Genomic DNA, 115,343 nt, shown 5'->3' on the forward strand with positions numbered 1-115,343 from the left:
TCGCCGCGCGACGACTACCGCTACGACTTCCCGGAAGGCCAGCTGAGCCTGCCGGCGTCCCTCGGCCCCCACGGCCTGCACGTCGCCACCGATGCGCTGCCCGGGGACTACGAGACGCTGCTCCTGCAGATCCGCGTCAGGGCCAACTGGCTGGGCCGCTGGCTCGACCCGCAGGTGCTGATCGAGGGCAGCGAGGGCATCGACCGCCAGGACTTCGAGCGCGGCGTGAACGGCGTGCGCTACCTCAACCTGTCCGGCCAGGGCGCGGCCCTGCGCGGTGGGCACCTGCGCATCCGCGGCCGCCACTGCCGCCTCGACAGCCAGGGCACCCTGCACGCCTTCCACAACCCGGACTACGCCGAGCGTCGGCTGATGGTCATCGCGCCCCACGCCGACGACGCCGAACTGGCCGCCTTCGGCCTATACAGCCGCGCCGAAGAGGTGAGCATCGTCACCCTGACCCAGGGCGAGATCGAGGCCGGGCACTACCAGCGCCTGGGCCTGGACCAGGCCGCCGCGGCGCGCCTGAAGGGCCGCCTGCGCACCTGGGACAGCCTGGCCGTGCCGCTGTGGGGCGGGGTGCCGGCCAGCCGCTGCGTGCAACTGGGCTACTACTGCCTGCAATTGCCGGCGATGTGCGGCGAACCGGACAAGGGCTTCGGCTCGCGGGAGTCCGGCGAGAGCGACATCCGCGACCTGCGCCGGCACAACCCGCTGAAGCTGCCGGCCGACGCCGACGGCGTGCCCAGCTGGAACAACCTGGTGGCGGACCTGGCGGCGCTGCTGGAGCACTTCCGTCCCGAGGTGCTGGTCACCCCGCACCCGCAGCTGGACCCCCACGCCGACCACGTGCACGCCACGCGGGCGCTGCAGGAGGCCATCCAGCTCAGCGCCTGGAAGCCGCAGACACTGCTGCTCTACGCTAACCACCTGCACGACAACGACCGCTGGCCCATGGGCCCGGCCGAAGGCGGCGTGGCCCTGCCGCCGTGCATCGAAGCGCTGCCGGCCGACGCCCTGTGGAGCCCGGCGCTGGACGCCGCCACGCGCCTCGACAAGGCCCAGGCCCTGGCCATGCAGCACGACCTGACGGTCCCGCTGCCGGCCAAGAAGCGCCTGCGCCGGCTGATCCAGCAGGCCCTGGCCGGGCGCCGCTGGCCGGCCAGCGGCGAGGACGAATTCTTCCGCAAGGCGGTGCGCCGCCACGAGCTGTTCTGGGTGCGCCCGCTGCGCTGAACGACCGGTGCCCGGCGCGAGGCCGGGCGAGCGGCTATGGTATTATCCGCGGCGATTTCGACCTGCGGAGTTCCCATGAAACTGACCATGCCCCGTTTCGATCAGGCCCCTGTGCTGGTGGTCGGCGACGTGATGCTCGACCGCTACTGGCACGGCGCGACCTCGCGCATCTCGCCCGAGGCGCCGGTGCCGGTGGTGCGGGTCGAGCAGCATGAGGACCGCCCCGGCGGCGCGGCCAACGTCGCGCTGAACCTGGCCGCCCTGGGCGCCCCGGCCTTCCTGGTCGGCGTCACCGGCGAGGACGAGGCCGCCGCCAGCCTGGCCGACAGTCTTGGCGCGGTGGGCGTGACCACCCGCTTCCAGCGCATCGCCGGGCAGCCGACCATCGTCAAGCTGCGCGTCATGAGCCGGCATCAACAGTTGTTGCGGGTGGACTTCGAGGAACCCTTCAGGACCGACGCCCAGGCCCTGGCCCGCGAGACCGAGGCGCTGCTGGACCAGGTCCGCGTGCTGGTGCTGTCGGACTACGGCAAGGGCGCGCTGAAGAACCACCAGGCGCTGATCCAGGCTGCGCGCAAGCGCAACATCCCGGTGCTGGCCGACCCCAAGGGCAAGGACTTCTCCATCTACCGCGGCGCCAGCCTGATCACCCCGAACCTCTCCGAGTTCGAGGCCATCGTCGGCCGCTGCCAGGACGAGAACGAGCTGGTGGCCAAGGGCCTGAAGCTGCTCGGCGACCTGGAGCTGGGCGCGCTGCTGGTGACCCGCGGCGAGCACGGCATGACCCTGCTGCGCCCCGGCCACCCGGCGCTGCACCTGCCGGCCCGCGCCCGCGAAGTGTTCGACGTCACCGGCGCCGGCGACACCGTGATTTCCACCCTGGCCGGCGCCCTGGCCGCCGGCGAGGACCTGCCCCAGGCCGTGGCCCTGGCCAACCTGGCCGCCGGCATCGTGGTCGGCAAGCTCGGCACCGCCGCCATCAGCGCTCCCGAACTGCGCCGCGCGGTGCAGCGCGAGCAGGGCTCCGAGCGCGGCGTGCTGGGCCTGGAGCAACTGCTGCTGGCCATCGAGGACGCCCGCGCCCACGGCGAGAAGATCGTCTTCACCAACGGCTGCTTCGACATCCTCCACGCCGGCCACGTCAGCTACCTGGAACAGGCCCGCGCCCAGGGCGACCGGCTGATCGTGGCGGTCAACGACGACGCCTCGGTGGGCCGCCTGAAAGGCCCGGGCCGGCCGATCAACAGTGTCGACCGGCGCATGGCGGTGCTCGCCGGCCTCGGCGCGGTGGACTGGGTGGTGAGCTTCAGCGAGGACACCCCCGAACGCCTGCTCGCCCAGGTGCGCCCGGACGTGCTGGTCAAGGGCGGCGACTACTCCGTCGACCAGGTGGTCGGCGCCGACATCGTCAGCGCCTACGGCGGCGAAGTGCGCGTCCTCGGCCTGGTGCCGAACAGCTCCACCACCGCCATCGTCGAAAAGATCCGCCAAAAGCGCTAACGTCGATATCCCCTGGACGTAGGGCGTATAACCGTTCGCGGTTATACGCCGCCTGACCTTGGCTGAACCTCTGCTCGCTGCCAAACTCGAAGCGCCCCTCACCCGTCGCGTCAGACTCGGAAGCTCCGGCCGAATCCCATACGGACTCCAGGGCGCTCCGGGCTCGACCTCGAAGCCGCCGATGTGGCCGGGCGTAACGGCGTACAACCGCGAACGGTTGTACGCCCTACGTTCCCAGTGACCGCCGTGCCATGCGTTCCCGGCAAAGCGGTCATGGTCTCGCCGCCGCCTCCCGGCGCATGATCCCCGGCATCCCATCCCCCCGTGGAGCGAGATGCCATGACCACCGACGTGCAGGGCCGCGCCCTGGCCGTGCTCAACCGGGTGGCCCAGGCCGACTGGCCGGACCGCCTGAAGCTGCGCAAACCCTTCGAGAAGCTGCTCTACACCGGTAGCCGCACCGGCTTCCGCATGGCCAGCCAGCGTGCCGCCAAGCAAACCAAGACGCCGCGCAAGGTCGACCCGGACGGGCTCTTCGACCTGACGCTGTCCGACGAACAGCAGATGCTGGTGGACATGCTCGAAGGCTTCGCCGCCGAGGTGCTGCGCCCGGCCGCCCACGATGCCGACGCCGACGCCGGGGTGCCCGCCGAACTGCTCAACCAGGCCCTGGAACTGGGCCTGGCCTACTACGGCGTGAGCGAAGTGCACGGCGGCATGGCTGGCGAACGCACCGTGCTGACCAACGCGCTGATCGCCGAGGCCCTGGCCCGTGGCGACCTGAGCCTGGCCGCGGCGCTGCTGGTGCCGCTGTCGGCGGCCAACTGCATCCGCCGCTGGGCCAGCCCGCAGCAGCAGGCGCAGTGGCTGCCGGCGTTCGTCGGCGAGGACGGTCCGCCGCTGATCGGCATCGCCGTGGGCGAGCCGCAGTTGCTGGCCGACCCCGCGCAGCTGAAGACCCAGGCGCGCAAGCGCGGCCGCCATTACCTGCTGTCCGGCGAGAAGTGCCTGGTGGTACGCGGGCTGGATGCCAGCCAGTTGCTGGTCGCCGCGCAGACCGCCGACGGCCCGGCGCTGTTCCTGGTCGACGCCGCCGCCAAGGGCGTGGAGCGCCGCCCCGAGCCGGCCATGGGCCTGAAGGCCGCCGGCACCGCGCGCATCCGCCTGAAGGGCGTGAAGGTCGACGCCGGCCGTCGCCTGGCCGCGGAGAAATTCGACTACCAGGCCTTCCTCGACCTCAGCGGCCTGGCCTGGTGCGCCCTGGCCCTGGGCACCGGGCAGGCGGCGCTGGACTACGTGATCGGCTACTGCAACGAGCGCGAGGCCTTCGGCGAGCCCATCAGCCACCGCCAGGGCGTGGCCTTCATGGTCGCCGACATCGCCATCGAACTGGACGCCATGCGCCTGATGACCTGGCGCGCCTGCGCCCTGGCCGAGCGCGGCCAGCCGTTCCACCGCGAGGCCTACCTGGCGCGCCTGCTCTGCGCCGAAAAGGCCATGAAGATCGGCACCGACGCCGTGCAGCTGCTCGGCGGCCACGGCTTCACCAAGGAACACCCAGCCGAGCGCTGGTACCGCGACCTGCGCGCCCTGGCCGTGATGGCCGGCGGCCTGCACCTCTGAGGAGCGCCTGCATGTACCTGGAAACCCCGAAGAAATTCCGTGGCCTGGTCAACCAGGCGCACCAGGTGGCGGAAAACTACCTGCGGCCGATCTCGCGCAAGTACGACAAGGCCGAGCACGCCTACCCCAAGGAGCTGGACCTGCTGGCCGCGCTGCTGGACGGCATGAACGCCGGCTCGCCGGACGCCGTGGGCGCCACCTCGGCCAGCAAGCGCAAGGGCGCGGCGGCGGAGGAGGGCGTGAAGAACGGCGGCAACCTCTCCGCCTGCCTGGGCGTGATGGAAATGTGCTGGGGCGACGTTGGCCTGCTGCTGGCCATGCCGCGCCAGGGCCTGGGCAACGCCGCCATCGCCGCGGTGGCCAACGACGAGCAGCTCAAGCGCTTCGGCGGCACCTGGGCGGCCATGGCCATCACCGAGCCGGGCTGCGGCTCGGACTCGGCGGCCATCCGCGCCACGGCCACCCGCGACGGCGACCACTACGTGCTCAATGGCGAGAAGATCTTCGTCACCTCTGGCGCCCGCGCCGACGCGGTGGTGGTCTGGGCCACCCTGGACCGCGGCCTGGGCCGCGCGGCCATCAAGTCCTTCGTGGTGGAGAAGGGTACCCCGGGCATGACCGTCACCCGCTTGGAGAAGAAGCTCGGGATCAAGGCTTCGGACACCGCCTCCATCAGCTTCGCCGACTGCCGGGTGCCGGCGGCCAACCTGCTGGGCAATGCCGAGATCGACGTGCAGAAGGGCTTCGCCGGCGTCATGGAGACCTTCGACAACACCCGACCGCTGGTGGCGGCCATGGCGGTCGGCGTGGCCAAGGCCTCGCTGGACCGCGCCCGCGAACTGCTGAAGAAGGCCGGCTGCCGCTTCGACTACGCCAGGCCGCTGCTGAGCGTGTCCCACGCCGAGGCGACCCTGTACCGCCTGGAGGCGGAATGGGAGGCCGCACGCCTGCTGACGCTGAAGGCCGCATGGATGGCCGACAACCGCCAGCCCAACTCCAGGGAGGCCTCCATCGCCAAGGCCAAGGCCGGGCGGGTGGCCAACGAGGTCACCCTGAAGTGCGTGGAACTGGCCGGAGCCCTGGGCTACGGCGAGGACGAGCTGCTGGAAAAATGGGCGCGGGATTCGAAGATCCTCGACATCTTCGAGGGCACCCAGCAGATCCAGCTGCTGATCGTGGCGCGCAGGCTGTTGGGCAAGACCTCCAGCCAATTGAAGTGACCGGAGCAGCCGTTCACATGTAGGAGCGCGCCCTGCGCGCGATTCGCAGGCAGGGCCTGCTCCTACAGGTTGGGGACGTACGCAGGCGTAATGCTCTTCGTAGGATGGGTTGAGCTTGCGAAACCCGTGCGGTCGTGGCGATGGGTATCGCTTCGCTCAACCCATCCTACGGGGTGTTGTGTTTGCCGGAGGGCGTAGGAGCGGACCTTGTCCGCGATAGCCGGAGGTTTCGGCGCGATTCGCGGATGAGATCCGCTCCTACGCCATCCCACCCGCGCCATTCCGATGTAGGAGCGCGCCCTGCGCGCGAATCGCGGGCAGGGCCCGCTCCTACAGGGGTGCCTTCAGGCCGTGCGCCGGCCCTTGCCGGAGTTGCCGTTGGCCGGCGGCAGGCTGTCGAGCCAGTCGCGGAAGCGGATGCGCTCGTCGCGCACCAGCCAGCCGTCCTGCTCGGCGAAGCTTTCCGAGAGCCACAGGCCGCGGGTCGCGGCTTTCACCAGTTCGCCCTTGCGCAGGGTGAAGAGCGTGCCGGTGGGCTGGCCGTGCTCCAGCGGCAGCAGGTAGAGGTCCGGCCGTCGGCGGTCCAGGCGGGCCACCAGCGGGCCGCTTTCCAGGCGCTCGTCGACGTGGAACAGGCTGACGTCGCGCACGTCCCTGGGTAGCTCCATGCGCATGTCGTAGACCAGTTGCAGCGAGGCAGTGGGCAGGTGCACGTAGGCCTGCGGGCGCTCCAGCAGGCGCAGGGCGCCGGCCTGCACCGGGCGTGCGGCGCCGGACAGCGGCGTCAGCGAGAAGTGGCTGGCCTCGCGGTAGCGCAGGGTGTCCTGGTAGGGCGTCGGCAGCCAGGTGTCGCCGAAGCGCCCGCCCAGCCAGCCGTCGGCGGTTTCCACCAGGCATTCCTCGGCCACTTCCTGGATGGCGGTGAGCAGCGGCAGGTTCAGCTCGTGGGATGGCACGTAGCCGGAAATCAGCTTGAGCACGGTGTCGCCGCGGTCGGCGCGCTGCTGGCGCACCAGCACCCAGTAGTCGCGGCCCTGCCAGTTGAGCGTCAGGCGCACCGACACGCCCAGGTTGGCGAGCTCGGCGGTGAAGTGCCGGGCATCGGCCACCTGTACCGGGCGGCGGCGCCCCAGGACCTGGGAGAAATTCAGCGGCAGGCCGAGGCCCTGGTAGACCAGGCTGTCGGGGTTGGCCTCGACCAGCAACGGCAAGGTCTTGAAGGCGGTCGGGTCCTTGCGGGCGAGCGTACGGGGCATGGGCGGTCCTCGTCGTACAGGGCGCGTCGGGCCGCCCGCGGGGTGGGCGGCCTGGCCGATCGTTCCGGGTTGCCAGTGGCTACGGCGTTGACGGCGAACTTCGAAAACCCTCGATTATTTCGAGGTTAACCCTGAAAGGGTCTTGGTTTTCGGCTGTTTTTCCTGTCAGCGAGCTTTTGGCGGCAATTTTGCGTGCCGCGGTTTTTCACCGCGGAGTCTGAGCATGGCACAGGAATGCGCCCTTTGTGTCAACCTTGGATGACTGCCGATCAACGGTCGTGGCGGCACCGTACCCGGCTGGCAGCCCTCAGCCGCCGAGGACTTCGGCCGCCAGCGCGACGTTGTGCCGCAGGTGCTGCGGGTTGATGGTGCCGACGATGGCCGCGCCCACGCCGGGGTGGCCGAACACCAGCTCGAAGCTGGCGCGCACCGGGTCCTGGCCTTCGGCCAGGCAGGCGTGGCCACTGGCCAGGGCCTTCTTCACCAGGATGCCGCGGTGGTGCGCCAGGGCGTGATCGATCACCGCTTTCTCGGCCTGTTCGCCGAGGTTGTAGGTGACCATGGCGCAGTCGCCGCGCTGCAGCGCCAGCAGGCCGCCGTCGACGGTCTTGCCGGAGAAGCCGAAGCCGCGGATCAGGCCTTCCTGCTTGAGCCGCTCGAGGGTTTCGTAGACCTCGGTGTGCTGCAGGACGTGCAGGTCGTTGCCGTCGGAGTGCACCAGCACCAGGTCGATGTAGTCGGTTTCCAGGCGGCGCAGGCTGCGCTCCACCGACAGGCGGGTGTGGGCGGCGCTGAAGTCGAAGCGCGACTGGCCGCCGTCGAACTCCTCGCCGGTCTTGCTGACGATCACCCAGTCCTGGCGCTGGCCGCGCAGCAGCGGGCCGAGGCGCTCCTCGCTGCGGCCATAGGCCGGCGCGGTGTCGAGCAGGTTGATGCCCAGCTCGCGGGCCAGCGCCAGCAGGTCGGCGGCCTCGCGGTCGTCGGGGATGCGGAAGCCATTGGGGTACTTCACCCCCTGGTCGCGGCCCAGCTTGACGGTGCCCAGGCCCAGCGGCGAGACGTTCAGGCCGGTGCTGCCCAGCGGGCGGCGCAGCGCGTGCAGGCCGCTCATGGCAGCAGTTCCTCCCACACCGGGCGGGCCATGGGCGGGCGCGGCAGCTCCGGCAGCGCAGCGCCGGCGGCGGGGCGGATGCCGTCGCGGTCCAGGGCCTCGAAGACGCGGTCGGCGAAGTTCGGCGCCAGCGCCAGCTTGGTCGGCCAGCCCACCAGCAGGCGGCCCTGGTCGGCGAGGAAGGCGCTGTCCGGGCGCAGCAGGCCGGACTGCGCCGGTTCGGCGCGGTCCACCCGCAGGGTGGCCCAGCGCGCGGCCGACAGGTCGACCCAGGGCAGCAGCTTGCGCAACTCGCGCTGGGCCTCGGCGATCTGCTCGGCTTCGCTGCGGGCCACGCCTTCGGCTTCGGCGATGTCGCCGCCGAGGTACCAGACCCACTGGCCGTCGGCGGCCGGGTGGGTGGTCACGGTGACCCGCGGCTTGGGCCCGCCGCCCACGCAGTGGGCGTACAGCGGCTTCAGCGTCGGCGCCTTGAGCAGCACCATGTGCAGCGGGCGGCGCTGCATGGCCGGCTGGTCCAGGCCGAGTTCGCGCAGCAGCGCCTCGTTGCCGGCGCCGGCGGCGAACACCACGCGCTGGGCGCGGATGTCGCGGCCGTCGACGCGCAGGCCGACCAGCTCGTCGCCTTCGCGCAGCGGCTCGATGCGTTCGCCGGCCAGCAGGCCGTCCCCGGCCAGCACCGCCAGGTGGGCGATGAGGCTGGGCACGTCCAGCACCAGTTCCGAGAGGCGGTAGGCCTTGCCCTTGAAGGCCTTGTCCTGCAGCGCCGGCGGCAGCTCGTCGCCCTTCACCTGGGCCACGCGGCTGCGCACCGCCTTGCTGGCGAAGAAGCTGGTGAGGTTGCCGGCCAGGCCGCCCGGCGACCACAGGTAGTGGGCGTCGGAGAGCACGCGCACGCCGCGCAGGTCCAGCTCGCCGTCGCCGGCCAGGCACTGGCGCCACAGCGAGGGCATGTCGGCGATGGCTTCCGAGGCGCCGGTCAGCGCGCCGTGCAGGGCGTACTTGGTGCCGCCGTGGATGATCCCCTGCGAGCGCATGCTCTGCACGCCGCCGAGCGCGGTGTTCTCCAGCAGCACGCTGGATAAGCCGGCGCGACGCAGGCGGGCATTCAGCCAGAGGCCGGCGATGCCGCCGCCGACGACGAGGATGTCGGTGCTCAGGGGTTGGGTCATGGAAGGGCGCGCCTCGCGTGAAACGAAGCGCGCAGTATAACCGAGGGGCCGTGGCTCAGTGGCCGACGCTGCGCGAGAACAGCTGGATCACCACCACGCCGCTGACGATCAGGCCCATGCCCAGCACGGCCGGGCCATCGAGCTTCTGCTGGTAGAGCACCAGCGCGGCGACGCTGACCAGCACGATGCCCAGGCCGGCCCAGATGGCGTAGGCGATGCCCACCGGGATGCTGCGCACCACCAGGGTGAGCATCCAGAAGGAGATGGCGTAGCCGACGATCACCAGCAGCAGGGGCAGGGGCGTGGACAGGCCTTTCACCGACTTCAGCGAAGCGGTGGCGATGACTTCGGCGACGATGGCGATGGCGAGATAGAGATAGCCGGGCATGTTCAGTCCTCCCCAGGAGCGGCCGGGCGGGCGGCCGATATTGCGAATAGCGACATTCTAGTGTTCCTGGCGATGGGATAAAGTCATTACCTATCTGAAAAGGAGATAGGCCATGCAGTGGAACCTGGACCAGTTGCGACTCTTCGTCAGCGTCGCCGATCAATCCTCCTTCTCGGCGGCGGCGCGCCAGCTCAAGCGCGTGCAGTCAGCGGTGAGCTCGTCCATCGCGCTGCTGGAGAGCGACCTGGGCGTGAGCCTGTTCGACCGCAGCAGCGGCCGCCAGCCGGTGCTGACCGAGGAGGGCAGGGCGCTGCTCGACGAGGCCCGCGAGGTGCTGCGCCAGTGCGAGCGCCTGGAAAGCCGCGCCGCCGCCCTGGTGCGCGGCGAGGAAGCGCGCCTGCGCCTGGCCCAGGACGAGGCCATGCCCTACCAGCCGGTGCTCTCCAGCCTGCAGGCGCTGGCCCGGGCCTTCCCGACCCTGGAAGTGCAACTGGCCAGCGGCGCCCAGGGCGACGTGGCGCGCAAGCTGCTGGAGCGCCGTGCCGACCTCGGCCTGCTGTTCCACCACGAGGGCATGCCGGACGAACTGGAGCGCCAGCACCTGGGCACCATCGAGATGGTCACGGTGTGTGGCGCCGGCCACGCCCTGGCCCGCCTGGACTACGCCGACCGGCGCGAGCTGGCGCGGCACCGCCAGTTGCTGATGGCGCCGCAGGACAGCCATTACCCCGGCGGCGAGCAGATCAGCCCGCTGGTGTGGCGCGCCGACAGCTTCTACGCCATGGCCGAGCTGCTGATGCGCGACCTCGGCTGGGCCTGGCTGCCGCGCCACGTGGCGCAGTACCCGGCCTACCAGCCGCTGCTGGTGGAACTGGCCAGCGACTGGACGCCGCCGCCGCTGGTGGTGGAGCTGGTCTGCCGCCGCGACGAGCCCCTGGGCCCGGCGGCGCAATGGCTGGGCAGATGCTTCGCCGAGCACCTGAAGGAATAGGACGCACGACTGTAGGAGCGGACTCCGTCCGCGATGGCTCGCCCCCGCGCCATCGATCGCGGATAAATCCGCTCCTACGGTAAGCCCCGCGCGAACGTCCGGGTGTTATTTGCTACTCTCCGCCGCCATGAACCGGACCCTCTATACCCTGCTGTTCCACCTGGGCCTGCCGCTGGTCGCGCTGCGCCTGTTCCTGCGTTCGCGCAAGGCGCCGGCCTACGCCCGGCGTATCGGCGAGCGCTTTTCCTTCGGCCTGCCGAAGATGCAGCCGGGCGGCATCTGGGTGCACGCCGTGTCGGTGGGCGAGAGCATCGCCGCGGCGCCGATGATCCGTGCCCTGCAGCAGCGTTATCCACAGCTGCCGATCACCGTCACCTGCATGACGCCGACCGGCTCCGAGCGCATCCGCGCGCTGTTCGGCGACAGCGTGCAGCACTGCTACCTGCCCTACGATCTGCCCTGGGCCGCGTCGCGCTTCCTGGAACGGGTGAAGCCGCGCCTGGCGGTGATCATGGAAACCGAGCTGTGGCCCAACCATATCCACCAGTGCGCCCGCCGCGGCATCCCGGTGGCGCTGGCCAACGCGCGCCTGTCGGAACGCTCGGCGCGCGGCTATGCGCGCTTCGAGGGGCTGACGCGGCCGATGCTCGGCGAGATGAGCTGGCTGGCGGTGCAGACCGAGGCCGAGGCCGAGCGCTTCCGCCGCCTGGGCGCGCGCCCGGAGTGCGTGAGCGTGACCGGCTCGATCAAGTTCGACCTGAGCATCGACCCCGCACTGCTCGCCCGCGCCGCGGCCCTGCGCCACGACTGGCAGACCGAGGGCCGGCCGGTGTGGATCGCCGCCAGCACCCACGCGGGGGAGGACGAGATCGTCCTCGCCGCCCACCGCAAGCTGCTGGAGACGCATCCGGATGCCCTGTTGATCCTGGTGCCGCGCCACCCGGAGCGCTTCGACGGCATGTTCGAGCTGTGCCGCCGCGAGGGCTTCGCCACGCTGCGGCGTTCCAGCGGCGAGCCGGTGCAGGCAGCCACCCAGGTGCTGCTCGGCGACACCATGGGCGAGCTGCTGTTCCTCTACGCCCTGGCCGACGTCGCCTTCGTCGGCGGCAGCCTGGTGCCCAACGGCGGCCACAACCTGCTGGAGCCGGCGGCCCTGGGCAAGCCGGTGCTGGCCGGACCACAGCTGTTCAACTTCCTCGAGATAGCCGCGCAACTGCGCGAGGTCGGCGCCCTGCGCGAAGTGCTGGATGCGCCGACCCTGGCGGTGGCGGTGGGGCAACTGTGGGATGAGCCAGCGGTGGCGCAGCGCATGGCCGAGGCCGGGCGGGGTGTGCTGCGGGCGAACCAGGGGGCTTTGCAGCGGTTGCTCGATGGGCGCGGTTGTTGGGGTAGGGTTTTCGTAGGAGCGAGCTTGCTCGCGAACGGTGCTGGCCTGTGGCTTCGGTGCCTTGGCCTGACTCCGCACCCTCTCCCTAACCCTCTCCCTGAAGGGAGAGGGGACTGTTCGGCAGAAACGGGTATTGCGGAGTCAGCCGGAAACTCTGGCGTATCCGGCCGACACGGGGCTTGCAGCCGGCACGGACGGCTCCCTCTCCCTTCAGGGAGAGGGCTGGGGGTGTTGCGGGCGAACCAGGGGGCTTTGCAGCGGTTGCTCGATGGGCTGGCGCGGTTGTTGGGGTAGGGTTTTCGTAGGAGCGAGCTTGCTCGCGAATGGAGTTCGCCGGTGACTTCGGTGCTTTGGCTGGACTCCGCTCCCTCTCCCTAACCCTCTCCCTGAAGGGAGAGGGGACCGTTGGGCAGAGCTGGGTGTTCTGGAGTTAGCCGGCAACACCGAAGGTTTCCAGCTGAAACCATCACGTCTCTCGGCACGGACTAGCCCCTCTCCCTTCAGGGAGAGGGATGGGGAGAGGGGACGGTGGTGACCTCATGCACCGCCATGACCGGGAAACTCCGTTCGCGAGCAAGCTCGCTCCTGCAGAAAGGCGCCGTGTCAGAACGTCGGCGGCGTGATCACCCAGAGCACCACCGCATCCACGTCCCCCGGGTTGCCGTAGCGGTGCGGCTCCTGGCTGGAGTAGCTGAAGCTGTCGCCCTCGTTCAGCTGGAAGTAGCGCTCGCCCACCCACAGCTCGAAGGTGCCGCTGAGCAGGTAGCCGGCTTCCTCACCCTCGTGGCTGTAGCTCTGCTGGCTGTAGGTGCCCGGCGGGAAGCGCGAGTGGAGGATCTCCAGCTGGCGGCTGGGCTGCGGGCTGAGCAGTTCGTCGACGATGCCGTCCTCGTAGTGCACGCTGGTGCGGGCGTTGCGCCGCACCACGTAGCCGGCGTCGGCCGGGTCGGCCTGCACTTCGCTGGCGAAGAACCACTGGATGGTCACCCCCAGGCTGCGGGCGATGTTGAACAGCGCCGGGATCGACGGGTAGGCAAGGTTGCGCTCCAGCTGGCTGATGTAGCCGGCGGTGAGCTTGCTCTGCTCGGCCAGCTCGGCCAGGGTCATGCCGCGCCGCTTGCGCAGGCCGCGGATGCGCGTGCCGAGGAATTGCGCTTCGGGGCTGGCGGGGGCTTCCTGCGGGGCTTTCGGGCTCATGCGGCAAAGGTCCTGGAGAAAAACGGCTACAGGCTACAGGCTACAGGCGGCAGGCTGAAGCGGCTCTTGCTTTTGCCTGCAGCCTGTCGCCTGCCGCCGCCCCTATATCGCCCAGGCTGCCTTGAGGCCTTCGTAGATGGCTTCTTCGGCTGTGCGCGGGGCCAGGCAGTCGCCGATGCGGCGGAATTCCACCAGGCCTTCCAGTTCCGCGGCGAGGTCGTCCACCGGCTGGTGGCCCTGGCACAGCACGAGGGTGTCGATGTCTTCGAAGATCATCGGTTCGCCGCTGGCGCTGTGCTGCAGGTAGACGCTGCTGTCGTCGCAGCCGTACAGCCGCGCGTAGGGGTTATCTCGATGCCCAGGCGGTGCAGCTCGCCGGCCAGGTGGTCGCGTACGTACAGCGGCAGGTTCTCGCCGGCGTGGGTGCCGTTCACCGCCAGGCGCACCTGGTGGCCGGCGCGTACCAGTTGCTCGGCGATGCCGGGGGCGATCCAGTCGCAGCGCCAGTCGGTGACCAGCACCGAGCGGCCGACCTGCACCTCGCCGCGCAGCACCTGCCAGGCGTCCACCACCTGCAGTTCGCCGCCGCGCTCGAACGGCGGCCAGTAGGGCCTGGCGCCGGTGGCGACTATCATCAGGTCGGGTTTCTCGGCTTCCACCAGGGCGCGGTCGACGCGGGTGTTGCGGCGCACTTCCACGCCGGCCAGCTGCATCTCGCGCTGCAGGTTGGTGGAGGCGCCGCCGAACTCGGCGCGGCGCGGCAGCAGTTGCGCCAGGTTGACCTGGCCGCCGAGCTGCGCGCCGGCTTCGCAGAGGATCACCTCATGGCCGCGCTGGGCCGCCACCGCCGCGGCCTTCATGCCCGCCGGGCCACCGCCGGCCACCAGCACGCGCTTGCGCTGCACGGCCGGTTCGATGCGCCCGTACTGCAGCTCGCGGCCGGTTTCCGGGTGCTGGATGCAGGAGATCGGGTAGCCGCGGTGGAAGTGGCCGATGCACGCCTGGTTGCAGGCGATGCAGGCGCGCACGTCCTCGACGTGGCCGCTCTCGGTCTTGCTCGGCATCTGCGGGTCGCAGATCAGTGCGCGGGTCATGCCGCACACGTCGGCCTGGCCGCGGGCGATGATCAGCTCGGCTTCCTGCGGCTGGTTGATGCGCCCGGTGACGAACAGCGGGATGTCCAGGCGCGCCTTGAAGGTCGCGGCGTTGCTGGCCAGGTAGGCGGCCTCGATGGCCATCGGCGGGACGATGTGGATGGCGCCGCCGAGGGAGGCGGAGGTGCCGGCGACTATGTGCACGTAGTCCAGCTCGCCCTGCAGCGCCCGCACGGCCTGCAGCGATTCGTCCTCGGTGAGGCCCTCGGGGTCGCGTTCGTCGGCGGAGATGCGCAGGCCAACGATGAAGTCCTCGGCGGTGGCTGCGCGCACGGCGGCGACCACTTCGCGGGTGAAGCGCAGGCGCGCGTCGAGGTCGCCGTTGTAGCCGTCCTTGCGCTGGTTCACCCGCGGGTTGAGGAACTGCGCCGGCAGGTAGCCGTGGCTGGCCACCACTTCCACGCCGTCCAGCCCGGCCTGGTGCAGGCGCCGCGCGGCGGCGGCGTAGCCGGCGACTATCTCGTCGATCATGCGCTGGTCCAGCTCGCGCGGCATCACCCGGAAGCGCTCGTTGGGCGAGGCCGAGGCGGAGTAGGCCACCGCCAGCAGGCCGTCGCTGGACTCCATGATCTCGCGCCCGGGGTGGAAGATCTGCGACAGCACCACGGTGCCCTCGGCGTGGCAGGCCTCGGCGACGCGGCGGTAGCCGGGGATGCATTCGTCGTCGGTGGCCATCAGCACATGGGAGGTGTAGCGGGCGCTGTCGTGCACCCCCGCCACCTGCATCACGATCAGCCCCACGCCGCCCTTGGCGCGGGCCTGGTGGTAGGCCACCAGTTGGTCGTTGACCAGGTTGTCGGTGGGCATCGAGGTGTCGTGCCCGGTGGACATGATGCGGTTCTTCAGGCGCTTGCCACGGATTTCCAGCGGGCTGAACAGGTGCGGGAAGGCATTCGTCACGGACTTCGTCCTTTCTTGTCGTTCTGCGGGAGGTCAGGCGTTGCGGGCCTGCCAGTCGACCGGGTAGAGGGCGTAGAACACGCAGGCCTTCTCGCCTTCGTAGGCCAGGGGCGTGCGCTCGGGCACCCAGATCACGTCGCCCGGCGCGGCCTCGATGACGCGCTCGCCCAGGCGCAGGCGGAAGTGGCCTTCCAGCACCACGATCAGCTCGTCGTAGAGCACCGTCCATTCGATGGAGCAGCCGTCGAAGCGGGCCAGGCCGGCGCCCATGGTCTGGCTGTCGGCCGGGCCGATCAGGCGGCAGATGGCCGCGCGCTCCGGCGGCTGGCCGGCGTAGGGCTGGAACTGCAGGGCGGACTGCTGGAAGTGGATGACGTCGGGCACGGTGGGGACTCCTGGCGCTGGGTTTTGTTGTTATCCAAGTAACGCCATGGAAATTTACCTTCAGTAAAAAATCAACTTGTTTTTTTAAAAATGACTGGGTAGTTTCGTGTCCATGCCCCGTCGCCGACGGGGTGTGCCCAGCGACGTACTCCACAACAACTACAAGAGGAGATGCGCATGAACCGTGCTCCACGGTGTCTTCCCGCGCCGGCTGCCCCACGCCGCAGCGCCCCTTCGCCTCTGACTGCCAGCTGCCATCAGCGAGTTGTTCCGGTACGCCCAACCCACCTCCGCCGTGCCACCGCGGTGGCCACGGTTCGCATTCACAGAGGGTCCGCTCGATGATTTCGCGCAAGAACGCTTTGCAACCCCTGCTGCTGCTCCTGGGACTCGGTCTCGGCAGCGCCCAGGCGCAGGATTCCATGGTCGTGGTCGGCTATGGCGGTGCCGGGCAGAAGGCCCAGGACCTGGCCTTCTTCCAGCCCTTCGCCAAGGCCAGCGGGGCGCGCCTGACCCAGGCCGAGTACAACGGCGAGATGGCGCGCATCAAGGTGATGACCGACACCGGCCACGCCGACTGGGACGTGGTGCAGATCGAGGGCCCGGACCTGGCGCGCAACTGCGACCTGGGCATGTTCGTGCCGCTGGACTGGAAGCAACTGGGCGGCGCCGACCAACTGGTGCCCAACGCCGCCAAGGAGTGCGGCTCGGCTGCGCTGGTCTGGGGCGTGGCCATCGCCTACGACGCCGACAAGCTGAAGACCGCGCCCAGTGGCTGGCAGGATTTCTGGGACCTGCAGAAATTCCCCGGCAAGCGCGGAATGCGCAAGCGCGCGGTGTACAACCTGGAGTTCGCCCTGATGGCCGACGGCGTCGCGCCGGCGGACGTGTACAAGGTGCTCTCCACCAAGGCGGGCGTCGACCGCGCCTTCGCCAAGCTCGACCAGATCAAGCCGTCGATCCAGTGGTGGGAGGCCGGCGCCCAGCCGCCGCAGTGGCTCGCCGCCGGCGACGTGGTGATGACCACCAGCTACACCGGGCGCATCGCCGATGCCCACAAGAGCGGGCGCAACCTCGACCTGGTCTGGCCGGGCGCGCTGTACGGCATGGACTACTGGGCGATCATCAAGGGTTCGCAGCACGTCGACCTGGCCAAGCGCTTCATCGCCTTCGCCAACCAGGCCGACGCCCAGGTGGACTACGTGCACAACATCCCCTACGGCCCCACCAACAAGCAGGCCGCTGAACGCCTGCCGCAGGACCTGGCGCGCTGGGTGCCGACCGCGCCGGCGAACATCAAGGTGGGCCTGGCCATGGACGACGAGTTCTGGGCTGACCATGGCGAGGAGCTGGAGGAGCGCTTCAACGCTTGGGCGGCGCAATAGGTCAGGAGCGGCTGCAAGCTACAAGCTGCAGGCAAGAGCGAAGAGCCGGTCCCCCCTGTAATTGGATGGACTCACCCTCACCGAGGCGTCGAGGCGCCACGGTGGCATTCTAAGAAGCCACCGACAGTGAGGGTGAGGCCATGAAAAAGCATACGACGACGAAGAAGCCCATGTCTGCAGTCGATGTGTCGACTTGCACGACAGTCGCCGTGGATTTGGCGAAGAAGGTATTCCAGGTGGCCGGGGAAGATGCCCAGGGCCAGTTGGTGTACGAGCAGCGGATCAAGTCGCGTGAAGCGTTTCAGGTGTTCCTGCAGAAGCTGCCGAAGGGCGTGACGGTGCTGATGGAAACCGGTCCGGGCGCGCAAGCCTGGGCCCGGTTGCTGCAGATGCAGGGCAACCCGGTGCGTATCCTGCCGGCCCAGCGTGTGGCCGAGCACCGTAGCGGGGCAAAGAATGATCGCAATGATGCCCATGCCATTCTGCGAGCGGGACGGGATTGCAGCATCGCGTCGGTGCCGGTGAAGAGTGTCGCGGCGCTGGCGATGCAGGCCTGCCACCGGATTCGGCGTGGCTATGTGCGGCGGCGTACGGCCACGGGTAATCAGATACGCGGGCTACTGCTGGAGCAGGGCATCGCCCTGGCTCAGGGGGAGGCTGCCTTGAGCCAAGGTGTCCCCCGAGTGCTGGAAGACGCCAGCCAGCCCTTGCCGGATCTGCTGCGTGAGCTGATCGACGAGATGCTGAGCGAGTGGAGGCGACTGGGCGAGCGCATCGCAGCGTTGACCGAGCGTCTGGAAGCGTGTGCCAATGCGGACCAGGCAGCGAAGCGGCTGATGACGGTGCGTGGCATTGGTCCGATCACTGCCACGGCGCTGCTGGCCAAGCAGACCGAACCGGAACGTTTCGCCAATGCGCGCCAGTTCGCCGCCTACTTCGGTATCGTGCCCGACCAGCACAGCAGCGGGCAGAAGGTGCGACTGGGCAAGATGAATAAACGTGGCGACGCCTATGTGCGCAGCCTGATGGTGGTGGGCGCGCATGCGGTATTGAAGCAACTGCGGCCGGATTCCGAGCACCCGGACGACCGTCGCCTGCAACGCTGGCTACAGCGCCTGGGGCGCAAGGGGGCGGCCGTGCGACTGGCCAACCGCAACCTGCGGATCGCCTGGGTACTGTTGCGCAGCGAGCAGACCTACCAGCGCAAGCCGAACGCTTGCCAGGAGATTGAGATGAGTCACTGATCCAACGAGTTCCCGCCACCGGGGCGCCAAGCCGCTCCAACCCCTGCTGAAGAACATTGACCCCTGGTCAGACCGTCGCGGATTGATGCCTACGCTCCTACTGGCCTTCGAGGCCTCTTTGTAATCGGCATTCCGCGGGCTTACCCAATGTTGGCCAGAAGCCCGACGTGGCTTCCTCGAACAGGCCTAATACATAGATGCAATCGGGTTCCTCTGTTCAAAAGCGGGTTGACGGTGGGGGTGAGTCCATACATAGGAGCGAGCTTGCTCGCGAACCAAACCCGGCACCGTGCCCGCCCGGTTCGCGAGCAAGCTCGCTCCTACGAAGAGCCCCGCACATGCTCTTCCCTGTAGCCCGAACAACAAGAGGAACCCCGGCATGACCATCCCGATGCCCTCCCGTGAAACTTGCTCCGCCGAAGAGTGGAAGCTGCGCGAGGAGCTGGCCGCCTGCTATCGGCTGATCGCTCATTTCCGCATGAGCGACCTGATCTTCACCCACATCTCCCTGCGCCTGCCCGGGCCGCAGCATCATTTCCTGATCAATCCCTATGGGCTGATGTTCGACGAGATCACCGCCTCCAGCCTGGTGAAGATCGACCTGGACGGCAATCCGGTGGAGCCGACGCGCTACAAGGTCAACCCGGCCGGCTTCGTCATCCACAGTGCCATCCATGCCGCCCGCGAGGATGCCCGGTGCGTGCTGCACACCCACACCCGCGCCGGCTGCGCGGTGGCCGCCCAGGCCGGGGGGTTGCTGCCGCTGAACCAGATGTCGATGGAGTTCTACGGGTGCCTGGGCTACCACGACTACGAAGGCATCGCCCTGTCCTTCGACGAGCAGCAGCGCCTGGTGCGCGACCTCGGCGACCACCTGGGGATGATCCTGCGCAACCACGGCCTGCTGACCGTGGGCGAGAGCGTGAAGCAGGCGTTCCTGCGCATGTACTACCTGGAGAAGGCCTGCGACATCCAGGTCGCCGCCCAGGCCGGCGGCGAGCTGGTGATCCCGCCGGACGCGGTGTGCCGGCGCACCGAGCGCCAGTTCAACGAACCGGCGCGGCCGCAGGCCGAGGGCGAGCTGAGCGACCCGGATGGCTACGACCTGGCCTGGGAGGCGCTGCTGCGCATGCTCGAGCGCACCGCGCCGGACTACAGGAACTGACGTAGGGCGTATAACCGTTCGCGGTTATACGCCGCCTGACCGTGCCGGTCGTCCACGCCAAGGTCGACCTCGAGCGGTCCGCAACCCCGCCCTGCGCCCCTGCATGGAAATGACGTGGGTGGGGCGGTGTAGGAGCGGATCTCATCCGCGATCCGCACCGGAACCTCCGGCTATTGCGTAGGGCGTATAACCGTTCGCGGTTATACGCCGCCTGACCGTGCTGGTCGTCCACGCCAAGGTCGACCTCGAGCGGTTCGCAACCCCGGTCAAGCGGCGGATAACGCCGTAGGCGTTATGCGCCCTACGGGTTAAGCGACAAGCCCGGCTTTCGCCGGGCTTGTCGTTCATTGCTGGGTCCGTGCCTTGCTGCTGCTTTCCAGCTGCTGCTCGGCGGCCTTGGCCAGGTCCGGCGGGAGGAAGTCCTTGTCCGGGTTGTAGTCGGCCTTGAGGTAGGTGCCCAGGGCCTGCAGGTCGGCCGGGCTGAGGGTGCCGGCGGTCTGCTTCAGGCGCAGGTTGTCGAGGATGTAGTCGTAGCGTGCGTTGTTGTAGTCGCGCACGGCGCTGTACAGCTGGCGCTGGGCGTCGAGCACGTCGACGATGTTGCGGGTGCCGACCTGGTAGCCGATCTCGGTGGCTTCCAGCGAGCTCTGGTTGGAGATGATCGCCTGGCGCCGCGCCTTCACCGTCTCCACGTCGGTGTTCACCGCGCGGTGCTGGTTGCGCGCGTCCTGCACCACCTGGCGGCGCTGGCTTTCGCGCAGTTGCTCGCTCTGGTTCAGGCGCTGGTACGACTCGCGCACCTGGGAGCTGGTCAGGCCGCCGCTGTAGATCGGGATGTTCAGCTGCACGCCGACGCTGGTCTGGTCCACCCACTTGCCATAGGTGGGGCCGGTACCGCTGTTGGTGAAGCCCAGGGCGTCGTTGTCGCCCTTCTGGTACTGCACCACCGCGTCCACGGTCGGCAGGTGCCCGGCCTTGCGCTGGCGCAGCGTTTCCTCGGCGGCGGTGACCGCGAAGTTGCTGGCCTGCAGGGCGATGTTCTGCTGCACCGAGGTGTCCACCCAGGCCTTGGCGTCGTTGGGCGTGGGCACCACCACCGGCAGCGAGTGGAGGATGCCCTCGATGCCGCTGTAGTCGCGGTTGGTGAGCGTCACCAGGGCCTGGAAGGCATCTTCCACGGCCTGCTCGGCGACGATGCGGTTGGCCCGCGCGGTGTCGTAACCGGCCTGGGATTCGAGCACGTCGGTCTTGTCCGACAGGCCGACGTCGAAGCGTTCGTTGGACTGGTCGAGCTGGCGCTTGAAGGCCGCTTCCTCGGCCTTGCTGGCGGCCAGGTTGTCCTGGGCGCGGAGCACGCCGAAGTAGGTCTCGGCGGTCTGCAGGATCAGCCGCTGCTGGGTGGCGGAGAATTCCAGCTGGGCCTGTTCGCTGATGTTTTCCGCGGCCTTGAGCTGGAACCAGCGGTCGGCGCGGAACAGCGGCTGGCTGAGGCTGGCCTGGACCAGCTGGCTGCTGCGGTTGAGGGTGGCGTCCGGCGTGTCCAGCGAGGTGCGGGTGTTGCCCAGGCTGCCGCCGGCGTTGATCTGCGGCAGCAGGCCGGAGCGGGCCTGGGGTACGACTTCCTTGCGCGCCAGGTAGTCGGCCTGGGCGGCGGCGAGGTCGGCGTTGTTGTCTACGGCATCCTTGTAGACGTTGATCAGGTCGGTCTTGCTCGGCAGTGGAGCGACGCTCGACGTGGGCTGGGCTGCCCAGACGAAACCTGTGGAGGCGGCCACGGCGACAGCCAGGGAGAGTCTGCGCAGCATTCGTTCGTCCTAGAAAGTGTGCGGGTGGGGCAAGGCTACGGTCGCCCCGATTGGCGGTCAAGGCGCCATCTTGGGGCAATTCGTTGCAGGAGTGTAGTTGCCGGTGTGTGACCGCGAAGTCGCTTCGGATACTTTCGGCCCGGCGGCATTGGCCAAGCGCCGAACTCTTGTTTAGACTGCGGACGTTCTTGTCGGGGTGCCCCATTGCGAGGGGCTGAGATCGGATAGTTCCGGATCCCGTTGAACCTGATCGGGTTAGCACCCGCGTAGGGAACAAGAAGTCCGCGTCCCCAGTGCCTTTCCGGCCGGCCCCAGCCCTCCCCGGACGCGTCCTTTCTCCGCAGTGCCTTGCGGCTCCCGCGTCACCCAGGTTCTCCCGACAATCAACCCAGGAGAGCCAGGATGAGCACCCAGAAGAACAACGTCACCCGCCTTGAACAGCTCGACCGCCAATCGGCGAAGCCCTTCCCCAACTCGCGCAAGGTCTACCTGACCGGCTCGCGCCCGGACATCCGCGTACCGGTGCGGGAAATTTCCCTGGCCGATACGCCCACCGCCTTCGGCGGCGAGAAGAACCCGCCGGTGTACGTCTACGACACTTCCGGCCCCTATACCGACCCGGCCGTACGCATCGACCTGCGCAAGGGCCTGCCCGACGTGCGTTCGCGCTGGATCGACGAGCGCGGCGACACCGAGGTCCTCCCCGGGCTGACCTCCGAGTTCGGCAAGGCGCGCCTGGCCGACGCCAGCCTCGACGCCCTGCGCTTCGCCCACGTGCGCACCCCGCGCCGGGCCAAGGCCGGGCGCAACGTCACGCAGATGCACTACGCGCGCCAGGGCATCATCACCCCGGAGATGGAATACATCGCCATCCGCGAGAACATGAAGCTGCAGGAGGCCCGCGCCGCCGGCCTGCTCGACGCGCAGCACCCGGGGCAGAGCTTCGGCGCCAGCATCCCGCAGGAAATCACCGCCGAGTTCGTGCGTGACGAAGTGGCCCGCGGCCGCGCCATCATCCCGGCGAACATCAACCACACGGAGCTGGAGCCGATGATCATCGGCCGCAACTTCCTGGTGAAGATCAACGGCAACATCGGCAACAGCGCCCTGGGCTCGTCCATCGAGGAAGAGGTGGAGAAGCTCACCTGGGGCATCCGCTGGGGCGCCGACACGGTGATGGACCTCTCCACCGGCAAGCACATCCACGAGACCCGCGAGTGGATCCTGCGCAACAGCCCGGTGCCGATCGGCACCGTGCCCATCTACCAGGCGCTGGAGAAGGTCAATGGCATCGCCGAGGACCTGACCTGGGAAATCTTCCGCGACACCCTGATCGAACAGGCCGAGCAGGGCGTGGACTACTTCACCATCCACGCCGGCGTGCTGCTGCGCTACGTGCCGCTGACCGCCAAGCGCGTCACCGGCATCGTCTCCCGCGGCGGCTCGATCATGGCCAAGTGGTGCCTGGCGCACCACCAGGAGAACTTCCTCTATACGCACTTCGAGGACATCTGCGAGATCATGAAGGCCTACGACGTCAGCTTCTCGCTGGGCGACGGCCTGCGCCCGGGCTCGGTGGCCGACGCCAACGACGCCGCCCAGTTCGGCGAACTGGAAACCCTCGGCGAGCTGACCCGCATCGCCTGGAAGCACGACGTGCAGGTGCTGATCGAAGGCCCCGGCCACGTGCCCATGCACCTGATCAAGGAGAACATGGACAAGCAGCTGGAATGCTGCGACGAGGCGCCGTTCTACACCCTCGGCCCGCTGACCACCGACATCGCCCCCGGCTACGACCACATCACCTCGGGCATAGGCGCGGCGATGATCGGCTGGTTCGGCTGCGCCATGCTCTGCTACGTGACGCCCAAGGAGCACCTGGGCCTGCCGAACAAGGACGACGTGAAGACCGGCATCATCACCTACAAGATCGCCGCGCATGCTGCCGATCTCGCCAAAGGTCACCCGGGCGCGCAGATCCGCGACAACGCCCTGTCCAAGGCGCGCTTCGAGTTCCGCTGGGAAGACCAGTTCAACCTCGGCCTGGATCCGGACACCGCCCGTGCCTTCCACGACGAGACGCTGCCGAAGGACTCGGCCAAGGTCGCGCACTTCTGCTCCATGTGCGGGCCGAAGTTCTGCTCCATGAAGATCACCCAGGAAGTCCGCGACTACGCCAAGGAGAACGGCCTGACCGACGAGCAGAAGGCCATCGAGGCCGGCTTCCAGGAACAGGCCGCGCGCTTCAAGGATGAAGGTTCGGTGATTTACAAGCAGATCTGAAGAACGGCGGCAGGCTGCAGGCAGGAGCGAAGCGCTCGCCTGGCACCGCCTGTGGCCTGTAGCCTGCCGCCTGTAGCCAATTTTCCCCTTGAGCCTTGCATCCATCGTGACCAGTTTCCCTACGACCAATTATTCCCCGGCCATCGCCGTCGGCGCCGCCCAGCGTGTGCTCGGCCTGCGCGACCTGTTCTCCCTGTGGTTCTCCCTCGGCATCGGCCTGATGGTGCTGCAGACCGGCGCGCTGCTGGCGCCCGGCCTGGGCCTGGCTGGCTCGCTGCTGGCGATCTTCCTCGGCACCCTGGTCGGCGTGCTGCTGCTGGCCGCCGCCGGGGTGATCGGCAGCGACACCGGGCTGGCCGCCATGGCTTCGCTCAAGCTCAGCCTCGGTGGCCACGGCGCGGCGCTGCCGGCTGTGCTCAACCTGCTGCAACTGGTGGGCTGGGGCGCCTTCGAGGTGATCGTCATGCGCGACGCCGCCAGCCTGCTGGCCGCGCGCGCCTTTGGCGAGGGCAGCCTGTGGACCAGTCCGGCGCTATGGACCCTGGTGTTCGGCGCCCTGGCCACCCTGCTGGCGGTCAGCGGGCCGCTGGCCTTCGTCCGCCGCGTACTGCGCAAGTGGGGCATCTGGCTGCTGCTGGCGGCCTGCGTCTGGCTGACCTGGGACCTGCTGCGCCGCGTGGACCTCGCGGCCATCTGGGCCCGTGGCGGCGACGGCTCGCTGCCGCTGGCGGTGGGCTTCGACATCGCCATCGCCATGCCGCTGTCCTGGCTGCCGCTGATCGCCGACTACTCGCGCTTCGGCAAGCACGCCGGGCAGGTCTTCGGCGGCGCCGCCCTGGGCTTCTTCATCGGCTGCTTCTGGCTGATGGGCCTGGGCGTGGCCTACACCCTGGCGTTCGCCCAGGGCAGCGACGCCAACGCCCTGCTGCTGGCCCTGGCCGGCGCCGGCATGGGCATCCCGCTGCTGCTGATCCTGCTCGACGAGTCGGAGAAGGCCTTCGCCGACATCCACTCGGCGGCGGTTTCCAGCGGCATCCTGGTGCCGCTGAAGGTCGAGCACCTGGCGTTGATCATCGGCGTGCTCTGCACCCTGATCGCCTGGTTCGCGCCGCTGGCGCAGTACCAGAATTTCCTGCTGCTGATCGGCTCGGTGTTCGCGCCGCTGTTCGGCGTGGTGCTGGTGGACCACTTCCTGCTGCGCCGCCGCGCCGCCGCCGAGGTTCGCCCAGGCCTGCGCTGGGGCTCGCTGCTGGCCTGGGCCGGTGGCGTGGTCACCTACCACCTGCTGGCCAACTACGCGCCGGACCTGGGCGCCACCCTGCCGGCGCTGCTGGTGGCCGGGGTGCTGCAACTGCTGCTGGGGCGCCTCGGCGCCAGGGGCTGACCGGCCTGCCGGCCGGATCGCGGACGGAGTCCGCTCCTACAGTCTGCAATGAGGCACGGCGTTTCCCGTAGGGCGAATAACCGTTCGCGGTTATCCGCCGTTGGCCGGAGCACCGATGCCCGACGACGACGGCGGATAACGCCCTAGGCGTTATGCGCCCTACAGGTTGACGCCGAACTTCGCGTTTATGCCGGACAGCCCCCTCTCCCGCTTGCGGGAGAGGGGCAGCGTCAATCCTAAGCACGGTGCCGCCGGTGAGCGCCGTTCGCGGACAAGGTCCGCTCCTACAGTCTGCAATGAGGCACGGCGTTTCCCGTAGGGCGAATAACCGTTCGCGGTTATCCGCCGTTGGCCGGAGCGCCGGTGCCCGACGACGGCGGCGGATAACGCCCTAGGCGTTATGCGCCCTACAGTTCCGGGGAGGCACGGCCGTAGGAGGACTCCGTCCGCGATTGGGCGCCCGGCTACTGCGCACCACGCCCCGGGAAATAGTAGGGCTTCACGATCCCGTTGAGCCGCGGATAGGGAATCTTCAGCTCCGGGTGCCCGACCGAGTGCGGGGCGATGCGGTCGATGTCGTACTTCAGCGTCAGCGCGCCGAAGGTCAGGGCGAAGTGCGGGGTCTTCTGGAACGGCCAGTCCCTGAGGAAGTTCGCGTCCTGCTCCACCAGCTTGTTCTGCACCACCCAGGCCTGGTGGGCCAGGCGCGCGGTATCCCAGAACGCCTGTTCCTGGCCGGGCAGCAGCACGTCCTGCAGCGTCAGCACCTTGTGCAGGCGGCGGTCGTAGTTGATGAAGGCGCGGCCCGGGCGGCCATACTCTCCACCGGTGAAGACGTAGCTGGACAGTTCGAGGATCACCAGGCCGTCATGCTGCTCGCGTATCTTCGCCTGCAGGTAGCTGCTCCAGCCCGGCTTGGCGCTGGCCAGGAAATCCCGCTCGTAGCCGGCGAGGCTGGCCGGGCGCGGGTCGTCCGGGGTTTCCCGGGTGAGTTCGAGCAACTGCTGCTCGATGGCGGCGTCGAGCGCGGGTTCGCCGTCGAAGCCCAGTGTGTCCAGGTTGAACAGCGGGCACTGCTCGCCCTGGCAGCCCGGCTGCAGGTGTTCGAAGGTGGTGTGGCGGGCGCTCAGCGGGTCGCCCAGGCCCGGGCCGAAGAGGCTCTGGCAGCCGCCGAGCGCCAGCAGCAGGCCCGCGGCGGCAAGGGTTTTCAGAAAATGCATGGGAATCCTTCTTTGCGTGTCCGGCGGCGATCGGCCGCGCGGCTTGGACCGGCGAAGCCGCGCCGGGTTCGCCGCGCCGCCGAGTGTAGCAGTGTCGCGCGGCTCCCCGCCGGGCGGTGGCGGAAAGAGGCTGCACGGGGCACGGTGTCGCGCTAGGATGGCGCGAAGTTCAACCGATCAGCGAGTGTGTGGGATGGCGGATATCTTCAAGGCGGGCCCGGACGATGTGGAGATCACTCGGCGCGAGGAATGCTTCCGCGGCTTCTATCGCATCGAGCGTCTGCACCTGCGTCATCGCCAGTTCGCCGGCGACATGGGGCCGCTGATCAGCCGCGAGCTGTTCGTCCGCCACGATGCCGTCTGCGTGCTGCCCTACGACCCGCACCGCGACGAGGTGGTGCTGATCGAGCAGTTCCGCGTCGGCGCCATGGAGGCCGGGGTCAACCCCTGGCTGCTGGAGCTGGTCGCAGGCTTGATCGACAAGGACGAGGAGCCCGAGGAAGTCGCTCGCCGCGAGGCCGTGGAAGAAGCCGGCCTGCAGCTCGGCGCGCTCTGGCCGATCAGCCAGTACCTGCCTTCGCCGGGCGGCAGCAACGAGCTGGTGCACCTGTTCGTCGGCCGTTGCGACAGCAGCCTGGCCTCGGGCATCCATGGCCTGGAGGAGGAGGGCGAGGACATCCGCGTCCACGTGCTGGCCCTGGAAGATGCCCTGCAGGCCGTGCGCGACGGGCGCGTCAACAACGCCGCGAGCATGCTCGCCCTGCAATGGCTGGCGCTGAACCGTGCCGAGGTCCGTGGGCTATGGGTGTGAACCTGCTGCGCGAGCGCTACCGCGTCGACCTCGCCGGGCTGCAGGCCACCTGCGAGGCCAACTACCTGCGCCTGATGCGGTTGCTGCCGGACATGCGCGAGGTGCAGTCGCAACGCCGCGTGGCGCTGAGCGAGGGCGAACGCCTGCTCGGCGTGCTGGCCCTGGAGGTGATCGAGGCCTGCCCCTACACCACCACCCTGCAGGTGCGCCAGGAGCTGGGCCTGCCCTGGCTGCCCGCGCCGCGCCTGGAAGTGCGCGTCTACCATGACGCGCGCATGGCCGAAGTGGTCGGCGCCGAGCAGGCGCGCCGCCTGCTGGCCATCTACCCTTATCCGAACCAGGCCATGCACCAGCCGGACGAGAAGAGCCAGCTCAACCTCTTCCTCGGCGAGTGGCTGAGCCATTGCCTGGCCTGCGGCCACGAGCTGGAGCCGGTGCTGCAGCGCTGAAACATGGGTAGTGGCACTGCGCCATGATAGAATGTCGTTCGTCTGGCCGACGGCGAGCTTACTGTGAACTGTGACTCTTTCCCGGTTTGCCCGGCACCGGGGCTGTCACCATACTTCCTTCAACGACGACGCCTCGCCTGACAGGAGAAGGCGCATTGCCTGCGAAAGAATTTTCCTCAAATGAGCCGGTGCTGCTGGTGCAGCTCTCCGACAGCCATCTGTTCGCCGAGCATGATGGCCGACTCCTTGGCATGGATACTGCGGACAGCCTGAAGCAGGTGGTGAAGCGGGTTCTCGAGGAGCAGCCGCAGGTCGACCTGGTCCTGGCGACTGGTGATATCTCGCAGGACGGTTCCGTGGAATCGTACCGACGTTTCCTGGATATCTGTTCCAGCATCCAGGCGCCGAGCCGCTGGTTCCCCGGCAACCACGACGAGCTGGCGCCCATGCGCGAAGTCTGCGCCGACAGCGACCGGCTCGACCCGGTGCTCGACCTGGGCGCCTGGCGCATCGTCCTGCTCGACTCCACCATTCCCGGCGCGGTGCCCGGGCAGGTGTCCGCCGAGCAGCTCGCCCTGCTGGACGAGGCCCTGCACGGCGCGCGCGAGCGCCACGTGCTGGTGGCCTTCCACCATCACCCGGTGAGCATCGGCAGCCAGTGGATGGACCGCATCGGCATCCGCAACCCGCAGGACCTGTTCGCCGTGCTCGACCGCCACCGCCAGGTGCGCTGCCTGCTCTGGGGCCACGTGCACCAGGAGATCGACCGCCTGCGCGGCGACGTGCGCCTGCTGGCATCGCCTTCCACCTGCGTGCAGTTCGCCCCGGGCAGCGAGGACTTCGGCGTGGACAGCCTGGCGCCGGGCTACCGCTGGTTGCGCCTGCTGCCCGATGGCGGCGTGCAGACCGGCGTGTCGCGGGTCACCGGCATCGATTTCCAGGTGGACTACAGCGTCCAGGGCTACTGACGCGTGCGGCTTGCAGGCAGCGGCTCGCTGCTTGTAGCCTCCCGCACCATGACCGACATCCTCTATATCCACGGCTTCAACAGTTCCCCGGCCTCGCAGAAGGCCCGCCAGATGATGGCCGTCATGGGCCGCCTGGGCTTGCAGGCGCACCTGCGGGTGCCCGAGCTGCACCACCACCCGCGCCAGGCCATGGCCCAGCTCGAGGCGGCCATCGGCGAGCTCGACCGGCCCTTGCTGGTCGGCAGTTCCCTGGGCGGCTACTATGCGACCCATCTTGCCGAGCGGCATGGCCTCAAGGCCCTGCTGATCAACCCGGCGGTGCTGCCCCACGGCCGTTTCGACGGCTACCTGGGGCCGCAGAAGAACCATTACAGCGGCGAGGAGTGGGTGCTGACCCAGGAACACGTCGACGCCCTGGCGGAACTCGAAGTGCCGCCGCCGGTCGATGCGGCGCGCTACCAGGTGTGGCTGCAGACCGGCGACGAAACCCTCGACTACAAGGTGGCCGCGGTGTTCTACCGGGCCTGTGCCTTGCGCATCGAGGCCGGCGGCGACCACAGCTTCCAGGGCTTCGCTCGCTGGCTGCCGGCGCTGCTGGCCTTCGCCGGGGTGCCGGCGAGCCGCTGGCACGACCTCGATTTCTCCACTTTCGACTGAATTTGCTGACTGAAAAGGGACCCCATGGCCCAGCAGAACGCCTATACCGCAGAAGCCATCGAAGTCCTCTCCGGCCTCGATCCGGTGCGCAAGCGCCCGGGCATGTACACCGACACCACGCGGCCCAACCACCTGGCCCAGGAAGTCATCGACAACTCCGTGGACGAGGCCCTGGCCGGCCACGCGAAGAGCGTGCAGGTGATCCTCCACGAGGACAACTCGCTGGAAGTGATCGACGACGGCCGCGGCATGCCGGTGGACATCCACCCCGAAGAGGGCGTGCCGGGGGTCGAGCTGATCCTCACCAAGCTGCACGCCGGCGGCAAGTTCTCCAACAAGAACTACCAGTTCTCCGGCGGCCTGCACGGGGTGGGCATCTCGGTGGTGAACGCGCTTTCCACCCAGGTGGAAGTGCGCGTCAAGCGTGACGCCAACGAATACCGCATGACCTTCGCCGACGGCTTCAAGGCCAGCGACCTGGAAGTCGTCGGCAGCGTCGGCAAGCGCAACACCGGTACCACCGTGCGCTTCTGGCCCGACCCGAAGTATTTCGACTCGCCGAAGTTCTCCGTCAGCCGCCTGAAGCACGTGCTCAAGGCCAAGGCCGTGCTCTGCCCGGGGCTGCTGGTCAGCTTCGAGGACAAGAGCAGCGGCGAGCGCGTCGAATGGCACTACGAGGACGGCCTGCGTTCCTACCTGGCCGACTCGGTGTCCGAGCTGCCGCGCCTGCCGGAAGAGCCCTTCTGCGGCAACCTGGCCGGCAGCAAGGAGGCGGTGGACTGGGCCCTGCTGTGGCTGCCCGAGGGCGGCGAGTCGCTGCAGGAAAGCTACGTCAACCTGATCCCCACGGCCCAGGGCGGCACCCACGTCAACGGCCTGCGCCAGGGCCTGCTCGACGCCATGCGCGAGTTCTGCGAGTTCCGCAACCTGCTGCCGCGCGGCGTGAAGCTGGCGCCGGAAGACGTCTGGGAGCGCATCGCCTTCGTCCTCTCGATGAAGCTGCAGGAACCGCAGTTCTCCGGGCAGACCAAGGAGCGCCTGTCCTCCCGCGAGGCCGCGGCCTTCGTCTCCGGGGTGGTCAAGGACGCCTTCAGCCTGTGGCTCAACGCCAACCCCGAGCTGGGCCTGCAGCTGGCCGAACTGGCCATCAGCAACGCCGGCCGCCGCCTCAAGGCGGGCAAGAAGGTCGAGCGCAAGAAGATCACCCAGGGCCCGGCGTTGCCCGGCAAGCTGGCCGACTGCGCCGGCCAGGACCCGATGCGCGCCGAGCTGTTCCTGGTGGAGGGCGACTCCGCCGGTGGCTCGGCCAAGCAGGCGCGGGACAAGGAGTTCCAGGCGATCATGCCGCTGCGCGGGAAGATCCTGAACACCTGGGAAGTGGACGGCGGCGAAGTCCTGGCCAGCCAGGAAGTGCACGACATCGCCGTGGCCATCGGCGTCGACCCGGGCGCCGCCGATCTGACCCAGTTGCGCTACGGCAAGATCTGCATCCTCGCCGACGCCGACTCCGACGGCCTGCACATCGCCACCCTGCTGTGCGCGCTGTTCGTCCGCCACTTCCGCCCGCTGGTGGAAGCCGGGCACGTCTACGTGGCCATGCCGCCGCTGTACCGCATCGACCTGGGCAAGGAAGTCTTCTACGCCCTGGACGACGCCGAGCGCGACGGCATCCTCGACCGGCTGCTGGCCGAGAAGCGCCGCGGCAAGCCGCAGGTCACCCGCTTCAAGGGCCTGGGCGAGATGAACCCGCCGCAGCTGCGCGAAACCACCATGGACCCGAACACCCGGCGCCTGGTGCAGCTGACCCTGGAAGACGCCGAGGGCACCGTCGAGATCATGGACATGCTGCTGGCCAAGAAGCGTGCCGGCGACCGCAAGTCCTGGCTGGAGACCAAGGGCAACCTGGCCGAGGTCCTGGCCTGATGCGCCGCGTCCTGGCCGCCCTGGCGGCCGTGCTCGGCTGCGCCCAGGTCCTGGCGGACGCGCCCGCGGTGGGGCAGGGGCCGGCCCTGCAGTTCCTTTCCGAGCACGCGGTGGAAGGCATGCCCGGCGGCAACCTGTCGGGGCTGGCGCTGTGCGGCGGCGAGCTGTGGACGGTATCCGACCGCGACGACGACCGCCTCTACGGCCTGCGCCCGGACGAAGCCCCGGGCAGCGTCTGGCAGGCCCGCGCCGAGACCTTCAGCGTGCCCGGGCTGCCCGACAGCGGCCTGTCCTGGGGCGCCCGCGCGCGCACCTGGCTGTACGGCCTGGTGCGCGGTGGGGCCATGGACTTCGAAGGTGTCAGCTGCGACGGCAAGGGCAACCGCTACCTGGTCAGCGAGGCCTATGCCGGCGTTCTGCGGGTGCCGGAGGCCGGCGCCGCGCAATGGCTGGAGCTGCCGCCGACTCTGTTGCGCCAGGCGCGCGCCAGCGGCCTGCTGATGGTCAACAACGCCTACTACGAAGGCCTGGCCATCGACGCCGACGGCAAGCGCCTGTGGCTCGCCGCCGAACGCCAGCGCCGCGGCCTGCTGCGCCTGCGCAACGAGAACGGCAGCTGGAAATGCGACGGCGCCTGCGTGCTGCTGAGCGAGGGCGGCACGGCGCTGCCGCCGCCACAGCTGGAAAGCGACAAGCCGCTGGCCCTGGACTTCTCCGACCTGGCGCTGTACCAGGGCAAGCTGTTCACCCTGGAACGCCTGGTCCACCAGGTCTGCCGGCGCAACGCCGACAGCGGCGCCGCCGAGCGCTGCTGGTCGTTCGCCGACGGCGCCCTGGCCCCGCCGCGCCGCTACGCCTTGCCCTATGGCGTGGCCGAGGCCCTGGTGATCGACGACAAGGGCGCCTGGATCGGCCTGGACAACGGCGATGCGGCGCGCGCCGACGGCGATGCGCGGCCCTACGTGCTGCGCTTCGCCGCCCCGGCGGAGGGCTGGCTGGGTGGCAAATGAGCGAAGCACAACCCGGACGCCGCCTCGGCAAGGCCATGATGCTGCTCGCCTGGCTGGCCGGCATCGGCCTGGCCACGCACTTCTTCGGCCTGTGGGAAAAGCGCCAGCACAACCCCAACGTCCAGCCGCAGTCGTTGCACGGCGACGGCTACGTGGAATTGCGCCTGCTGGGCAACCGCCAGGGCCACTACGTGTTCGACGGGCTGATCGACGGTACGCCGGCGACCTTCCTGCTGGACACCGGCGCCAGCGCCGTGGCCGTGCCGGAAGCACTGGCCCTGCGCCTGCAGCTGCAGCGTGGCGCACCCATCGACCTGGATACCGCCAACGGCCGCACCCGGGGCTGGCGCACGCGCCTGCAGCGCCTGGAGCTTGGCGACATCCTGCTGCGCGACGTGCCGGCGATCATCGCCCCGGGCATGGGCGGCAACGAGGTGCTGCTCGGCATGAGCGCACTCAGACAACTCGAATTCTCCCAGCGCGACGGCACCCTGGTGCTGCGCCAGAACACTTCCCCGTGAGGCACGCATGAGCGAAACCCTCGATCTGAGCCTGGAAGGCGTGGAGCGCCGCTCCCTCGCCGAGTTCACCGAACAGGCCTACCTGAACTACTCCATGTACGTGATCATGGACCGCGCCCTGCCGCACATCGGCGACGGCCTCAAGCCCGTGCAGCGGCGCATCGTCTACGCCATGAGCGAGCTGGGCCTGGACGCCGACTCCAAGCACAAGAAGTCGGCGCGCACCGTCGGTGACGTACTGGGTAAATACCACCCCCACGGCGACTCGGCCTGCTACGAGGCCATGGTGCTGATGGCCCAGCCGTTCTCCTACCGCTACCCGCTGGTGGACGGCCAGGGCAACTGGGGCGCGCCGGACGATCCCAAGTCCTTCGCCGCCATGCGCTACACCGAGGCGCGCCTGTCGCGCTACGCCGAGACCCTGCTCTCCGAGCTGGGCCAGGGCACCGCGGACTGGGTGCCGAACTTCGACGGCACCCTGGAGGAGCCGGCGGTGCTGCCGGCGCGGCTGCCCAACCTGCTGTTGAACGGCACCACCGGTATCGCCGTGGGCATGGCCACCGACGTGCCGCCGCACAACCTGCGCGAAGTGGCCGCGGCCTGCGTGCGCCTGCTCGACCAGCCGGACGCCGGCGTCGGCGAACTGCTCGAGCACGTGCAGGGCCCGGACTTCCCCACCGAGGCGGAGATCATCACCCCGCGCGCCGACCTGCAGAAGATCTACGAAACCGGCCGCGGCTCGGTGCGCATGCGCGCCGTGTACCGCGTCGAGGACGGCGACATCGTGGTCACCGCGCTGCCGCACCAGGTCTCCGGGGCCAAGGTGCTGGAGCAGATCGCCGCGCAGATGCAGGCCAAGAAGCTGCCGATGGTCGCCGACCTGCGCGACGAGTCGGACCACGAGCACCCCACCCGCATCGTCATCATCCCGCGCTCCAACCGCGTGGACGCCGACGAGCTGATGACCCACCTGTTCGCCACCACCGACCTGGAAAGCTCCTACCGGGTGAACCTCAACGTCATCGGCCTGGACGGCAAGCCGCAGGTCAAGGACCTGCGCCAGCTGCTGACCGAGTGGCTGACCTACCGCACCGACACCGTGCGCCGCCGCCTGCAGTTCCGCCTGGACAAGGTGGAGAAGCGCCTGCACCTGTTGGAAGGCCTGCTGATCGCCTTCCTCAACCTCGACGAGGTGATCCACATCATCCGCACCGAGGAGCAGCCCAAGCCGGTGCTGATGGAGCGCTTCGCCCTCACCGACGTGCAGGCCGACTACATCCTCGACACCCGCCTGCGCCAGCTGGCGCGCCTGGAAGAGATGAAGATCCGCGGCGAGCAGGAAGCGCTGGCCAAGGAGCGCGCCAAGCTGCTGGCGATCCTCGGCTCCAACGCCAAGCTGCGCAAGCTGGTGCGCGACGAGCTGATCGCCGACGCCGAGGCCTATGGCGACGACCGCCGCTCGCCGATCGTCGAGCGCGCCGAGGCCAAGGCCCTCTCGGAAACCGAGCTGATGCCCACCGAGCCGGTCACCGTGGTGCTCTCCGACAAGGGCTGGGTGCGCTGCGCCAAGGGCCACGACATCGACGCCGAAGGGCTTTCGTACAAGGCCGGCGACACCTTCAAGGCCGCCGCGCCCGGACGTTCGAACCAGTACGCGGTGTTCATCGACTCCACCGGGCGCAGCTACTCGCTGGCGGCCCACAGCCTGCCGTCGGCGCGTGGCCAGGGCGAGCCGCTCACCGGCCGCCTGACGCCGCCGCCGGGCGCCAGCTTCGAGCGCGTGCTGCTGCCCGAGGACAGCGCCCTGTACGTGCTGGCCTCGGACGCCGGCTATGGCTTCGTGGTCAAGGGCGAGGACATGCAGGCCAAGAACAAGGCCGGCAAGGCCCTGCTCAGCCTGCCCAACGGCGCGCAGGTGATGGCCCCGCGGCCGGTGGCCGACGTCGAGCAGGACTGGCTGGCGGCGGTGACCACCGAGGGCCGCCTGCTGCTGTTCAAGGTCTCCGACCTGCCGCAACTGGCCAAGGGCAAGGGCAACAAGATCATCAGCGTACCGGGCGAGCGCGTGGCCAGCCGCGAGGAATACCTGACCGACCTGGCAGTTCTGCCGCCGGGGGCGACCCTCGTGCTGCAGGCCGGCAAGCGCACCCTGTCGTTGCGCGGCGACGACCTGGAGCACTACAAGGGTGAGCGCGGCCGGCGTGGCAACAAGCTGCCGCGTGGCTTCCAGCGGGTCGATGCACTGCTGGTCGAGTCGCTGTCTCAGGACTGAAACGCTCTGCGATACACTCTGCCTCTGGAGCTATGGCGCCGGTTAAGGGATGATAGGTCCCTTTGACACGGGCGCCTTGGCTCCATTGTCGTTTTGGTTAGTGGTTTTTTGTAGCAAGTGACGCCGATCTTCGGCGAATTAACGGTGATTGCACGATGAGCGCCCTGCGCGTCCTCGCATGTCTTTCCCTCGTCGGCCTCCTCGGGCTGGCGGGCTGTACGGTGAATCGACCGACCCAGCTGTACCAACTGGACGCCGGGGCGACCCCGGTGCCCACCCGCGACAACGGTATCGCCGTACTGCTCGGGCCGGTGCAGCTGGCCGACTACCTGCAACGTGAGTCCATGGTCCAGCGCCAGGCCGATGGCATCCTCAACCTGTCCACCGAGGCGCGCTGGGCCGGCAGCCTGGAAACCAACGTCAGCCAGTTGCTGGTGCGCCAGTTGTCCAGCAGCCTGGACACCACCCGCCTGGCGCTGTTCCCGGAACAGCCGGGGTTCACCCCGCAGGTGCAGGTGATGCTGACCATCAGTCGCCTGGATTCCGGTCCGAAGGAGCCGGCGGTGCTGGATGCGCGCTGGCGCCTGCTCGACCAGAAGGGCACGCTGCGCGACAGCCGCGTGTTCCATGAAGAGGAAAAGCACGACGGCAGCCTGCAGGACCAGGTCCGCGCGCAGAGCGAGCTGCTGCGCCGCCTCGCCGGGCAGCTGGCCCAGGACGTGCGCCCGGTGGCGGTGGCCGCCGAGCAGCCGGCGGCGCCACGCAAGCCGGCCGCGGCCGCCGAACAGGCCGCCAAGCCCAAGGAAGAAGGGCCGAAGATGCCGTTGGTGGTGCCCATCCACAACAACGCCGAAGTCTTCCGCTTCTGATCGCCGACGGCCCGCGGGTGTCCTGCCCGCGGGCCGCTCTTCGTTGACGAATTCTTGACCATGACGGTGCTAACAAGGCTGCGGTTCTGCCGGCGCCGTTGATCGGAATCCCTTCGGTTGGCGCCCGGCGGGGGTAGGTCCTTGCCACCGTCCATCTCCTTGTCGCCCTTGCCCTCCAGGCTGGCCAGCCTGGGCCCGGCCGCCCGCGCCTGGCTGCTGGGGGTGCTCGCCCTGCTGCTGTTCTGCGCCCAGGCCAAGGGGCGGGCGATCATCGGTTTCGACTCGCGCTTCGTGCTGTTCGCCCAGGAGATGCTGCGCCACGGGCCGAGCCTGTTCCCCACCACCTACGGCGAACCCTACCCGGACTACCCGGGCACTTCGACGTTGCTGATCTACCTGCTGTCGCTGCCTTTCGGCCGCGTCGACAGCCTGGGCGCCTGGCTGCCCTCGGCGCTGGCCGCGGCGGCCGTGGTGGTCCTGGTGTACCGCCTGCTGGAGCCGATCTCGCCGCGCTGGGCGCTGCTCGCCGTGGCGCTGTTGCTGCTCACCGCGACCTTCGTCAGCGAGACCCGCGCGGTGTCGCTGGACCAGATGGTCTCGGCCCTGGCCCTGGGCGCCTTCTACCTCGCCCGGCGCGACCGCGGGCGCCCGCTGCCGCCCTTGCTGGCGCGGCTGGGGGCGCTGCTGCTGGGTGGCTTCCTGGTCCGCGGCCCGCTGGGCCTGGTGATTCCCGCCGCGGCGGTCTGCGCCTTTTGGTTGGCGGCGCGGGACTGGCGCCGGCTGCTGGTCTTCGGCCCGTTCGCCGCGGCCCTGCTGGTGCTCGCCTGCCTGGCGCTGCTGGGCGCGGCCCAGCTGAGCGGCGGCCCCGGCTTCGTCCGGGAAGTGCTGCAGATGCAGGTCATCGGCCGTCTCGACGGCAGCGCCGGGGCCAGCTCGCCCTTCTACTACTTCCTCAGTGCGCCCGGCAATTACGCCCTGGCCTTCCCCCTGGCGCTGCCGGCGCTGTTGCTGCTGCCCGGCGCACGCGGGCGGGGTGAAGACGAGGGCACCCGGACCCTGCTGCTGGCCTGTGTCCTGGCTGCGCTGCTGGTGATGCTCGGCCTGTCCGTGCCCCAGGCCAAGAAGGCCCGCTACATCCTGGCGGCGGCGCCCTACCTGGCGATAGTCGCCGCCTACCCCTTCCAGGTGGCAGGCAGCCGCCTGGCTTCGGCGTTGCGCTGGGTCATGCAGGCCCTCTGGGCAATCCTGCCCGGGGTGCTGGCGCTGGCCCTGGCATTCGCCTGGCGGCGACTGGGCGGGCACTTGCAGGGCTATCACCTCGCCCTGTACGGCACCCTGGCCTTGTTGCTGGTCCTGCAGGGCTCTGCCCTGTGGATGCTGCGCCACCCGCGGCTACGGGCGCCGGGGCTGGCCGGCTGCGCCGTGCTGGCGCTGTGGGCGGCCTACATCCTCGCCTTCGAGCCCATGGAGCGCGGGCTGTACGGCACGCGCGCCTTCGCCCTGGCTGCCGACGCGGCCATGGCCGCCAGGCCGGCGCCGGTGGTTTTCGTCGGCCTGGGCAGGGACGCCAAGGCGATCAAGTACCTGGTCAACCTCGACCACGACCTGGCGCCGGGCTTCATCGACCAGGACAGCCAACTGCAGGGGCTGCAGGGTCCGCTCTACCTGGTGATGTCGGCCGCGCGCCGGGATGCCTTGCGGGCGTCGTCAGTGGCTGGCCTGAAGCCCCTGGTGGCGGCGGATTTCGACCATGAGCCCCATGTGCTGCTGTACCTGCCCGCAACGCAGCAGGCGCACGAGTGACGGGCAGGGCGGGTAGGCAGGAGGGACGCAAGGCCGGCCAGCCCACGGGGGCGGCCGGCCTTCTGCTCAGGAGGTGCGCAGGGCGCGCATGCGGGTGAGCTGGCGTTCCAGCATCGACGGGTAGGGTTCCTTCAGCCATTCCACGCAACTGGCCTCGGCCGGGTTGGCGATGGCGCGGACGCGGGCACGCTGGCGCACCTGCTCGTCCTCGGCGATGACACGCTCGATCAACAGCAGGTTGCGGCTGTGCTGGCTGAGGTTCAGGGCGTTCTGCACGGCGCTTTCCTGCAGCAGTTCGGCCTGGGCCAGCTCCGCCAGTTCGTCGCCCTGGGTCAGGCCCAGTTGCAGTTGCAGGGTGATGCCGCTGTCCACCACCTCGATCTGCAGGGCGTGGCCGAGGGCGCGCATCAGCTCGCCGCAGCAGAGGGCGTGGGTGAGGTAGTCGTCGTCGTCGCGGGCGTGGAAGAGGATCAGGCTGCCGCCGTCGCTGAGGGTGAACAGCTGGCCCTTGTACAGGCGCGCGGCCTGCTCCAGGCAGTCGCGGTAGCGTTCCAGCAGGTCCACCAGGCGGCTGCGCGGCAGGCGCCGCAGCTGCTCCTGGTTGCCCAGCTGCACGGCCAGCACGGCGCAGGGGTTGGGCAGCACCGGCTCGGGTTCTTCCTCGGCGGTTTCCTCGGCCTCGTCAGCTTCTTCGGCGAAGTCCTCGGAAAATTCCTCTGCGGCCAGGGGCGCTTCTTCGTGCAGTTCGTCCTCGGCGAAGATGTTCTCGTCGAACTCATGCTCGTCGCGCGGCAGGTCGAGGCGGGGTTCGCGCTTGTCGTCCGGCTCGCCGGCGGTTTCGCCCTCTGCGTCCTTCTCGACGGGGTCTTTCGCGGGCTTCGCCGGCGCCGGTGCGGCGGCCTTCGGCGCTGCCTTGCGGGGCGCGGGGGCGGGCGCAGGTTCCGGGGCCGGCGGCTTCTCCGGCACCAGGCGGGCCTGGAGCTGGCGGGCCAGGTCGCCGATCTCGTTCTGCAGGCCGGCGCCGGGGGCGGGGTCGTCCGGGTCGCGCAGCCACACGCGCAGCTGCAGCAGCGGGGTGGAGATGTGGCGGCCCAGGCGCAGGCTGAGGGTCAGGGTGAGCAGCAGCAGGATCAGGCTGATCAGGCCCATGCTCTGCAGGCTGACCATCATCGGCTGCTGGAACTGCTCCATGTCCAGGCTGATGCGCAGCTGGCCGGCCATGACCTCCTGGAAGGTGATCTGCGTCGAGTAGACCCCCTCGGTGTCGCCCAGCAGGCCCTGCTTGGGCCGCGAGCCGGCCTCGGCCAGGGTGCGGCCGTCGGCGCTGTAGATGGCGGCGTGGGCCACCAGCGGGTTCTTGGTCAGGTTGCCCAGCAGCACGTTGAGGCTGAGGATGTCGTTGGACACCAGCAGCTCGGTGGCCGAGGCCGCGGTCTGGGTGGTCAGGCTCTGGCCCACGGCATCGGCCTGCTGGTGCATGGCCTGCTTGAACTGCATGCCCATCACCCAGGCGTAGATCAGCAGCGCCGCCGCCACCAGCACCAGGCTGTGGATGGCGATGCGCAGGGCGATGGGCACCCGGCGCTGGCGCAGGGCGTGGTACAGCAACAGGAAGAAATTGTCGGGCTTGACGGACGTGGGCCGGGTCACAGCGGGCTCGGTCTTCTATGAAAGGACAGTCCCGGCAGTATAACGGCGCCCTGGGAAGGGGCAAAGCGCCGGTCCGCCCGTGATCCGGCCGGCGCGCACGATCCGATCGGCGGTTGTGCCGCCGGCGGGCGAGGCGACGGCCGAGAAAGGCGGTAGAATGTGCGCTTTTTCCATGGCGGAGACTGCGCCTTGCGCGAAATCGTCCTGATCAACATCACCGGGGAAGACCGCCCCGGCCTCACCGCGGCCATCACCGGCGTGCTGGCCCAGGGCGGGGTGAACATCCTCGACATCGGCCAGGCGGTGATCCACGACACCCTGTCCTTCGGCATCCTGGTGGAGATTCCCGACACCGAGCGGGCCTCCGCGGTCCTCAAGGACGTGCTCTTCACCGCCTACGAACTCGACCAGCAGGTGCGCTTCACCCCCGTTTCCGAGGCCGACTACCAGCAATGGGTCGGCGGCCAGGGCAAGCCGCGCCAGATCGTCACCCTGCTGACGCGCCGGGTGACCGCCGAGCAGTTGCAGCGGGTCAGCTCGATCACCGCCAAGTACGGGCTGAACATCGACCACATCGACCGCCTGTCCGGGCGCATGCCGCTGGACATGCCGGCCGAGCGCGGCAAGGGCTGCATCGAGTTCTCCGTGCGCGGCGAACCGGCCGACCCGGTGGCGCTGCGCGCCGAGTTCCTCAGCGTGGCCCAGGAACTGAACGTCGACATCGCCTTCCAGCGCGACTCGCTGTACCGCCGCAACCGCCGCCTGGCGGTGTTCGACATGGACTCGACGCTGATCGAGGCCGAGGTCATCGACGAGCTGGCCAAGGCCGCCGGCGTCGGCGAGAAGGTCGCCGAGATCACCGAGCGCGCCATGCGCGGCGAGCTGGACTTCCGCGCCAGCTTCAAGGAGCGCCTGGCGCTGCTCAAGGGCCTGTCCGAGGACGTGCTCGAAGAGATCGGCGCCTCGCTGCGCCTGACCGAGGGCGCCGAGACGCTGTTCGCCGAGCTCAAGCGCCTGGGCTACAAGACCGCCATCCTCTCCGGCGGCTTCACCTATTTCGCCCGCCAGCTGCAGGCGAAACTGGGCATCGACTACGTCTTCGCCAACGAGCTGGAGATCGTCGACGGCAAGGTCACCGGCGTGGCCGTCGAGCCGATCGTCGACGCCCAGCGCAAGGCCGACCTGCTGCGCGAACTGGCGGCGAAGGAAGGCCTGCAGCTGGAGCAGACCATCGCCGTAGGCGACGGCGCCAACGACCTGCCGATGCTCGGCCTGGCCGGCCTTGGCGTGGCCTTCCGCGCCAAGCCGCTGGTCAAGCAGTCGGCCAAGCAGGCCATCTCCACCCTGGGCCTGGACGGCATCCTCTACCTGCTGGGCTTCCGCGACCGCGAGGGCGTGGACGGGCGTTGAGCCGGCAGAAGCCTGGGGAAATGCCGCGGCGAACCGTAGGGCGTATAACGCTCCGCGTTATACGCCGCTTGACCTTGGCACCAGGCCGCTCGGGGTTGAGCTGGAAAAACGCCTGGTTGGAATGCGGAGCCGGCGAGGGCATGGGTGTAACGGCGTATAACCGCGAACGGTTATACGCCCTACGGAGACCCATCACGGAGCTCGGTGTCGACCTGTAGGAGCGCGCCCTGCGCGCGATTCGCGGGCAGGGCCCGCTCCTACAAATGAGTCCGTGCGCCGAGGTGCCTTTCGTAGGATGGGTTGAGTTTACGAAACCCATGCGGTCGTGGTGATGGGTATCGCTTCGCTCAACCCATCCTACGGGGTGCCGTGTTTGAGCAGATCACTCCTCCGAGGAGAAGTCGTAGTCCATCGCCTGGCTCGGGCCCTGCAGGTAGCGGCCCTGGATGTAGTTGGCGCCGGCCTGCCAGAGGGTGGCCAGGGCGGTGGCGCTCTCCACCATCGGCACTATGGTCAGCTTGGCCTGGGCGTGCAGGCTGGCCATCAGGGTGCGCAGGTTCTCCTGGTTCTCCGGGCGGCTGAGGTCCTGCACGTAGGAGCCGTCGATCTTCACGAAATCGACGTTCATGTGCTTGAGCGTGCTGAACGGGTTCAGGGCGCAGCCGAACTGGCCGAGGGCGACCTGGCAGTGCAGCTCGGCGAGCCCCTGGCTCAGGGCCTTGGCCTGCTTGAGGTGGGCCACGGCGTCGGTTTCGCTGATCTGCAGGATCAGCGAGTCGGCCGGCAGGCGCGCGGCCTTCAGGGCCACAGCCAGCCAGGGCAGCAGCCCGGCGTCCTGCAGGCTGGGGCCGGACAGGTGCACGAAGAGCTTGGTGTCGTGGCCCTTGGCGCGGTGCTCGGCGAGCAGCTTGATGGAGTTGAGCAGCACCCAGCGGTCGATGCGCTCGGCCAGGCCTCCGGCCCTGGCCGCGCCGAGGAAGTCGGCGGCGGGTACTTCCTCGCCCTGCGGGTTGAGCAGGCGCAGCAGCACTTCGTACAGCTCGTGGCTGTCGCCGCGCAGGCTGATGATCGGCTGGAACAGCAGGCGGAAGGCGTTCTTCTCCAGCGCCTGCTGGACGATGGCCAGCAGGTCGCCGCGGCTGGCGGCGGCGGCCAGTTCGTCGGCCGGGTCGTAGAGCTTGATGCCGTTGCCCTCGGCCTGGGCGATTTCGTCGGCGCAGCGGTGGGCGCGCTCGATGACGTCCTGGGCGCGGCTGGTCTTTTCGTCGAGCCCGGCGCAGCCGATCGACAGGGTGACCTGGGCGGTGCGCCCGTGGATGTCGAACAGGTGGCCCTCGATGCGCTTCAGCAGGCTGGCGAACAGCGCCTTGCTCTGTTCCGGCGTCTGGCCGTCGAGCAGCACGCTGAAGGCGTCGTCGCTGAAACGGGCCAGTTGCGCGTTCTCGGGGAAATGCTCGCGCAGCAGGTGGGCGAGGTCGGCCAGCAGCAGGTCGATGCTGGCGATGCCCAGGCTCAGCTGCAGGTTCTGCGCACGGTCGAGCAGCAGGTAGGCGAGGGTGGCCGGCTGGCCGGCAGTGACGGCGCGCTCCACGGCGGCATCCATCAGGTCGAGGAAGTGGGCACGGTTGAACAGGCCGGTGACCAGGTCCTGGCTGCTGACCTCGCGCAGCTTCTCCTGCAGTTCGCTGTTGTCCTGCTCGGCGCGGATCACCACCTGGATGCAGGGCTCGCCGTCATAGGTGGCCGGGGAAAAGCCCATGCGCGCTCGCAGCGCCTGGCCATCGACGCGCACGCCGCTGCACAGCAGCTCGTTGTCGCCGTCGCCGTGCTGGTAGCCCTTGAGGAAGTCCTTGAAGGTCGCCTGGTCGGCCGGGGCGATCAGGTCGATCATCGGCAGCCCTTCCAGCTCCTCCGCGTCCTCGTAGCCGAACAGCGCGACGTAGGCGCGGTTGGCATAGATGTGCATGCCGTCGTGGACGTAGGTGATGGCGTCCACCGAACTGTCCAGCAGCAGCTGGCAGCGTTTTTCCGCCTCGCGCAGGGCGACTTCGGCGGTGCGCCGGGCGCGGCGTTCCTCCAGGGCGGCGATTTCGCGGTTGGCCACCAGCACCAGGCGCTCGTCCTCGCCCTGGGGCAGGGCGTCCTGGGCGCCGAGGGCCAGGGCCTCGGTGATGCTGTCGGAGTCGTTGCCCTCGACAAGCTGGATGAAGGGGATGTCCTTGGCCTGGCGGCGCAGGCTGGCCAGGGCCTCGTCCGGCGCCAGGGCGCCGCTGTGCGGGGCGGCGATCAGCAGGTCCCAGGTCTGTTGCAGGGCTTCGGCGAGGTCTTCGCTGGAGGTGACGCGGTGGACGCGGGTCGCGCGCCCGGCATTGCGGAACAGGCTGACCAGGCGCTCGGCCTCGTTCTGCGAGTCTTCCAGGATCAGCAGGCGGACGGTTTTCTTTTCATTGGCCATGAAGAGCTGCTTATAGCGCGCCGGATGGCAGCCAGGAGGCGACGAATGGAGTGCGGCCGAATCTACAGCGACTTCCAGAGTGAGTCAAAGTCTTCCTCCCCATGCCCCGTATGGCTGCTCGTCCCTGTGACGGGCTTATCGTCGGCGCCCTTCGGACGCTCCTGGGTACTGTATTCGAACTGGCTGAAACTGCCGGTGGCGGTGAGCTTGCGCGTCAGGGTAGCGCGGCGTTCCTCGCCGTGCAGGTTGATCTGCACGCGGCTGCCTTCCTGGAAGGGCAGGCGTGGCGAGATCAGTGTCGCCGGCCGCGAGATGGCGGCGATTTCCGGCAGCAGCAGGGCGCGCAGGTAGTGGCTGCTCTGCTCCGACTTGCGCAGCAGTTGCAGGCCGCAGGGCTGGGCGATGGGGGCGATCAGTTCGATGCCCATCTGCGTGCCGCCGCCGCGGACCTGGCGGATCCAGCGCACCACCGCGACGCTCCAGCTGTGCCCGGGGGCATCCTGGATGCCGAGCAGCTCGCCGGCCTGCAGCTGGCTGGGGATTTCCTTCGGCCAGGTCAGGCAGTAGCCGCCGGGGCTGTGGTTGACGATGGACAGGGTGAAGACCGGGTACTCGTCGCTGGCAGCGGCCCCGGCGGCGTCGGGCGAGCCCTGGTCCGCCGACCGCAGCGGCTGGTATTCGATTTCCTCCAGCGGCATGCCCGGTTGCCAGTCGGTGACCTTCTGCGCGTCGAAGGCATTGGCCCAGGCGTCGTTCACTTCCGCCTGGAAGGTCGCCTGCACAGGTTCTGGCAGCTTGAGCAGGTCGGCGAAGGGGCGTCGGCCGGACAGGTAGTAGTGCAGTGCGCTCATGCCGATGCACAGGGTCAGCTGGCCCTGGCCGGAGGTGCGCTGGAAGCTGCGTTCGGCGATGTCGCCCCAGGCGCTGGCCAGGTGCTGCAGCAGGTCGATGCTGATGCGCTCGCCGCCCTTGAGCGGCAGCTTGTCGCGTTGCTCGGCGGGGGCCTGCATGTATTCCTTGATCGCCGCCACCAGGCGCTGCGGGTCCATGCCCAGGCCGTTGTGCAGGTCGCTGGCCTTGTACAGCGAACGGTAGCGCGGTGGGCCGTCCACCTGTGGGGCGACCACGAACAGGCTGGACGGCAGGTCGGCCTCCTGCAGGCGTACCAGCGAGCCCCAGGCCTCCAGGGCCTCGGCCACCTGGGCGATGCCGGCCTGGCGCATCTGGTTGCAGCGGGCGCAGCCCAGCAGCAGGGCCACCAGGTAGGCCTGTTCGACGTTCAGGCTGTTGCCATGCTTGGCAAGGTCGTCGCGGACCGCCAAGCCCTGCACACCCTTGCTGCGGGCCAGCTGGTAGAGCTGGTGCAGCTCCAGCCACAGGCTTTCCGGCACCGGGCAATAGAGCTGCTGGGCGCGGATCAGCGGGCCGCAGAGACTGCGGATGGCCCGCTGCAGGGCGAGGGTGAGGATCTGTGCGCGTTCGCGGGTGAAGCGCGGTGCCTCGCGCACCACCACCAGCTTGTAGCCCACGGCCAGGTGGTTCTGCAGGGCCTGGCAGAGGTTGGCGACCTTGCGCGGGCGCTCGTCGAGGACGATGGACTGGTTGAGAAAGTGGCGTTCGAGGTTGTGGCAGACCGACTGGACTTCCGGGCGGAACAGCTCCAGCAGCTGCAGGCGGGCCTCCACCGGGAGTTTCAGCTGGTTCAGCTCGATCAGGCCCTGGTACAGCTGGCGTGCGGTCTCGCCGAGGTTGGCCTTGGGCAGGTGGTCCAGCCAGTATTTGATATCGCGCGCAGTGACGTTGCAGAAGCTCAGGCTTTCCTGCGTCGGGGTGGGGACGCGCAGCAATTGCTGGGGACTCGTATTGTCCATGGTCGGATGAGGTGCTCCACGATCTGGGCCGTTCGCTGGACCGTTGTGCCGGTCTTGGGCGCCGGTTTTTTCCAAACTCTAGCAGTATCCACCTGAGAAGGCAGCCCGTTCCCTGGTTGGGAGACGGGCCTGCCGTTGGCTTTCAGGTAACAGGCCGGTTACAGGGGCCCCGGCTTGCGCCGGCTCACGCCTGGCGGGCGTTGCCCAGCAGCTGGCCCATGCGCACCGGGCTGCCGGCGGCCAGTTGTTCGGCCCAGGCGACCTGCTCGGGGCCGAACAGCACGATGGCGGTGGAGCCCAGCTTGAAGCGCCCCAGTTCCGCGCCTTTTTCCAGGTGGATGGGCTGGCGGGCCGCTTCGTCGTAGGCGAAGGCCTTCAGCTCGCGCCTGGGCGGGGTGACCAGGCCGGCCCACACGGTTTCCACCGAGGCGACGATCATCGCGCCCACCAGCACCACGGCCATGGGGCCGCGCTCGGTATCGAACAGGCAGACCACGCGCTCGTTGCGGGCGAACAGCTCCGGCACCTGCTCGGCGGTGAGCTGGTTCACCGAGAACAGCCGGCCGGGCACGTAGACCATCTCGCGCAGGGTGCCGGCCAGCGGCATGTGCACGCGGTGGTAGTCCTTCGGCGAGAGGTAGACGGTGGCGAAGCTGCCGCCCATGAAGGGCGCGGCGCGCTCGGCGTCGCCGCCCAGCAGTTCGCTCAGGCTGAAGCTGTGGCCCTTGGCCTGGAAGATGCGCCCGTGCTCGATGGGGCCGAGCTGGCTGATGGCGCCGTCGGCCGGGCAGAGCACGCCGCCGGGCGTCTCGTCCAGCGGCCGTGCGCCCTCCTTGAGGGCGCGGGTGAAGAAGGCGTTGAAGTGCTCGTAGGCCTGCAGGTCTTCCACCAGCGCCTCGCGCATGTCGACCTGGTAGCGGCGGGCGAACCAGCCGATCAGGCGGTTCTTGAACCAGGCGGCGCGGCATTCGGCCGCGCAGCCGACCAGGCGCGACAGCAGATGGTGCGGCAGCAGGTACTGGCCGAGGATGAACAGACGATCTTTGAACGACATTCCTTAAACCTCTACGGGGGTGTCGGGGTGGTTGCCCCATTCCGACCAGGAGCCGGCGTAGCCCTTGACCCGCGGGTAGCCGAGGGCCTTGGCCACCAGGTAGGTGAAGCCGGAACGGTGGTGGGTCTGGCAGTGGGTGATCACTTCCTTGTCCGGGGTGATGCCCAGGTCGCGGAGGATCTGCGCCATGTCGGTGCGGATGCGCAGGGCGCGGGCCGCGTCCATGCCGGCGGTCCACTCGAAGTTGACCGCGCCGGGGACGTGCCCGCCCTTGGCCGCCAGCACCTTCTGGCCGCTGTATTCGCTGGGGTTGCGCGCATCCCAGACGGCCAGGTCGGCGGCGCCCAGGCGGCTCTGCAGGTATTCGCGGGTGGCGGTGGGTTCGTCGTGCAGCGTCAGCGGCAGCGGGCCGCCGGCTGGCGCCGGGACGTCGCGGCTCAGTTCGCGGCCTTCGGCCAGCCAGGCGTGCAGGCCGCCGTCCAGGTAGTGGTAGTGCGGGTGGCCGATGACGTCCAGCAGCCAGATGAAGCGCCCGGCCCAGCCGCCGCCTTCGTCGTCGTACACCACGTACACGGCGCCCGGGTTGTGCCCCAGTTCGCCGAACAGCGCTTCCAGGTCGGCCTTGGCCGGCAGCAGGCCGGGCGCCGGCGGCTGGCCCCACTGGGTGCGCGCGGGGGCGACGAAGCGGGCGCCGGGCAGGTGGCCCTCGGCGTAGCGCGCCGGGCTGGTCAGGTCGACCAGGATCAGCTCGGGGGCGTCGAGGCGGGCGGCCAGCTCGGCCGGTTCTATCACCAGGGGCAGGTCGGAAAAGGCGGACATGTCGGCATCTCCCTGAAGGCGGGTGTCGTGGGACGGGATGGCGTGAGCTGGCGCCCTGGGCTACCCGCGAAACCCAGCAGTTTAACGAAAAAGCGCGCGGCGCTGGCGGGCAATCGCTTCAGGGCGTGTCACTGGGCCGGCGCCGCGCCGAATTGCTGCAGGGCCCGCTCGATGCACTGGCAGGTCTTGTCGAAGGCCTGGCCCTGCACGCTGCCGATGGGCTGGCCGTGGCGGTCGGCCACCACCAGCATCACCACGCGCTGGCCGCGGGCCAGGGAGCGCAGCAGCAGGTGGTCGCCGGGCAGCGCCGCCTTCAGGCGGCCGGGCAGCAGCGCGGAGTACTCGGCCATGTTGGCCGGGGTGAGGTGCAGGCGCGCCGGGCGTTCCAGCAGGCGGCGCAGCAATTGGCTGCCGGCCACCGGCAGCTGCAGGTTCTGCTCCGCCGGGGCCAGGCCGAAGCTGCGGCGGGCCTGCAGCAGGTTCTGCTGGCGGTCGGCGAGCAGCAGCACGGCACGGTCCAGGCCGCAGGCGTGCAGGGCTTCGGCCGCGCATTCCAGCAGGGGCACCAGGTTGCCGAACGGGCTGGGCGTGCGCAGCAGTTCGGCGCACAGCCGGCGCCACTGCCCGGGGTCGCCGGCGGCGGGTGCATCCGCGGCCGCGGCGTTGTGTCGCGGCTGCCAGCGCTGGCTTTCCCACGGCCAGAGCAGTGCCTGGGCCGGGTGCCAGTAGCGGGCGTCGGCGTCGCGCCGGGCGCTCTCCACGGCCAGGGCGTGGACCTGTTGCTGCAGCGCCTCCAGCGGCTCCTGCAGGTAGAGCGCGGTGAGCCGCTGCCAGCGCAGCATGTGCGGCCCGCCCCAGGACTGGTGCGCGGCCATCGCCAGGCTGTTGGCCAGGAGAATGGTGTTGGCCGGGCGGGTCAGCCAGCGCGCCAGCTCGGGGTCGGCGTCCAGGCGCTGCTGCTGGGCCAGCGGTTCGCTTTCGGCGTGCGCCAGGTGCAGGGCGCGGACCAGCAGTTCATGGTCCTCGCCGAGCAGGCGCAGGCCCTGGCCGATCCACTCCGGCAGGCGCCAGCGCTCGGCCAGGGCCGCGCACAGCGGCAGCAGGCGCATGCCCAGCAGTTCCTGTTCCACCTCGGCGCTGGCGCGGCCTTCGCCGAGCACCTGCTGCTGCCATTGTTCGAGCAGCTCCGGGCGCGCCGTGGCCAGCGCCCAGACCGGCGCCAGGATCAGCAGGCTGCCCCAGTGGATTTCCTGCCACAGGCGCGCCAGACGGCTGGCGAACAGGCCGCTGGCCTGGTGCATGGCGTGGCGGCTGATCAGCAGCATCTGCCCCAGGGCCGGCGGCATCTGCGCGGCGGGCACGCTGGGCAGGCTCTCCAGCAGGGCCGTGGCGCGCACCAGGCCGAGGCGGCTGAGGGCCACCTCCAGGCTTTCCGCCGGGTTGTCCCGGGCCATGCGCGCGCGGTTGGCCTCGCGCAGGATGGCCAGGGCCAGGGTCGGGCAGTCCTGCAGCAGGTCGGCGATGTCGCGCAGGGACCGGCGGTTGTCCGCCAGGGCGCGGCGCACGCGCTCGTGCTGTTCGGCGGGCACCGGCAGCGGCAATTCCTCCAGCAACTGGAGCCAGGAGGCGAGGCGCTGCGGGTCGGGTGTCTGGATGGGCATGCTTGGGCCGCCGAACTGGTTTTTACAATTTGCAGCCTATAGTCTTGCGCGGTTTCTCCGATAACAAGAGGGCGGCGCATATTGGCGCCCCCGTCCCGTCCACCGTTCCAGTCGACTCTTCAATGGCAAAAATCATCGGCATCATTGTCCTGCTGGGCAGCGTCCTCGGCGGCTACCTGCTCTCCGGCGGCAAGATCATGGCCATCGTGCAGCCCTTCGAAGTGCTGATCATCGGCGGTGCCGCGCTGGGCGCCTTCCTCCAGGCGAACCCCGGCAGCACCTTCATGACGGTGCTGAAGAAGGCGCCGAAGATGTTCAGCAACCGCTTCACCCACGTCTTCTACCTGGAAGTGCTGGGCATGCTCTACGAGATCCTCAACAAGAGCCGCCGCGAGGGCATGATGGCCATCGAGGCCGACCTCGAGGAACCCGCCTCCAGCCCGATCTTCAGCAAGTACCCGGCGGTGCTGAAGGACGAGCGCATGACCGCCTACATCTGCGACTACCTGCGCATCATGTCCTCCGGCAACATGGCCCCCACGAGCTGGAAGGCCTGTTCGACATGGAGCTGGGCAGCCTCAAGGAAGACTTCGAGCATCCGTCCCACGCGGTCACCCGCGTCGCCGACGCGCTGCCCGGCTTCGGTATCGTCGCCGCGGTGCTGGGCATCGTGATCACCATGGCCCTGCTCGGCCAGGGCAGCCAGGCGGAGATCGGCCACCACGTGGCCGCCGCGCTGGTCGGTACCTTCCTCGGTATCCTCGCCGCCTACGGTTTCGTCGGCCCGCTGTCCAACGCGCTGGAGCACGACGCCAAGGAAGAGCTGAACCTCTACGAGGCGATCAAGGCCTGCCTGGTGGCCTCGGCCTCGGGCATGCCGCCGTCGCTGGCGGTGGAGTTCGGCCGCAAGGTGCTGCTGCCGGCGCACCGTCCGAGCTTCAGTGAGCTTGAACAGGCGGTACGCGGGCGCTAAGCGATGGACAACAACCAGCCGATCATCGTCAAGCGCGTCAAGCGCTACGCCGCCGGCCACCACGGCGGTTCCTGGAAGATCGCCTTCGCCGACTTCGCCACGGCGATGATGGCGTTCTTCCTGGTGCTGTGGCTGCTGTCCTCGGCCACGCCGGAGCAGAAGAAGGCGATTTCCGGCTACTTCCAGGACCCCATCGGCTTCACCGAGAGCGCCAGCCCCTACGTGATCGACCTCGGTGGCACCCCGACGCCGGCCCCGGACAAGACCCTCAACCCGCAGATCCAGGCACAGCCGGAGGCGGACGAGACGCGCATCAGCCCGGAGTCGGAGAAGGAGGTCAACCCCGCCGAGGCCGAGCGCCAGGCCGAGCAGATCGAGCACGAGCGCCTGGAGCTGCTGCTCCAGGAGCTGCAGAACAAGGTCGACGAGAACCCCACGCTGCGCCGCTTCAAGGACCAGATCCTGTTCGAGATCACCCGCGACGGCCTGCGCATCCAGATCGTCGACGCCGAGAACCGGCCGATGTTCGACCTCGGCAGCGCACGCCTGCAGCCGTACTTCGAGGACATCCTGCTGGCCATGGCCGAGACCATCAAGCAGGTGCCGAACAAGATCAGCATCAGCGGCCACACCGACGCCAAGCCCTACGCCGGCGACGAGTTCGGCAACTGGGAGCTGTCGGCCAACCGCGCCAACGCCGCGCGCCGCGCCCTGGTGGCCGGCGGCTACCCGGAAGGGCAGATCGCCCGGGTGGTGGGCTACGCCTCGTCGCAGCTGTTCGACCGCAAGAACCCGCTGAACCCGGTGAACCGGCGCATCGACATCATCGTCCTGACCAAGCGCGCGCAACGCGCCATCGAAGGCCAGGACGGCACGGCCGAGGAACCGGCGGCCAGCCAGCCGGCCACGCCGCCTGCCGGCGCCGCACCGGCACCCCAGGGCAGCGCGCCGGCGCCTGCGTCCCAGCCGCTGCCGGCCGGGCAGGTGCGCGAGAAGCTCAACCTGTTCGACGACGGCAAGCTGAAGCTGGACGAGCTGAAGAAGCAGTGAGATGAGCGCCTGGCGCTCCGACAGGGTTGTCGGAGCGCGGTCGTCGATCAGTAATCCGTTTCCGGCAAGCTGGTGAGAATGTGCCGATAACTGGCCATGCGCTGCGGGCTGATGCGGCCGTCCTCCAGCGCCTGGAGCAGCGCGCAGCCCGGCTCGCGGTCGTGCTTGCAGTCGCGGAAGCGGCAATGCCCGAGCAGGTCGCGGAACTCGATGAAGCCGGCCTCGACGTCGTCGCGGGTGACGTGGCCCAGGCCGAACTCGCGGATGCCGGGGGAGTCGATCAGGTCGCCGCCGGCGGGGAAGTGGAACAGCCGCGCCGTGGTGGTGGTGTGGGTGCCCTTGCCGGTCACCTCGGAAAGATCGCCGACGCGGGTGTCCACCCCGGCAGCAGGGCGTTGACCAGCGACGACTTGCCCACCCCGGACTGGCCGACGAACACGCTGACGTGGTCGTTCAGCGCCGCGCGCAGGGCGTCCATGGCCAGGCCGTTGAAGGCCGAGACCTCCAGCAGCGGGTAGCCCAGGTCGCGGTAGGTGCCCAGCAGGGCATCGATCTGCTCGGCGTTCTGCTCGTCGATCAGGTCGGCCTTGTTCAGCAGCAGCAGCGGCTGGATGCCGGCGTGCTCGGCGGCGATCAGGTAGCGGTCGATCAGGTTGGCGTGGGGCTCGGGCCGCGGGGCGAAGACGATGACGATGCGGTCGACGTTGGCCGCCACCGGCTTGAGCAGGCCGCGCATGTCCGGGCGGCATAGCTCGGAGGTGCGCGGCAGCTGCGCGACTATTACGCCGATGCCCTGGTTGCCCGGGCGCCAGACCACGCGGTCGCCGGTCACCAGCGGCGGCAGGTTGGCGCGCAGGTGGCAGCGCAGCACCTCGCCGGCGTGCTCGCCTTCCAGCGCCTCGACTTCCACCTGGACGCCGAAGTGGGCGATCACCAGGCCGTTCTGCTCCGGCCCCAGGTCGCCGCCCTCCAGTTCCTCCAGGGCGCGTGACTCACGCTTGGCGGCACGCGCGGCGCGCTCTTCCTGGATCTTTTCGATGCGCCAGCTCTGCCGGCGGGTGAGATGACGCTTGGCCATAGGCAACCCGAGTGAAAAATCGCCGGCGAGTTTAGCATGCCCCGGCGCGCTTCCCGCTAAACTAGGGGGCTTGAGCCGAGGAGCGCAGCATGCAGAACCCACAGAACCTGATCTGGATCGACCTGGAGATGACCGGCCTGGACCCGGACCGGGACCTGATCATCGAAATGGCCACCATCGTCACCGACAGCGAGCTGAACATTCTCGCGGAAGGCCCGGTGATCGCCGTGCACCAGAGCGAGGAGGCCCTCGCCGGCATGGACGAGTGGAACACCCGCCAGCACGGCCAGTCCGGCCTGACCCAGCGCGTGCGCGAAAGCACCATCGACGCCGCCCAGGCCGAGGCCATGACCCTGGCCTTCCTGGAGAAGTGGGTGCCCAAGCGCGCCTCGCCGATCTGCGGCAACAGCATCTGCCAGGACCGCCGCTTCCTCTATAGGCACATGCCGAAGCTGGAAGCCTACTTCCACTACCGCAACCTCGACGTCTCCACCCTCAAGGAACTGGCCGCCCGCTGGGCCCCGCAGGTGCGCGACGGCTTCAAGAAGGGCAATACCCACCTGGCGCTGGACGATATCCGTGAGTCCATCGCCGAGCTGCGCTATTACCGCGAGACCTTCATCAAGGTCTGAACCCTCGCTTTTCGTAGGAGCGAGCTTGCTCGCGAACGGGGTTTCCAGGCGGCTTATGGTGTTTCGGTTCGGCTCCGCTCCCTCTCCCTAACCCTCTCCCTGAAGGGAGAGGGGACCGTTGGGCAGGGTTTGATGTTCTGGAGTCAGCCGGCAGCTCCGATGGTTTCCAACTGAAACCATTCCTTCTCTCGGCACGGACAAACCCCCTCTCCCTTCAGGGAGAGGGCTGGGGAGAGGGTGCTCTTCAGGGCTCGCTCCGGCCCTGCCAGCGGAACACTTTCGCGAGCAAGCTCGCTCCTACAGTCCCACCCCATGCCGCCGCAGCGCCCATTCCACATGCTCGCGCACCAGCTCCGACGGAAACTCCCGCCGCGCCTTCAGCGCCTCGACCACCGGGATGCTGGTCGGCGCGTTGCCCAGGCCCACCGCCAGGTTGCGGAGCCAGCGCTCGTAGCCGGCGCGGCGTAGCGGCGAGCCCTCGGTGCGGCTGAGGAATTCCTCCTCGCTCCACAGGAACAGCTCTGCCAACTCTGCATTGTCCAGGCCGTGGCGGGGCTGGAAGTCGCCCTGTTCGCTGGGCCGGGCGAAGCGGTTCCAGGGGCAGACGATCTGGCAGTCGTCGCAGCCGAACACCCGGTTGCCCATGGGCGCGCGCAGTTCCTCGGGGATCGGGCCCTTCAGCTCGATGGTCAGGTAGGAGATGCAGCGCCGTGCGTCCAGCACGTAGGGGCCGACGAAGGCGTTGGTCGGGCAGATGTCCAGGCAGGCGCTGCAGCGCCCACAGTGCTCGCTGCCGTGGGGTTCGTCCAGGGGCAGCGGCAGGTCGGTGAACAGCTCGCCGAGGAAGAAGTAGCTGCCGGCCTTGCGGTTGAGCAGCAGGGTGTTCTTGCCGATCCAGCCGAGCCCGGCCTGTTCGCCGATGGCCTTTTCCAGCACCGGCGCGCTGTCGACGAAGGCGCGGTAGCCGAACGGCCCGACTTCCGCCTGGATGCGCTCGGCCAGCTGCTGCAGGCGCTTGCGCACCAGCTTGTGGTAGTCGCGGCCCAGGGCGTAGCGCGACACGTAGGCCTTTTCCGGCTCGGCCAGGCGCTGCGCCATGCGCGTGTCGCCGGGCAGGTAGTCCATGCGCAGCGAGACCACCCGCAGGGTGCCGGGCACCAGCTCGTCCGGGCGCCAGCGCTTGCTGCCGTGGGCGCCCATGTAGTCCATCTCGCCCTGGTAGCCGGCGGCCAGCCAGCGTTGCAGGTGCTCGCCGTGGCTTTCCAGGTCCAGCCCGCCGATGCCCACCTGCTGGAAGCCCAGTTCGCGGCCCCAGGCCTTGATGCGCTCGGCGATGGTGCTGTAGTCGGAAGTGGAATCGTGCATGGGAGGGCGGGAAAGCGGGACCGGGGTAGGTATAATTCTGCCAGACCGCGCCGACCGGCGCCCGATTCCCCGCGGAAACCCGATGAATTCGCATCCTTACGACAGCCTGCCGACCGCGCTGTACAGCGCCCGGCAGGTGCGCGACCTCGACGCGCGCCTGATCGCCGCCGGCACCCCCGGCTTCGAACTCATGCAGCGTGCCGCCCACGCGGCCTGGCGCGCCCTGCGCCGGCGCTGGCCGGACGCCGGGCGCCTGACGGTGCTGGCCGGGCACGGCAACAACGCCGGCGACGGCTACCTGGTCGCCGCCCTGGCCCGGCGCGCCGGCTGGAACGTGCGCGTGCTGGCGGTGGGCGATACCGCGCGGCTGGCCGGCGACGCCGCCTCGGCCCATGCCGAGGCCCTGGCCGCCGGCGTGACCATCCTGCCCTGGCACGAACACGCCGAACTGCATGGTGTGCTGGTGGATGCGCTGCTCGGCACCGGTCTTGGCGGCACGGTGCGTGATCCATACGCGACGGCCATCGCACGCATCAACGCCAGCGGCCTGCCGGTGCTGGCCATCGACATCCCCTCCGGCCTCAGCGCCGACACCGGCCAGGTGCTGGGCTGCGCGGTGCGCGCCGACCTGACGGTGACCTTCATCGGCCTCAAGTTCGGCCTGTTCACCGCCGAAGGCCCGGACCAGTGCGGCGAGCTGGCCTTCGACAGCCTGGACGCCGACCCCGCGCAACTGCCCGGGGACGCCCAGGCCACGCGCCTGGCGCCGACCAGCCTGGCGCACCTGGCGCCGCGGCCGAAGGCGGCGCACAAGGGGCTGTTCGGCCACCTGCTGCTGATCGGCGGCGACCACGGCATGGGCGGCGCCAGCCTGCTGGCCGGCGAGGCGGCCCTGCGCAGCGGCGCCGGGCTGGTCTCCGTCGCCACCCGCGCCGCCCACGTGCCAGCGGCGCTGGCGCGTTGCCCGGAGCTGATGACCCGCGGCGTGTCCTCCTCCGCCGAGGTGCTGCGCGCCGCCGAGCGCGCCAGCGTGCTGGTGGTCGGCCCCGGCATCGGCCGCAACGCCTGGGGCCGCTGCCTGGCCAGCGCCGCGGCCAGCCTGGCGCTGCCCCAGGTGTGGGACGCCGATGCCCTCAACCTGCTGGCGGAGGGCCAGGTGCAGCGCCCGTCGGGCAGCCTGGTGATCACCCCGCATCCCGCCGAGGCGGCGCGCCTGCTGGGCCGCTCCACCGCCGAGGTGCAGGCCGACCGGGCCGCCGCCGCGCGCGAGCTGGCCAGCCGCTACCAGGCGGTGGCCGTGCTCAAGGGCGTCGGCAGCCTGGTCGCCGCCCCGGATGGGCGCCTGGCGCTGTGTTCCCATGGTCACCCGGCCATGGCCACCGCCGGCCTGGGCGACGTGTTGTCCGGCGTGGTCGGCGCGTTGCTGGCGCAGAAACTCGAGCCCTTCGACGCCGCCTGCCTGGCCGTCTGGCTGCATGCCCGCGCCGGCGAGGTGCTCGGCGCGCAGGGGCGGGGTCTCGCCGCCAGCGACCTGATCCCTGCCGTTCGTCAGTTGCTCGAGGAGTTCGCCCCATGCCTGAACTGAAGCTGTTCGCCGACGGCGAGGAGGCCATGTACGCACTGGGGGCGCGGATCGCCCAGGCTACCGGCGGGCACGGGGTGATCTACCTGCACGGCGACCTCGGCGCCGGCAAGACCACGCTCTCGCGCGGCATTCTGCGCGGCCTGGGCCATGCCGGGGCGGTGAAGAGCCCGACCTTCACCCTGGTCGAGCCCTACGAGTTGGGCGAGGTGCGCGCCTTCCATTTCGATCTGTACCGCCTGGCCGACCCCGAGGAGCTGGAATATCTGGGCATCCGCGACTACTTCGAAGGCGACGCCCTGTGCCTGATCGAGTGGGCCGAAAGAGGCACGGGCATTTTGCCAAAGGCCGACCTGGACATTACCATTACTCCGCAAGCGGGCGGCCGCATGCTGCGCCTGGAACCGCACGGAGTGCGGGGCGAAGCCTGGTGCGCCGTCCTGGCTACGGGAGCATGAGAAAAAACATGGGTTGGGGGTTGCGCCTTCGGGCGCTGTTGGCCGGGTTGTTCATCCTGCTGGCGCTGGGCGCCGGCGAGGTTCTTGCCGCCGCGCAAATCACGCAGATCAAGAGCGTGCGCCTGTGGCGCGCACCGGACAACACCCGCCTGGTGTTCGACCTGTCCGGCCCGGTGCAGCACAGCCTGTTCACCCTCAGCGCGCCCAACCGCATCGTCATCGACCTGAGCGGCGCGCAGATGAGCACCGCGCTGAACCAGCTCAAGCTGAAGAACACCCCCATCACCTCGGTGCGCTCGGCGCAACGCTCGCCCACCGACCTGCGCCTGGTGCTGGACCTGTCCGCCCAGGTGACGCCCAAGAGCTTCGTCCTGCCGCCCAACCAGCAGTACGGCAACCGCCTGGTGGTGGACCTGTACGACCAGGGCGCGGACATCACCCCCGACGTGCCCGCCACGCCCACGCCGAACCAGCCGGCCACCCCGGTGACGCCGACGCAGCCGGTGGCCAAGGCGCCGGTGCCGGCCGGCGGCAAGCGCGACATCATCATCGCCATCGACGCCGGCCACGGCGGCGAGGACCCGGGCGCCTCCGGCCCCAGCGGCCTGCACGAGAAGAACATCACCCTGTCCATCGCCCGCGAGCTGCAACGGCAGATCAACCAGATGAAGGGCTTCCGCGCCGAGCTGACGCGCACCGGCGACTATTTCATCCCGCTGCGCGGGCGCACCGCCATCGCGCGCAAGAAGGGCGCCGACCTGTTCGTCTCCATCCACGCCGACGCCGCGCCCAGCCGCAGCGCCTTCGGCGCCTCGGTGTTCGCCCTCTCCGACCGCGGCGCCACCTCCGAGACCGCGCGCTGGCTGGCCGACAGCGAGAACCGTTCCGACCTGATCGGCGGCGACGGCAGCGTCAGCCTGGACGACAAGGACCACATGCTCGCCGGCGTGCTGCTCGACCTGTCGATGACCGCCACCATGTCCTCCAGCCTGGACGTCGGCCACAAGGTGCTGACCAGCGTCGGCCGCGTCACCTCGCTGCACAAGAACCGCGTGGAGCAGGCCGGCTTCATGGTGCTGAAGTCGCCGGACATCCCGTCGATCCTGGTGGAGACCGGCTTCATCTCCAACCCCGGCGAGTCGCAGAAGCTCAACAGCGCCTCGCACCAGCAGGCCCTGGCGCGCTCGATCGCCGCGGGCGTGCGCCAGTACTTCGTGCAGACGCCGCCGCCGGGTACCTACATCGCCTCGCTGCGCGACGGCGGCCAGCTTTCCAGCGGGCCGCGCCAGCACGTGGTGCGCGCCGGCGAGAGCCTGTCGATGATCGCCGCGCGCTACGACGTGAGCATGGCCACCCTGCGCAGCACCAACAACCTGAAGAGCGACAGCGTGCGGATCGGCCAGGTGCTGAACATCCCGGCCACCGCCCTGGCGGCCCAGCAATGAACGCGTTGCACCGCATCCAGCTGCTGAGCCCGCGGCTGGCCAACCAGATCGCCGCCGGCGAGGTGGTCGAGCGCCCGGCCTCGGTGATCAAGGAGCTGCTGGAGAACTGCCTGGACGCCGGTGCCAGGCGCATCGACGTCGAGGTGGAGCAGGGCGGCATCAAGCTGCTGCGGGTGCGCGACGACGGCGGCGGCATCCCCGCCGACGACCTGCCGCTGGCCCTGGCGCGCCACGCCACCAGCAAGATCCGCGAGCTGGAAGACCTGGAAAGCGTCATGAGCCTGGGCTTCCGCGGCGAGGCCCTGGCCTCCATCAGTTCGGTCTCGCGGCTGACCATGACCTCGCGCACCGCCGACGCCGAGCAGGCCTGGCAGGTGGAGACCGAGGGCCGCGACATGCAGCCGCGGGTGCAGCCGGCGGCGCATCCGGTGGGCACCAGCGTCGAGGTTCGCGACCTGTTCTTCAACACCCCGGCGCGGCGCAAGTTCCTGCGTGCCGAGAAGACCGAGTTCGACCACCTGCAGGAAGTCATCAAGCGCCTGGCCCTGGCCCGCTTCGACGTGGCCTTCCACCTGCGCCACAACGGCAAGACCATCTTCAGCCTGCACGAGGCCGGCGACGAAGTGGCCCGCGCGCGTCGCGTCGGCGCCGTGTGCGGCCCGGCCTTCCTCGAGCAGGCGCTGCCCATCGAGATCGAGCGCAACGGCCTGCACCTGTGGGGCTGGGTCGGCCTGCCGACCTTCTCCCGCAGCCAGCCGGACCTGCAGTACTTCTACGTCAACGGCCGCATGGTGCGCGACAAGCTGGTCGCCCACGCGGTGCGCCAGGCCTACCGCGACGTGCTCTACAACGGCCGCCACCCGACCTTCGTGCTGTTCCTGGAGGTCGACCCGGCGACGGTGGACGTCAACGTGCACCCGACCAAGCACGAGGTGCGCTTCCGCGACAGCCGCATGGTCCACGACTTCCTCTACGGCACCCTGCACCGGGCGCTCGCCGAGGTGCGTCCGGACGACCAGCTGGCGCCGCCGGGGGCCACCACCCTGACCGTGCCGCGCCCCACCGGGCAGGCCGCCGGGGAATTCGGCCCGCAGGGCGAGATGAGCCTGTCCGACAAGGTCCTGGAGGCGCCGGCCGCGGCGCGTACCTGGAGCGGCTCCGGAGGCTCCTCCGGCGGCGGTGGCGGCTATTCGTACCAGCCGCCGCGCCAGGACCTGCCGCCCGCCGCCGAGGCCCAGGGCGCCTACCGCGCCTATTTCGCGCCGCTGCCGGAGCAGTCCGCGCCCCAGCCGCTGCCCGAGAGCGCCCAGGACGTCCCGCCGCTGGGCTATGCCCTGGCCCAGCTCAAGGGCATCTACATCCTCGCCGAGAACGCCCACGGCCTGGTGCTGGTGGACATGCATGCGGCACATGAGCGCATCACCTACGAGCGCCTGAAAATCGCCATGGACAGCGAGGGCCTGCGCGGCCAGCCGCTATTGGTGCCCGAGTCCCTCGCGGTGAGCGAGCGCGAGGCCGACTGCGCCGAGGAGCACTCGGCCTGGTTCAGCCGGCTCGGCTTCGAGCTGCAGCGCCTGGGCCCGGAAACCCTGGCGATCCGCCAGGTCCCGGCGCTGCTCAAGCAGGCCGAGGCGACCCAGCTGGTGCGCGACGTGCTCGCCGACCTGCTGGAATACGGCACCAGCGACCGCATCCAGGCGCACCTCAACGAGCTGCTCGGGACCATGGCCTGCCACGGCGCGGTGCGCGCCAACCGGCGCCTGACGCTGCCGGAGATGAACGCCCTGCTGCGCGACATGGAAATCACCGAGCGCAGCGGCCAGTGCAACCACGGCCGGCCTACCTGGACGCAGCTGGGCCTGGACGAGCTGGACAAACTCTTCCTGCGCGGGCGTTGAAATAAAGCCAGCCGCAAGCCAAGTGCAGTAAACTGCGCGCCAATCGATTCAGCGCGCGGTTGGCGCGCGCCCGTTGCGCCGAAGAGTTGCCGATGTCCTCCCTGCCTCCCGCCATCTTCCTCATGGGCCCGACCGCCGCCGGCAAGACCGACCTGGCGCTGGAACTGGCGCGGCTGCTGCCCTGCGAGCTGGTCAGCGTGGATTCGGCGCTGGTCTACCGGGGCATGGACATCGGCACCGCCAAGCCGTCCAGGGAGATACTCGAACAGTTCCCGCACCGCCTGATCGACATCCGCGACCCGGCCGAAAGCTATTCGGCGGCGGAATTCCGCGCCGACGCGCTGGCGGCCATGGCCGAGATCACCGCGGCGGGACGCATTCCCCTGCTGGTCGGCGGCACCATGCTGTATTTCAAGACATTGCTGGAAGGCCTGGCGGACATGCCCGGCGCCGATCCGGCGGTGCGCGCCGAACTCGAGGCCTGGGCCGCGGCCGAAGGCTGGGCGGCCCTGCATGCGGAGCTGCAGCGGGTCGATCCGGAGTCGGCGGCACGCATCCACCCCAACGACCCGCAACGCCTGGTCAGGGCGCTGGAAGTGCAACGCGTCAGCGGCTTGTCGATGAGCGACCACCGTCGTCGCCAGGCGGCTGAAAATGCCGGTGCCAGCGCGCCAGGCGGGGCGCAATTGCCGTATACTGTGGCGCAACTGGCGATTGCACCTCAGCAGCGCCAGGTACTGCACGCGCGAATCGCGCAACGTTTTCGTCAGATGCTGGAACAGGGCTTCATCGCCGAGGTCGAAGCACTTCGCGCGAGAGACGACTTGCACGCCGGGCTGCCATCCATTCGTGCCGTGGGCTACCGACAGGTATGGGAATACCTCGAGGGCAAACTGTCCTACGCTGAGATGGAGGAGCGCGGCGTGATTGCCACCCGGCAACTAGCCAAGCGCCAGTTCACCTGGCTGCGCAGCTGGGGCCATCTACACTGGTTGGACAGTCTGGCAGGCGACAATCTGCCGCGTGCCTTGAAATATCTTGAGGCGGTCTCCATATAGGTTCGAGACCATAATTCAGCCGTCTATCCTTGGGGTTACCGACGGCAAGAAGCCATTCGACTACTACTAAATCTATTGATTCCCTAAAGGAGTGCGGCATATGTCAAAAGGGCATTCGCTACAAGACCCTTACCTGAACACCCTGCGTAAAGAACGCGTACCGGTCTCCATCTATCTGGTGAACGGCATCAAACTGCAAGGTCAGATCGAATCCTTCGACCAGTTCGTGATTCTGCTGAAGAACACTGTCAGCCAGATGGTCTACAAGCACGCCATTTCCACCGTCGTGCCCAGCCGTCCGGTGCGTCTGCCCAGCGGCGATCAACCGGTCGAGCCGGGCAACGCTTGAGGGTAGCCCGCCTTGTTCTTTGAGCGCCCGGGTGGTGGGGAACGGGCCATCCTGGTGCATCTGGAAGGTCAGGACCCCGAGGCGCGCGAAGACCCGCAGGAATTCCAGGAGCTGGCCCGTTCGGCGGGTGCGGAGTCGGTGGCGTTCGTCAACGTTTCGCGCCATCAGCCGTCGGCCAAGTTCCTGATCGGCAGTGGCAAGGTCGATGAGCTGCGCGACCTGGTGCAAGCCCAGGAAGTCGAGCTGATCATCTTCAACCACACCCTGACGCCCAGCCAGGAACGCAACCTCGAACGCGTCCTCGAATGCCGGGTGCTCGACCGTACCGGTCTGATTCTCGACATCTTCGCCCAGCGCGCCCGCACCCACGAGGGCAAGCTGCAGGTGGAACTGGCCCAGCTCGAGCACATGAGCACGCGCCTGGTGCGCGGCTGGACCCACCTGGAAAGGCAGAAGGGCGGTATCGGCCTGCGCGGCCCGGGTGAAACCCAGCTGGAAACCGACCGCCGCCTGCTGCGCGCACGCATCCGCCAGATCAAGCAGCGCCTGGAGAAGGTCCGCAGCCAGCGCGAACAGGCCCGCCGTGGCCGGCGCCGGGCGGAAATCCCCTCGGTTTCGCTGGTCGGCTACACCAACGCCGGCAAGTCCACGCTGTTCAATGCCCTGACCACGTCCGAGGTCTACGCGGCCAACCAGCTGTTCGCCACCCTCGACCCGACCCTGCGCCGGCTCGAGCTGGAGGACGTCGGCCCGGTCGTGCTGGCCGACACCGTGGGCTTCATCCGTCACCTGCCGCACAAGCTGGTCGAGGCCTTCCGCGCTACGCTGGAAGAGTCGAGCAACGCCGACCTGCTGCTGCACGTGATCGACGCCCACGAGCCGGAGCGCGACGCGCAGGTGGAGCAGGTGCACGCGGTGCTGACCGAGATCGGCGCCAACGAGCTGCCGATGCTCGAGGTGTACAACAAGATCGACCTGCTGCCGGGAATGGACGCGCGAATCCAGCGCGACGAGACCGGCAAGCCGGTGCGGGTCTGGCTCTCCGCCCGTGACGGGCGCGGGCTGGAACTGCTGGAAAAGGCGGTGGCCGAGCTGTTGGGCGACGACCTGTTCGTCGGTACGCTCTGCCTGCCGCAGCGCCTGGGGCGCCTGCGCGCACAGTTCTTCGAGCTGGGTGCGGTGCAGTCCGAGGACCATGACGAGCAGGGACGCGCCGTTTTGCAGGTTCGCCTGCCGCGTGTCGAGTTGAACCGCCTGGTCAGTCGCGAGGGATGGCAGCCGGCGGAGTTCATTGCGCAACACACTTTGCAATAAAGCCCGGGACGGTGCTTTTGGCACCGAGGCGGGCATTCGGTAGCATGGGTGGTCGCGCCGCAGGCGCGTTTCGCGTTACTAGATGGAGAGCGCTATGGCTTGGAACGAGCCGGGTGACAACTCGAACAAGAATGATCAGGACCCCTGGGGTGGGCGCCGTGGTGGCGGCCGCCAGGGCCCTCCGGATCTCGATGAGGCCTTCCGCAAGCTGCAGGACAGCCTCAATCGCATCTTCGGCGGCAAGAAACCGCGCGGCGGCAGCCCCGTCGGCGGCAAGGGCGGTGGCCTGGGCCTGTTCGGCATCGGCCTGGCCGTGCTCGCCGTGCTCTGGCTGTACAACGCCATCTACGTGGTGGACGAGCAGGAGCAGGCGGTCATCCTGCGCATGGGCAAGTACTACGACACCGTGGGCCCGGGCCTGAACTTCTACTTCCCGCCGATCGACCGCCGGTTCCAGGAGAACGTCACCCGCGAGCGTGCCTACAGCAAGCAGGGGCAGATGCTCACCGAGGACGAGAACATCGTCGAGGTTCCGCTGACCGTGCAGTACAAGATCAGCAACCTGAAGGACTTCGTGCTCAACGTCGACCAGCCCGAGGTCAGCCTGCAGCACGCCACCGAGAGCGCCCTGCGCCACGTGGCCGGTTCCACCACCATGGACCAGATCCTCACCGAGGGCCGCGAACAGATGGCCACCGATGTGCGCGATCGCCTGCAGCGCTTCCTGGACACCTACAAGACCGGTATCACCGTCACCCAGGTGAACATCCAGAGCGCCGCCGCCCCGCGCGAGGTGCAGGAAGCCTTCGACGACGTGATCCGCGCCCGTGAAGACGAACAGCGCGAGAAGAACCAGGCCGAGGCCTACGCCAACGGCGTGGTGCCCGAAGCCCGTGGCCAGGCCCAGCGCATCATCGAGGAAGCCAACGGCTACCGCGACGAGGTGGTGTCCCGCGCCGAGGGTGAGGCGGATCGCTTCAGCAAGCTGGTCGCCGAGTACCGCAAGGCGCCCGAGGTGACCCGCGAGCGCCTGTACCTGGACTCCATGCAGGACGTGCTGTCGCAGAGCAGCAAGGTGCTGGTCACCGGGCAGCAGGGGCAGAACAACCTGATCTACCTGCCGCTGGACAAGATGATCGACGGCCGTGGCTCGGCGACCCCGGGCAGTGGCGCGACGGGCACGACGAGCAGCACGCCGGACATCGGCTCGCGGGTCGCCAGCGACCTGCAGCAACGTGACCTGCGCACCAGGGAGAGCCGCTGATGAGTAACAAGTCCCTGATCGCCCTGATCGCCGCCGTGGTGGCTGCCGTGGCGCTGTGGAGCAGCATCTACGTGGTGCAGCAGACCGAGCGTGCGGTGCTGTTGCGCTTTGGTCGCGTGGTCGAGCCGGACGTGCAGCCCGGCCTGCACTTCAAGATTCCGTACGTCAACCAGGTGCGCAAGTTCGACGGCCGCCTGCTGACCCTGGACTCGCCGACCCAGCGCTTCCTCACCCTGGAGAAGAAGGCGGTGATGGTCGACGCCTACGCCAAGTGGCGCGTCTCCGATGCCGAGCGCTTCTACACCGCGACCTCGGGCCTCAAGCAGATCGCCGACGAGCGCCTGTCGCGGCGCCTGGAAGCCGGCCTGCGCGACCAGTTCGGCAAGCGCACCCTGCACGAAGTGGTGTCCGGCGAGCGTGACGCCCTGATGGGCGACATCACCGCGTCGCTCAACCGCATGGCGCAGAAGGAACTGGGCATCGAGGTCATCGACGTGCGCGTCAAGGCCATCGACCTGCCGAAGGAAGTCAACCGCAGCGTGTTCGAGCGCATGAGCACCGAGCGCGAGCGCGAGGCCCGCGAGCACCGCGCCAAGGGCCGCGAGCTGGCCGAGGGCATCCGCGCCGACGCCGACCGCCAGCGCCGCGTGCTGCTGGCCGAGGCCTATCGGCAGTCCGAGGAAACCCGCGGCGAGGGCGACGCCAAGGCGGCGGCGATCTACGCCAAGGCCTACAGCCAGGACCCGGAGTTCTACGCCTTCACCCGTAGCCTCAAGGCCTATCGCGACAGCTTCGCCGACAAGAAGGACGTCCTGGTGCTGAGCCCGGAAAACGAGTTCTTCCGTTACCTGGAGAAGTCCAAGCCCTGAGTGGGGTTCTCCGGCGGGCGGCAGCGCCCGCCGGAGAAAACGTGTTATCATGGGTCAGCCGGGAAATCCCGGCTTTTTTGCGTCCGCGAGATCTGTGTACAAGGGCCATGTGGCAGGAATTCGGCAAAGCGTTCTGTCTGTTGCTGGTGCTGGAGGGCATCCTCCCTTTCCTGTATCCGCGTGGCTGGCGTGAGGCCGTCAGCGGGCTCGGTCGCCTCGACGACCGGCGCCTGCGGCTCATCGGGCTGGGCAGCATGCTGCTCGGCACCGGCCTTCTTTACTGGATTCACTAGATGAATTGCCGCCCGGCTGAAAGGGGAGAGGCGACATGGCAACGGTAGACCGCTGGCTGCTGCCAGATGGGATCGAAGAAGTGCTGCCACCTGAGGCGGCGCGCGTCGAAGCAGCCCGGCGTCAGGTGCTGGATCTGTTCCAGCGCTGGGGTTACGAGTTCGTCGTCACCCCGCACATCGAATACCTGGAGTCCCTGCTGACCGGTGCCGGCCAGGACCTGGACCTGCGCACCTTCAAGGTCACCGACCCGGCCTCGGGCCGGCTCATGGGCTTCCGTGCGGACATCACGCCGCAAGTGGCGCGCATGGACGCCCACAGCCTGCGCCGCGAAGGTCCGAACCGCCTGTGCTACGCTGGCAGCGTGCTGCATGCCCGCCCGCGTGCCCTGGCCACCTCGCGCAGCCCGATCCAGTTGGGCGCCGAGCTTTACGGCGACGCCAGCCCGGCGAGCGACGTCGAAGTCATCAGCCTGATGCTCGACATGCTGGCCATGGCCGAGGTGCCGGACGTGCACATGGACCTCGGCCACGTCGGCATCTACCGTGGCCTGGCCCGTGCCGCCGGCCTTTCCGGCGAGGCCGAGCAGGCCCTGTTCGACGCCCTGCAGCGCAAGGCGGTGGATGAAGTCGCCGCGCTCACCGACAGCCTGCCGGCCGAACTCGCCGGCATGCTCCGCGCCCTGGCCGAGCTGTGCGGCAGCCGCGAGGTGCTGGAGCAGGCCGCCGCAGTGCTGGCCGGCGCGCCGGCGGTGGTCAAGGCCGCCCTGGCCGACCTGGTCGCCATCGCCGACGCCCTGGCGCAACGCTTCCCGCAGCTGCCGCTGTACTTCGACCTCGGCGAGCTGCGCGGCTACCACTATCACACGGGGGTGGTGTTCGCCGCCTTCGTGCCCGGCGTCGGCGAGTCCATCGCCCAGGGTGGTCGCTACGACCACATCGGCGCCGACTTCGGCCGTGCGCGGCCGGCCACCGGCTTCTCCACCGACCTGAAGACCCTGGTGACCCTGGGCCAGGCTCAGTTGGACGCGCCGGTGCAAGGCATCTGGGCGCCGGCCGAAGGGGCCGGCCTCTGGCAGGCGGTGCAGCAGCTGCGCCGCGACGGACGGCGCGTGGTTCAGGCGCTGCCCGGGCAGGATGCGGCTTCGGCGCGCGAGGCGGGTTGCGATGCGCAACTGCAGCTGCGCGAAGGCAATTGGCAGGTGGTGCCCTTCTGACCCGTGATCGACGGGCACCGCGAGTTTCCGCCGGCCGAGGCCGGCACCGAATATCCACGATGGGGACAAGTGTTATGGGTAAGAATGTCGTAGTCCTGGGCACCCAGTGGGGTGATGAGGGCAAAGGCAAGATCGTCGACTTGCTCACCGACCAGGCTGCTGCCGTGGTTCGTTACCAGGGCGGCCACAACGCCGGCCACACCCTGGTGATCGACGGCGAGAAGACCGTGCTGCACCTGATTCCGTCGGGCATCCTGCGCGAAGGCGTGCAGTGCCTGATCGGCAACGGCGTGGTGCTGGCGCCCGATGCGCTGCTGCGCGAGATCGTCAAGCTGGAAGAGAAGGGCGTACCGGTGCGCGAGCGCCTGCGCATCAGCCCGTCCTGCCCGCTGATCCTGTCCTTCCACGTGGCCCTCGACCAGGCGCGCGAGAAGGCCCGCGGCGACGCCAAGATCGGCACCACCGGCCGCGGCATCGGCCCGGCCTACGAAGACAAGGTCGCCCGTCGCGGCCTGCGCGTGGCCGACCTGTTCCACCGCGAGCGCTTCGCCGCCAAGCTGGGCGAGCTGCTGGACTACCACAACTTCGTCCTGCAGAACTATTACAAGGAGCCGGCGGTCGACTTCCAGAAGACCCTGGACGAGTGCATGGCCTACGCCGAGCAGCTCAAGCCGCTGCTGGCCGATGTCACCTCGACCCTGCACGACCTGCGCCGCGCCGACCAGAACATCATGTTCGAAGGCGCCCAGGGCTCGCTGCTGGACATCGACCACGGCACCTACCCGTTCGTCACCAGCTCCAACACCACCGCCGGCGGCACCGCCACCGGCTCCGGTTTCGGCCCGCTGTACCTGGACTACATCCTGGGCATCACCAAGGCCTACACCACCCGCGTGGGTTCGGGCCCGTTCCCGACCGAGCTGTTCGACGACGTCGGCGCGCACCTGGCCAAGGTCGGCCACGAGTTCGGCGCCACCACCGGCCGTGCCCGCCGTTGCGGCTGGTTCGACGCCGTGATCCTGCGTCGCGCCATCGAGATCAACAGCCTGTCCGGCCTGTGCCTGACCAAGCTGGACGTGCTCGACGGCCTGGAAACCGTGCGTATCTGCACCGGCTACAAGAACGCCGCCGGCGAACTGCTGGTCGATGCGCCGACCGACGCCGACAGCTACATCGGCCTGCAGCCGGTGTACGAGGAGCTGCCGGGCTGGAGCGAATCCACCGTCGGCGCCAAGACCCTGGAAGCCCTGCCGGCCAATGCTCGCGCCTACATCGCGCGCATCGAGGAGCTGGTCGGTGCGCCCATCGACATCATCTCCACCGGCCCGGACCGCAACGAGACCATCGTCCTGCGCCATCCGTTCGGCTGATCCGTCGCGGCGCTAGCTGCTGCGAAGGGTGTGAAGAGCCGCTTCTCCTGATGGGGAAGCGGCTTTTTCGTTTGGGGCTGGGGCTCTTCGTAGGAGCGAGCTTGCTCGCGAACCCTGCTCGCCTGTGGCTACGGTGCCTTGGTTTGACTCTTCCCTCTCCCCAGCCCTCTCCCTGAAGGGAGAGGGGGCAGTCCGTGCCGGCTGAAATCTAAATTTCAACCGGTAGCTTTCGGCATTGCCGGCTGACTCCAAAGTATCCAAACACACCGAACGGTCCCCTCTCCCTTCAGGGAGAGGGGGCTATCGGGGCGAACGCCAAACGCTCACCAATAAACACCCTTCGCGAGCAAGCTCGCTCCTACGAAAAAGCCCCCAACCCCACTCCGCCGGTAAATGGCCACCTCGACGGCACGCCCCTTGCTGGCAAATGGCATCGGCGCATCCCGCGCCAGTATTCCGTTACCCGAGGAGGCACTCCGTGTCCGCCGTCCTTTCGCTTTTGCGCAGCCGCCTGCTGCGCCCCGTGTTCATCGCCCTGGGCCTGGCGCTGCTGGTGCAGTTGCTGATCGCCCTGTGGCTCACCCGCAGTACCGTGGACCAACTGGTGGCCGACCTGGGCGAACGCCTGGGCGGCCAGTCGCAGCGCCTGGCCGGCGAACTGGAGCGCGCCGGTGGCGAGCTGAGTTCCGGGCTGACCGAGTTGTCCGCCCGCACCCGCGAGCGCCTTGGCGCCGCCTTGTCGGCGCGCCTGGAGGAGGAGCGTGGTGAAACCCGCCGGAGCCTCGAACAGAGCCTGCGGCAATCCGCCGAGCAGCTCGCCCAACTGCTCGCCGCCGTGGCGCCCAAGGCCATGTGGGACAACGACGTGCCGACGCTCTCCGAATACGCCCGGCGCGCCCAGGCCAACCCCAACGTGCTCTTCGTGGTCTACGACGATGCCCAGGGGCAGCACCTGACGCGCTACCTCAACCGCGAGGACCCGCGCATCCAGGCGCTGCTCGCCAAGGGCCAGGGCGAGCGCGCCCTGGACAAGGTGCTGGAGGCGGCGGCCCACGACGATTCGGTGATTCTCGCCAGCGTGCCCATCAGCCCCAATGGCGTGGTGATAGGTACCGTGCGCCTGGGCATTTCCACGGCCGAGGTGGAAAAGCAGGTGGAGGCCCTGGACAAGAGCTTCTCCGCCCTGATCGCCAGTGGCGACCAGCTGGTGGCCGACAGCCTGGCCGGCGCCGCCGCGGACAGCAACAAGGCGCTGAGTGCCCGCCTGCAGGCGGCGCAGCAGGCGGCCGGCGAGATGAGCCAGGGCGCCCGCGGCGCGGTGGAAGCTTCCGCCAGCAGCCTGCGCTGGCACATCGGCCTGGGGCTGTTGCTGGTGGGGCTGGGTGTGCTGCTGGTGCTGGCCCTGGTGCTCGGGCGGCGGGTGGTCAATCGCCTGCGCCTGTTGATCGATGCGCTCGACGACCTGGCGGCCGGGGAGGGCGACCTGACCCGCCGCGTGCGCCTGGACAGCCGTGACGAGGTGGGTGAGATGGCGACCGCGGTGAACCGCTTCGTCGACAAATTGCAGCCCATCGTCCGCGAGGCGGGGCAAGTGGCGCAGCGTACCGGCAGCGAGATCGCCGCGCTGGCCTCGCGCAGCGCCAGCGCCGAGGCGGCCGCCGACCGCCAGCGCAACGAGGTGGCGGGCAGCCTGGAGGCGCTTGCCGGTATGGCCGCGGAGGCCCAGCTGGAAAGCCAGGCCATGCAGGAGGCGCTGCTGCGCGTGGCATCCATCCGCAAGGCGGCCGACGACAACGCCGCCATCGCCCGGCGCGTCGGTGGCCTCATCGAGACCCTGGAGTCCCGCGTGCAGAGCGGCGCCGGGGTGATCGAGAAGCTGGCGCAGCAGAGCGAGCAGATCGAGGTGGTGCTCTCGGTGATCCACGGCATCGCCGAGCAGACCAACCTGCTGGCGCTCAACGCCGCCATCGAGGCGGCCCGCGCCGGCGAGAGCGGCCGCGGTTTCGCCGTGGTGGCCGACGAGGTACGGGCGCTGGCGAGCAAGACGCAGCAATCCACCGGCGACATCCAGACGCATATCGACGCCTTGCAGCGTGGCGCGCGCGAGGCGGTGGAGGCCATCGGCCAGGCGCGCGAGCAGGCGGTGCAGGGGCTGGCCGCGCTGCATGACAGCGAGCGCCTGCAGCGCGAAGTGCAGCGGGCCGTGGAGGAGGTGCATGGCGCCATCGAGTCGGCGGCCCATGCCGCCGAGCAGCAGGCCGCCGGTGCGGTCGCGGTGCGCGGGCGTGTCGAGGTGATCCATGCCGAGGCGGGGCGCGCCGCGGAAGCCGTGGCGGCAACCGCCAGCAGCGGGCGTGTGCTGGATGGCCTGGCGGCGCAGCTGCGCGCCAGCCTGGGGCAGTTCAAGGCATGAGGGGAGGGGCTGGGCGATGTGCCCGGCCCGCACCTGCGAACGACGGAAACGAAAAAGCCGAGCAGTGCTCGGCTTTTTCGCTTGAAGATGGTGCCCAGGAGAAGACTCGAACTTCCACGGTGTTGCCACCGCTAGGACCTGAACCTAGTGCGTCTACCAATTCCGCCACCTGGGCATGCTTTTCAGCATGGGGTGCGATGATCGCTCATCGTCTTGCGGTATTGCAACCTTTCGGTCGCTTCGGCGTCTCAATGTCCGGTTATCAGGGTTCCGAACCGCCGCGATACAGCCATTGGCTCTATCGTGAAAAATGGTGCCCAGGAGAAGACTCGAACTTCCACGGTGTTGCCACCGCTAGGACCTGAACCTAGTGCGTCTACCAATTCCGCCACCTGGGCACTGGATGCGATGATTGCTCATCGTTTCCGTGTTACAACGTCTCAGTGACGCTGTGGGCGCGAACTATACGGAGCCCACTTTGGCTTGTAAACCCCTGATGCGATAAAAAATTTATTCTTGGTCAAAGCTGACCGACGAGCGGATTTCGCGCTTCAATAAGCAGATGACGCTCATATCTATAGACGAATAAGGTGCTCTCACCCTGATGGCCGATTGGCAAACCCTCGATCCCGAGGCCGCCCGCGAAGCGGAAAAATACGAAAACCCCATCCCCAGCCGCGAACTCATCCTGGCGCACCTCGCCGAACGCGGCGCGCCTGCGACCCGCGCGCAACTGCTGGAAGAATTCAAGCTCGCCGACGAGGAGTCGGAAGAAGCCCTGCGCCGTCGCCTGCGCGCCATGGAGCGCGATGGCCAGCTCATCTATACCCGCCGCGGCGCCTACGCCCCGGTGGACAAGCTCGACCTGATCCGCGGCCGTATCGCCGGCCACCGCGACGGCTTTGGCTTCCTGATTCCCGACGACGGCAGCGACGACCTGTTCCTCAGCCCCACGCAGATGCGCCTGGTGTTCGATGGCGACCGCGCCCTGGCGCGGGTCTCCGGCTTCGACCGCCGCGGCCGCCGCGAAGGCGCCATCGTCGAGGTGATCGAGCGTGCCCACGAGACACTGGTCGGCCGCTACTTCGAAGAGGGCGGCATCGGCACCGTGGTCGCCGACAACCCGAAGATCCAGCAGGAAGTGCTGATCGCCCCGGGCAAGAACGGCACCGCCAAGCACAACCAGTTCGTCCAGGTGCGCATCGAGCAGTGGCCCAGCGTGCACCGCCAGGCCCAGGGCGAAGTGGTGGAAGTGCTGGGCGACTACATGGCGCCGGGCATGGAGATCGAAGTCGCCCTGCGCAGCTACGACATCCCCCATGTCTGGCCCCAGGGCGTGGAGACGGAAGCGGCCAAGCTCAAGCCCGAAGTGGCGGAGAAGGACAAGGAGAAACGCGTCGACCTGCGCACCCTGCCGTTCGTGACCATCGACGGCGAGGACGCCCGCGATTTCGACGACGCCGTCTACGCCGAGAAGCGCAAGGGCGGTGGCTGGAAGCTGTACGTCGCCATCGCCGACGTCTCCCACTATGTAAAAGTGGGCTCGGCGCTGGACGAGGAGGCGGCCAAGCGCGGCAACTCGGTGTACTTCCCCGAGCGCGTCATCCCCATGCTGCCGGAAATCCTCTCCAACGGCCTGTGCTCGCTGAACCCGCTGGTCGACCGCCTGGCCATGGTCTGCGAGATGAACCTGTCCAAGGCCGGCAAGATGACCGGCTACCAGTTCTACGAGGCGGTCATCCACTCCCACGCGCGGCTCACCTACACCAAGGTCAGCCAGTACCTGGAGACCCCGGACAGCCCCGAGGCCGCGCGCCTGGCCGAGCAACTGCCGAACGTGGTGCCGCACCTGCGCACCCTCTATGACCTGTACAAGGTGCTGGTCGCCGCCCGCCACGTGCGCGGCGCCATCGACTTCGAGACCCAGGAGACGCGCATCGTCTTCGGCGCCGACCGCAAGATCTCGGAGATCCGCCCGACCCAGCGCAACGACGCGCACAAGCTGATCGAGGAATGCATGCTGGCGGCCAACGTGGCTACCGCCAAGTTCCTCGAGAAGCTGGAAATCCCCGCGCTGTACCGCGTCCACGATGGCCCGCCGCAGGAGAAGCTGAACAACCTGCGGCAGTTCCTCGGCGAGCTGGGCCTGACCCTCTACCGCGGCAAGGGCGAGCCGACCCCCGGCGACTACCAGGCGCTGCTCGAGTCCATCCAGGGCCGCCCGGACTTCCAGCTGATCCAGACGGTGATGCTGCGCTCGCTCAGCCAGGCGGTGTACAGCCCGGAGAACCACGGCCACTTCGGCCTGAACTACGAGGCCTACACCCACTTCACGTCGCCGATCCGCCGCTACCCGGACCTGCTGGTGCACCGCGCCATCCGCAGCGTGGTCCGCTCCAAGCGCGAGACCGACCTGGTGCAGCGCGCCGGCGCCACCAGCATGGCCAAGGCACGCATCTACCCGTACGACGAGCCGCGCCTGGAGCAGCTCGGCGAGCAGTGCTCGATGACCGAGCGGCGCGCCGACGAGGCCACCCGCGACGTCACCAACTGGCTGAAGTGCGAATACATGCGCGACCGCGTCGGCGAGACCTTCGACGGCGTGATCACCGCGGTCACCGGCTTCGGCATCTTCGTCGAGCTGACCGACATCTATGTGGAAGGCCTGGTGCACGTCACCGCGCTGCCCGGCGACTACTACCACTTCGACGCCGTGCACCACCGCCTGGCCGGCGAGCGCACCGGGCGCAGCTTCCGCCTCGGCGACACCACCCAGGTGGTGGTGGCGCGGGTCGACCTGGACGAGCGCAAGATCGACTTCGAACTGGCCGACAACGTGCTCAGCGCGCCCATCGGTCGCAAGAAGCGCGGCGACAAGGCCGAAGCGGCCAAGCCCGGCAAACCTGCCAAGGCCGCCAAGCCGGCCAGGGCCAAGGGCCAGCCGCGCGAGCTGGCGCAGGAAGTGCCGGAGCCGCCGCTGCCCGGTGTGCAGCCGCGCAAGCGCAAGGTCGGCGTGGTCCAGGCGTTGCCCTCGGTCGCGCCGGAAATGCTCGCCAAGGCCGACGAGATGCTCGGCAACACCGACGTCAGGAAAAGCCGCGCGCTGAAGCAGGCGTTGCTCGACGAAGCCAAGGTGGGTAGCAAGCGGCCGCCGGCCAAGGCCCAGGGCACGCCGGCGAAGAACGCCAAGGCCGCTGCGGAGAAGCCGCGCAAGCCGTCGAAGCAGAAGGCCAAGGCCGCCAAGCCGAGCAAGCATCGCAAGGGGCCGTCCAAGCCCAAGGCGGAAGGCACCGGCCAGGGCGACGCGGCAAGCAAGCGTAAGGCGAAGCCATGAGCCAGTGGGAAAAGGTCTACGGCGTGCACGCCGTGGAGGCTTTGCTGCGCCATCACCCCAAGCGCGTCAAGCAGCTGTGGCTGGCCGAGGGCCGGCACGACCCGCGGGTCCAGGCGCTGGTGGAACTGGCCGGGCAAATGCGGGTGCCGGTGGGCACCCGTGACCGCAAGGAGCTCGACGAGTGGGCCGAGGGCGTGCACCAGGGCGTGGTCGCCGAGGTCAGCCCGAGCCAGGTGTGGGGCGAGAACATGCTCGAGGAACTGCTCGAGCGCACCCCGGGGCCGGCCTTGCTGCTGGCCCTGGACGGCGTCACCGACCCGCACAACCTCGGCGCCTGCCTGCGCACCGCCGATGCCGCCGGTGCGCTGGCGGTGATCGTGCCCAAGGACAAGTCGGCGACCCTCAACGCCACCGTGCGCAAGGTCGCCTGCGGCGCCGCCGAAGTCATCCCGCTGGTGGCCGTGACCAACCTCGCGCGCACCCTGGAGAAGCTCCAGCAACGCGGCCTGTGGGTGGTCGGCACGGCCGGCGAGGCGACCCAGACCCTCTACGAACTGGACCTGACCGGGCCCACGGTGCTGGTCATGGGCGCCGAGGGCAAGGGCATGCGCCGCCTGACCCGCGAGCACTGCGACTACCTGGCCAAGCTGCCCATGGGCGGCAGCGTCAGCAGCCTGAACGTGTCGGTGGCCACCGGGGTTTGCCTGTTCGAGATCGTCCGCCAGCGCCAGGTGAAAAAGGCCTAAGAGCGGCTGCAAGCGACAAGCGACAAGCGACAAGCTGCAGGCAAGAGCGAAGAGCCAGTCCCGTCCCCCTGTAGGAGCGAGCTTGCTCGCGAACCAAACCCGGCACCGTGCCCACCCGGTTCGCGAGCAAGCTCGCTCCTACGAAGAGCCCCGCACATGCTCTTCGCCTGTAGCCTGTAGCTGCTCAATTATTCATCAATCCGCCTTGCGCCAACCCACCCCTTTCCCTAGAATGTCGCCCCTTGCCGTCCGGGCAGGCGTTTACGCGTCCACCCGTCGGCAAGTCAAAAAGACATTCACTCCTTGCCTGACCGCATCGTCGGCAGGCTGCAACCCGTAAGGAGCATTTATGCGTCATTACGAAATCGTGTTCCTGGTTCACCCGGACCAGAGCGAGCAAGTCGGTGGCATGGTCGAGCGTTACACCAAGGTCATCGAAGAAGACGGTGGCAAGGTTCACCGCCTGGAAGACTGGGGCCGTCGTCAACTGGCTTACGCCATCAACAACGTGCACAAGGCTCACTACGTTCTGCTGAACGTCGAGTGCAGCGCCAAGGCCCTGGCCGAGCTGGAAGACAACTTCCGCTACAACGACGCCGTCATCCGTAACCTGGTGATCCGTCGCGACGAAGCCGTTACCGGCCAGTCCGAAATGCTGAAGGCCGAAGAGAGCCGCAACGAGCGCCGCGAGCGCCGTGAGCGTCCCGACGCCAACGAAAACGAGTCCGCTGACGGCGAAGACAGCCGCGACAGCGCCGACGAGTAATCCCGGACCAGTATTGAGGAGCCGATAACATGGCACGTTTCTTCCGTCGTCGTAAGTTCTGCCGTTTCACCGCTGAAGGCGTCAAGGAGATCGATTACAAAGATCTCAACACCCTGAAGGCCTACGTTTCCGAAACCGGCAAGATCGTTCCGAGCCGCATCACCGGCACCAAGGCCAAGTACCAGCGTCAGCTGGCGACCGCCATCAAGCGCGCTCGCTACCTGGCCCTGCTTCCCTACACCGACAGCCACGGCCGTTGATCGGGCAGTCGACGTAGCTTTGATGGATAGATCGCATGCGCGCATTGGCTGAATTCGTCATGCGAGGCCGCATGCAGGCGACCCTGGTGGTCGTCGCAGCCGCGGTACTGCAGCCGTTCTTCTGGCTCGGTGCCGCCGCCGGCAGCCTGGTGCTGCTGCGCCGTGGAGCCAGCGATGCCATTGGCATCCTGGCCTGGGCGCTGCTCCCGGCCCTGGCCTGGTGGTACCTGGGCGACCCCACGGTCACCCTGGTGATGCTGGGTTCGGCGGCCCTGGCGCAGGTGTTGCGCACCAGCATGTCCTGGAATCGGGTCATGCTGGCCAGCGTGGTGTTGGGCGTGTTCTTCGTGCTGCTGTTGAGCACGGTGTCCGCCGGCCTGGTTGCAGGCCTGGCGGAGGCGTTTGGCAAGGTGCTGCCGCAGGTGCTGTCGGAAGCGAAGCTTTCGGCGGACCAGCAGGCCGAGCTGCAGGCGGGGTTGGTCCCGGCCATTACCGGCCTGTTGGCCGCCTCGTTGCAGCTGATCAGCCTGTTGTGCCTGATGCTGGCGCGCTACTGGCAAGCGGCGCTGTACAACCCGCAAGGGTTCGGCCGCGAGTTCCGCGCGCTGCGCCTGGCGCCGCCGGTGGCCATCGCGCTGCTGCTGGGCGTGCTGGTGGTGCCGTTGCTGGGCCCGCAGTTCGCCGTGGTGGCGCCGCTGTGCACCGTGCCGCTGCTGTTGGCCGGGCTCGCGCTCGGCCACGGGCTGGTCGCGCTGAAACGCCTGCCGGGGTTCTGGCTGGTGCTGTTGTACGGCCTGGCGCTGGTGCTGGGGAATGTGATCTGTCTGGTTGCTGTCGTCGATAGTCTGTTTGATTTTCGTGGTCGCCTGGTACGTCGCCAGGGCTCCACGAACGGTGAAGGTTAAAAGTTAAGAGGTAAGACTCAAATGGAAGTCATCCTGCTGGAAAAGATCGCCAAACTGGGCAACCTGGGCGACAAACTGAACGTCAAGGGCGGCTACGCCCGTAACTACCTGCTGCCGCAGGGCAAGGCCACCGCCGCCACCCCGGCCAACGTCGCTGCTTTCGAAGAGCGCCGCGCCGAGCTGGAAAAGGCTGCCGCCGCGAAGAAGGCTGACGCCGAAGCTCGCGCCGCCCAGCTGGCCGAACTGATCGTCACCATCGGCGCCCACGCCGGCGACGAAGGCAAGCTGTTCGGTTCGATCGGCACCCGCGACATCGCCGAAGCGGTTTCCGCTGCCGGCTACCCGCTGGAAAAGGCCGAAGTGCGCCTGCCCAACGGTGCCCTGCGCACCGTCGGCGAATACGACATCGAAGTGCAACTGCACACCGACGTCGAAGCGACCCTGCACGTGGTCGTCGTCGCCGAGTAAGCGATCCGTCGCTGCGACGCCGTGCACACCTTGCGTGGACGCGGCAGTTCGCTAACATCGGGCACGGTACCGCCGAGCGGTATCGTGCCCTTTGTTTTTCTGCTGCCCCCTGATTCCTTTACGCCGAGCCCATGAACGACATCACCGTCCCCGAGCAGTACGACCTGCAAACGGCATCCCTCAAGGTGCCGCCGCATTCGATCGAAGCCGAGCAGGCGGTGCTGGGTGGCCTGATGCTCGACAACAACGCCTGGGAACGGGTCTCGGACGCGGTGTCCGATGGCGACTTCTACCGCCACGACCACCGGCTGATCTTCCGCGCGGTGTACAAGCTCGCCGAGAGCAGCCAGCCGATCGACGTGGTGACGCTCTCCGAACTGCTGGAGCGCGAAGGCCAGCTGGCCCAGGTCGGCGGCCTGGCCTACCTGGCGGAACTGGCGAAGAACACCCCGTCGGTGGCGAACATCAAGGCCTATGCGCAGATCATTCGCGAGCGCGCCACCCTGCGCCAGCTGATCGGCATCAGCAGCGACATCGCCGACAGCGCCTTCAACCCCGAAGGCCGCAGCGCCAACGAGGTGCTCGACGAGGCCGAGCGGCGCATCTTCGAGATCGCCGAGGCGCGACCGAAGACCGGCGGCCCGGTAGGCATCGGCGACATCCTGGTGAAGACGATCGACCGGATCGACCACCTGTTCAACACCAACGACGCCTTCACCGGCATCTCCACCGGCTTCACCGACCTCGACGAGAAGACCAGCGGCCTGCAGCCGGCCGACCTGGTCATCGTCGCCGGCCGTCCGTCCATGGGCAAGACCACCTTCGCCATGAACCTGGTGGAGAACGCGGTGCTGCGCACCGACAAGGTGGTGCTGGTGTATTCCCTGGAGATGCCCTCGGACTCGATCGTGATGCGTATGCTCTCGTCCCTGGGCCGCATCGACCAGACCAAGGTGCGTTCGGGCAAGCTCGACGACGACGACTGGCCGCGCCTGACCTCGGCGGTCAACCTGCTCAACGAACGCAAGCTGTTCATCGACGACACCGCCGGCATCTCGCCCTCGGAAATGCGCGCGCGCACCCGGCGCCTGGCCCGTGAGCACGGCGAGATCGCCCTGATCATGGTCGACTACCTGCAACTGATGCAGATCCCCGGCTCCTCCGGCGACAACCGCACCAACGAGATCTCCGAGATCTCCCGCTCGCTCAAGGCCCTGGCCAAGGAATTCAACTGCCCGGTGGTGGCGCTGTCGCAGCTCAACCGCTCCCTGGAACAGCGCCCCAACAAGCGCCCGGTGAACTCCGACTTGCGCGAATCCGGCGCCATCGAGCAGGACGCCGACGTGATCATGTTCGTCTACCGCGACGAGGTGTACCACCCGGAGACCGAGTTCAAGGGCGTCGCCGAAATCATCATCGGCAAGCAGCGTAACGGCCCCATCGGCACCGTGCGCCTGGCTTTCCTCGGACGCTTCACGCGCTTCGAGAACCTCGCCCCGGGGATGTACAACTTCGAAGACGAATAACGCCCCCTGCGGGGAGCGCCGTGTTTTTGTAGGAGCGGGCCCTGCCCGCGATTCGCGCGCAGGGCGCGCTCCTACAGGTGAATGCCGCGGGTGGCGTGGCGTAGGAGCGGATCTCATCCGCGATCCGCGCCGAAACCTCCAGCCATCGCGGACAAGGTCCGCTCCTGCGCCCATGTTTTCCTGCTGCTGCGGCGGCGGGGCGGTTATGCTCCTCGTTCTGCTCAGCTTGTAGCTCGGGACCCCCATGCGCCCCCTCATCGCCCATATCGATCTCTCCGCCATCCAGCACAACTACGCCCTGGCCAAGCGCTGCGCGCCGGGCCGCGAGGCGTTTGCCGTGGTCAAGGCCAATGCCTACGGGCATGGCGTGCGCGAGGTGGTGACCGCGCTGCATGACGACGCCGACGGCTTCGCCGTGGCCTGCCTGGAGGAGGCCGCCGAGGTCCGGGCGCTGCACGGCACCGCGCGCATCCTGCTGCTGGAGGGCTGCTTCGAGCCGAGCGAGTGCCGGGTGGCTTCGCAACTGCGCCTGGACATCGCCGTGCAGGGGCCGGAGCAACTGGCGACGCTGCTGGCCAGCAGCCTGCCGCGCCCGCTCAACGTCTGGCTCAAGCTGGATTCGGGCATGCGCCGCCTGGGCTTCTCCGCCGCGGCCCTGCGCGCGGTCTTCCCGAGCCTGCGCGGCGCCGCGCAGGTCGCCGAGCTGAACCTGATGAGCCACTTCGCCTGCGCCGACGATCGCGGCCACGCGCTCACCGAAGAGCAGCTGGAATGCTTCCTCGGCCTGCTCGACCTGGACTTCGACCAGCGCTCGCTGGCCAACTCCGCCGCCGTGCTGAGCATCCCGGCGGCGCACATGGACTGGATCCGCCCCGGCATCATGCTCTACGGCGCCTCGCCCTTCGCCGACCTGGGCGCGGCCGAGATGGGCCTGCGCCCGGCCATGAGCCTGCACGCGCAGGTGATGGCCATCCGCGAGGTGGCGGTGGGCGAGAGCGTCGGCTATGGCGCCACCTGGGTGGCCGGACGGCCATCGCGCATCGGCACCGTCAGCTGCGGCTACGCCGACGGCTACCCGCGCCATGCGCCCAGCGGCACGCCGGTGCTGGTCGACGGCCGCCGCGCGCCGCTGGCCGGACGGGTCTCCATGGACATGCTGGCGGTGGACCTCACCGACCTGCCCGACGTGGCCGTCGGCGCCCCGGTGGAACTCTGGGGCGCGCAGTTGCCGGTGGACGAGGTGGCCGCCAACGCCGGCACCATCGGCTACGAACTGCTGACCAAGGTCACTGCGCGGGTGCCTCGCAAGTACAGCGCCTAGACCAACCGGTCCGAAGTCTTCAGCGTCTCCAGCCAGAAGTCGCCGTTGCCGCCGTCCTCCCCGGCCAGCGCGTAGCTGGCCCGGCCGCTGCCCTTGACCTGGTACAGCGCCTGGTCGGCGGCCTTGTACAGCTTGGCGAACTGCAGGGCGTGGCGCGGGTAGATGGCCACGCCGATGCTCGGGGTGATGCTCAGCTCCAGGCGGTCGAACTGCACCGGCCGCGACAGCTCGCTGAGCAGGCGCACGGCGATCTCCCGGGCGTGGCCTTCGGCGTCGGGGCCGGACACCAGCGCGGCGAACTCGTCGCCGCCCAGGCGCGCCACGCAGTCGCTGGAGCGCACGCACTGGCGCAGGCGGTGGCCGACGTGCTGGAGCATGAAGTCGCCGGCGTCGTGCCCGTGGCTGTCGTTGATCGGCTTGAAGTGGTCGAGGTCGATCAGCATCAGCGCCAGGCTCTCGCCGTGCTGCTGGGCGTGCTGCAGCGCCTGCTCGGCATGCTCCACCAGGTAGCGGCGGTTGGGCAGCCCGGTGAGCGGGTCGTTGTGCGCGGCATGGCGCAGCTGGGCCTCGCGCTCCAGCAGCAGGCGGTTGCTCTGCGTCAGCTCGGCGGTGCGCGCGGCCACGGCCTGTGCCAGGTCGTTCTGCGCGCTCTGCAGCAGGGTCATGCGCGCGCTCTTCTCGCGGTTGGCCTGCCCCAGGGCCTGGGCCTTCTCGCGCTTGAGTTCCTGGATGCGCGAGGTCAGGGCGAAGGAGAACAGGATGGACTCCATGGCCACCGATACCGGGAACAGGTAGGCGGTGGTCGGCGACGGCTGCACCACGCCCAGGGCGCGCATCACCGAGATGCTCACGCTGGACAGCACCAGGCCGAAGCCCACCAGGTACAGGCGCGCCGGCAGGGAGCCCTGCAGCGAGCGGGTGATGGCCGCGCCGAGCGCCGCCGGGATGCCGACGAAGGTGGTGGTGGCCAGCACCCAGCCGGCCTCGGAGCGGCCGACGAAGACGTTGAGCAGCACCGAGGCGACGTACAGCAGGCAGTTCAGCGTCAGCAGGTGGTGCGCCCAGGGCACGTTGCGGCGGGTCTGCAGCAGCGTCTGGGTGAAGCGGGTGACGCACAGGCCCCACAGCGAGGGCAGGGTGATGCGGTTCAGCCACCAGGGCACCGCGGCGTCCGGCCAGAGCAGCTCGAAGGCGTGGCCGGTCATGCCCATGCTGAACAGCAGGGCGAAGCCGGTGGTGAGCACGTACCAGAAGTAGGCGCGGTCGCGCAGGCTGACCAGGATGAACAGGTTGTACAGCAGCAGCGCGGCGATCAGCCCGTAGACGCCGCCGAGGAACAGGTTGGTCTCGGCGCGGTGGTCCTGCAGGTCGTCCTGCGACCAGATGCGCAGCGGGAAGGAGTTGCCGGCCGGGTCCAGGCTGCGCAGGTACAGGCGCAGCGGGCCTTCGCCGGCGGGCAGGTGGAACACCGGGCGGCGGTAGCTGCGGTCGCGGCCTTCGGCGAAGGGCACCGCCTCGCCCGAGCGCAGCTCGCGGTAGCCGCCCCGGCCGTCGGGCAGGTACAGGCGCAGGTCGAGCAGGTTGACCGCGTCCACCTCCAGCCACCAGCCGCCGGGCGGGGTGGCCTGGCGCTCGAGGTCCAGGCGCAGCCACCAGGGGTTGGGGCTCTGGCCGACGCTGGTGCGGCCCCTGGCGGGCACGAAGGCATCGTCCCGCCCGCGCGCCTGCTGCAGGTCCAGGCGCGCGCCCGGGTCTTCCAGCAGCATCAGGCCGTCGTTCAGCCAGCGCCCGCTGGCCCGTTCGTCGAGTACCAGGGGCTGGGCCGCGGCGCTGGCGCAACCGAGCAGGAGAAACAACAGACACCACAGATGACGCACGGCTGACACTCCCTGTTCCCGGCCGCTGCGGCCAAGCCTGTTGATACGGTGGAGCGAGTATAGCCAGTTGCCATCGCGGCGGCGCCGCCAATCGTCCCCGTCCGGCGGTCGTCCGGCACCGGGAAAAACCCCAGCGTCCCGGTCGGAATTGTTCACTTTTTGTGCTATATTCCGCGCCCGCGATTTTGCGACCCTATTCCTAGAGATACCCCGGTGCCCGTGATGCAAGCCGCCAAGCCGCTGTTCGACTATCCCAAGTTCTGGGCCGAGTGTTTCGGCCCGGCGCCCTTCCTGCCGATGAGCCGGGCGGAGATGGATCAGCTGGGCTGGGATTCCTGCGACATCATCATCGTCACCGGCGACGCCTACGTCGACCATCCGTCCTTCGGCATGGCCATCATCGGCCGCCTGCTGGAAGCCCAGGGCTTCCGCGTGGGCATCATCGCCCAGCCCGACTGGCAGTCGAAGGACGACTTCATGAAGCTGGGCAAGCCGAACCTGTTCTTCGGCGTGGCCGCCGGCAACATGGACTCGATGATCAACCGCTACACTGCCGACCGGAAGATCCGCTCCGACGACGCCTACACCCCCGGCGGCAATGCCGGCAAGCGCCCGGACCGCGCCAGCATGGTCTACAGCCAGCGCTGCCGCGAGGCGTACAAGGGCGTGCCGATCGTGCTCGGCGGCATCGAGGCCTCGCTGCGCCGCATCGCCCACTACGACTACTGGCAGGACAAGGTCCGCCATTCCATCCTGATGGACGCCAAGGCCGACATCCTGCTGTTCGGCAACGCCGAGCGCGCCGTGGTGGAAGTGGCCCAGCGGCTGTCGGCCGGCGAGCCGATCGAAGCGATCACCGACGTGCGCGGCACCGCCTTCGTGCGCCGCGACACCCCGAGGGCTGGTTCGAGCTGGACTCCACGCGCATCGACCGCCCGGGCAAGATCGACAAGATCATCAACCCCTACGTCAACACCCAGGACACCGCCGCCTGCGCCATCGAGCAGGACAAGGGCCCGCAGGAGGACCCGAACGAAGCCAAGGTGGTGCAGTTGCTGCCCAACCCCAGGCTGACCCGCGAGCACACCGTCATCCGCCTGCCGTCCTTCGAGAAGGTGAAGAACGACCCGGTGCTCTACGCCCACGCCAACCGCGTGCTGCACCTGGAGACCAACCCCGGCAACGCCCGGGCCATGGTGCAGCGCCACGGCGAGACCGACGTGTGGTTCAACCCGCCGCCCATCCCGCTGACCACCGAGGAAATGGACTACGTCTTCGGTCTGCAGTACGCCCGCGTGCCGCACCCGGCCTACGGCGGCGAGAAGATCCCGGCCTACGAGATGATCCGTTTCTCGGTGAACATCATGCGGGGCTGCTTCGGCGGCTGCACCTTCTGCTCCATCACCGAGCACGAGGGGCGGATCATCCAGAACCGCTCGGAAGACTCGATCATCCGCGAGATCGAGGAGATCCGCGACAAGGTGCCGGGCTTCACCGGGGTGATCTCCGACCTCGGCGGGCCGACCGCCAACATGTACCGCATCGCCTGCAAGGACCCGGAGATCGAGAAGCACTGCCGCAAGCCGTCGTGCGTGTTCCCCGGCATCTGCGACAACCTCAACACCGACCACTCCTCGCTGATCCAGCTGTACCGCCGTGCCCGCGACCTGCCGGGGGTGAAGAAGATCCTCATCGCCTCGGGCCTGCGCTACGACCTGGCGGTGGAGTCGCCGGAGTACGTCCGCGAGCTGGTCACGCACCACGTCGGCGGCTACCTGAAGATCGCCCCGGAGCACACCGAGCAGGGCCCGCTGTCGAAGATGATGAAGCCGGGCATCGGTAGCTACGACCGCTTCAAGCAGATGTTCGAGAAGTTCACCAGGGAGGCGGGCAAGGAGCAGTACCTGATCCCGTACTTCATCGCCGCGCACCCGGGCACCACCGACGAGGACATGATGAACCTCGCCCTGTGGCTCAAGCGCAACGGCTTCCGCGCCGACCAGGTGCAGGCCTTCTATCCCTCGCCGATGGCCACCGCCACGGCCATGTACCACTCGGGCAAGAACCCGCTGCGCAAGGTCACCTACAAGAGCGAGGGCGTGAACATCGTCAAGGGCGAGCGTCACCGCCGCCTGCACAAGGCCTTCCTGCGCTGGCACGACCCGAACAACTGGCCGATGCTGCGCGAGGCGCTCAAGGACATGGGGCGCGCCGACCTGATCGGCAACGGCAAGCACCAGCTGATCCCCACCCACCAGCCCGACGGCGACGGCGGCTACCAGAGCGCCCGGCGCAAGAACTCCACGCCGGTGGGCAGCAAGAAGACCGGCAAGCCGCTGCTGACCCAGCACACCGGCCTGCCGCCGCGCGCCAGTGACGGCTCGCGCCCGTGGAACAAGGACGAGGAGGGCAAGGCAGCGGCCTACGCCAAGGGCAAGAAGCGCACCACCAAGCGCCAGCCGAACATACCGCGCTGAGAAGCATGACCGACGACGGGGCCGCAAGGCCCCGTTTTCATTTCCCGGGCTGCTTTCGTAGGAGCGAGCTTGCTCGCGAACGGAGCCTACCGGCAACGACGGAGCCTAGGATAAGTCCGCCCCTCTCCCTGAAGGGAGAGGGGACCGTTCGGAGTGCTCGGGTATTCCTGAGTCAGCCGGCAGCGCCAGCGGTTTCCGGCTGACACCATCACCTCTCTCGGCACGGACAAGCCCCCTCTCCCTTCAGGGAGAGGGCTGGGGAGAGGGGGCGGAGGTCGGTCTGATACCAGCGTATCCGGGAAACGCCGTTCGCGAGCAAGCTCGCTCCTACAGGGAGACGACTGCACCCGGTCTATTCACAGAAACATTTTGGTACTATAGTTCCAAAATCATAAAAACAAGACCGGAGACCCCGCCATGCGTCGCGCCGCCCTGTCCCTCCTCAGCCTCGCCGTGCTCCTGGCCGCCTGCGGCGAGCAGGACAAACCCACCGCCGCGGTCAGCGCGGACTTCCAGAAAGACTTGCAGGCCCGGCTGATCAAGGCCAAGCCCGGCGAGGTCATCGCGATCCCCGCCGGCACCTACCACCTCGATCGCGGCCTCAGCCTCAAGGTGGACGGCATCACCATTCGCGGCGACGGCATGGACAAGACCATCCTCAGCTTCCGCAACCAGAAGGCTGGCGCCGAAGGCCTGCTGGTGGACGCCTCGGACTTCACCATCGAGAACCTGGCCATCGAGGACAGCAAGGGCGACGCGCTCAAGGTCCTGGGCGGGAAGAACATCGTCATCCGCAACGTGCGCACCGAGTGGACCAACGGCCCGGCCACCGAGAACGGCGCCTACGGCCTGTACCCGGTGCAGACCGAGAACGTACTGCTGGACGGCAACGTGGCGATAGGCGCGTCCGACGCCGGCATCTACGTCGGCCAGTCGCGCAACGTGGTGGTGCGCAACAACCGCGCCGAGCGCAACGTCGCCGGCATCGAGATCGAGAACACCATCGGCGCCGACGTCTACGACAACGTCGCCACCGGCAACACCGGCGGCATCCTCGTCTTCAACATGCCCAACCTGCAGCAGCCGGGGCGTGGCAGCCGGGTGTTCAACAACGACGTGCAGGGCAACAACCACGACAACTTCGGCCACAAGGGCACGCCGGTGGCCAGCGTCCCGGCCGGTTCCGGGGTGGTGGTGAACTCCAACGACGACGTGGAGATCTTCGACAACAGGATCGGCGACCACAAGACCGCCAACGTCATCATCAGCAGCTACTACAGCACCAACTACTCGGACAAGGCGACGCAGCCGAACTTCGACCCCTACCCCGAGGGCATCTACATCCACGGCAACACCTTCGGTCCCGGCGGCGACAGCCCGACCACCTGGAGCTGAAGGCGCTGAAGATCGCCAAGTTCGGCCTGAACGGGCGCCTGCCGGACATCCTCTGGGACGGCTACGTGAACCAGAAGAAGCTGGTCGACGGCAAGCTGCCGGACGACCTGGCCATCTGCATCGACAACGGCGACGCCGGCATCGTCAACGTCGACGGGCCCAACGGCTACAAGAACATCAGCACCGACATGAGCGGCCACCGCTGCAAGCTCAAGCCGCTGCCGAAGATCGAACAGGCCGGCCTGGGCGAGAAGGGGGGCAAGGCATGACGCGAGCCGCCTGCGCCTGGCTGTCGCTCGCCCTGGCCGTCGCGCTGGCCGGGTGCGGGCAGGAGGCGAAGCCGCGCTACCAGCCCGAGGGCGACGACTACCCGCAGGTCCTCAGCGGCTGGGGCATGCTGCGCCTGGGCGAGGGCCACCTGAAGCCTGCCGCCGAGGTGCTGCCCTACGACCTCAACACTCCGTTGTTCACCGACTACGCGCACAAGCTGCGCACGGTGTGGATGCCCGAAGGGCAGGCGGCGAAATACGCCGACGACCACTTCGACTACCCGCTGGGCACGGTGCTGACCAAGACCTTCTACTACCCCACCGACGGCCAGGGCCAGTTGCTGGAGAACGCCCAGGACGACCGCGACCCGCAGCAGGGCCTGGACCTGGCGAAGGTGCGCCTGGTCGAGACCCGCGTGCTGGTGAAGCAGAAGGACGGCTGGACGGCGCTGCCCTACGTGTGGGACGCCGGGCAGAAGGAAGCCCGCCTGGAGCTGGCCGGCGACAGCCAGGCCCTGGAGCTGCGGGATGCAGCCGGGCAGAAGGTGGCCTTCACCTACATGGTGCCGGACGCCAACCAGTGCTCCGAGTGCCACGCCGAGACCAAGGGCGCCGGCATCGCCCCGCTGGGGCCCAAGGCCCGGCACCTGAACAAGGACTTCGCCTACGCCGAAGGCAGCGACAACCAGCTGCGCCATTGGCAGGCGCGCGGTTTCCTGCAGGGCCTGCCGGAACTGGCGCAGGTGCCGCAGAACGCCCTGTGGGGCCACCCGCGCGAAGGCGAGAGTCTGGAGAAGCAGGCGCGCAGCTACCTCGACGCCAACTGCGGCCACTGCCACAACCCCAAGGGCGCGGCGCGTACCTCGGGCCTGTACCTCGACGCCCACGCCGAGCTGGGGGTGAACTACGGCTTCTGCAAGCAACCGGTGGCGGCCGGCGGCGGCACCGGCGGGCGCCGCGAGGACATCCACCCGGGGCACCCGGAGCTGTCGGTGCTGACCTACCGCGTCGGCAGCGACAAGCCCGGGGAGATGATGCCCGAGCTGGGGCGCGCGCTGGTGCACAAGGAAGGGCTGGAGGTGCTGGAGCGCTGGATCGCTTCGTTGCCGGGGAGTTGTAGCTGACGCCGGAGCTTCCATGCGACGTCGGTGCGTGGGGGACTCCGCTCCCTCTCCCTAACCCTCTCCCTGAAGGGAGAGGGGACCGTTCGGAGCGCTTGGGTATTCCCGAGTCAGCCGGCAGCTCCGGCGCTTCCGGTTAAAGCCATTGTTGACGTTGGCACGGACAAGCCCCCTCTCCCTTCAGGGAGAGGGTTGGGGAGAGGGCGCTCTACAGCCCAAAATCCCCAGCCAACCCCCGTTCGCGAGCAACCTCGCTCCAACGAAAGACCACCCAACCTTCTCCCCCTGTCACACCCCAAGGTCTAGGCTATCCCCACCGGGCGCCCCATTTCCGTGCGCTCCCGTGCCCGGCATGCGCCCCTGGGCCCGCGATGGTGCCCGGCGCCCGTGCGCAGCCCGTTCTACGGCCCCTGGCGGCTGGCACGGGACTTGCGCGGAAGCTGTGTCGCCCAGGCCCGCAGGAGGCCCGCCGTGTCGATCCATGTCGCCTTGCAGCACGTCACCCACTACCGCTACGACCGCGCCGTGAACCTCGGCCCGCAGCTGGTGCGCCTGCGCCCGGCGCCGCACAGCCGCACGCGCATTCTCGGCTATTCGCTGAAGGTCGCCCCGGGCAAGCACTTCATCAACTGGCAGCAGGACCCCAGGGCAACTACCTGGCGCGCCTGGTGTTCCCGGAGAAGACCGAGGAACTGCGGGTGGAGGTGGACCTGGTCGCCGAGATGGCGGTGTTCAACCCCTTCGACTTCTTCCTCGAGCCCTACGCCGAGCAGTTCCCCTTCGCCTACGGCGCCGACGAGCAGCGCGAGCTGGCGCCCTACCTGGCGCGCCAGCCGGCCAGCCCGCGGTTCGCCGAATACCTCGCCGGGGTGCCGCGCGAGGCCAGCCCCACCGTGGACTTCCTGGTCGCGCTGAACCAGCGCCTGGCCGGCGACGTGCGCTACCTGATCCGCATGGAGCCCGGCGTGCAGACGCCCGAGCAGACCCTGGAACTGGCCTCCGGCTCCTGCCGCGACTCGGCCTGGCTGCTGGTCCAGCTGGCGCGCCACCTGGGCCTGGCGGCGCGCTTCGTGTCCGGCTACCTGATCCAGCTCACCGCCGACCAGAAGTCCCTGGACGGCCCCAGCGGCACCGAGGTGGACTTCACCGACCTGCACGCCTGGGCCGAGGTCTACCTGCCCGGCGCCGGCTGGGTGGGGCTGGACCCCACCTCCGGGCTGTTCGCCGGCGAAGGCCACATCCCCCTGGCCTGCAGCCCCGAGCCGTCCTCGGCGGCGCCGATCAGCGGCGCGCTGGAAGAGTGCGAGGTGACGTTCAGCCACGAGATGCGCGTGGAGCGCGTGTGGGAAGCGCCGCGGGTGACCAAGCCCTACAGCGAGGAACAGTGGCAGGCGATCCGCGAGCTGGGTTCGCGCATCGACGCCGACCTCGCCGAGCAGGACGTGCGCCTGACCATGGGCGGCGAGCCGACCTTCGTCGCCATCGACCATCCCGACGACCCCGAGTGGAACACCGCCGCCCTGGGCCCGAACAAGCGCCGCCTGGCCGCCGACCTGTTCCACCGCCTGCGCCGCCACTACGCACCCAAGGGCCTGGTGCACTTCGGCCAGGGCAAGTGGTACCCCGGCGAACAGCTGCCGCGCTGGTCGCTGAACTGCTTCTGGCGGCGCGACGGCGAGCCGCTGTGGAACAACCCCATGCTCTACGCCGAGGAAGGCCGCAGCTACGGCGCCGACGCCGCCCTGGCCGCACGCTTCCTGCGCCGCCTGGCCGGGCGCCTGGGGCTGTCCGGCGACACCCTGTTCGCCGCCTACGAGGACTGGTTCTACTACCTCTGGCGCGAACGCCGGCTGCCGGCCAACGTCACCCCGGAAGACGCGCGCCTGAGCGATCCGCTGGAGCGCGAGCGCCTGTGCAAGGTATTCGAGCGCGGCCTGGGCGAGGAAGTCGGCCAGGTGCTGCCGCTGGCCCGCAGCGCCGCCGGCGACTCCTGGGAGAGCGGCCGCTGGTTCCTGCGCGGCGAGCATTGCCGGCTGATTCCCGGCGACTCGGCCATGGGCTACCGCCTGCCGCTGGATTCGCAGCCCTGGGCCAGCGAAGCCGACTATCCCTACGTCAACCCGGCCGACCCGAGCGTGGCCCAGCCGCCGTTGCGCCGCGCCGCGCAGATGCAGCAGCCGAGCCGCGAACGCACCCCGGGCGGGCCGGACGCCACGCGCCAGCCGCTGATGCACCAGTCCGCCGGCTGGATCACCCGCACCGCGCTCTGCGCCGAGCCGCGCGACGGCCGCCTGTACCTGTTCATGCCGCCGCTGGCGGAACTTGAGGCCTACCTGGAGCTGGTCGCCGCCATCGAGGCCACCGCCGGCGAGCTGGGCTGCCCGGTGCTGCTGGAAGGCTACGAGCCGCCGGCCGACCCGCGCCTGGTGAACTTCCGCGTCACCCCCGACCCGGGCGTGATCGAAGTGAACATCCACCCCTCGGCGAACTGGGACGAGCTGGCCGAGCGCACCGAGTTCCTCTACGAGGCGGCGCGCCAGTCGCGGCTGTCCAGCGAGAAGTTCATGGTCGACGGCCGCCACGTCGGCACCGGCGGCGGCAACCACTTCGTCCTCGGCGGCGCCACCCCGGCGGATTCGCCCTTCCTGCGCCGCCCGGACCTGCTGCGCAGCCTGGTCAGCTATTGGCACAACCACCCCTCGCTGTCCTACCTGTTCTCCGGCCTGTTCATCGGCCCGACCTCCCAGGCGCCGCGGGTGGACGAGGCGCGCAACGACGCCCTCTACGAACTGGAGGTCGCCTTTGCGCAGATGCCCGAGCCGGGCGCCGACTGCCCGCCCTGGCTGGTCGACCGCCTGCTGCGCAACCTGCTGGTGGACGTCACCGGCAACACCCATCGCGCCGAATTCTGCATCGACAAGCTGTACTCGCCGGACAGCGCCTCCGGGCGCCTCGGCCTGCTGGAGCTGCGCGCCTTCGAAATGCCGCCCCACGCGCGCATGAGCCTGGCCCAGCAACTGCTGCTGCGGGCCCTGGTGGCGCGCTTCTGGGCCGAGCCCTACGCGCCGCCGAAGCTGGTGCGCTGGGGCACCGAGCTGCACGACCGCTTCCTGCTGCCGCACTTCGTCGAGCAGGACTTCGCCGACGTCATCCACGAGCTCAACGCCTTCGGCTACCCGCTGCGCAGCGACTGGTTCGCGCCGCACTTCGAGTTCCGCTTCCCGAAATACGGCGACTACGCGGTGAAGGGCATCGACCTGGAACTGCGCCAGGCCCTGGAGCCCTGGCACGTGCTGGGCGAGGAGGGCGCCAGCGGCGGCACCGTGCGCTACGTGGACTCGTCCCTGGAGCGCGTGCAACTGAAGGTGAGCGGCATGGCCGCGGAGCGCTACGTGGTCACCTGCAACGGTCGCCCGGTGCCGCTGCGGCCCACCGGCCAGGTCGGCGAATACGTCGCCGCGGTGCGCTACCGCGCCTGGCAGCCGGCCTCCTGCCTGCAGCCGACCATCGGCGTGCAGGCACCGCTGGTCTTCGACATCGTCGACACCTGGATGCAACGCTCCCTCGGCGGCTGCCAGTACCACGTCAGCCACCCCGGCGGGCGCAGCTACGACAGCTTCCCGGTGAACGCCTACGAGGCCGAGAGCCGGCGCCTGGCGCGCTTCTTCCGGCATGGCCACACGCCCGGCAAGATGAGCGTGGAGGCGCCGCGCGCCGACGCCGAATTGCCGATGACCCTCGACCTGCGGCGGACATGAGCGCCGCCGCCCGCTAAAGTGAACAGGCCGCCTTGCACGCCGAGTCCCTGATGTCCGAGTTGCTCGCCCACTACCCGCTGTCCGCCACGGCGTACCACGAACTGCTGGACGCCGCGGGCGGCGTTCGCCCGCACTGGCAACGCCTGGTTCAGCGCCTGGAGCGCGCCAGCGCCGCGCAGCTGGAGCAGCGCCAGGCCCTGCTGGCGCGGCAGATCCAGGAAAACGGCGTGACCTACAACGTCTACGCCGACCCCAAGGGCGCCGACCGCCCCTGGGAGCTGGACCTGCTGCCCAACCTGCTGTCCGCCGAGGAGTGGGCGGGCATCGCCGCCGGCGTGGCGCAGCGTGGGCGGGTGCTCAATGCGCTGCTGGCCGACCTCTACGGCGAGCAGCGCCTGCTCGCCGAGGGCGTGCTGCCCAGCGAGCTGGTCTACGGCCACCCCAACTTCCTCTGGCCCTGCAGCGGCCTGCCGGTGCCCGGCGGCATCTACCTGCACAGCTATGCCGTCGACCTGGCACGCGATGCCGACGGCCGCTGGCACGTGCTCGCCGACCGCACCCAGGCGCCCTCCGGCGCCGGCTACGCCCTGGAGAACCGGCAGATCATCTCCCGCGCCCTGCCGGAGCTGTACCGTGAACTGCGCGTGCAGTACCTGGCCGGCTACTTCCGCACCCTGCAGGAAACCCTCGCGCACTGCGCCCCGGCCGACGGCGAGACGCCGCTGGTGGTGCTGCTGACCCCGGGGCGCTTCAACGAGACCTACTTCGAGCACCTGTACCTGGCGCGCCAGCTGGGCTTCCCGCTGGTGGAAGGCCACGACCTGACGGTGCGCGACGCCACCCTGTACCTGAAGACCCTCGGCGGCCTGAAGCGCGTGCATGCGGTGCTGCGGCGCCTGGACGACGACTTCTGCGACCCCCTGGAACTGCGCACCGACTCCGCTCTCGGCGTGCCCGGCCTGCTGGATGCCGTGCGCCGCGGCCGCGTGCTGGTGGCCAACGCCCTGGGCAGCGGCGTGCTGGAGTCGCCGGGGCTGCTGGGCTTCCTGCCCGCGGCCAGCCGCGCGCTGTTCGGCGAGGACCTGCTGCTGCCGGCGGTGCAGACGCGCTGGTGCGGCGAGCCGGGCGCCCTGGACACGGCGCTGGCCGAACTGGACCGCCTGGTCATCAAGCCGGCCTTCCCCTCGCAGAGCTTCGAACCCCTGTTCGGCCACACTCTGGGCCCGGCGGCCCGCGCCGAGCTGAGCCAGCGCCTGCGCGCGCAGCCCCATGCCTACGTGGCGCAGCGCCAGGCGCAGCTGTCCCAGGCGCCGGTCTGGCAGCAACGCGGCGCGCGCGGCGAGCTGCAATCCCGCGCCATCGGCATGCGCGTGTTCGCCGTGGCCGGCAGCGACGGGCGCTACTGGGTGATGCCCGGCGGCCTGACGCGGGTGGCCTCGGCGGCGGACGCCGAGGTGGTCTCCATGCAGCGCGGCGGGGCCAGCAAGGACACCTGGGTGCTGGCCGACCGCCCGGTCCACGGCGAGCCCCTGCGGCCGCGCAACATAGGCGCGCGCGACCTGATCCGGCAGGACCCGTACCTGCCCTCGCGGGTGGTGGAGAACCTCTACTGGTTCGGCCGCTACGCCGAGCGCTGCGACGACGACGCGCGCCTGCTGCGCGTGGTGCTGTCGCGCTACGTCGACGCCGACGGCGACGAGCAGGCCCTGCGCAGCGCGCTGGACCTGGCCGGCGCCATGGGCCTGGTCCCCCAGGGCGAGGCACCGCTGGAACAGCGCCTGCTGGCGGCCCTGCTGGACGAGCACTGGGGCAACAGCCTCAGCGCCAACCTGCGCCGCCTGCACTGGGCCGCCGCCCAGGTGCGCGGGCGGCTGTCGCGGGAGAACTGGCTGGCGCTGATGGAACTGCAGCGCGACCTGCAGGCGCTGGACGCGCGCGACACCGAACTGGGCGACGCCCTGGACTTCCTCAACCGCCTGCTGATGTCGCTGGCGGCGCTGTCCGGCTTCGCCCTCGACGACATGACCCGCGACGACGGCTGGCGCTTCCTGATGATCGGCCGGCGCATCGAGCGCATCCAGTTCTTCGCCGACGCCATCGCCGGTTTCCTCGACGGCGGCGCGGCCTGGGACCCGGGCGCCCTGGAGTGGCTGCTGGAACTGGGCAACAGCACCATCACCTACCGCTCGCGCTACCTCGCCGGGCCCCAGGCGATCCCGGTGCTCGACCTGCTGTTGCTGCACGAGCAGAACCCCCACGCCCTGTACTTCCAGCTGCAGGCCCTGGAGCGCTCCCTGGAGCGCCTGCACCAGGAGTTCGGCATGCCCCGCGAGCAGGAACTGACGCTGCTCACCGCGCGCCTGCTGGCCTTCGACTTCGCCACCCTGGAGAACGCGCTGTTCGGCAGCGCCGGGCAGGACGAGGTGCTCGCCGGCCTGGCGCGCCTGCTGCGCGAACTGGCGCAAGGCGCCGGCCAGGTCTCCGACCGCCTGGGCCTGCGCTACTTCGCCCACGTCGACGACATCAGCCAGCGCACGGTATCCACCTGATGGCCGAAGCCCAGCTCCGCCCCGCCCCCGCGCAAGTGGCGCGCTACCAGGTGTTCCACGACACCCGCTACCGCTATGCCGCGCCGGTGTCGCTGTCGCAGCAGCTGCTGCACCTGTGGCCACGTGAATGCCCCTGGCAGCGCTGCCTGGGCCGCGAACTGCAGATCGAGCCGCAGCCCACCCAGCGCAGCGACGGTTTCGACGTGTTCGGCAATCCGCTGACGCGCCTGGCCTTCGAACGCCCCCACGACGAGTTGCAGGTGAACGCCCGCCTGCAGGTCGAGGTGCTGCAGCGCCCGCCGCTGCAATTGCAGGCTTCGCCGGCCTGGGAACGGGTAGTCGCCGGCCTGGCCTTCAGCGGCCGCGCCCTGTCGGCGGAGGAACTGGAAGCCTGCCGCTTCCGCATGGAATCGCCCTACGTGCGCATCAAGCGCCAGTTCGCCGAGTTCGCCGCCGACTGCTTCCCGCTCGGGCGGCCACTGCTGGAAGGCGCGGCGGCGCTGATGCAGAAGATCTTCGACGAATTCGCCTTCGACGCCGAAGCCACCCAAGTGGCGACGCCGCTGATCGAGGTGCTGGAACGCCGCCGCGGCGTGTGCCAGGACTTCGCCCACCTGATGCTCGCCTGCCTGCGCTCGCGCGGCCTGGCCGCCCGCTACGTCAGTGGCTACCTGCTGACCCGCCCGCCACCCGGCCAACCGCGCCTGATCGGCGCCGACGCCTCCCACGCCTGGGTGTCGCTGTACTGCCCGGCCAACGGCTGGGTGGACTTCGACCCCACCAACAACATCCTCCCGGCCCTGGAACACATCACCCTGGCCTGGGGCCGCGACTTCGCCGACGTCTCGCCGCTGCGCGGGGTGATCCTCGGCGGCGGCAGCCACGATCCGGAGGTGCGGGTGACGGTGATGCCGCATTGGGAGCTGGCGGTGTAGGCGCGGATTGATCCGCGATGGCTGAGCCCGACCGTAGGGCGGATAACCGTTCGCGGTTATCCGCCGTTTCACCTTCCTTGCCGGCAACTTCGTGGTTGGGCTTGGCGCGGCTTGGGGGCGGCTTCGTGCTCGGCACCGAGCGGCATGGGGCGAAGGTCAAGCGGCGGATAACGCGGGGCGTTATTCGCCCTACGCCAAGCCCGCCATGGGCGTAGGGCGGATAACCGTTCGCGGTTATCCGCCGCCGACCGGAACACCGGTGCCCGAGGACAACTGCAGGAAAAACGCCGTCGTAGGATGGGTGGAGCGAAGCGATACCCATCGCCCCCGTCATCAGGCCTTCCGATGGGCCTCCATGTAGCGGCGCAGCAACTGGTTGATGCGCGTCTGGTAACCGCTGCCCTGGGCCTTGAACCACTCCAGCACGTCCGCGTCCAGGCGGATTGTGACGGTCTGCTTGGCCGGGACGCGCAGTTCGGCGTGGCGGAAGAAGTCCTCGCCCAGTTCGGGAATGTCACTGGTGTCGATGGCATCGTCGCCCTGTTCCACCAGCCGCTTCCAATCAGTCTTCGATGCTTTCGACATAGCGCCTCACCTCCTGGCGTGTGGCCTTGCGCGCCGAGATGATGCGGATCACCTCGCCCCGTCGTTCGGTATAGACCACCACGCCGACGAGCCGCCGGAGCCAGCCGATGGCGATCCAGCGCTCTTCGTCGTAGTCGAGTCGGTCATCGCGCAAGGCCAGCAGCGGGTGCTGGAAGATTTCCGGCACGTCGCGGAAATCGATACCGTGCTTGCGGATGTTGGCCTGGTTCTTGGCCTCGTCCCATTCGAACTGCATGGGATATCCTGTATTTACAGTTGTAAATACACTATAGCGCTTCCAGTGTGCTTGAGCACCTGTCCGGGCAAGCTGCAAACGGCGTGCTAGCTTTTCCCTGGTCATTTCCCAATCAACGGATGGGCCAGGCAATGGGCGACACGAACATCGTCAATGTGGGTACGGAGAAGTTCAACGAAATCTGGTCGCTGGTGCAGCAGTACGCCCTGGCCTTCGGCATCAAGATCCTCGCCGCCATCGCCTTCTGGGTGATCGGCCGCTGGCTGATCGGCATGGCGGTGGGCATGGTCCAGCGCGCCCTGGGCCGGCAGAGCGTCGACCCGACCCTGCTGCGCTACGTCGGCTCCTTCATCACCGTGACCCTCAACATCGTCCTGGTGATCGGCATCCTCGGCTACTTCGGCGTGCAGACCACCAGCCTGGCGGCGCTGATCGCCGCGGCCGGCGTGGCCATCGGCATGGCCTGGTCGGGGCTGCTGGCCAACCTCGCCGCCGGCGGCTTCATCATCGTCCTGCGGCCGTTCAAGGTCGGCGACTTCATCACCGCCGCCGGGGTCACCGGCACGGTCAAGGAGATCGGCCTGTTCGTCACCGCCATCAACACCCCGGACAACGTGATGACCCTGGTGGGCAACAACAAGATCTTCGGCGACACCATCCAGAACTACAGCCACAACGACTTCCGCCGCGTCGAGCTCAAGGCGCAGCTGTCCGGGGCGGCCGACTACGCCGCTGCCGCGGCGCTGCTCAAGGAACGCATCGCGCAGGTCCCCAACGTGCTCGCCGAGCCGCCGGTGGACGTCGAGATTCTCGAGTTCAACCTGGTCGGCCCGGTGCTGGCGGTGCGCCCGTACTGCCACAACGACAACTACTGGCAGGTCTACTTCGACACCAACCGCACCATCAAGGAGGCCCTGGGCACCGGCTTCCCGGCGCCGATGCCGGCGCAGACGGTGATCGTGCAGCAGGCCGGCGGCTGAACCCGCCGCCCAGGCGCCGGGGGCGGCCACCACGGCTGCCCCGGGCGTTCCCGCGAGCAAAACCGATGGGTGGTTGCTAGCGGGGGATGGCCGGTCTTTTAGTAGTCCCTTTCCCATTTATGTAAGACGTTTCAGTTTGCACTTGTGGCGAACATCCCGCTGAGGTTAGGGATGCGTCCGGCATATCCTCCATTGCCAACCATCGCACCCTGGATAGGCAGCGACCGCTCGATTGCCGGTCGCATCGTCCGCCATCCGGGGCCAGCATGCCGAACCTCCGTCTACCCGCCGCCTTCAGCCTGATCGAACTGCTGGTCTGCCTGGCGCTCCTGGCCATTGCTGCCAGCCTCGCCGTGCCCGCCTTCAACCAGTTGCTGCGCAACCAGCAGGCGCAGGTGGCGGCGGAACAGCTGCACGCGCTGCTGCTCTACGCCCGTGGTGAGGCGGCCACGCGGGGCCGACCGGTGTCCGTCCGCGCCGCCCAGGCCGATGGCTGGGCGGGGCCGCTGGAGGTGCGCGCCGGCACCGGGCTCCTGCGCCAGCAGGCGGGGCTGGCGCAAGTGGATGTCGAGGCGCCGCGGTCCGCAATCGAGTTCCGTGCCGACGGCAGCATGGGTGGCGCGGTGCGCGGCGACTTCTGCATCAGCGTCTGCCCCAGGGGCAGCCAGGCGTCCTGCCGCCACCTCAGGGTCCAGGGCAGCGGCCGGGTGAAGCTGCCCGCCGGCGGGAGGTGCGGGGCATGAGGCGGGCGCATCGCGGCTTCAGCATGATCGAGGTACTGGTGGCGCTGCTGGTGGTCGCCGTCGGCGCCCTCGGCATGCTCGCCCTGCAGGGGCAGGCGATGCGCCACAGCGTCGACGCGAACCTGCGCAGCAATGCGGTGATGCTCGCCGAGGAGCTGCTGGAGCTGATGCGCAGCAACCGCGACGCGCTGTTCGATGCGGCGGGCCAGCTGAATGGCGAGTCCGACTACTTCAAGGCGGAGAACGTGGCCTTTCCGTCGCAGTCGGCCAACTGCGCCTCGCGCAATCGCGGCGGTGGCGGCGCCGAGGTCGCCAGGGCCGACCTCCATTGCTGGCGCGAAAGGGTGGAGCGGTTGCTGCCGGTCACCCCGGCTGTTCTGGCCAGGCAGTTCGTGGTCTGCCGCAGCGGTCCGGCCGAAACCTGTTCGAGCGGGGCAGGGAGCCTGGTGATGATCCGCGTCGCCTGGGTCGATGAGCGTTCCAGGCTGTGTAACGACAGCGTGTGCAGCTACGTGCTGCGGGCGGAGCCCTGAGATGCGGGCCTGCCACTTGCGCGGTCGGCAGCGGGGGCTGTCGCTGGTCGAGCTGATGGTGGCGCTGCTGCTCGGCGCTTTCCTGATCCTCGGCGTGACCCAGCTGTTCCTCGACCAGAGGCGCCACGCCCAGTCCCAGTTCGGCCAATTGGCCAACCAGGGCAATGCCCGTTTCGCCGCCGCCTCCATCGAGCGCCTGGTGGCCCGCGCCGGCTACCGGGCCAGGCCGGAGCTGCAGATGCCCGCGGAGGCCTTCCCGCCACGCCCGGCCGGCAGGGGCTGCCCGGCGTTCGCCGCGGGGCAGACGGTGGCGCTGGCCTCCAGCCAGGCTGGCGCCGCGCTGTGCGTGCGTTACCAGCGCGGCATGGAGGCCGAGGAGGTGGATTGCAGCGGCGCCTCGCTGGGCTTCTCCGCGGCGCCGGCCACCGTGCTGGCCCGCCTGACGCTGGACCGCACCACCGGAGAACTGGGCTGCGCATCCGCCCTGGAGGGAGGCAGCATGGGCGCCACCGGCGTGCTGGTCGACGGCCTGGTGGACTTCAGCTTCCAGCCGGTCCCCAAGGCCGGCGACAAGGTGCAGCTGCTCGACCTGTACCTGCTGTTCGCCAGCGAGCGGGGCCTGCAGGGCGGCATCGCCAGCGACGTGCTGGACGACTGGGAGGCGCTGAGCGGCCGCAAGCCGGCCATCCCCGCCGACGATGGCCGCCTGCTGCAGATCGGCCTGGCCGGCGTCGCCCTGAGGAACCCGAGCCCATGAGCCCCCGCCCGAGCGCCCAGGCCCAGTGCGGCGCCGTGCTCATGGTGGCGCTGGTCATGCTGCTGATGATGACCTTGCTGGCCCTGGCCGGCATCACCGCCAGCCAGCTGGAAAGCCGCCTGGCCGGCAACCGCGCGGAACTGGCGCGCACCTTCAACGCCGCCGAGTCGGCCTTGCGCGAGGTGGAGCGGCGCCTGGCCCGCGAAACCCGGGAAGACGACGGCCGCGGCACCAGCTGCATCGATCGCAAGGGGCTTTGCGTACTGCTCGCCACCAGCGTCCGCAGCGTCAGCGACGAGCGTTGGCGGTGGCATTGGGGCAACGACCCGGACGCCTGGTGGGGCCAGGCGCAGAACGCCGTCGACTACCTGGGCTCCGACAACGTGAGCCGCTTCGAGCACAGGCTGCGCCAGCACGCCGCCTTCTTCGCCAGCGACGGCGGCGGCCTCAACCTCGGCAACCTCGGCGAGCCGCAGCTGCGCACCGATTACTACTACGTCGACGCCTTCGCCAGCGGCGATGCCGGGCGCACGCCGGTCATCCTGCAGTCGGTGTTCGCCCGGCGCTATGCCAATTGAGGAGAGCCGATGAACCCTCGCCATCACCTGCACCTTTTCATCGTCGGCATGGCCGCCCCTGGCTGGCCGCGCCGGCGGGCGCCGCGCAACTGAACATCAGCCAGCAGCCGCTGTTCCTCACCCAGACGGTGGCGCCCAACCTGATCCTGACGATGGACAACTCCAACAGCATGAAGTGGGCCTTCGTGCCCGACGTCACCGGCTACGAATCGACGAGGGTGCGCAATACGCGGCGGGCGAAGTCGGCCAGCTACAACCCGATGTACTACAACCCGGACATCGACTACCAGGTGCCGAAGAAGGTCGAGTTCGTCAACGGTGCCCTGAGGGTCAGCGACTACCGGATCAGCGACAGCGATCAGTTCAACTTCAGGCGGGTGCAGGTCAACGGTTTCAGCGGCATGCGTGGTGCGGTCGATCTGTCCAGCGACTATCGGGTGAGCTGGCAATACGACCCCACCGGTGGCCAGGCCACCAACTTCAACAGCAGCACCAACTATGGCGGGAGCACGGGGCGCATCTACCACCTGGCGGAGAACCCCGCCGCCGACTTCAAGACCGGCGGCTGGAGGCCCGACGACCGCACCCGCAAGGGCGTGCCGGCCTATTACTACCGGTATGACCCGAGCCTGCAGAAGAACTGCAGGCTGGACAACGACAACTGCTACCGCCTGGTGAACGTCTCGGCCAGTTCCGGGCCCGGCGGCCGCGACGAGCGGCGCAACTTCGCCATCTGGTACGCCTTCTACCGCAACCGTGCCCTGGCCACCCAGAGCGCCGCCAACCTGGCCTTCAACAGCCTGCCCGAGAGCGTGCGGCTGACCTGGCAGGACCTGAGCAACTGCACCACCCTGGATGCCTCGCGGGGCTGCAACGGCGTCAGCTACAGCGGCAGCAACCAGTTCCGGCCGTTCGCCAGCCAGGGCCGGGCGAACTTCTTCCGCTGGCTGGGGGACATCAACTACAACACCGCCACGCCCTTGCGCGTCGCGCTCGACCGGGCCGGCAAGTTCATCGCCAAGCGCGACGGGCCGGCCTACGACTTCCAGCCCGGTGGGCAGAAGCAACCGCAGTTCGCCTGCCGCCCCAGCTACCACCTGATGATGACCGACGGGAAGTGGAACGGGGGCGAGGGCTCCAGGGTCGGCAACCTCGATGGCGGCAACGTCACCCTGCCGGATGGCAGGCGGTACGCGCCGCTCGCGCCCTACCGGGACGGGGCCGGCAACACCCTGGCCGACCTGGCGTTCTACTACTGGGCCAACGATGCGCGCAAGGACATCCCCAACCAACTGGCGCCCCACATCGCCGCCGCCGATGCGGACGCCACGCGCCAGTACTGGGACCCGCGCAACAACCCCGCGACCTGGCAGCACCTGGTGACCTTCACCATGGGCCTGGGCCTCGGGCGCGCGCTGGAGAAGCCCCAGTGGGCCGGCAGCACCTTCGAGGGGCCCGGCTACCAGGGGCTGCTCGATGGCAGCATCGCCTGGCCGGCGGCCGCCGCGGACAGCGACAACAACGTCTACGACCTCTGGCACGCGGCGATCAATTCCCGCGGCGAGTTCTTCAGCGCCGAGGACCCGCAGCAGATGATCGATGCCTTCGCCAGCATCCTCTCGCGGATCGCCAGCCGCACGGCCTCGGCGGCGCGGCCGGCGGTGGCGGCGGGCGAGGTGAAGGACCAGGCGCACGTCTATGCGGCGTCCTTCTCCAGCGAGGACTGGAGCGGCGACCTGGTCAAGTACCGGCAACTGGCGGACGGCCGCCGGGAGGCGCTGTGGAGTGCCAAGGGGCTACTGGATGCGCGCACCGCGCCGCGCAGGGTCCTGATGCGCAAGGGCGGGGCCCTGGCCGAGTTCACCTGGGCCAACCTGGACGCCAGCCAGAAGGCCGCGCTGAACCGCACGCTCTCCGGCGACAAGGACACGCTCGGCGAGGCGCGCCTGGGCTTCCTGCGCGGCAAGCGCGACCTGGAGGGCGGGACCTTCCGCACGCGCGGCGCTCTGCTCGGCGACATCGTCAACTCGGCGCCGCTGCTGGTCGCGGCGCCCTCCCGGCCGGCCCACGCGCGGGACAGCCTGGAAGCCCCCGGCGCCTACAGCGAGTTCAAGGCGGCCCAGGCCGCGCGCGAGGCGGTGGTCTACGTCGGCGCCAACGACGGCATGCTGCACGCCTTCGATGCGGAGGCGGGCGAGGAGCTCTTCGCCTTCGTGCCCTCGGCAGTGGTGGGCAACCTGCACCGCCTGGCCGACCCGCGCTACGGCAGCACGGAGCACCGCTACTTCGTCGATGGCCCGCTGGTGGCCGAGGACGTGTTCTTCGACGGCGCCTGGCGCACAGTGCTGGTCGGCGGCCTCGGCGCCGGTGGCCGGGCTCTGTTCGCCCTGGACGTCACCGAGCCGCGAGCGCCGAAACTGCTCTGGGAAATCGAAGGCGGCGCCGGCCCGTTCGCCCGCCTGGGCCACAGCCTGCCGCGCCCGGCCATCGTGCGCCTGGCCAGCGGCCGCTGGGCGGTGCTGGCGGCCAACGGCTACGACAGCGTGCAGGACATGGCGGTGCTCTACCTGATCGACATCGGCAGCGGCGAGCTGATCCGCGAGCTCAACGTGAGCAAGGGCGGCGATGCCGCCAACGGCCTGTCCAGCCCGCGCGCGGCGGACATGGATGGCGACGGCATCGTCGACTACGCCTATGCCGGCGACCTGCTCGGCAACCTCTGGCGCTTCGACCTGCGCGGCGCCGGCGGCGAGGCGGTGGGCCTGGCCGGCCGGCCGCTGTTCCAGGCCCGGGATGCCAGGCAGAAGGTGCAGCCGATCAGCGCGACGCCCTGGCTGGTCCGGCACCCGTCCGGCCAGGGGGTGCTGGCGCTGCTGGGGACCGGCAAGTACTTCGAGGTGAACGATGCCCAGGCCGACACCAGCAAGGCCATGAGCCTGTACGGCATCTGGGACCGGCAGGTCGCCGGGGAGCCGGCCGACGGCGCCTCGACGGTGCAGCGCGGCCACCTGCAGGTCCAGCAGATCGAAGATGACGGCGATGGCTACCGGACGCTCAGTGACGAGCCGCTGGCCTGGGCACCCGCCACGCAGAAGCCGGGCGCTTCCGGCACGGGCAGGCATGGCTGGCTGCTGGACCTGCCGATGACCGGCGAACGCGTCGTCGCCGACCCGGCCGGCAGTGGCCGGCTGGCATTGTTCTCCACCCTGACGCCGAACGTCGATCCTTGCAGCGATGGCGTCAGCACCTGGCTGATGGCGCTGAACCCGCTGACCGGCGGGGCGCCGTTGGCCGATGCGCTGGACTACGACCGCAACGGCGTGATCGACGACCGTGACCGCGAGGGCGGCGCGAAGGTCGCCGGCCTGCAGTTCCCCGGCCTGGGCGGCACCACCATCGGTTTCGACCTCGACAGTGGCCTGGGCCTGGCCCATGGCAGCGAGGGTTCGCTGCGCTTCTTCGACGGCATCCGCCCGGGGCGGCAGAGCTGGCGGATGATGAGGGTCGAGCAATGAGGCGGCAGGTTCGGCCAGGCGGCTTCAGCTTGCTGGAGCTGCTGGTCGCGCTGGCGATCGTCGGCATACTCGCCGCCATCGCCTACCCCAGCTATATGGAACACGTCAACCGCGCCAAGCGCGCGGAGGGGCGGGCCTTGCTCCATGAGGTGGCAGCACGCCAGGAGCGCTTCTTCGCGCAGAATTTCCGCTATGTGGTGAGCGACGACCTGGTCGGCCAACTGGGCATGCAGGCCCTGTCACCCAATGGCTACTATCGGTTGGCGCTGGGGGAAGGGCCTGGCGGCTACCAATTGACCGCGGTGCCGCAGTGGAGCGACCCCCGCTGCAGCAACCTGACGCTCGACGCCACCGGGGTTCGCGGCCCGGCGGCGGTGGATTGCTGGCGCTAGGTCGGCGTGCGGTCGACCCACTTGGGCGCGGCCAGGGGCTTCCAGGCCTGCAGGGCGTCGACCAGCTCGGCCGGGGTGGCGCCGCGCTGCAGCATCTGGCGGTGTTCTGCGCGGACGAAGCGTTCCTGCACCAGGTGGTCGAGGAAGGTCAGCAGCGGGTCGTAGAAGCCGTCCACCTCCAGCACGCCCAGCGGCTTGGCGTGGTAGCCCAGCTGGCCCCAGGTCCAGACCTCGAACAGCTCCTCCAGGGTGCCGAGCCCGCCGGGCAGGGCGATGAAGGCGTCGCTCAGCTCGGCCATGCGCGCCTTGCGCGCGTGCATGCCGTCGACCACTTCCAGGCGGCTCAGGCCCTTGTGGCCGATTTCCGCCTCTTTCAGGCTCTGCGGGATGATCCCCACCACCTCGCCGCCGGCGGCCAGGGCGGCATCGGCCACCATGCCCATCAGGCCCACGGCGCCGCCGCCATAGACCAGGCGCAGGCCACGCTCGGCGATATGCCGGCCGAGGCTCTCGGCCGCTTCGCGGTAAATGGGGCTGGCACCGGGGCTGGCGCCGCAGAATACGCAGATGGAACGCAAGGTCATTGCCTGGAACTCCGTGACCGTCAAAACGGTCGTCAGAGTAACTGCTGCGTGTCCGCGCTCCAAGCCGCCATGGCCGACCTAGCCGCCGCAGGCGCCCTGGGCATAGCATGCGAGGACTTGCTGAAAAATTGTATACATGTTTGTATCCGATTTGTCGGGCATGGCGATGCTCTCCGTGTGTGGCATCCTTGGCGGTCTATGCTGGACGGGGCGCGCTAATTTGCCTCGTTGAAAGTTCGTATCAGCCTGATAGAACTGCATGCTGGCAAGACCATGGCGCCGCCCGCACCGAATTGACCTGGATCAGCAGGCGCCGCCCGACTATCGGGCAGTCTGCCGTTCCGGATTCTCCGCCCAACCTGCCCAGGAGGCTCGTATGTTCCACAAACTCGCTGCTGTCACCCTGCTCGGTCTGTTCAGCGCCCCGCTGCTGGCTGCCGAATGCTCGGTGGACATTCAAGGCAACGACCAGATGCAGTTCAACACCAACGCCATCAGCGTGGACAAGAGCTGCAAGACCTTCACCGTGAACCTGTCCCACCCCGGCGCCCTGCCGAAGAACGTCATGGGCCACAACTGGGTGCTGACCACCGCCGCCGACATGCAGGGCGTGGTCGCCGACGGCATGGCCGCGGGCCTGGACAAGAACTACCTGAAGGACGGCGACGCCCGCGTGATCGCCCACACCAAGATCATCGGTTCCGGCGAGAAGGATTCGGTGAGCTTCGACGTCTCCAAGCTCAAGGAAGGCGAGCAGTACATGTTCTTCTGCAGCTTCCCGGGCCACTCGGCGATGATGAAGGGCACCCTCGCGCTCAAGTGAGTTCGTCGGCCCGCACGAAAGCCCGGCTTGCAGCCGGGCTTTTTCGTTTTACCTTATCCCTGTACGCGGCGCCTCGTGTTGCGGTCGCCGCCAGGGGGAAGCATGTATCACGGTGAACGTTTCAATGCCTGGACCCACCTGCTCGGCGCCGTGGCGGCGCTGGTGGGCGGCACCTGGCTGGTGGTCGCCAGCAGCCTGCTCGGCGATGCCCTGAAGATAGTCGGCGTCTCGGTCTACAGCGGCAGCCTGCTGCTGCTCTACAGCGTCTCCACCAGCTACCACAGCGTGCGCGGGCGGGCCAAGGCGGTCCTGCGCAAGCTCGACCACCTGTCGATCTACCTGCTGATCGCCGGTAGCTACACGCCCTTCTGCCTGGTCAGCCTCAAGGGCGCCTGGGGCTGGACGCTGTTCGGCATCGTCTGGGGCCTGGCCGTGCTGGGCATGCTGCAGGAACTCAAGCCGCGCTCCGAGGCGCGGGTGCTGTCCATCGTCATCTACGCGGTGATGGGCTGGATCGTACTGATCGCCCTGGGCCCGCTGTACCGCGCCCTCGGCCCGGACGGCGTGGCCTGGCTGGTGGCCGGCGGGGCCAGCTACACCATCGGCATCCTGTTCTTCGCCTACGACGAGCGCTTCCGCCACTGGCACGGCATCTGGCACCTGTTCGTGATCGCCGGCAGCCTGCTGCACTTCATCGCGGTGTGGCTCTACGTGCTGCCGGCGCGGGGGGCGTAGGAGCGGATCTCATCCGCGAAGCGCGCCGGTGGTGCCGGCCATCGCGGACAAGGTCCGCTCCTGCAATCGTGTTTCCCGGTGACGTAGGCTTTGGGTTCAAAAGCGCCCTCTCCCCAACCCTCTCCCGCAAGCGGGAGAGGGGGCTGTCCTCTGCAGGGGGAAAGACCGGAGCCACCCTCGTACCTTCGTCATTCTTGTGAACGCGGCAACCTATTAGACAGTTGCCTCTACAGGGGCTCGGGGTGGGTGGGGCGCCAAAGTCACTGGGTTCCCGCGTCCGGGGGAATGACGAGGGTAGCTGGGCGTATCAGGATGATGCCGGGCTCGCCGAGCGCTCCGAACGGCCCCCTCTCCCTTCAGGGAGAGGGTTGGGGAGAGGGGACGGCGTTGATCCAAACACCAACGGTGTCCGGGGTGCGCCATTCGCGAGCAAGCTCGCTCCTACAGGGAACGGCGTCGGGCCGGCTCACGGCGCCTTCGGCAACTGGCGCTTGTGGTGGGTCTTCTCGTAGGTGCGCTTGATGATCTCGAAGGCTTCCGGGCTGACCGGCTGGCCGTGCAGGAAGGCGTCGATCTCCTGGTAGGTCACGCCGTGGGCGTGCTCGTCGGGCTTGCCCGGCGCCAGGTCCTCGAGGTCGGCGGTCGGCACTTTTTCCACCAGGAACTCCGGGGCGCCCAGGCTGCGGGCGATGGCGCGCACCTGGTGCTTCACCAGGCCGGTCAGCGGGGCGATGTCGCAGGCGCCGTCGCCGAACTTGGTGAAGAAGCCCATCACCGCCTCGGCGCTGTGGTCGGTGCCTACCACCAGGCCCTGGCGGGCGTTGGCGATGGTGTACTGGGCGACCATGCGCATGCGCGCCTTGGTGTTGCCCAGGGCGAAGTCCACTGTGCCGGCGGGCAGGCCGTCGAGGGCGCGGGTCTGCTCGGCCAGGGCCTGGACCGCCGGGCCGATGTTCACCGTGTGGCGCTCGTCCGGGGCGATGCAGTCCACCGCCGCCTGGGCGTCGGACTCGTCGCCCTGCACGTTGTACGGCAGGCGCACGGCGATGAAGCGGTAGTCCGGGTTGCCGGTCTGCTCGCGCAGCTCTTCCACCGCGCGCTGGCAGAGCATGCCGGCGGTGAGGGAGTCGACGCCGCCGCTGATGCCCAGCACCAGGGTCCTGGTGCCCGACTCGCGCAGGCAATCCTGGATGAAGCGGACGCGCCGCTGGATTTCGGCCTGCACCTGGGCATCGGACTGGAAGGGCGGCTGCACGTTGAGGTCTTTGGCGATGGTGTCTTGGATGGTCTTCATGGGGCTCCTCGATCCGGCTGTGGACAGGACGCGCCTGTCGGATGCGGAAAAAATACCAGCCCGCGGCGTGCCGGGCGATGCCCGGATGGTCGCGGGACGCTGGGATCAGGTTCTGGCCAGGTGCTCGCCGATCCACTCGACGAAGGCGCGCACCTTGGGCACCGCCGCGGCGTGCTCGGGGTAGGCCAGGTAGTAGGCGCTGCGGCTGTGCAGGGCGTGGGGCCAGGCGACCACCAGCTTGCCTTCATGCAATTCCTCTTCCACCAGGAAGCGCGGCAGCAGGGCCACGCCGCAGCCGGCCTGGGCGGCGCGGATGCACATGTAGAAGGTGTCGAAGCGCGGCCCGTGGAAGCTGTGCTCGCTGCGCCGGTCGAGGCTGGCGAACCACTCGTGCCAGGCCTCCGGACGGGTGGCGTTCTGCAGCAGCACCAGCTCGTCCAGCTGCAGCGGGTCGTCCAGCGGCTGCGCCGGGAGGATCGCCGGCGAGCACACCGGCAGCATCTCCTCGCCGAACAGGTGCAGGCATTCGGCGCCGGGCAGGGTGCCGGGGCCGAAGAAGAAGGCCACGTCGCAGCGCTGCTGCAGCAGGTCGTCGGGCTCCAGTTCCTGGCGCAGGTCCAGGTGGATGTTCGGATGGCGGTGGCGCCAGCCGTTGAGCAGCGGGATCAGCCAGCGCGCACCGAAAGTGGGCGGGGTGGACACGCGCAGCACCTCGGTCTCGCCGCCGTAGGACAGCAGGTAGCGGGTGGACAGCTCCACCTGGCTGAGGATCTTGCGCACCTCCTGCAGGTACAGCTCGCCTGCCGGCGTCAGCTGCAGGCGCCGGCGCACGCGGCGGAACAGCAGGTGCTGGAGCATCTCCTCGAGCTGCGCCACCTGCTTGCTCACCGCGCTCTGGGTCAGCGCCAGCTCCTCCGAGGCGCGGGTGAAGCTCAGGTGCCGGGCCACGGCTTCGAAGCACTGCAGGGCGGTCATGGAGGGCAGGTGGCGTTTGTTCAGCATCGCTCGGTGTCCGGCCGGGGCGCCTGGCGCCCCTGGCATGAATTTACGGAATGATGTGCATAGGAAACGTCGTTTGTTGGCCGCCCGCAAGCCGGTTATTACTGCTTGCATTCCAATGGCTTAACCGACCGGCTCAGGAGACGCGATGATTTCCGCACTGCTCGAGAAACTGGGGGTGGATTCCTCCCTCTACTCCAACGGCGACCATGTCATCCACAGCCCCATCGACGGCAGCCGCCTGGGCGCCGTGCGCCTGGAAAGCGCCGCCGAGGTGGAGCAGAAGATCGGCCGCGCGGCCCAGGCCTTCGGCGCCTGGCGCGCGGTGCCGGCGCCGCGCCGCGGCGAGCTGGTGCGCCTGTTCGGCGAAGAGCTGCGCGCGCACAAGGCCGAGCTGGGCGAGCTGGTGTCCTGGGAGGCCGGCAAGATCACCCAGGAAGGCCAGGGCGAGGTGCAGGAGATGATCGACATCTGCGACTTCGCCGTCGGCCTGTCGCGCCAGCTCTACGGCCTGACCATCGCCTCCGAGCGCCCCGGCCACCACATGCGCGAGACCTGGCAGCCGCTGGGCGTGGTCGGCGTCATCAGCGCCTTCAACTTCCCGGTCGCCGTGTGGTCGTGGAACACCGCGCTGGCGCTGGTGTGCGGCAACCCGGTGGTGTGGAAGCCGTCGGAGAAGACGCCGCTCACCGCGCTGGCCTGCCAGGCCCTGTTCGACAAAGCCCTGGCGCGCTTCGGCGACGCCCCGGCCTGCCTCGGCCAGGTGGTGATCGGCGACCGCGCCGCCGGCGAGGCCCTGGTGGACGACCCGCGCGTGGCCCTGGTCAGCGCCACCGGCAGCACCCGCATGGGCCGCGAAGTGGGCCCGCGCGTCGCCGCCCGCTTCGGCCGCAGCATCCTCGAACTGGGCGGCAACAACGCCATGATCCTGGCCCCCAGCGCCGATCTGGACATGGCCGTGCGGGCCATCCTGTTCAGCGCCGTGGGCACTGCCGGCCAGCGCTGCACTACCCTGCGCCGGCTGATCGCCCACGAATCGGTGAAGGACGAGATAGTCGCGCGCCTGAAGGCCGCGTACTCGAAAGTACGCATCGGCCACCCGCTGCAGGGCAACCTGGTCGGCCCGCTGATCGACGAGCGCAGCTTCCTGGCCATGCAGGGCGCGCTGGAACAGGCGCGCGGCGAGGGTGGCGTGGTGTTCGGCGGCGAGCGTCAGCTGCAGCAGCAGTTCCCCGACGCCTTCTACGTCTCCCCGGCCATCGTCGAGATGCCCGAGCAGAGCGACGTGGTGCGCAGCGAGACCTTCGCCCCGATCCTCTACGTGATCCCCTACGAGGACTTCGACGAGGCGCTGGCGCTGAACAACGCCGTGCCCCAGGGCCTGTCGTCCTGCGTGTTCACCACCGACGTGCGCGAGGCGGAAGCCTTCATGTCGGCCATCGGCAGCGACTGCGGCATCGCCAACGTCAACATCGGCCCCAGCGGCGCGGAGATCGGCGGCGCCTTCGGCGGCGAGAAGGAAACCGGCGGCGGCCGCGAATCCGGCTCCGACGCCTGGAAGGCCTACATGCGCCGGCAGACCAACACCGTGAACTGGTCGCGGGAGTTGCCGCTGGCGCAGGGGATAGTGTTCGATTGACTGCAAGCTGCAAGCTGCAAGCTGCAAGCTGCAAGCGCAAGACCAGGGTGTGACTTCTAGCCGTGGGTGAGGCGGCGGGCTCTTTCTTGGAGCTTGCCGCTTGCCGCTCGCGGCTCCTTGTACAAGGATCAGCGGATGTCGCTTCGCCAAGAGTGTCTGTGGGAACACCTGACCCCCGAGCGGCCGCAGGCGCCGTCGTTGCTGGGGGAGCGCAAGGCCGATGTTTGCGTCATCGGTGCCGGCTTCACCGGGCTTTCCGCAGCCCTGCACCTGCTGGAGGCGGGGCGCAGCGTCTGCGTGCTGGAGGCCCATCGCACCGGCCATGGTGGCGCCGGGCGCAACGTCGGGCTGGTCAATGCCGGCCTGTGGATTGCGCCGGACGAGATCGAGGCGGGCATGGGCGTGGAGGTCGGCGCGCGGCTCAACCGCATGCTGGGCGCGGCGCCCTCGCTGGTCTTCTCGCTGATCGACAGGTACGCCATCGATTGCCAGGCGCGCCGTGAAGGCACCCTGCACATGGCCCACAACCCACGCGGCCTGGACGACCTGCGCAGCCGCTGCGAGCAGTGGCAGCGCCGCGGCGCCCCGGTCGAGCTGCTGACCGGCGCGGCCTGTGCCCAGGCCTGCGGCACCGAGCGGATCGCCGGCGCGCTGCTCGACCGCCGCGCCGGCACCCTCAACCCCATGGCCTACGTCAGCGGCCTGGCCCGCGCCGTGGTGGGCCTGGGCGGCGAGCTGTACCACCACTCACCGGTGACCTCGCTGCAGCGCGAGGGCGATGCCTGGCGCGTTTCCACCGGCGACGGCAGCGTGCTGGCGCAGAAGGTGGTGATCGCCTCCAGCGCCTACACCGAGGGCGAGTGGACGCAACTGCGCCGCACCTTCTTCCCCGGCTACTACTACCAGGTCGCCTCGCGCCCGCTGGAGGGCGCGGAGGCCGCGCGCATCCTGCCCGGCGGCCAGGGCTCCTGGGACACCCGCCAGGTGCTCAGCAGCATCCGCCGCGACGCCGACGGCCGCCTGCTGCTCGGCAGCCTGGGCAAGGGCACCGGCAAGCCGGAGTGGTTCATCCGCAGCTGGGCCGACCGCATCCAGCAGCACTACTTCCCGCGGCTGGGCAAGGTGGACTGGGAATTCACCTGGACCGGCTGCATCGACTTCACCCCCGACCACCTGATGCGCCTGTTCGAGCCGGCGCCGGGGCTGCTCGCCATGAGTGGCTACAACGGCCGCGGGGTGACCACCGGCACGGTGGTCGGCAAGGCCTTCGCCGACTTCCTGCTGCGTGGCGAGGCCAGCGCCCTGCCCATGCCCCTGCGGCCGCTGGAGGAAATCTCCGCGGCGGGCCTGCGCAGTTGCCTGTACGAGGCGGGCTTCTCGCTCTACCACGCCGGGCAATGCCTGCGCGTGGTGCTCTAGCGGCCGCGTCCAGGGCGGGGCGCCCGGCCCCGTCCGCCTCATCTGGCCCCTTCTGCACTTTGGTCTAGCCTTTTTGGTGCGTTACCTCGAAGGGTGCGCACCGAGAATGTGCAGTTAGGTGACAGTGATGGTTACCGCTCGGGTTGCGCCCCGTGGCTGCTGGTTGTGCCAGCTCGCGGGATGGATGGTTGCACCCATTGGATGTTTGGGTTGCACCTTTTGTTTTAGGGGGTTGCACACGCCAAAAGCTGTTTTCTGCCGGCCCTGGCCGGTTCTGCTGTCCGACTTTTCAAATAACAAAAACGGATGGCACGCGGCTTGCTGTTGGCTAGGCGCCAACATCTGTTGTTTCGCGCGTCACCACAAAAACCTCAGGAGCAAAACTCCATGTCGCAGAAGATTTTCAGAAAAGGCTTTCTGGCCCTGGCGGTAACCGCCGCGATGGGCATGACTTCTCTCGCCCAGGCCGACGTCGTGATCGGCGTCGCCGGCCCGCACACCGGGGCCAACGCCTCCTTCGGCGAGCAATACTGGCGCGGAGCGACCCAGGCCGCGGAGGACATCAATGCCGCCGGCGGCGTCAACGGCGAGAAGATCAAGCTGGTGAAGGCGGACGACGCCTGCGAACCGAAACAGGCCGTGGCCGTGGCCAACCGCCTGGTGGACGAAGACAAGGCGGTGGCGGTGGTCGGCCACTTCTGCTCCTCCTCCACCATCCCCGCCTCCGAGGTATACGACGAGGCCGGCATCATCGCCATCACCCCGGGCTCGACCAACCCGGCGGTCACCGAGCGCGGCCTCTCCGGCATGTTCCGCATGTGCGGCCGCGACGACCAGCAGGGCATCGTCGCCGGCGACTACATCGTCGACGTGCTCAAGGCCAAGAAGGTCGCGGTCATCCACGACAAGGACACCTACGGCCAGGGCCTGGCCGACGCCACCCGCGCGCAGCTGAACAAGCGCGGCGTGAAGGAGGTGCTGTACGAGGGCCTGACCCGCGGCGAGAAGGACTTCAACGCCCTGGTCACCAAGATCCGCGCCTCCGGCGCCGAGGTCGTCTACTTCGGCGGCCTGCACCCCGAGGCCGGCCCGCTGGTGCGGCAGATGCGCGAACAGGGCCTGACCGCCAAGTTCATGTCCGACGACGGCATCGTCACCGACGAACTGGTCACCACCGCCGGCGGCCCGCAGTACGTCAAGGGCGTGCTGATGACCTTCGGCGCCGACCCGCGGCTGATCCCCGACGGCAAGGCGGTGGTCGAGAAATTCCGCGCCGGCGGCTTCGAGCCCGAGGGCTACACCCTCTACGCCTACGCCTCGGTGCAGGCCCTGGCGGCCGGCTTCAACGGCGCCGGCAAGACCGACCCGGCGGCTGCCGCCAAGTGGCTGAAGTCGCACCCGGTGCAGACCGTGATGGGCAAGAAGGAGTGGGACCAGAAGGGCGACCTGAAGGTCTCCGACTACGTGGTCTACGAGTGGGACGACAAGGGCAAGTACCACCAGCTGGACGCTTTCAAGAAGTGACCCCGGCCTGAAGCGCCGACTGCCGGCGCCGCCACGAGCGGCGCCGGCATCCCCCGCAGGTCGACGTCGCCCGCTGGCGGTCACGAGCCGCACCAGGGCGCCACGTCAGCCTTTTCCTGCCCCGCATGCGTGAGTACCCAATCGTGGACGGCATCTTTCTCCAGCAAATGATCAACGGGCTGACCCTCGGGTCGGTCTACGGCCTGATCGCCATCGGTTACACGATGGTCTACGGCATCATCGGCATGATCAACTTCGCCCACGGCGAGGTTTACATGGTCTCGGCCTACCTTTCCGCCATCGGCCTGGCGCTGCTGGCCTTCTTCGGCCTGCACTCCTTCCCGCTGCTGATCCTCGGCACGCTGATCTTCACCATCTTCGTCACCGGCGTGTACGGCTGGGCGATCGAGCGCATCGCCTACAAGCCGCTGCGCAACTCCACGCGCCTGGCGCCGCTGATCAGCGCCATCGGCATGTCGCTGATCCTGCAGAACTACGTGCAGCTGTCCCAGGGCCCGCGCCAGCAGGGCGTGCCGACGCTGCTCGAAGGCGCCTTCAAGCTCCACATCGGCGACGGCTGGGTGCAGCTGACCTACACCAAGCTGTTCATCCTGCTGGCCTCCTTCGCCGGCATGGCCGTGCTCACCTACGTGATCCAGTACACCAAGCTCGGGCGCATGTGCCGCGCCACCCAGCAGGACCGCAAGATGGCCTCGATCCTGGGCATCAACACCGACCGGGTGATCTCCTACGTGTTCGTCATCGGCGCCGCCATGGCCGCGCTGGCCGGCGTGCTGATCACCATGAACTACGGCACCTTCGACTTCTACGCCGGCTTCATCATCGGCATCAAGGCGTTCACCGCCGCGGTGCTCGGCGGCATCGGCTCGCTGCCCGGGGCCATGCTCGGCGGCCTGATCCTCGGCGTGGCCGAGGCGCAGTTCTCCGGCATGGTCAACACCGACTACAAGGACGTGTTCGCCTTCGGGCTGCTGGTGACCATCCTCATCTTCCGGCCGCAGGGACTCCTGGGCCGGCCCCAGGTATCGAAGGTGTGAGCATGGCTACCGCAACCGCTTCCGCCCCGCGCATCGACCTCAAGCAGAGCCTGGTGGACACCGTCCTCGCCGGCCTGGTCGCCCTCATCGTGTTCGGCCCCATCGTCGGCATCGTGCTCGACGGCTACAGCTTCAACCTGCAACCGGTGCGCCTGGCCTGGATGGTCGGCGCGGTCATGGCCGGGCGCCTGGTGCTCAGCCTGTTCCTGCAGACCGCCGCCGGCAGCCGCGTCCTCGACCGCTTCGAGGGCTCCGACTCCGGCATCCAGGTGCTGCCGCCGGGCTACAAGACGCGCCTGCGCTGGATAGTCCCGCTGCTGGTGGTGGCCGCAGTGGCCCTGCCGTTCTTCGCCAACAAGTACCTGCTCACGGTGGTCATCCTCGGCCTGATCTACGTGCTGCTGGGCCTGGGCCTGAACATAGTGGTGGGCCTGGCCGGGCTGCTCGACCTGGGCTACGTGGCCTTCTACGCCATCGGCGCCTACGGCCTGGCGCTGGGCTACCAGTACCTCGGCCTGGGCTTCTGGACGGTGCTGCCGCTGGCCGCCATCACCGCGGCGATGGCCGGGGCGCTACTGGGCTTCCCGGTGTTGCGCATGCACGGCGACTACCTGGCCATCGTGACCCTGGGCTTCGGCGAGATCATCCGCCTGATCCTCAACAACTGGCTGTCCTTCACCGGCGGCCCGAACGGCATGCAGGTGCCGGCGCCGACCTTCTTCGGCCTGGAGTTCGGCCGCCGGGCCAAGGAGGGCGGCACGCCCATCCACGAGTTCCTCGGCATCGACTACAACCAGAACCTCAAGTTCATCTTCATCTACGCCGTGCTGTTCCTGGTGGTGCTGCTGGTGCTGTACATCAAGCACCGGCTGACGCGCATGCCGGTGGGCCGCGCCTGGGAAGCGCTGCGCGAGGACGAGATCGCCTGCCGCTCGCTGGGTCTGAACCACGTGCTGGTCAAGCTCTCGGCGTTCATGCTGGGCGCCTCCACCGCGGGCCTGGCCGGGGTGTTCTTCGCCAGCTACCAGGGCTTCGTCAACCCGTCGTCGTTCACCTTCTTCGAGTCGGCGCTGATCCTCGCCATCGTGGTGCTCGGCGGCATGGGCTCGACCCTCGGCGTGGTGATCGCCGCCTTCGTGCTGACGGTGACGCCGGAGCTGCTGCGCAGCTTCGCCGACTACCGCGTGCTGCTGTTCGGCATGCTCATGGTGCTGATGATGATCTGGCGCCCGCGCGGGCTGATCCGCATCAACCGCAGGGGCTTCGCCGCACGCAAGGGGGTGGCGCCATGAGCGACAAGATTCTCAGCGTCGAGCACCTGATGATGCACTTCGGCGGCATCAAGGCGCTCAACGACGTCAACCTGGACGTGGAGCGCGGCTCCATCACCGCGCTGATCGGCCCCAACGGCGCCGGCAAGACCACAGTGTTCAACTGCCTGACCGGCTTCTACAAGGCCACCGGCGGGAAGATCCTGCTCAACACCCAGGGCGCCACCACCGACGTCATCAAGATCCTCGGCCAGCCGTTCCAGGGCGGCGACTTCGTCAACCCGGCGCAGTTCGGCAGCCGCCTGTACTACAAGATGTTCGGCGGCACCCACCTGGTGAACCGCGCGGGGCTGGCGCGCACCTTCCAGAACATCCGCCTGTTCCGCGAAATGTCGGTGGTGGAGAACCTGCTGGTGGCGCAGCACATGTACGCCAACCGCAACCTGGTCTCCGGCATCCTCAACACCCCCGGCTACCGCCGCGCCGAAAGCGACGCCCTGGACCACGCCTTCTATTGGCTGGAGGTGGTCGACCTGGTGGACTGCGCCAACCGCCTGGCCGGCGAGATGTCCTACGGCCAGCAGCGCCGCCTGGAGATCGCCCGGGCCATGTGCACGCGCCCGGAAATCGTCTGCCTGGACGAACCGGCCGCCGGCCTCAACCCGCAGGAGACCCAGGCGCTGAGCCGCATCGTGCGCTTCCTGCGCGACCACCACGGGATCACCGTGCTGCTCATCGAGCACGACATGGGCATGGTGATGAACATCTCCGACCACATCATCGTGCTCGACCATGGCGATGTGATCGCCCGCGGCCTGCCGGCGGAGATCCGCAGCAACGACAAGGTGATCGCCGCCTACCTGGGCGCAGACGAAGAGGAGGTCGCATGACGGCGCCGATTCTGGAATTCCGTGATGTGGATGTGTTCTACGGGCCGATCCAGGCGCTGAAGAAGGTTTCCCTGACCGTTGGCGAAGGCGAGACGGTGGCGCTGATCGGCGCCAACGGCGCCGGCAAGTCCACCCTGCTGATGTCCATCTTCGGCCAGCCGCGCGCGGCCGCCGGGCAGATCCTCTACCGCGGCCAGGACATCGCCCGGCGCTCGGCGCACTACGTGGCCTCCAACGGTATCGCGCAGTCGCCGGAGGGGCGCCGGGTGTTCCCCGACATGAGCGTGGAGGAGAACCTGCTGATGGGCACCATCCCCGTCGGCATGGACCACGTCCAGGAAGACATGCAGCGCATGTTCGACCTCTTCCCGCGCCTGAAGGAGCGGCGCAACCAGCGCGCCATGACCATGTCCGGCGGCGAGCAGCAGATGCTCGCCATCGCCCGCGCGCTGATGAGCCGGCCCCGGCTATTGCTGCTCGACGAACCCTCCCTGGGCCTGGCGCCCATCGTGGTCAAGCAGATCTTCCAGACCCTGCGCGAACTGGCGCAGACCGGCATGACGCTGTTCCTCGTCGAGCAGAACGCCAACCACGCGCTCAAGCTCTCCGACCGCGGCTACGTGATGGTCAACGGCGAGATCCGCATGAGCGGCACGGGCCAGGAGCTGCTGGGCAACCAGGAGGTGCGGGACGCCTATCTGGGAGGGCACTGACGTGCCAGCTGCAAGCTGCAGGCGGCAAGCGGCAAGCGAGAGCGCTGTTTGCAGCTTGTGGCTTGCGGCTTGGAGCTGATCCGGAGGATCTCATGGCAACTGTTCGTTTTCTGAGTAACGCCGACGTCGCCGAGCGCCTGGCTTATCCACAGCTGATCGAGGCCCTGCGCCAGGGCCTGGCCGGCAGCTGCGAGGCGCCGGTGCGTGGCTGCCATGCGCTGCCCGGCGACGCCACGCTGCTGACCATGCCGGTGTGGCGGCCAGGGCAGGACATCGGCGTCAAGCTGGTCACCGTGTTCCCCGGCAACGGCGCGCGCGGGTTGCCGGCGGTGGCCGCGCTGTTCTGCCTGTTCGACGGTGTCGACGGCCGCCCCCTGGCGCTGCTCGAAGCCTCCGAACTGACCGCCCGGCGTACCGCCTGCACCTCCGCGCTGGCGGCGGACCACCTGGCGCGACGCGATGCCGAGCGCCTGCTCATCGTCGGCAGCGGCACCCTGGCGCCGCACATGGTGCGGGCCCACTGCGCGGTGCGCGGGTACCGCGAGGTCGCCATCTGGGGGCGGCACCCGTCGAAGGTCGCCGCGCTGGTCGAGCGCCTGGCCGCCGAGGGCTACCCGGTGCGGGCCTGCGAAGACCTCGCACCAGGCGTGGCCGCGGCCGACACCGTCAGTTGCGTGACCACCTCCCGCGAGCCGCTGGTGCACGGCGAGTGGCTGAGCCCCGGCACCCACCTCGACCTGGTGGGCGCCTTCCTGCCGAGCATGCGCGAGACCGACAGCGAGGCCGTGCGCCGCGCGCGCATCGTCGTCGACACCCGCGAAGGCGCGCTGGAGGAAGCCGGCGACCTGTTGATTCCCCTGGCCGAGGGCGCCATCGCCGAATCGGCCATCCACACCCAGCTCAGCGACCTGCTGCAGGGCCGCGGGCTGCGCCGCGACGACCAGGAGATCACCCTGTTCAAGTCGGTCGGCTACGCCCTGGAAGACCTGATTGCCGCGCGCCTGCTGGTGGAGCAGGGGGCTAGCGGGTTATCCAGCGAAACTGTGGAGGACGCTGTGGATAAGGTTGGGGCAGCTGCCGCAAAGCACCGCCCCGGCCCGCCTGCGGGGCGTCGCCGGTTTTTTCGCCAGGTGGCGTAAAATCCTGTATATACAGACAGTTGGGCGGCTTGCGTGGGCGTCGGCGGGCCGTGCGGGTTGTCCACGGAATCTGTTGGGCAATCTGTGGATAAGCTTGGGAAAGCCGGCGCCGGCCCATGCCCTGCGCGGGGTGTGCGGCATTGGCCGGTTTTTCGCCTGGCCCTTGGCTGGGGAATGCCGGCCAGGCCACCACTGCGCTTGTCCCCGGCTGCTGTTGAAAAGCCTGTGGAAAACCTGGGAGCAGACTTCCCTGCGGTCCAGCCCCGGGCGCTTGCCGAACTGTTTGGCCGTTGTTGGCGGCGGCTGTAGCGCAGGTCGGGCGGGGAGGGCTGCTATCCTGCCAGGTCCGACAGAACATCCCGCCAGCAGAGGAATT

General features: G+C 68.9%; 85 protein-coding genes, 2 tRNA genes, 7 pseudogenes and 1 riboswitch (1 of these 95 only partly in view). Of the genes and pseudogenes, 69 read left to right on the plus strand and 25 right to left on the minus strand.

Going from position 1 to position 115,343, the window contains the following annotated elements:
- The 4 genes from PKO50_RS33465 to PKO50_RS33480 form a co-directional block, all read left to right on the plus strand.
- On the plus strand, positions 1-1,236 hold the 3' portion of the coding sequence (locus PKO50_RS33465; RefSeq protein ID WP_275628405.1) for a PIG-L family deacetylase. Its footprint begins 180 nt before the window's first position; only the last 1,236 of its 1,416 coding nucleotides appear in the window; the start codon falls outside the window, past its left edge; the stop codon is at positions 1,234-1,236.
- 75 nt (positions 1,237-1,311) lie between these two features.
- A complete protein-coding gene (hldE, locus tag PKO50_RS33470; RefSeq protein WP_109935191.1) occupies positions 1,312-2,736 on the plus strand; it encodes a bifunctional D-glycero-beta-D-manno-heptose-7-phosphate kinase/D-glycero-beta-D-manno-heptose 1-phosphate adenylyltransferase HldE in 1,425 nt (474 codons plus the stop codon).
- 339 nt (positions 2,737-3,075) lie between these two features.
- A complete protein-coding gene (locus PKO50_RS33475) occupies positions 3,076-4,359 on the plus strand; it encodes an acyl-CoA dehydrogenase family protein (RefSeq protein WP_089389949.1) in 1,284 nt (427 codons plus the stop codon).
- 11 nt (positions 4,360-4,370) lie between these two features.
- Positions 4,371-5,579 (plus strand): acyl-CoA dehydrogenase family protein, encoded by a 1,209-nt coding sequence (locus tag PKO50_RS33480; RefSeq protein ID WP_109935189.1) that lies wholly within the window; start codon positions 4,371-4,373, stop codon positions 5,577-5,579.
- A gap of 344 nt (positions 5,580-5,923) precedes the next feature.
- Here the strand turns inward: PKO50_RS33480 and PKO50_RS33485 are convergent, their stop codons facing one another.
- The 4 genes from PKO50_RS33485 to PKO50_RS33500 all read right to left on the minus strand — a co-directional run bounded on the left by PKO50_RS33485 (position 5,924) and on the right by PKO50_RS33500 (position 9,506).
- Positions 5,924-6,835, minus strand: a complete 912-nt coding sequence (locus tag PKO50_RS33485; RefSeq protein WP_275628406.1) for a metal ABC transporter ATPase — start codon at positions 6,833-6,835, stop codon at positions 5,924-5,926.
- Positions 6,836-7,142: 307 nt separating this feature from the next.
- Positions 7,143-7,946, minus strand: coding sequence for an aldo/keto reductase (locus PKO50_RS33490; protein ID WP_275628407.1), 804 nt, complete (start codon positions 7,944-7,946; stop codon positions 7,143-7,145).
- A complete protein-coding gene (locus PKO50_RS33495) occupies positions 7,943-9,118 on the minus strand; it encodes an FAD-dependent oxidoreductase (RefSeq protein ID WP_275628408.1) in 1,176 nt (391 codons plus the stop codon). The genes PKO50_RS33490 and PKO50_RS33495 overlap by 4 nt, the downstream gene beginning before the upstream one ends.
- Before the next feature lie 55 nt (positions 9,119-9,173).
- Positions 9,174-9,506, minus strand: a complete 333-nt coding sequence (locus tag PKO50_RS33500; protein ID WP_109935185.1) for a multidrug efflux SMR transporter — start codon at positions 9,504-9,506, stop codon at positions 9,174-9,176.
- 112 nt (positions 9,507-9,618) lie between these two features.
- On the opposite strand from PKO50_RS33500, the gene PKO50_RS33505 reads away from it, so the two are divergent.
- Both PKO50_RS33505 and waaA read left to right on the plus strand, forming a co-directional pair.
- Positions 9,619-10,497 carry a LysR family transcriptional regulator gene (locus PKO50_RS33505; protein WP_109935184.1) on the plus strand — a complete coding sequence of 293 codons (879 nt, stop codon included), beginning with the start codon at positions 9,619-9,621 and terminating at the stop codon, positions 10,495-10,497.
- Between the two features lie 127 nt (positions 10,498-10,624).
- Positions 10,625-11,872, plus strand: a pseudogene (gene waaA, locus PKO50_RS33510) (lipid IV(A) 3-deoxy-D-manno-octulosonic acid transferase); the annotation flags it as partial.
- Between the two features lie 615 nt (positions 11,873-12,487).
- On the opposite strand, the gene PKO50_RS33515 reads toward waaA, so the two are convergent.
- From PKO50_RS33515 to PKO50_RS33525, 3 genes and pseudogenes are all read right to left on the minus strand, one after another.
- A complete protein-coding gene (locus PKO50_RS33515; RefSeq protein WP_275628409.1) occupies positions 12,488-13,081 on the minus strand; it encodes a cupin domain-containing protein in 594 nt (197 codons plus the stop codon).
- A 102-nt stretch (positions 13,082-13,183) separates the two neighbouring features.
- Positions 13,184-15,066, minus strand: a pseudogene (locus PKO50_RS33520) (FAD-dependent oxidoreductase).
- Between the two features lie 102 nt (positions 15,067-15,168).
- Positions 15,169-15,519, minus strand: coding sequence for a cupin domain-containing protein (locus PKO50_RS33525; protein WP_089389959.1), 351 nt, complete (start codon positions 15,517-15,519; stop codon positions 15,169-15,171).
- A 341-nt stretch (positions 15,520-15,860) separates the two neighbouring features.
- Between PKO50_RS33525 and PKO50_RS33530 the strand changes: the two genes are divergently transcribed.
- The 3 genes from PKO50_RS33530 (at position 15,861) to PKO50_RS33540 (ending at position 19,313) form a co-directional block, all read left to right on the plus strand.
- Positions 15,861-16,904: an ABC transporter substrate-binding protein gene (locus tag PKO50_RS33530; protein WP_089389960.1), complete on the plus strand. Its 1,044-nt coding sequence runs from the start codon at positions 15,861-15,863 to the stop codon at positions 16,902-16,904.
- 185 nt (positions 16,905-17,089) lie between these two features.
- On the plus strand, positions 17,090-18,148 hold the full coding sequence (locus PKO50_RS33535; RefSeq protein ID WP_275630565.1) for an IS110 family transposase: 1,059 nt from the start codon (positions 17,090-17,092) through the stop codon (positions 18,146-18,148).
- A 379-nt stretch (positions 18,149-18,527) separates the two neighbouring features.
- The gene (locus PKO50_RS33540) at positions 18,528-19,313 is read left to right on the plus strand and encodes a class II aldolase/adducin family protein (RefSeq protein WP_275628410.1); all 786 of its coding nucleotides are present in this window, start codon (positions 18,528-18,530) and stop codon (positions 19,311-19,313) included.
- Between the two features lie 344 nt (positions 19,314-19,657).
- On the opposite strand, the gene PKO50_RS33545 is transcribed toward PKO50_RS33540, so the two are convergent.
- On the minus strand, positions 19,658-21,118 hold the full coding sequence (locus PKO50_RS33545) for a TolC family outer membrane protein (RefSeq protein WP_275628411.1): 1,461 nt from the start codon (positions 21,116-21,118) through the stop codon (positions 19,658-19,660).
- Positions 21,119-21,300: 182 nt separating this feature from the next.
- Positions 21,301-21,408, plus strand: a riboswitch (TPP riboswitch).
- Between the two features lie 112 nt (positions 21,409-21,520).
- On the opposite strand from PKO50_RS33545, the gene thiC reads away from it, so the two are divergent.
- A complete protein-coding gene (gene thiC, locus PKO50_RS33550; protein WP_275628412.1) occupies positions 21,521-23,401 on the plus strand; it encodes a phosphomethylpyrimidine synthase ThiC in 1,881 nt (626 codons plus the stop codon).
- A 106-nt stretch (positions 23,402-23,507) separates the two neighbouring features.
- A complete protein-coding gene (gene cytX / locus PKO50_RS33555; protein ID WP_275628413.1) occupies positions 23,508-24,785 on the plus strand; it encodes a putative hydroxymethylpyrimidine transporter CytX in 1,278 nt (425 codons plus the stop codon).
- 464 nt (positions 24,786-25,249) lie between these two features.
- Here cytX and PKO50_RS33560 read toward each other — a convergent pair whose 3' ends face one another.
- Positions 25,250-26,005 (minus strand): RsiV family protein, encoded by a 756-nt coding sequence (locus PKO50_RS33560; RefSeq protein ID WP_109931903.1) that lies wholly within the window; start codon positions 26,003-26,005, stop codon positions 25,250-25,252.
- 193 nt (positions 26,006-26,198) lie between these two features.
- Between PKO50_RS33560 and PKO50_RS33565 the strand changes: the two genes are divergently transcribed.
- The 10 genes from PKO50_RS33565 (at position 26,199) to PKO50_RS33610 (ending at position 37,288) form a co-directional block, all read left to right on the plus strand.
- The gene (locus PKO50_RS33565; protein WP_109931905.1) at positions 26,199-26,816 is read left to right on the plus strand and encodes an NUDIX domain-containing protein; all 618 of its coding nucleotides are present in this window, start codon (positions 26,199-26,201) and stop codon (positions 26,814-26,816) included.
- Positions 26,807-27,265, plus strand: a complete 459-nt coding sequence (locus tag PKO50_RS33570) for a DUF1249 domain-containing protein (RefSeq protein WP_009613530.1) — start codon at positions 26,807-26,809, stop codon at positions 27,263-27,265. The genes PKO50_RS33565 and PKO50_RS33570 overlap by 10 nt, the downstream gene beginning before the upstream one ends.
- A gap of 155 nt (positions 27,266-27,420) precedes the next feature.
- Positions 27,421-28,233: a 3',5'-cyclic-AMP phosphodiesterase gene (cpdA, locus tag PKO50_RS33575; RefSeq protein WP_089389968.1), complete on the plus strand. Its 813-nt coding sequence runs from the start codon at positions 27,421-27,423 to the stop codon at positions 28,231-28,233.
- 48 nt (positions 28,234-28,281) lie between these two features.
- Positions 28,282-28,890, plus strand: a complete 609-nt coding sequence (locus PKO50_RS33580) for a YqiA/YcfP family alpha/beta fold hydrolase (protein WP_275628414.1) — start codon at positions 28,282-28,284, stop codon at positions 28,888-28,890.
- A gap of 24 nt (positions 28,891-28,914) precedes the next feature.
- Positions 28,915-30,813 (plus strand): DNA topoisomerase IV subunit B, encoded by a 1,899-nt coding sequence (gene parE / locus PKO50_RS33585; protein ID WP_275628415.1) that lies wholly within the window; start codon positions 28,915-28,917, stop codon positions 30,811-30,813.
- Positions 30,813-31,823 carry an esterase-like activity of phytase family protein gene (locus PKO50_RS33590; RefSeq protein WP_275628416.1) on the plus strand — a complete coding sequence of 337 codons (1,011 nt, stop codon included), beginning with the start codon at positions 30,813-30,815 and terminating at the stop codon, positions 31,821-31,823. Before parE ends, PKO50_RS33590 begins: the two co-directional genes overlap by 1 nt.
- On the plus strand, positions 31,820-32,344 hold the full coding sequence (locus PKO50_RS33595; RefSeq protein ID WP_089389972.1) for a TIGR02281 family clan AA aspartic protease: 525 nt from the start codon (positions 31,820-31,822) through the stop codon (positions 32,342-32,344). Before PKO50_RS33590 ends, PKO50_RS33595 begins: the two co-directional genes overlap by 4 nt.
- A gap of 7 nt (positions 32,345-32,351) precedes the next feature.
- Complete coding sequence (gene parC / locus PKO50_RS33600) at positions 32,352-34,616, plus strand: DNA topoisomerase IV subunit A (RefSeq protein ID WP_275628417.1); 2,265 nt, start codon at positions 32,352-32,354, stop codon at positions 34,614-34,616.
- Between the two features lie 155 nt (positions 34,617-34,771).
- Positions 34,772-35,485, plus strand: coding sequence for an ABC-type transport auxiliary lipoprotein family protein (locus PKO50_RS33605; protein ID WP_275628418.1), 714 nt, complete (start codon positions 34,772-34,774; stop codon positions 35,483-35,485).
- Positions 35,486-35,644: 159 nt separating this feature from the next.
- Positions 35,645-37,288 (plus strand): glycosyltransferase family 39 protein, encoded by a 1,644-nt coding sequence (locus PKO50_RS33610; protein ID WP_275628419.1) that lies wholly within the window; start codon positions 35,645-35,647, stop codon positions 37,286-37,288.
- Positions 37,289-37,354: 66 nt separating this feature from the next.
- Here the strand turns inward: PKO50_RS33610 and PKO50_RS33615 are convergent, their stop codons facing one another.
- Complete coding sequence (locus PKO50_RS33615; RefSeq protein ID WP_275628420.1) at positions 37,355-38,938, minus strand: AhpA/YtjB family protein; 1,584 nt, start codon at positions 38,936-38,938, stop codon at positions 37,355-37,357.
- A gap of 189 nt (positions 38,939-39,127) precedes the next feature.
- Between PKO50_RS33615 and serB the strand changes: the two genes are divergently transcribed.
- Positions 39,128-40,348 (plus strand): phosphoserine phosphatase SerB, encoded by a 1,221-nt coding sequence (serB, locus tag PKO50_RS33620; RefSeq protein ID WP_089389977.1) that lies wholly within the window; start codon positions 39,128-39,130, stop codon positions 40,346-40,348.
- Between the two features lie 382 nt (positions 40,349-40,730).
- On the opposite strand, the gene PKO50_RS33625 is transcribed toward serB, so the two are convergent.
- The 5 genes from PKO50_RS33625 to PKO50_RS33645 all read right to left on the minus strand — a co-directional run bounded on the left by PKO50_RS33625 (position 40,731) and on the right by PKO50_RS33645 (position 48,208).
- Positions 40,731-42,803, minus strand: coding sequence for an EAL domain-containing protein (locus PKO50_RS33625; RefSeq protein WP_275628421.1), 2,073 nt, complete (start codon positions 42,801-42,803; stop codon positions 40,731-40,733).
- Between the two features lie 62 nt (positions 42,804-42,865).
- Positions 42,866-44,674 carry a molecular chaperone gene (locus tag PKO50_RS33630; protein WP_109933829.1) on the minus strand — a complete coding sequence of 603 codons (1,809 nt, stop codon included), beginning with the start codon at positions 44,672-44,674 and terminating at the stop codon, positions 42,866-42,868.
- 184 nt (positions 44,675-44,858) lie between these two features.
- On the minus strand, positions 44,859-45,728 hold the full coding sequence (asd, locus tag PKO50_RS33635; RefSeq protein WP_109933828.1) for an archaetidylserine decarboxylase: 870 nt from the start codon (positions 45,726-45,728) through the stop codon (positions 44,859-44,861).
- A 3-nt stretch (positions 45,729-45,731) separates the two neighbouring features.
- A complete protein-coding gene (gene rhdA / locus PKO50_RS33640) occupies positions 45,732-46,547 on the minus strand; it encodes a thiosulfate sulfurtransferase (RefSeq protein ID WP_109933827.1) in 816 nt (271 codons plus the stop codon).
- Positions 46,548-46,675: 128 nt separating this feature from the next.
- Positions 46,676-48,208, minus strand: coding sequence for an HDOD domain-containing protein (locus PKO50_RS33645; protein WP_275628422.1), 1,533 nt, complete (start codon positions 48,206-48,208; stop codon positions 46,676-46,678).
- 122 nt (positions 48,209-48,330) lie between these two features.
- On the opposite strand from PKO50_RS33645, the pseudogene motA reads away from it, so the two are divergent.
- Together motA and motB are read left to right on the plus strand one after the other, a co-directional pair.
- Positions 48,331-49,181, plus strand: a pseudogene (motA, locus tag PKO50_RS33650) (flagellar motor stator protein MotA).
- A gap of 3 nt (positions 49,182-49,184) precedes the next feature.
- A complete protein-coding gene (motB, locus tag PKO50_RS33655) occupies positions 49,185-50,231 on the plus strand; it encodes a flagellar motor protein MotB (RefSeq protein ID WP_275628423.1) in 1,047 nt (348 codons plus the stop codon).
- Positions 50,232-50,278: 47 nt separating this feature from the next.
- Here the strand turns inward: motB and rsgA are convergent.
- Positions 50,279-51,309 (minus strand): annotated as a pseudogene (gene rsgA / locus PKO50_RS33660) (small ribosomal subunit biogenesis GTPase RsgA).
- An 89-nt stretch (positions 51,310-51,398) separates the two neighbouring features.
- Between rsgA and orn the strand changes: the two are divergent.
- A complete protein-coding gene (gene orn / locus PKO50_RS33665; RefSeq protein ID WP_275628424.1) occupies positions 51,399-51,941 on the plus strand; it encodes an oligoribonuclease in 543 nt (180 codons plus the stop codon).
- Between the two features lie 297 nt (positions 51,942-52,238).
- On the opposite strand, the gene queG is transcribed toward orn, so the two are convergent.
- Positions 52,239-53,306: a tRNA epoxyqueuosine(34) reductase QueG gene (gene queG, locus PKO50_RS33670; RefSeq protein WP_275628425.1), complete on the minus strand. Its 1,068-nt coding sequence runs from the start codon at positions 53,304-53,306 to the stop codon at positions 52,239-52,241.
- Positions 53,307-53,388: 82 nt separating this feature from the next.
- Between queG and PKO50_RS33675 the strand changes: the two genes are divergently transcribed.
- From PKO50_RS33675 to PKO50_RS33735, 13 genes are all read left to right on the plus strand, one after another.
- Positions 53,389-54,891: an NAD(P)H-hydrate dehydratase gene (locus PKO50_RS33675; protein ID WP_275628426.1), complete on the plus strand. Its 1,503-nt coding sequence runs from the start codon at positions 53,389-53,391 to the stop codon at positions 54,889-54,891.
- Positions 54,879-55,346, plus strand: a complete 468-nt coding sequence (gene tsaE / locus PKO50_RS33680) for a tRNA (adenosine(37)-N6)-threonylcarbamoyltransferase complex ATPase subunit type 1 TsaE (RefSeq protein ID WP_109933821.1) — start codon at positions 54,879-54,881, stop codon at positions 55,344-55,346. Before PKO50_RS33675 ends, tsaE begins: the two co-directional genes overlap by 13 nt.
- Positions 55,347-55,354: 8 nt before the next feature.
- Positions 55,355-56,791 (plus strand): N-acetylmuramoyl-L-alanine amidase AmiB, encoded by a 1,437-nt coding sequence (amiB, locus tag PKO50_RS33685; protein WP_109933820.1) that lies wholly within the window; start codon positions 55,355-55,357, stop codon positions 56,789-56,791.
- Positions 56,788-58,689, plus strand: a complete 1,902-nt coding sequence (gene mutL / locus PKO50_RS33690; RefSeq protein ID WP_275628427.1) for a DNA mismatch repair endonuclease MutL — start codon at positions 56,788-56,790, stop codon at positions 58,687-58,689. The genes amiB and mutL overlap by 4 nt, the downstream gene beginning before the upstream one ends.
- A gap of 92 nt (positions 58,690-58,781) precedes the next feature.
- Positions 58,782-59,747, plus strand: coding sequence for a tRNA (adenosine(37)-N6)-dimethylallyltransferase MiaA (miaA, locus tag PKO50_RS33695; RefSeq protein WP_109933818.1), 966 nt, complete (start codon positions 58,782-58,784; stop codon positions 59,745-59,747).
- Positions 59,748-59,847: 100 nt separating this feature from the next.
- Positions 59,848-60,096 carry an RNA chaperone Hfq gene (gene hfq / locus PKO50_RS33700; RefSeq protein WP_109933817.1) on the plus strand — a complete coding sequence of 83 codons (249 nt, stop codon included), beginning with the start codon at positions 59,848-59,850 and terminating at the stop codon, positions 60,094-60,096.
- 12 nt (positions 60,097-60,108) lie between these two features.
- Positions 60,109-61,410: a ribosome rescue GTPase HflX gene (gene hflX / locus PKO50_RS33705; protein ID WP_275628428.1), complete on the plus strand. Its 1,302-nt coding sequence runs from the start codon at positions 60,109-60,111 to the stop codon at positions 61,408-61,410.
- 94 nt (positions 61,411-61,504) lie between these two features.
- Positions 61,505-62,674, plus strand: coding sequence for an FtsH protease activity modulator HflK (gene hflK / locus PKO50_RS33710; RefSeq protein WP_109933815.1), 1,170 nt, complete (start codon positions 61,505-61,507; stop codon positions 62,672-62,674).
- Positions 62,674-63,543, plus strand: a complete 870-nt coding sequence (hflC, locus tag PKO50_RS33715; protein ID WP_089389994.1) for a protease modulator HflC — start codon at positions 62,674-62,676, stop codon at positions 63,541-63,543. The genes hflK and hflC overlap by 1 nt, the downstream gene beginning before the upstream one ends.
- A gap of 107 nt (positions 63,544-63,650) precedes the next feature.
- Positions 63,651-63,836, plus strand: coding sequence for a DUF2065 domain-containing protein (locus PKO50_RS33720; RefSeq protein ID WP_009613466.1), 186 nt, complete (start codon positions 63,651-63,653; stop codon positions 63,834-63,836).
- A gap of 35 nt (positions 63,837-63,871) precedes the next feature.
- Positions 63,872-65,050, plus strand: a complete 1,179-nt coding sequence (locus tag PKO50_RS33725) for an ATP phosphoribosyltransferase regulatory subunit (RefSeq protein ID WP_109933814.1) — start codon at positions 63,872-63,874, stop codon at positions 65,048-65,050.
- 74 nt (positions 65,051-65,124) lie between these two features.
- Positions 65,125-66,420 carry an adenylosuccinate synthase gene (locus PKO50_RS33730; RefSeq protein WP_109933813.1) on the plus strand — a complete coding sequence of 432 codons (1,296 nt, stop codon included), beginning with the start codon at positions 65,125-65,127 and terminating at the stop codon, positions 66,418-66,420.
- Positions 66,421-66,898: 478 nt separating this feature from the next.
- Positions 66,899-68,833 carry a methyl-accepting chemotaxis protein gene (locus tag PKO50_RS33735; protein ID WP_275628429.1) on the plus strand — a complete coding sequence of 645 codons (1,935 nt, stop codon included), beginning with the start codon at positions 66,899-66,901 and terminating at the stop codon, positions 68,831-68,833.
- Between the two features lie 88 nt (positions 68,834-68,921).
- Here the strand turns inward: PKO50_RS33735 and PKO50_RS33740 are convergent.
- Both PKO50_RS33740 and PKO50_RS33745 read right to left on the minus strand, forming a co-directional pair.
- Positions 68,922-69,008: transfer RNA gene (locus PKO50_RS33740), tRNA-Leu, on the minus strand.
- 136 nt (positions 69,009-69,144) lie between these two features.
- Positions 69,145-69,231, minus strand: a tRNA-Leu gene (locus PKO50_RS33745).
- Between the two features lie 206 nt (positions 69,232-69,437).
- Here PKO50_RS33745 and rnr point away from each other — a divergent pair.
- The 8 genes from rnr (at position 69,438) to alr (ending at position 78,159) form a co-directional block, all read left to right on the plus strand.
- On the plus strand, positions 69,438-72,167 hold the full coding sequence (gene rnr, locus PKO50_RS33750) for a ribonuclease R (RefSeq protein WP_275628430.1): 2,730 nt from the start codon (positions 69,438-69,440) through the stop codon (positions 72,165-72,167).
- Complete coding sequence (gene rlmB, locus PKO50_RS33755; protein ID WP_275628431.1) at positions 72,164-72,913, plus strand: 23S rRNA (guanosine(2251)-2'-O)-methyltransferase RlmB; 750 nt, start codon at positions 72,164-72,166, stop codon at positions 72,911-72,913. The genes rnr and rlmB overlap by 4 nt, the downstream gene beginning before the upstream one ends.
- A gap of 349 nt (positions 72,914-73,262) precedes the next feature.
- The gene (rpsF, locus tag PKO50_RS33760; RefSeq protein WP_074983333.1) at positions 73,263-73,679 is read left to right on the plus strand and encodes a 30S ribosomal protein S6; all 417 of its coding nucleotides are present in this window, start codon (positions 73,263-73,265) and stop codon (positions 73,677-73,679) included.
- Positions 73,680-73,708: 29 nt separating this feature from the next.
- Complete coding sequence (gene rpsR / locus PKO50_RS33765) at positions 73,709-73,939, plus strand: 30S ribosomal protein S18 (RefSeq protein ID WP_003095634.1); 231 nt, start codon at positions 73,709-73,711, stop codon at positions 73,937-73,939.
- Positions 73,940-73,974: 35 nt separating this feature from the next.
- Positions 73,975-74,844, plus strand: a complete 870-nt coding sequence (locus tag PKO50_RS33770) for a hypothetical protein (protein WP_109936001.1) — start codon at positions 73,975-73,977, stop codon at positions 74,842-74,844.
- Positions 74,845-74,865: 21 nt separating this feature from the next.
- A complete protein-coding gene (rplI, locus tag PKO50_RS33775; protein WP_009613455.1) occupies positions 74,866-75,312 on the plus strand; it encodes a 50S ribosomal protein L9 in 447 nt (148 codons plus the stop codon).
- Between the two features lie 131 nt (positions 75,313-75,443).
- A complete protein-coding gene (gene dnaB / locus PKO50_RS33780) occupies positions 75,444-76,838 on the plus strand; it encodes a replicative DNA helicase (protein ID WP_109936000.1) in 1,395 nt (464 codons plus the stop codon).
- A gap of 244 nt (positions 76,839-77,082) precedes the next feature.
- Positions 77,083-78,159 carry an alanine racemase gene (gene alr / locus PKO50_RS33785; RefSeq protein ID WP_275628432.1) on the plus strand — a complete coding sequence of 359 codons (1,077 nt, stop codon included), beginning with the start codon at positions 77,083-77,085 and terminating at the stop codon, positions 78,157-78,159.
- Here alr and PKO50_RS33790 read toward each other — a convergent pair.
- Positions 78,156-80,036, minus strand: coding sequence for a GGDEF domain-containing protein (locus PKO50_RS33790; protein ID WP_275628433.1), 1,881 nt, complete (start codon positions 80,034-80,036; stop codon positions 78,156-78,158). The genes alr and PKO50_RS33790 overlap by 4 nt on opposite strands.
- A gap of 222 nt (positions 80,037-80,258) precedes the next feature.
- Here PKO50_RS33790 and PKO50_RS33795 point away from each other — a divergent pair.
- From PKO50_RS33795 to PKO50_RS33820, 6 genes and pseudogenes are all read left to right on the plus strand, one after another.
- A pseudogene (locus PKO50_RS33795) lies at positions 80,259-82,513 on the plus strand (YgiQ family radical SAM protein).
- A gap of 417 nt (positions 82,514-82,930) precedes the next feature.
- A pseudogene (locus tag PKO50_RS33800) lies at positions 82,931-84,177 on the plus strand (parallel beta-helix domain-containing protein).
- Positions 84,174-85,301, plus strand: coding sequence for an SO2930 family diheme c-type cytochrome (locus PKO50_RS33805; protein ID WP_275628434.1), 1,128 nt, complete (start codon positions 84,174-84,176; stop codon positions 85,299-85,301). Before PKO50_RS33800 ends, PKO50_RS33805 begins: the two are co-directional and overlap by 4 nt.
- A gap of 468 nt (positions 85,302-85,769) precedes the next feature.
- Positions 85,770-89,056, plus strand: a pseudogene (locus PKO50_RS33810) (transglutaminase family protein).
- Between the two features lie 50 nt (positions 89,057-89,106).
- On the plus strand, positions 89,107-91,605 hold the full coding sequence (locus PKO50_RS33815) for a circularly permuted type 2 ATP-grasp protein (RefSeq protein WP_109937294.1): 2,499 nt from the start codon (positions 89,107-89,109) through the stop codon (positions 91,603-91,605).
- Positions 91,605-92,540 (plus strand): transglutaminase family protein, encoded by a 936-nt coding sequence (locus PKO50_RS33820; protein WP_089390008.1) that lies wholly within the window; start codon positions 91,605-91,607, stop codon positions 92,538-92,540. The genes PKO50_RS33815 and PKO50_RS33820 overlap by 1 nt, the downstream gene beginning before the upstream one ends.
- 333 nt (positions 92,541-92,873) lie before the next feature.
- Here the strand turns inward: PKO50_RS33820 and PKO50_RS33825 are convergent, their stop codons facing one another.
- Together PKO50_RS33825 and PKO50_RS33830 are read right to left on the minus strand one after the other, a co-directional pair.
- Positions 92,874-93,125: a BrnA antitoxin family protein gene (locus PKO50_RS33825; protein ID WP_089390009.1), complete on the minus strand. Its 252-nt coding sequence runs from the start codon at positions 93,123-93,125 to the stop codon at positions 92,874-92,876.
- The gene (locus PKO50_RS33830; protein ID WP_089390010.1) at positions 93,103-93,381 is read right to left on the minus strand and encodes a BrnT family toxin; all 279 of its coding nucleotides are present in this window, start codon (positions 93,379-93,381) and stop codon (positions 93,103-93,105) included. The genes PKO50_RS33825 and PKO50_RS33830 overlap by 23 nt, the downstream gene beginning before the upstream one ends.
- A 131-nt stretch (positions 93,382-93,512) precedes the next feature.
- Here PKO50_RS33830 and PKO50_RS33835 point away from each other — a divergent pair, with 131 nt between their 5' ends.
- The 7 genes from PKO50_RS33835 to PKO50_RS33865 all read left to right on the plus strand — a co-directional run bounded on the left by PKO50_RS33835 (position 93,513) and on the right by PKO50_RS33865 (position 100,879).
- Complete coding sequence (locus tag PKO50_RS33835) at positions 93,513-94,361, plus strand: mechanosensitive ion channel family protein (protein ID WP_109935992.1); 849 nt, start codon at positions 93,513-93,515, stop codon at positions 94,359-94,361.
- Positions 94,362-94,627: 266 nt separating this feature from the next.
- Entirely contained in the window at positions 94,628-95,104 is a 477-nt protein-coding gene (locus PKO50_RS33840) for a GspH/FimT family pseudopilin (protein WP_275628435.1), read from the plus strand.
- The gene (pilV, locus tag PKO50_RS33845; RefSeq protein ID WP_109935990.1) at positions 95,101-95,637 is read left to right on the plus strand and encodes a type IV pilus modification protein PilV; all 537 of its coding nucleotides are present in this window, start codon (positions 95,101-95,103) and stop codon (positions 95,635-95,637) included. Before PKO50_RS33840 ends, pilV begins: the two co-directional genes overlap by 4 nt.
- A 1-nt stretch (position 95,638) precedes the next feature.
- The gene (locus tag PKO50_RS33850; protein ID WP_158546442.1) at positions 95,639-96,394 is read left to right on the plus strand and encodes a prepilin-type N-terminal cleavage/methylation domain-containing protein; all 756 of its coding nucleotides are present in this window, start codon (positions 95,639-95,641) and stop codon (positions 96,392-96,394) included.
- Positions 96,391-96,972, plus strand: a complete 582-nt coding sequence (locus PKO50_RS33855; RefSeq protein ID WP_275628436.1) for a PilX N-terminal domain-containing pilus assembly protein — start codon at positions 96,391-96,393, stop codon at positions 96,970-96,972. Before PKO50_RS33850 ends, PKO50_RS33855 begins: the two co-directional genes overlap by 4 nt.
- Entirely contained in the window at positions 96,969-100,487 is a 3,519-nt protein-coding gene (locus PKO50_RS33860) for a PilC/PilY family type IV pilus protein (RefSeq protein WP_275628437.1), read from the plus strand. Before PKO50_RS33855 ends, PKO50_RS33860 begins: the two co-directional genes overlap by 4 nt.
- Positions 100,484-100,879: a type IV pilin protein gene (locus PKO50_RS33865; RefSeq protein ID WP_275628438.1), complete on the plus strand. Its 396-nt coding sequence runs from the start codon at positions 100,484-100,486 to the stop codon at positions 100,877-100,879. Before PKO50_RS33860 ends, PKO50_RS33865 begins: the two co-directional genes overlap by 4 nt.
- Here PKO50_RS33865 and PKO50_RS33870 read toward each other — a convergent pair.
- Complete coding sequence (locus tag PKO50_RS33870; protein WP_275628439.1) at positions 100,876-101,463, minus strand: TIGR00730 family Rossman fold protein; 588 nt, start codon at positions 101,461-101,463, stop codon at positions 100,876-100,878. The genes PKO50_RS33865 and PKO50_RS33870 overlap by 4 nt on opposite strands.
- Before the next feature lie 376 nt (positions 101,464-101,839).
- On the opposite strand from PKO50_RS33870, the gene azu reads away from it, so the two are divergent.
- Both azu and PKO50_RS33880 read left to right on the plus strand, forming a co-directional pair.
- Positions 101,840-102,286, plus strand: coding sequence for an azurin (gene azu, locus PKO50_RS33875; RefSeq protein WP_089390018.1), 447 nt, complete (start codon positions 101,840-101,842; stop codon positions 102,284-102,286).
- Between the two features lie 102 nt (positions 102,287-102,388).
- Positions 102,389-103,021, plus strand: a complete 633-nt coding sequence (locus tag PKO50_RS33880; protein WP_109935984.1) for a hemolysin III family protein — start codon at positions 102,389-102,391, stop codon at positions 103,019-103,021.
- A 466-nt stretch (positions 103,022-103,487) separates the two neighbouring features.
- Here the strand turns inward: PKO50_RS33880 and nadE are convergent, their stop codons facing one another.
- The gene (gene nadE / locus PKO50_RS33885) at positions 103,488-104,315 is read right to left on the minus strand and encodes an ammonia-dependent NAD(+) synthetase (protein WP_109935983.1); all 828 of its coding nucleotides are present in this window, start codon (positions 104,313-104,315) and stop codon (positions 103,488-103,490) included.
- Between the two features lie 105 nt (positions 104,316-104,420).
- Positions 104,421-105,317, minus strand: coding sequence for a LysR family transcriptional regulator (locus PKO50_RS33890; protein ID WP_109935982.1), 897 nt, complete (start codon positions 105,315-105,317; stop codon positions 104,421-104,423).
- A gap of 145 nt (positions 105,318-105,462) precedes the next feature.
- On the opposite strand from PKO50_RS33890, the gene PKO50_RS33895 reads away from it, so the two are divergent.
- The 8 genes from PKO50_RS33895 to PKO50_RS33930 all read left to right on the plus strand — a co-directional run bounded on the left by PKO50_RS33895 (position 105,463) and on the right by PKO50_RS33930 (position 114,967).
- A complete protein-coding gene (locus tag PKO50_RS33895; RefSeq protein ID WP_089390022.1) occupies positions 105,463-106,953 on the plus strand; it encodes an aldehyde dehydrogenase family protein in 1,491 nt (496 codons plus the stop codon).
- A gap of 135 nt (positions 106,954-107,088) precedes the next feature.
- On the plus strand, positions 107,089-108,372 hold the full coding sequence (locus PKO50_RS33900) for an FAD-binding oxidoreductase (protein WP_275628440.1): 1,284 nt from the start codon (positions 107,089-107,091) through the stop codon (positions 108,370-108,372).
- 387 nt (positions 108,373-108,759) lie between these two features.
- The gene (locus tag PKO50_RS33905) at positions 108,760-109,896 is read left to right on the plus strand and encodes a branched-chain amino acid ABC transporter substrate-binding protein (RefSeq protein WP_074985110.1); all 1,137 of its coding nucleotides are present in this window, start codon (positions 108,760-108,762) and stop codon (positions 109,894-109,896) included.
- Between the two features lie 143 nt (positions 109,897-110,039).
- Complete coding sequence (locus tag PKO50_RS33910; RefSeq protein ID WP_089390024.1) at positions 110,040-110,954, plus strand: branched-chain amino acid ABC transporter permease LivH; 915 nt, start codon at positions 110,040-110,042, stop codon at positions 110,952-110,954.
- A gap of 2 nt (positions 110,955-110,956) precedes the next feature.
- Positions 110,957-112,246, plus strand: coding sequence for a high-affinity branched-chain amino acid ABC transporter permease LivM (livM, locus tag PKO50_RS33915; protein WP_275628441.1), 1,290 nt, complete (start codon positions 110,957-110,959; stop codon positions 112,244-112,246).
- On the plus strand, positions 112,243-113,115 hold the full coding sequence (locus PKO50_RS33920) for an ATP-binding cassette domain-containing protein (RefSeq protein WP_275628442.1): 873 nt from the start codon (positions 112,243-112,245) through the stop codon (positions 113,113-113,115). The genes livM and PKO50_RS33920 overlap by 4 nt, the downstream gene beginning before the upstream one ends.
- Positions 113,112-113,828 (plus strand): ABC transporter ATP-binding protein, encoded by a 717-nt coding sequence (locus PKO50_RS33925; protein ID WP_275628443.1) that lies wholly within the window; start codon positions 113,112-113,114, stop codon positions 113,826-113,828. Before PKO50_RS33920 ends, PKO50_RS33925 begins: the two co-directional genes overlap by 4 nt.
- A gap of 92 nt (positions 113,829-113,920) precedes the next feature.
- Complete coding sequence (locus PKO50_RS33930; RefSeq protein ID WP_275628444.1) at positions 113,921-114,967, plus strand: ornithine cyclodeaminase family protein; 1,047 nt, start codon at positions 113,921-113,923, stop codon at positions 114,965-114,967.
- Positions 114,968-115,343: the final 376 nt, after the last annotated feature.

The sequence above is a fragment of the Pseudomonas sp. 273 genome (assembly GCF_029201425.1).
Classification (GTDB): domain Bacteria; phylum Pseudomonadota; class Gammaproteobacteria; order Pseudomonadales; family Pseudomonadaceae; genus Pseudomonas; species Pseudomonas delhiensis.

What these genes read in the sequence shown, in the direction of transcription:
- rplI (WP_009613455.1), top strand. Translation starts at nt 74,866, where the DNA reads ATGGAAGTCATCCTGCTGGAAAAGATCGCCAAACTGGGCAACCTGGGC.
- PKO50_RS33490 (WP_275628407.1), bottom strand. Translation starts at nt 7,946, where the DNA reads ATGAGCGGCCTGCACGCGCTGCGCCGCCCGCTGGGCAGCACCGGCCTG.
- rlmB (WP_275628431.1), top strand. Translation starts at nt 72,164, where the DNA reads ATGAGCCAGTGGGAAAAGGTCTACGGCGTGCACGCCGTGGAGGCTTTG.
- livM (WP_275628441.1), top strand. Translation starts at nt 110,957, where the DNA reads ATGGCTACCGCAACCGCTTCCGCCCCGCGCATCGACCTCAAGCAGAGC.
- PKO50_RS33485 (WP_275628406.1), bottom strand. Translation starts at nt 6,835, where the DNA reads ATGCCCCGTACGCTCGCCCGCAAGGACCCGACCGCCTTCAAGACCTTG.
- PKO50_RS33805 (WP_275628434.1), top strand. Translation starts at nt 84,174, where the DNA reads ATGACGCGAGCCGCCTGCGCCTGGCTGTCGCTCGCCCTGGCCGTCGCG.
- hfq (WP_109933817.1), top strand. Translation starts at nt 59,848, where the DNA reads ATGTCAAAAGGGCATTCGCTACAAGACCCTTACCTGAACACCCTGCGT.
- PKO50_RS33725 (WP_109933814.1), top strand. Translation starts at nt 63,872, where the DNA reads ATGGCAACGGTAGACCGCTGGCTGCTGCCAGATGGGATCGAAGAAGTG.
- PKO50_RS33505 (WP_109935184.1), top strand. Translation starts at nt 9,619, where the DNA reads ATGCAGTGGAACCTGGACCAGTTGCGACTCTTCGTCAGCGTCGCCGAT.
- azu (WP_089390018.1), top strand. Translation starts at nt 101,840, where the DNA reads ATGTTCCACAAACTCGCTGCTGTCACCCTGCTCGGTCTGTTCAGCGCC.
- PKO50_RS33630 (WP_109933829.1), bottom strand. Translation starts at nt 44,674, where the DNA reads ATGGACAATACGAGTCCCCAGCAATTGCTGCGCGTCCCCACCCCGACG.
- hflC (WP_089389994.1), top strand. Translation starts at nt 62,674, where the DNA reads ATGAGTAACAAGTCCCTGATCGCCCTGATCGCCGCCGTGGTGGCTGCC.
- PKO50_RS33495 (WP_275628408.1), bottom strand. Translation starts at nt 9,118, where the DNA reads ATGACCCAACCCCTGAGCACCGACATCCTCGTCGTCGGCGGCGGCATC.
- PKO50_RS33530 (WP_089389960.1), top strand. Translation starts at nt 15,861, where the DNA reads ATGATTTCGCGCAAGAACGCTTTGCAACCCCTGCTGCTGCTCCTGGGA.
- PKO50_RS33835 (WP_109935992.1), top strand. Translation starts at nt 93,513, where the DNA reads ATGGGCGACACGAACATCGTCAATGTGGGTACGGAGAAGTTCAACGAA.
- PKO50_RS33890 (WP_109935982.1), bottom strand. Translation starts at nt 105,317, where the DNA reads ATGCTGAACAAACGCCACCTGCCCTCCATGACCGCCCTGCAGTGCTTC.
- rpsF (WP_074983333.1), top strand. Translation starts at nt 73,263, where the DNA reads ATGCGTCATTACGAAATCGTGTTCCTGGTTCACCCGGACCAGAGCGAG.
- PKO50_RS33905 (WP_074985110.1), top strand. Translation starts at nt 108,760, where the DNA reads ATGTCGCAGAAGATTTTCAGAAAAGGCTTTCTGGCCCTGGCGGTAACC.
- PKO50_RS33820 (WP_089390008.1), top strand. Translation starts at nt 91,605, where the DNA reads ATGGCCGAAGCCCAGCTCCGCCCCGCCCCCGCGCAAGTGGCGCGCTAC.
- asd (WP_109933828.1), bottom strand. Translation starts at nt 45,728, where the DNA reads ATGTCGTTCAAAGATCGTCTGTTCATCCTCGGCCAGTACCTGCTGCCG.
- PKO50_RS33925 (WP_275628443.1), top strand. Translation starts at nt 113,112, where the DNA reads ATGACGGCGCCGATTCTGGAATTCCGTGATGTGGATGTGTTCTACGGG.
- PKO50_RS33920 (WP_275628442.1), top strand. Translation starts at nt 112,243, where the DNA reads ATGAGCGACAAGATTCTCAGCGTCGAGCACCTGATGATGCACTTCGGC.
- tsaE (WP_109933821.1), top strand. Translation starts at nt 54,879, where the DNA reads ATGCCTGAACTGAAGCTGTTCGCCGACGGCGAGGAGGCCATGTACGCA.
- thiC (WP_275628412.1), top strand. Translation starts at nt 21,521, where the DNA reads ATGAGCACCCAGAAGAACAACGTCACCCGCCTTGAACAGCTCGACCGC.
- dnaB (WP_109936000.1), top strand. Translation starts at nt 75,444, where the DNA reads ATGAACGACATCACCGTCCCCGAGCAGTACGACCTGCAAACGGCATCC.
- PKO50_RS33675 (WP_275628426.1), top strand. Translation starts at nt 53,389, where the DNA reads ATGAATTCGCATCCTTACGACAGCCTGCCGACCGCGCTGTACAGCGCC.
- PKO50_RS33580 (WP_275628414.1), top strand. Translation starts at nt 28,282, where the DNA reads ATGACCGACATCCTCTATATCCACGGCTTCAACAGTTCCCCGGCCTCG.
- PKO50_RS33570 (WP_009613530.1), top strand. Translation starts at nt 26,807, where the DNA reads ATGGGTGTGAACCTGCTGCGCGAGCGCTACCGCGTCGACCTCGCCGGG.
- PKO50_RS33895 (WP_089390022.1), top strand. Translation starts at nt 105,463, where the DNA reads ATGATTTCCGCACTGCTCGAGAAACTGGGGGTGGATTCCTCCCTCTAC.
- PKO50_RS33870 (WP_275628439.1), bottom strand. Translation starts at nt 101,463, where the DNA reads ATGACCTTGCGTTCCATCTGCGTATTCTGCGGCGCCAGCCCCGGTGCC.
- mutL (WP_275628427.1), top strand. Translation starts at nt 56,788, where the DNA reads ATGAACGCGTTGCACCGCATCCAGCTGCTGAGCCCGCGGCTGGCCAAC.
- PKO50_RS33590 (WP_275628416.1), top strand. Translation starts at nt 30,813, where the DNA reads ATGCGCCGCGTCCTGGCCGCCCTGGCGGCCGTGCTCGGCTGCGCCCAG.
- PKO50_RS33595 (WP_089389972.1), top strand. Translation starts at nt 31,820, where the DNA reads ATGAGCGAAGCACAACCCGGACGCCGCCTCGGCAAGGCCATGATGCTG.
- PKO50_RS33540 (WP_275628410.1), top strand. Translation starts at nt 18,528, where the DNA reads ATGACCATCCCGATGCCCTCCCGTGAAACTTGCTCCGCCGAAGAGTGG.
- PKO50_RS33865 (WP_275628438.1), top strand. Translation starts at nt 100,484, where the DNA reads ATGAGGCGGCAGGTTCGGCCAGGCGGCTTCAGCTTGCTGGAGCTGCTG.
- miaA (WP_109933818.1), top strand. Translation starts at nt 58,782, where the DNA reads ATGTCCTCCCTGCCTCCCGCCATCTTCCTCATGGGCCCGACCGCCGCC.
- PKO50_RS33825 (WP_089390009.1), bottom strand. Translation starts at nt 93,125, where the DNA reads ATGTCGAAAGCATCGAAGACTGATTGGAAGCGGCTGGTGGAACAGGGC.
- PKO50_RS33605 (WP_275628418.1), top strand. Translation starts at nt 34,772, where the DNA reads ATGAGCGCCCTGCGCGTCCTCGCATGTCTTTCCCTCGTCGGCCTCCTC.
- PKO50_RS33850 (WP_158546442.1), top strand. Translation starts at nt 95,639, where the DNA reads ATGCGGGCCTGCCACTTGCGCGGTCGGCAGCGGGGGCTGTCGCTGGTC.
- PKO50_RS33500 (WP_109935185.1), bottom strand. Translation starts at nt 9,506, where the DNA reads ATGCCCGGCTATCTCTATCTCGCCATCGCCATCGTCGCCGAAGTCATC.
- PKO50_RS33815 (WP_109937294.1), top strand. Translation starts at nt 89,107, where the DNA reads ATGTCCGAGTTGCTCGCCCACTACCCGCTGTCCGCCACGGCGTACCAC.
- nadE (WP_109935983.1), bottom strand. Translation starts at nt 104,315, where the DNA reads ATGAAGACCATCCAAGACACCATCGCCAAAGACCTCAACGTGCAGCCG.
- parE (WP_275628415.1), top strand. Translation starts at nt 28,915, where the DNA reads ATGGCCCAGCAGAACGCCTATACCGCAGAAGCCATCGAAGTCCTCTCC.
- PKO50_RS33855 (WP_275628436.1), top strand. Translation starts at nt 96,391, where the DNA reads ATGAGCCCCCGCCCGAGCGCCCAGGCCCAGTGCGGCGCCGTGCTCATG.
- PKO50_RS33545 (WP_275628411.1), bottom strand. Translation starts at nt 21,118, where the DNA reads ATGCTGCGCAGACTCTCCCTGGCTGTCGCCGTGGCCGCCTCCACAGGT.
- queG (WP_275628425.1), bottom strand. Translation starts at nt 53,306, where the DNA reads ATGCACGATTCCACTTCCGACTACAGCACCATCGCCGAGCGCATCAAG.
- PKO50_RS33830 (WP_089390010.1), bottom strand. Translation starts at nt 93,381, where the DNA reads ATGCAGTTCGAATGGGACGAGGCCAAGAACCAGGCCAACATCCGCAAG.
- rhdA (WP_109933827.1), bottom strand. Translation starts at nt 46,547, where the DNA reads ATGTCCGCCTTTTCCGACCTGCCCCTGGTGATAGAACCGGCCGAGCTG.
- PKO50_RS33480 (WP_109935189.1), top strand. Translation starts at nt 4,371, where the DNA reads ATGTACCTGGAAACCCCGAAGAAATTCCGTGGCCTGGTCAACCAGGCG.
- hflK (WP_109933815.1), top strand. Translation starts at nt 61,505, where the DNA reads ATGGCTTGGAACGAGCCGGGTGACAACTCGAACAAGAATGATCAGGAC.
- rpsR (WP_003095634.1), top strand. Translation starts at nt 73,709, where the DNA reads ATGGCACGTTTCTTCCGTCGTCGTAAGTTCTGCCGTTTCACCGCTGAA.
- amiB (WP_109933820.1), top strand. Translation starts at nt 55,355, where the DNA reads ATGGGTTGGGGGTTGCGCCTTCGGGCGCTGTTGGCCGGGTTGTTCATC.
- PKO50_RS33560 (WP_109931903.1), bottom strand. Translation starts at nt 26,005, where the DNA reads ATGCATTTTCTGAAAACCCTTGCCGCCGCGGGCCTGCTGCTGGCGCTC.
- PKO50_RS33930 (WP_275628444.1), top strand. Translation starts at nt 113,921, where the DNA reads ATGGCAACTGTTCGTTTTCTGAGTAACGCCGACGTCGCCGAGCGCCTG.
- PKO50_RS33840 (WP_275628435.1), top strand. Translation starts at nt 94,628, where the DNA reads ATGCCGAACCTCCGTCTACCCGCCGCCTTCAGCCTGATCGAACTGCTG.
- PKO50_RS33515 (WP_275628409.1), bottom strand. Translation starts at nt 13,081, where the DNA reads ATGAGCCCGAAAGCCCCGCAGGAAGCCCCCGCCAGCCCCGAAGCGCAA.
- PKO50_RS33720 (WP_009613466.1), top strand. Translation starts at nt 63,651, where the DNA reads ATGTGGCAGGAATTCGGCAAAGCGTTCTGTCTGTTGCTGGTGCTGGAG.
- alr (WP_275628432.1), top strand. Translation starts at nt 77,083, where the DNA reads ATGCGCCCCCTCATCGCCCATATCGATCTCTCCGCCATCCAGCACAAC.
- PKO50_RS33645 (WP_275628422.1), bottom strand. Translation starts at nt 48,208, where the DNA reads ATGCCCATCCAGACACCCGACCCGCAGCGCCTCGCCTCCTGGCTCCAG.
- orn (WP_275628424.1), top strand. Translation starts at nt 51,399, where the DNA reads ATGCAGAACCCACAGAACCTGATCTGGATCGACCTGGAGATGACCGGC.
- pilV (WP_109935990.1), top strand. Translation starts at nt 95,101, where the DNA reads ATGAGGCGGGCGCATCGCGGCTTCAGCATGATCGAGGTACTGGTGGCG.
- PKO50_RS33730 (WP_109933813.1), top strand. Translation starts at nt 65,125, where the DNA reads ATGGGTAAGAATGTCGTAGTCCTGGGCACCCAGTGGGGTGATGAGGGC.
- motB (WP_275628423.1), top strand. Translation starts at nt 49,185, where the DNA reads ATGGACAACAACCAGCCGATCATCGTCAAGCGCGTCAAGCGCTACGCC.
- PKO50_RS33475 (WP_089389949.1), top strand. Translation starts at nt 3,076, where the DNA reads ATGACCACCGACGTGCAGGGCCGCGCCCTGGCCGTGCTCAACCGGGTG.
- hldE (WP_109935191.1), top strand. Translation starts at nt 1,312, where the DNA reads ATGAAACTGACCATGCCCCGTTTCGATCAGGCCCCTGTGCTGGTGGTC.
- PKO50_RS33565 (WP_109931905.1), top strand. Translation starts at nt 26,199, where the DNA reads ATGGCGGATATCTTCAAGGCGGGCCCGGACGATGTGGAGATCACTCGG.
- PKO50_RS33880 (WP_109935984.1), top strand. Translation starts at nt 102,389, where the DNA reads ATGTATCACGGTGAACGTTTCAATGCCTGGACCCACCTGCTCGGCGCC.
- rnr (WP_275628430.1), top strand. Translation starts at nt 69,438, where the DNA reads ATGGCCGATTGGCAAACCCTCGATCCCGAGGCCGCCCGCGAAGCGGAA.
- PKO50_RS33625 (WP_275628421.1), bottom strand. Translation starts at nt 42,803, where the DNA reads ATGGCCAATGAAAAGAAAACCGTCCGCCTGCTGATCCTGGAAGACTCG.
- PKO50_RS33770 (WP_109936001.1), top strand. Translation starts at nt 73,975, where the DNA reads ATGCGCGCATTGGCTGAATTCGTCATGCGAGGCCGCATGCAGGCGACC.
- PKO50_RS33900 (WP_275628440.1), top strand. Translation starts at nt 107,089, where the DNA reads ATGTCGCTTCGCCAAGAGTGTCTGTGGGAACACCTGACCCCCGAGCGG.
- parC (WP_275628417.1), top strand. Translation starts at nt 32,352, where the DNA reads ATGAGCGAAACCCTCGATCTGAGCCTGGAAGGCGTGGAGCGCCGCTCC.